We start from the raw sequence: 115,343 nt of genomic DNA on the forward strand, positions 1-115,343 counted from the left end.
AGCCGGCGGTGCGCAGCAGGCGCAGCGAGGCGGCAGGCATCGGCGGGGCGGTCGGGCCGTAGGGGGACGTGGCGGCGGTGGCTGGAGGGGGTGTGGGAGTGGGTGTGGGAGTGGGTGTGGGAGTGGCTGGGGGTGAGTCGGTGGTGTCCATGGGGCTCCTTGTGTCCATGCCTGCCGATGCTGTCGGCCCGGCAGGCACCAGCCCATCACCGCAGGCCGGCCGCGTGGTACCGCAGCCGATTACCCTTGCTCACACCCTGCGGGCACGGTGTACGACCCCAGGAGCAGGTCGACAGCGCTAGAGGGAGTGGGCGCGTGCACGGAAGCAGGTCCGACGGCCCGCGCCGCGAACTGGGCGCGTTTCTGCGCTCTCGCCGTGAGCGGCTGGCGCCCGCCGACGTGGGGCTGCCCGGCTCGCCGCGGCGCCGCACCCCGGGGCTGCGGCGCGATGAGGTCGCGGAGCTGGCCGGGGTCAGCAGCTCCTGGTACGCCTGGCTGGAGCAGGGCCGGGTGCGGACGTCGGAGCAGGTGCTGCGGTCGGTGGCGCGGGCGCTGCAGCTGAACGCGGACGAGACTGCGCATGTGCTGTCGTTCGTGGAACACACCGCGCGGGCCGGGCGCCCGCCTGGATGGGTGTCGCGCAACCTGCTGTCGCTGGTGGAGTCGCTGGCACCGAACCCGGCGGTGGTGCTCGACCCGCACTGGGACCTGCTGGCCTGGAACGCGGGGTACACCGCGCTCCTCACCGACCTGGCACGGCTCGCGCCCAAACAGCGCAATCTGCTGTGGCTGGTCTTCCGCTGGCAGCCCGCCCGTACGCTGCTGGCCAGTTGGGAGTCGGAGGCGCGGAGTCTGCTCGGCCAGTTCCGGGCGCAGGCGGCCCGGTACCCAGAGGACGGCAGGTACGCCGAGGTCGCCGGGGAACTGCTGGCCGATCCGGACGCCGCCCGCTGGTACGACCGCCGGGAGACCTCGGCGTTCCACCCCGCCGTACGACATTTCCGGCACCCGGTCGCCGGTGATCTGCGGCTGCGGTACGTCAAACTCGCCGCCGTGGACGAGCCGGGCCACCACCTGCTGGCCTACCTCCCCGACGACCCGGCTACGGAGAAGGCGCTGCAGGCGCTCATCGAGTGAGCCGGTGTCCCGGCCGGGCCCCGTAAGGCGGGCAGACAGGCGCGACGGCCCGGCCGCGGCGGTGAGCCACGGCCGGGCCGTCCTCTTCACCGTCACCGGTGTACCGCGGGGCCGGTACGCCAGGAGGTGGGCATCGGGTGGTGAGGTGTCCGGGCGCGTGAGGTGTCAGGGCCTGCGCGGTGCCAGGACGTGTGGCGTCAGGACGTCAGCACCGCCTTCATCACCGATCCGTCGGCGACCGCGGCGAGCGCGTTGGCGTGCTCCTCCAGCGGGAAAGCCGTCACCAGGCCCGCCAGGGCGAACCGGGCGGTCAGGGCCGGCAGCAGGCGGACGTACTCGACGAGATGGGCGCCGGTGAATGCCCAGGAGCCGACGACGTCGAGCTGCCGGTGGACGATCTGGTGCGGGTTGATCAGGGTGTCCCCGGCGTCCGTGTACTGGCCGATGATCAGGTAACTGCCGCCCCGGCGGGCCAGGGTGAGGCCCTGCCCGACGGCGGCTGGCACCCCGGCGCACTCGATGACCAGGTCGGCGCCGTCCCCGCCGGTGGCCTCCCGCACCTTCCGCAGGACCATCTCGGGGTCGTCGACGCCGGCGATGTTCAGGTGGACGTCACCGATGCCGGCCGCGCGGGCTCGGTCCAGCCGGGCGGCCGGACCGCCCACGACGATGACCTTGGCGGCGCCGGCCAGCTGCGCGAACGCGGCCGCCGCCAGCCCGACCGGGCCGCTGCCCTGCACCACGACGGTCTCGCCGAGCCGCACCGGCCGCCGCTCGTAGAGCGCGTGGGCCACGGTGGGTCCGGCGCAGGCCAGCGACATGGCGGCGAGCGGGTCGGTGCCGTCGGGCACCTTGATCACGGTGGTGCCGGGCTGCAGCACGATGTGGTCGGCCCAGGCACCAGAGAGCTCCGGACCGTCGCCGAGGGCGCGGTTGACGCCGTAGGTGCGGCGCCGCTCGCACAGGGTCGGCTCGCGGTGCAGCCGGCAGGGCGGGCAGACGCCGCAGGCGATGGAGGAGGCCCACATCACCGTGTCGCCGGCCGCAAGCGGCGCCCCGGCGGCGTCGTGGTGGGTACCGGCGCCCAACGCCTGTACCACACCGAGCCCTTCGTGTCCGAGCGTGAGCGGTATGGGGATGTCCAAGTGGCCCTGCTGCAGGTGCAGGTCGGTGCCGCAGACGCCGCCGTATCCGCAGGCGACGATCAGGCCGCCGTCGGGGGCCTGCGGCAGCGGGAACTCCCGCAGCCGCAGCGGCTTGCCGAACTCCTCCAGGACGACGGCGCGTCCGGTGCGCCGTGTCATGCCGCCACCGTGCCCAGCGTCTGGGAGAACGGCGCCGCCAGCGGGCGCAGCGGCTCGGTGTCGCGGCACACGACGTACTCCGGCCGGGGCTCGCCCTTGGGCCGCGGCAGGTTGCTGCAGTCGTTGTAGGTGGCGATCAGCAGCCGGCGGGCGAACGGCGACATGTTGGGCGCCGAGCCGTGCATGATCTCGGGGGAGAACAGCACGACGGAGCCGGCCGGGCCCTTGGGGCTCGTCATGCCGTAGCGGTCGACGTGCTCCGTGAGCTGCTGTGGCGTCAGCGAGATGTCGTCGGGGTCGAGGTGCTGCTCGGACCTGGCGGCGGCCGAGCGGCCCTCGCGGACGAGCCCCTGCCGGTGCGAGCCGGGCAGGAAGATGACCGGGCCGTTGAACTCGGTGACGTCGTCGAGGAAGACTCCGATGTTGACCTGGCGCGGGGCGGGCAGGCCGTCGGCGAGGCGCCAGGCGAGGTAGTCCTGGTGCCAGGCCCACTTGTCGCCGCCGAAGGCCGGCTTGGCGTTGATCTTGAACTGGTAGACGTAGACGTCGTCGGTGAGCAGCTGCTGGACGGGCTCCAGGATGCGCGGGTCGCGGATCAGGCCCGCGTACTCGGGCTGCCGCTGGTGCGAGGAGTAGACGGCGCGCACCTCCGTCCCGCCGTCCTCGGCCACCACCTGCGGGCCGGGTACCTTCGCATCGCGCTCGAAGGCCGCGCGCAGGATCTCCACCTCCTCTGCGTCGAGGAGGGATTCGAGCATGAGGAACCCGTGCGCGTCGTAGTGGTCTGCCTGTTGCTGGGTCAGTCGCATGAGTTTCTTCTCCTGAGAGGTGAGGGAATCTGTCGGGACGGACCGGTAGGGATGTGCGTACCGGTGGCGGGGGGTCATCCCATGAAGTGGCCGCCGTCGACGATGAGTTGCTGTCCGGAGACATAGCCGCTGCGCGCGGTCACCAGAAATTCCAGGGCGTCGGCCATGTCCTCGGCCGTGCCGAGCCGGCGGCCCGGGATGGTGTCCAGGACGGCGGCCAGCCTCTCCGGGTCGTCGAGGCGGTAGCGCTCGGTGACCTCTTCGGTGTCGGTGAATCCGGGCAGCAGGGCGTTCACCCTGATGTGCGGGGCGAGTTCCAGGGCCAGGCACTTGGTGAGCTGGAGCAGGCCCGCCTTGCTCGCGCAGTAGTTGGCGCCGTTCACCCGGGGGCGGATCGCCGTGGTGGAGGCGACGTTGACGATGCTGCCGCCGCCGGCCTCCGTCATCGCGGGCGCCAGGGCCTGGCTGAGGTGGAAGGGGCCGGAGAGGTTGGTGGCCAGCACCGTGTCCCAGTCCTCGGTGGTCATCGACAGGAACGGCCGGTCGCGGTTGACGCCGGCGTTGTTGACGAGCACGGAGGGTGCGCCGTACTCGCCGGTGATCCGGTAGCAGACCGCCCGGATCTCCTCGGGTCGGGCGAGATCGCAGCGCAGCGTCTCGATCCGGCCTTGGCCGGCCTTCGCGGTCTGCTGTGCGGCGAAGTCGTCACCCCGGTAGAGGGCGATCACCCGGTGGCCGAGGGCGGCGAGCCTGAGGCTCAGTGCCCGTCCGATGCCGCGGGTGCCACCGCTGACCACTGAGATCGTCATGGCATCTCCCTGAAGTAGCCTCCGCAGGCGCTTAGTTGGCTACGAGGTCGCCGCGCTTGAGGCCCGACCCCTCGGGCACCTCGGCCGGGTCGCCGCCCAGGCCCGAAATGGCGTTGTGCTCGTCGACGAAGACGACGTCGGGGACGAACGAGGCGGCCTCGGCGTCCGTCATGGAGGCATAGGCGATGAGGATGACGAGGTCGCCTGGGCTGATGAGCCGGGCCGCGGCGCCGTTGATGCCGATGACGCCGGAGCCGGCCGGGCCCTCGATGACATACGTGGACAGCCGGGCGCCGTTGTCGATGTCGACGATGTCGACCTTCTCGCCGGCCATCAGGTTCGCGGCCTTCATCAGATCGGAGTCGACGGTCACCGATCCGACGTAGTGCAGGTCGGCCTGGGTGACGGTGGCGCGGTGGATCTTCGACTTCATCAGGGTGCGATACATGGGGATTCCTCACGTGTAGTGGGACGTGCGGTGGTTCGGCGCGGCCGCGGGTGGGCCGGCGGGCGCGGCCGGGTCAGGCCTGCCAAGTGGCGTAGCGGCGCATGCCGTACAGCAGCGGCGCCGCTTCGGTGGCCGGGGTGTGCGTCTGGATGCGCACCACCTCGCCGATCACAACGGTGTGATCGCCGGCCGGGGTGAGGCGGGTGACGCGGCACTCCGCGGTGGCGTGCGCGTCCTGCGGCAGCGCCGGCAGACCGGTGACGGGCGCGGGCTGCCAGGGGACGGTGCTGAACCGCTCGGCGGCCGGCCCGGCGAACGCTGCGGCGGCGCGCCGCCCCCCGCTGTGCAGGAGGTTGACGATGAAGCTCCCGCGGGCGGCGAGGATCGGGAGGGTGCTCCCGCTGTTGCCCGCGCACACCAGCAGCTGCGGCGGGTCGAGGGAGACCGAGCACAGGGCGGTGCAGGTGAAGCCGTACGGCCTGCCCTCTGCGTCGGCGGTGGTGATGACGGCGACGCCGCTGGGGTGGGAGCCCATCAGGGCCCGGAAGGCGTCGCGGGTCACCGCGAGTTCGTCCTGCACGGGGGTCACCATGCGAAGGCCCGGGCGTCGTAGAGGTTGACACCGACGGCGGACTTGCCCAGGTACTCCAGACACTCCTGCGGCTTGGCGGGCATCACATGGGCGAACTGGGCTTCGCGGATCAGCCGCTCCAGCGGGTGGCTGCGGCTGACGGCGGCCGAGCCGCACAGCCGCAGCGCGTCCTGGGCGAGCTGCGGGCCGACCTCGCCGACGACGTACTTGGCGGCGTGCACCATGGCGTTGGCCTCCAGGCTGCCGCGCTGGCCGGTGACGAGGTCACCGGCCTCGTGCACCAGAGCGCGGGCGGCCCACAGCCGGGCGGCCATCCTGCCCAGCTCCTGCTGTACGACAGGGGAGTCGGCGCGGGCGGGAGAGGCGGTGACATGGTCGACGGTGTGCTGGAAGAGGGCCTCGGCGATACCGAGGTAGGCGCCGGTGTAGCCGGCGATCATCCAGTGCGGTTCGCGGACGACCTTGAACAGGGACATGCCCTCGACACCAAGGTAGAGGCGGGAACGGGGCACCGGGACCTCGTCCAGCGTCATAGGGGCGGTGCTCGTGCCGTACATCGCCGACATGTGCTGCACAGTGCCGAAGCTGACGCCGGGGTCGTCGGCGGCGACGACGAAGTGCGACACCTCGCCGGTGTCCTCGCTGCCGTCGTCGGCGGCGGCCGCGACGACGTAGTAGTCGGCGGCGCCGGCCAGCGACACAAAGGACTTCTTGCCGCTCAGTATGTAGTGCGTGCCGTCGTCGGAAAGGCGGTACCGGGTCCGCATTCCGCGGAGTTTGGCGCCGCGGCCGGCCTCGGAGGTGGCGGAGGCGAACAGTTTGCGCCCATTCACGACCTCGTCCAGCATCCAGGCGCGGAACATCTCGGCGGCCGGGGGCAGCCGCGTGCCGTCGGCGTCGGCCAGCGCCCCCATGACGACGTGGTGCATGTTGAAGCCGAGGGCGGCAGCACCATTGTGCCGGGCGAGTTCGGCCAGCACCCGCCAGTAGTCGCCGAAGCCGATGCCGGCGCCGCCCGCTTCCTGGGGGACGAGCAGGGCGAGCAGACCGGACTCGCGCAGCACGCGATAGGTCTCGTGGCCGTAATCGCGGCCGGCGTCGGTGTCGGAGGCGAGCGGGGCAAGTTGGGCGCCGGCCTCCGCGGCGAGTTTGAGGAGGTCATCGAGTTGGGTCGGCAGCGTCATCGAAATCCTTCGGGTCGGTGGTCGGCCGGTCGGTTTCCCGTCCGGTCAGTTCTCGACGGGGAGGCCGAGTTGGCGTGCGACACCCACGCGCAGCAGGTCGTTCGGGCCGGCGTAGGTGAGGGCCGCCATGGGGCCGGCCAGGTCGGCGGCGAGGTCGAAGTCGGGGAGGAAGGCACGGACGCCGGAGAGCGCGGTGGCGTGCTCGGTCAGCCGTACGTAGTCCTCGGAAACGGAGATCTTGGTAAGCGCGGCCTCGGCGGCCAACTGCCGGGCGGGCGTGCCGGCATCGAGCCGGGCGGCCATCGAGTAGAGCTGGACGCGGGAGCGGTGCAGCGCCAGGGCCATATCGCTGATCCGGCCGGCGACCTGGTGGCTCGCGCCCATGCTGCGGTTGAAGTGGTCGCGGTCCGCGGCCCAGTCGACGGTGCGGGCCAGGAGGCGCTGCATCGGGCCGAGGGCGTAGCCGAGGATGACGGAACGCTCCCAGGCGGTGGTGGAGGCCATCACCGCCAGCCCGGAGCCCTCCTCGCCGAGCAGCGCACCGGCCGGCAGCCGGGCACCTTCGAAGATGAGCTCTCCCATCGGCACAGTGGGCAGGGCGGTCTTGGCGAAGGTCTCGCCGCGGCGGATCCCCGGCAGGTCGAGCGGGAAGAGGAACGCGGAGAGCGCGAACGGTGAGCGTCCCTCGGCGGTACGGGCGAAGACGATCGCCCGGTCGGCCACGGGCGCGGCGGTGATGAACGTCTTGGCGCCGTCGAGTACGAAGCCGTCACCATCGCGCCGGGCGCGGGTCTCCATGGAGAATGGGTCACTGCCGCCGCCACGTTCGGTCAGCGCGTGGCACAGCAGCACCCGCCCCTGCTGGACGTCATCGACCGCCCGCCAGGCGCCGTCGCCGAGGGCGTCCCGCAGTGGGAACTGCATGCCGAAGAGCTGCGAGGCCAGCGCGTAGCACAGACCCGGATCGGCGCCGGCCAGACCGATGCCCTCGATCACGGCGAGCGAGCGGGTGACCGGGCCGGGTGCCGTGGCGTCCGGCCCGGCGAGCTGGAGCACCCCGAGGTCGGCCATGGCCCGCCACTGGGCGGTGAAGCCCTCGTCCGCGATCTGCGCCACCACCGGTGCCGCCAAGTCCCGGTACGTGTCGACGATTTCCTCGGTCTCCGGGGCGCCGGTGCGCAGGGCCGCGGTGGCCGCCGCGCTCACTTGCGGCCCTCGCCGGACAGGTTCTCGATGGCGCTCCAAAGGGCCTTGGGGCTACGGAAGTTGGCAGCGACGATCTCGGTGTCGGGCAGGCTGATGCCGGCTTCCTTGTCGAGCGCCGCGACGATCTCCATGATCGCCAGCGAGTCGACCAGGCCCAGCTCGAGCAGCGGGGTGTCGGCGTTCAGCGAGCCGGCGTCCTCGCCGCGTCCCCACGTGATACGGCTGCCGATGAGGGTGCAGAGTTCTTCGACGCTGTTCATACGGTGATCTCCTCCTGCAGTGCGGGGCCGTCGGTGTCGCTCAGCACGCGGCGATCGACCTTCCCGCTGATAGTGGTGGGCAGAGTGGTGAGCGGCACCACCCGGTCGGGCAGCATCCGCTTGGGCAGCACATCGCGCAGCGCGGCCAGGACCTCTCGCTCGGTGGCGTCGGTCTGTGCGTAGACCCAGATCTGGCCGGAGTGCGGGCCGTGCTTGGCGACGACCGCGGCGGTGGCGACCTGCGGCAGCTCAAGGGCGGCGTTCTCCACGTCCATCAGGTCGATGCGGTGGCCGCGCCGCTTGACCTGGTTGTCGCGCCGGCCGCGCAGGAACACCAGGCCGTCGGGGGCGATCCGGCCCATGTCGCCGCTGGCGTAGGCGCGGCGGACCGCACCGTCGCGGAAGGTGACGTTGACGGTGGGGTCGCTCGGTTCGCCACCACGCAGATAGCCCTGGAAGACGGTGGGTCCGGCGATGTGGATCTCGCCCGGGCCGTCGGTGGGACGGCCGTCCTCGTCAAGCACTTCGATGTGGACGCCGCCGATGCCGCGGCCGATGGGCATTGCCCGGTCGGCGGTCCAGTCGGCCGGCACCCGGTAGTAGGTGCAGGCATTGGTCTCGGTGGGCCCGTACAGGTTGTAGAAGGGCACCCCGTCGAGCAACTGCAGGTACTGCTCCAGCAGTTCGGGGGCGAACGCCTCCCCGCCGAAGGCCGCAATACGCAGGGCCGGCGGCGGGGCGTCGGCGATACCGCCCTGCTGGAGCATGCCGTGGTAGAGGGACGGCACAGCCATGAAGACGGTGATGCGCTGCTCGGCCAGCCATCCGACAACATCCCGCGGGAAGGCCCGAAGCAGGTCCGGCATCAGGACCGTGCAGGCCCCCACGGCGGCGGCGCTGAACAGGTCGAAGGTGGTCAGGTCGAAGGTGAGGGCGGCCTGCGAGCCGATCCGGTCCTCCGGTGTGAGGCCGAACTCGCCGGCGGCCCACAGCGCGTAGTGGGCAACGTTCTCGTGTGAGAGCAGGACGCCCTTGGGCCAGCCGGTGCTGCCGGAGGTGAACAGGATGTAGCCGCCGGAGTCGGTGGGCGCGGGCAGTGGTGCGGGGCGTTCCTCGGGGGCGAGGATCCGCAGCCGGTGCAGTCCGTGGTCGAGGGCGCTCTCGGTGACCGGGGCTCCGTCGCGGGCGCGGGTGGCGGCGCGGCGGGCCCCGGCCAGGGCACGGCCGCAGGTCAGCATCAGGGACAGGCCCGTGTTGCGGATCATGCGGGCGGTACGTTCCGGCGGGTCGGCGATGTCGAGGGGCGTGGTCACCGCACCGGCCCGCAGCGCCGCGTACAGGGCGATGACGGTGGCCGGGGTCTTGGGGGCGTAGACGCCGACTCGGTCGCCCGGTGCGACGCCGGTGGCGGACAGTTCGGCCGCCAATGCATCGACGGCGCGGTCGAGTTCGGCATACGTCCAGCTCTCGCCGCCTCCCTCCAGAGCGGTGCGGTCGGGGTATGCCCGCGCGGAGCGGGCCAGCAGGGCATCGAGGCGTACGGAGGTCTGCTCGGTCATCGGGCGACCTCCACGGTCTGCGCGTGCTCGGCGAGGAAGTCGCCGACGGTGTCGATGACGAGGTCGGGGCGGACCAGGTGGGGGTAGTGGTCACAGCCCTCGGGGACCAGGCGCCGGAAGGGGCCGCGCACCGCGCGCTCGACGGCGTCGACCTGGGCGAGGGAGCCGTACTCGTCCGCGTCGCCCTGGATCACCAGCACCGGAGCGGTGACGTCGAGGTCGTCCTCGATGGACCAGTTGCGGAAGGGGGGCGAGAGCCAGACTCCGCTCCAGCGCTCGAAGACCCCCCGGGGGTCGTCGTGCACCATGGCCATCTTCTTGGCGAGCGGGCCCGCCTCGTAGGAGGCGCGGGCGTTCTCGATGCCCATGCGGTTCTCGTCTTCGAAGTACATGTGCGGGCCCATCCCCACGACGGCTTCCACGGGGTGCGCCGAGGCGTACAGCAGTCCGATGGAGGCGCCGTCGCTGTGGCCGACGAGAACGGGCCGGTGCATGCCCAGCGCGTCGAGCAGCTCGGGCAGCACGTCCTGGGCGTGCTCGTGCATGTAGCGGGGGGTGCGGGGCAGCGGGTCGGGGCCGCTGCCGCCGTTTCCGTGGCGGGAGTAGACCAGGGCGCGGCGTCCGGTGGCAGCGGCCAGCCGGGCGGGGAAGCGTCCCCAGGCCGCGAGGCAGCCGAGTCCGCCGTGCAGGAAGACCAGGGGTGCCAGATCCGGGTCACCGTCGACGACAACATGCTCAAGGGGACCGTTGCGCATATCGATTACCGGCACAGCAAAAATCCTTCTTAGTGATTTACGGCAGCAGAACGGACATTTAGAAAAGCCCAGTCGGCATAGCCCTCGATGGGCAGCAAAGACGTACCGGGAAGGGTCGGTCGACAGGCCCGTAAAGAAGACGTGAAGAGATGAGGGAATAAGTTTCGAGAGGGCAGCGGTCATCGACGGCACGACGACCCGGAGTCGGCGTACCGCATCGATCCGAATTACCAGTCCGCGCCCAGTGCCGCTACCCGGCGGCGCGCGGAATCGGCGCTACGAAGCGCGCCCGACAGGCATGGCAGACAGGTGGAATGGGGCCTGGAGCGCCGCCATCCACCGGACGTCTCGACCGGACGCGAATGCCTTTACATGTTCTTTGGCTGATTTTTGCGCTATGCCGATCGATGACGCGCACAAATTAATGATCATGATGAAACCCCCGTTGGACGCATGGCTACACGCAGCGTCAGGTAATGACCCGTCACGCTGGCCGGACATCCCGTCCGCGCGGCCACACCCAGAACACTAGACACCCGACCGGTGTGGGAGAAATGACATTGTTGAACCACCTATACGCTCAACGAATGAATGTCGACCTGCGTCACCTGCGATGCTTTCTGGCGGTCGCCGAGGAAGGGGGCTTCACAGCGGCCGGCCGACGACTCCATCTCGCCCAGCCGACCCTCACCCGCACCATTAAGTCCCTTGAGGAGTCCCTGGGGGTCCAGCTCTTCGAACGCAACACCCGTAGAACGGAGTTGACCGACAAAGGGGAGAAGCTGTGGCAGAACCTCGGCCCGCTGCTCGGCCAACTCGACCGGACACTAAGGGATTTGCGGGAAGGCGAGAAACTTCGCGTCGGGTTCAGCTGGGGACTGCCCGAGGGTTTATCGCGGCTCGCCGCCCGGTTCGCGGAGGAAACCGGGGTCGGAGTCGAATTCCTTCGCTGTGACATCCCCCAGGCCGGGCTCGATACCGGCCAGGTGCACCTGGGCCTGCTGCGCGGCTCACAGCTGCCCAAGAACCTGCGCAGCTTCTTCCTCTACGAGGAGCCCCGCATCGCGGCCGTCCCCGCGAGCTGGGAGCTGGCCGGACGCACCGAACTCGACTGGGCGGAACTCGCCGGCCTGCCACTGATCATCAACACCGTCAGCGGCACCACCTTCCCCGACATGTGGCCCGCCGGCCGCCGCCCAGTGGTGGGCGCCGAGTGCCGCAACTACGACGAGTGGCTGGAGCAGGTGGCCGCCGGCCTCGGCGTGGGCACCGCACCGATCTCCACCGCCCGCCGCTACACGCACCCCTCCGTGCATCTCGTCCCGCTGACCGGCGCACCCGCCGTGCGCACCCATCTCGCCTATCCCTCGCACGGCGCCCACCCGCAGGCCGCCCACTTCGTCGACCACGCCTGGCGGGCGGCCGACGAGTTGCAGACGTAGCCGCAGCGCCGACGCCGGGTGGCGCGACCATGGCGGTGCTCTTCCGGGCGCTGGGGCAGGCCCTACGGGTCGGGGAGCTGTGGAGCCTGCCCCTGCCCGAGCTGGGGGCCGATCCCCCTACTCAGAGGTAAGCACCCACCTTTTGTGGGTGCTTGATCGATGGGGTGGTCGAGGTGAGGCTGGACGCACACACCGAGCACCCGGCGTCTCACCACGAAGGAGGCCACCTCATCGAGCTTGGCCATGCACCGCTTGCCCCCCGTCCCCGGCGACTTCAGCGCCTCCCACCTCGGTGAGGGAGTGCTCGACGCCGTCTGCCTCGGCAGCGGCCCGGACGAGCTCTACGAGGCCCAGCACCGCACGCCCGACGCCCTGGGCGGCACTGGCACCTACCTCGGCGGCACCTACCTCGGCGCCCCGGTGCGTACCGATGTACGACGCCTCCCTGCTCGACGTGTGGTGGACCTCGGCCAGCGGCTTGGTCCACGGCATGGCGCTGGCCACCACCCAGAGCGTCAAACACGCCAGGCCACCGCGCCGGAGGGCCGGTCGATGCCGGAAACGACGGCCAACTCGGCGACGCTCGCAAGTCCACGCTCTTTCGACGCGGTTGGAGGGCGTACCAGTTGATCGCCGCGTGCAGGTGGCGGGGGAGCCCCGTCCCAAGGCCGATGCTGCCGTCCCGGTCGGGTGATGACACCGCCCTGTCCGATTGTGACGAACTCGGCAGGCCATGGATAGGTCACGGGCTTCACCGGCAACTCCCGCACCCGACTCAGAAAAGATGGCGTACGGCACTGCACGGCAACGATCCGGACCGGCCCCTGCAGACTCCACCGTCGCCGGCCCCTCACCGATGCTGTACGTCTCCTCGGGCACACGCCCACTCTGTCGAACAAGCAGGAAACCCCGAGGCGCTCCCAGTCCTCTCGCACGGAGTGCCCGTCACGAGGGCGGGAAAGATCACCAGGGGGATCGGCAAGAGGTCGGGGAGCGCCTACGTCCCTTGACATTCAAGGAGCTCCCAGCTCGCCCCCTCCCCACATGCGCATGTGCACACCGTGCGCGCACCAAAAATACCCCCTGAACCCACGTTTCTACAGGTCAGAGGGCATCCCACAAGCGGAGCCGAGGGAAGTCGAACCCCTGGGTTCCTGCGCTCCCCCCTGCGCTCCCCTCGCCTCAACGCTGAACCCCAACCTGACGCCCCATCGGACGATCAACGCAAAAGACCAGGTCAGAAGGGATCTGACCTGGTCTCTCTCAGATCCGCGTTCGGGATTCGAACCCGAGACCTACGCATCACGAGGGCAGTAGTGATCGTGATGGACTGTGCTGCGCGGTCATGTCAGATCCTGCTTTCCCAGATCGTTCCGGCGAGGTCTGGTACGTGCTGCGCGATGACGTTGAGGCGGGGACGGAGATCAGGCCAAGAGATCACAGCTGTGTGGGGGCCGTAAACGGGCTCGTTGGACACTTCTACTGGGGGTCCTTCCCGTGGTTGATGGTGAGGTTGCCGTCTACCTTGCGATGCCTGTTGCCCGGCCCTATCCGTTCTGCGTGATCGACGCGGGTAGTCCAACTCGCCTGTGGGGGTGGACGGTTGTGGCTGAGCAGGCAGGCCCTGCAACTGTTCACGATCGGTGGGGGAGAAGGCATCCAGCTCGTCTTCGACGCGTTCGTGTGCTGCCCCGGCTTCCCACCGCCGCGTACTCAGCCGTCGGCCGTGGCGATCCGGGCCAGGGCCGCACTGTGTTCCGCGAGGTAGAAATGCCCACCGGGGAAGGCGTGGCAGGCGAAGGGGCCGGTGGTGATCCGGGCCCACTCCTTCATCTGTGCCTCCGTCACCCGGGGATCGGCATCGCCGGTCAAGGCGATGACCTCCGCGGTGACCGGGGCGGCGGGGTCCGGCCGGTAGGAGTCGATGAGGAAGTAGTCGTTGCGCAGGATCGGGAGAACCATCGCGCGGATGTCCGGGTCCTCCAGGATGGCGCTCTGGGTACCGCCGAGTGCGCCCATCGAGTCGATCAGCTCGTCGTCGGTGAGCGGGGGGATCACGCCGTCCTCGGGAGGCCCGGCGAGCCGTCGGCCGGAGACGCACAACCGGGTCACCGCCGAGGCCCGGTCCGCCTCGAGGATGCGCAGGACCTCGTACGCGACCGCCGCACCCATGCTGTGGCCGAAGAGGATGGTCTCCCGGCCGTCGGCGCGCAGTGCCCGGGCGGCGGCGGAGGCCAGCTCGGCCATGGTGCCCAGCAACGGCTCGGCTATCCGGCTCTCCCGGCCCGGGTACTGCACCACCTGCAGTTCGACCGTGGGGTCCAGGTGCTGCGCCCAGGAGCGGAAGAAACTCGCGCTGCCACCGGCGTGCGGGAAGCAGACCAGACGGCGGGCGGCGGACGGGTTGGGGCGGGGGACGACGAGCCAGCGGGACTTGGAGGGCATCGGGATCCGGGTCCTTTCTGATGGGGGTTGGTCCGGCTTCTGACCCCGTGGGCCGCCGTGGCCTGGCCTACGCCTGGCGCAGGCCAGGCCCCTAGCCGAGCACCGCTTCGCCCAGTGGGGTCAGGGTGTGGACGGAGGCGTTGTGGCGTCGCTCGGTGGCGACGAGTCCGGCGCGCCGCAGTACACCGATGTGCTGACTCACCGAGGGGTTGGAGATCTTCAGCCGGCGGGCGATCTCCCCGGTGGAGCCGGTCTCCCGCAGGCACTCCATGACGTCGGCGCGGGTGCGCCCCAGCAGGGAGGGCAGTGCCGAGTCGGTGGGCTCGTCCTGCCAGAGGGCCGCGGCACCGGCCGGGTCGGGGGGTGATGTTGTAGACGAGCAGGAGGGAGTCCTGGGAGCCCAGGGCGGAGTCGAGGAACAGCGGTTGCTGGGCGAAGAGGGAGGGCACGAGGGTGAGCCGGCGGCCGCGCAGCGAGACCTCGCGGTCGGGGTGGCCATCGGCGATACGCAGCACGGGCGCCTCCCAGTTGATCGCGGGATGAAGAGCGTTCAGCACGCCCTCCATCCCGTCCTCCAGGACGTCCCGCCCCCGCGCGGTGCGTTCCGTTTCCAGGCTGAGGGCGATCCGTTTCCAATACGGACGGACCGCGGCGCCGTGGAAAGCGTTGCCGTCGCTGACTTCGCCTTTCTCGCGTGGCGAGAAATCCCGGGCGGGCTGGAAATCTTGGGCCATGGTCTCCATGAGCGGTCGCGGGGTTTTCACCACGGTGCCCGCCGCCATCAGCCGGCGTAGTCGAATCCTGGTTTTCTTACGCCACTCCACGAACCCATCGGGCTGCGGCTCGGTGTAACGCTGCCAGGCGAAATACGTCTCAGCTGCCGGGCCGAGCGTGCTCATGACGCGGATGCGCGCCAGCTCCTCTACGGCCAGTCCCAGGGCTACCAATTCCGCACCCCCAATTCCCCTGCCCCCCGTACGATCGCCGATGATCTTACCCGAGCGATTCCACGGTGGCGGGTGAGGGTGGACTCAGTCCTGAACGGGCGTGCGCTCAGCGCCATTCCATGGTGACCGGCAGGCTCTGGTAGCCCTGGACCAAGTTGGAGCGCATCCACCTCGGGTCGCTATTCAGCTGGACCGCTTCGGCCTCCTGGGAGAGCTCCCGCAGAAGTTCGCGCAGCTCGATACGGGCCAGCGCCGCGCCCAGGCAATGGTGCGGGCCATTTCCGAATCCCAGGTGGCGGTTGGGCTTGCGGTCCGCACGAAACGCATGCGGTTCCGGGAAGAGCCGTGCGTCACGGTTCGCGGCCGACAGCCAGCCCACGACCGGCTCGCCCTTGCGGATGTCCTGCCCGCCGATGGTGACGTCCTCGGTGGCGACCCGCAGCACGTGCATGGCCGGTGAGGTCCAGCGCACGACCTCCTCCACGGCGGTGTCCAGCAGCTCGGGGTCGTCCTGGAGCGCATGGAGGACCTCGGGGAACGCCTGGAAGATGTGGAAGGCGCCGGTAATGGAATGCCGGGTGGTCTCGTTTCCTCCGATCAGTACGTTGTTGCAGTTGATGAGGACGTCGTCAGCGGACAGTCGGCCGTCCGTGAGCAGGGTGCTGACGAGGTCGTCACCCGGATTCTTCGTGCGCTCCTCGATCAATTCATAGAAATAGAAGAGAATTTCCGAGTGGGCCACGCCGGACGTCATCTTGTTGAAGGAACTGTCCTCACCGCCGAAGGCGTGGTTGGTCAGTTCGATCAGCCTCGGCCGGTCGCTGAGCGGAACGCCGATGACCTCGCAGACAATCGCGGCCGGGAGCCGAGGCCCCACTTCGAGTGCGACGTCGGTGGCGTCCTCGGCCTTCATCCGCTCGACAATCTCCTTGATCTCGCGCTGCAGCACGGATTCCAGTTCCGGGGCGCGCAGCCGGGAGAGGAACGGACCGATGAGCCGCTTGAGGGCGGAGTGCCATTTCCCTTCGGATACCACGAGCATACGGCCACCGGCATTGTCCGGATTCTGTGCGTCGAAGCCAATCATCATGCCGTGTTCGGAAGTGAAGGGCGCCTTGGGAGAGAGCATCGCGCTGACGTCCTGGTGCGAGAAGAGCGACCAGAATCCATTGGGTGAGCTGCCCGGCTCGCTCCAGATCTTGGCGTCGTTCGCGACGTACTCCTGCCACATGGTGAAGCGGTCTTCGGTGGTGTAGAGATCAGGGTTTCCGAGGTCCATGGTGAACACCAATTTCTTTTCAGGTCCGTTGGCGGGCAGGGGGAGCAGAGGGCGATTCATCGGGCACATCCTCAGCCGCGTCGTCCTCCGGCGCGGGCGGGGTGAAGCCGCGCATGGTGGGGCTGAGCACCGCCGAGAGGGCGAGGAGGGAGACCACGCCCGCGCACGAGAGCAGCCCAACCAGGCGACTGGTGAGGTCGAAGAGCACTCCGCCGACCAGCGGCGCGATCGCCCCACCCACACCGCTGACGACATTGGCCACGCTCATCACCCGCCCGCGCTGCGCGTCCGGGGTCAGCAGCAACTGGTACGTGGTGATGGCCGCGTTGGCGGTCGGCGCGGCAAAGGCGATGGCACCGAGCAGGATGCCGATCAGGTAGCCGCCGGGCAGCAGCGCGATGCCCACGGTGAGCACCGCGAACACGCACAGCACGGCGAAGACCGCTCGCGATCCGGTCAGGACGCGCTGCAGCGCGGGCGCCGCCAGCGCGCCCAGCAGCCCGCCCACGCCGAGCAGAGCCGCCATCACCCCGATCAACCCGGAGTTCATCCCGCTGGTCTTCGCCGAGGCGATGACGATGAAGTAGATGACGCCGAAGAACAGGTTGGTCGCCACCGCGTACAGCAGGGTGAGCCGCAGGAAGGGGTGTCGGGCGATCCAGCGGATTCCCTGACTCAACTCCCGTACTCTGTTGCCCTTGTAAGGTTTCCGTGGCGGTGTGGCGGGCGGACGCAGGAACAGCAGCAGGCCGAAGCTGAGCAGATGGGCCAGCGCGCCGGCCGCGAACGGGAAGGCGTTCTTCAGCGCGAGCAGGAAGCCGCCCGCCGAGGTTCCGGCGAGCTGACCGGCGTACGTACGCGCCGAGTTGAGTGCCACCGCGCCGGAGAGCTTCTCCTCGCCGACCACCGTCGGCAGCAGCGCCTCGCCGGACGCCAGCATCATGGCCGTGGCCGCGCCGTTGACCAGCGCCAGCAGTACCAGAGCGGTCAGGGACGGGGCGCCCGTCCACAACGACAGCGCCAGATATCCGAAGACCAGGATCTGGGCGGCCTCGCAGCCGAGCATGATCGCGCGGCGGTCGTAGCGATCGGCGACCGCCCCGGCCGGCAGCCCGGCCAGGAACATCGCCACCGCGTCGACGAAGCCGATGATGCCCGCCTGCGAGGGCGAGTTGGTGATCGTCAGCGCGAGCAGCGGCAGCACGATCACCGAGGTGCTGTAGGCGAACTCGCTGAAGGTCTGGCTCGTCCACAGCAAGGTGAAACTGGCTTTACCCGATTGTGGACGAGCCACGGCTTCTCCTTCGTTCGTACGGTGACGCGTTCGCCGGCGTCGGGGGCAGGTGCTGACGTGGGGCGGCCTGTGCTGGCGTCGGGCGGCGTGCTCCGGCGTCGGCCGGCCGGGCAGCGTGTCAGCCCACGGCGCGGGAGCGCCGGCGGGTGTGCACGTACGTGCGGCGCAGGTCACGGATCAGGCTGGTGCGCTTGAGCCAGCGGTCGGTGCCGTCGTAGCGCGGGGTGAAGGTGTCCCGGCCGTGGATGACGCGGTAGTTGTCGATAAACGCCACCTCGCCCGGGTTCAGGACGACCCGCTCGGTGGCGCCGGCCAGCCGCTCCGCCGCGAAGTTCATGGCCCGCTCGGCCTCCGCGTCACCGGGCAGGGGGCTGGTGAAGTCCGCGTCGATGCGCAGGTACGGATCGTCCTCGGGGCCGAAGAGCACCGAGGCCACCTCGTGCACGCGCTCGTCCAGCGCCACCGGGCCGTCACCGTCCTGCCTGGCCTTTTCGACGTGCGAGTCGTCCGGGTAGAAGCGGAAGCGGTTCTGGTGGAGTACCTGCCGGACGTCCTCGGGGAACTCCACCGCGTCCACCCGCGCCATGGTGGTGCCCACCCGGTCGAGGTTGCGCAGGCACATCAGCACGACGTAGTCGCCGCGGCAGGTGTGGAAGACGTCCTCGGTGTGCAGGGTGAGCTGCATCTCGCTGCTGGCACTGGTCAGCGACGCCTCCTGCCCCTTGGAGGGGCATACGTCGTGGACCAGGCGACCGTTCTGCTGGTTGGCCCAGGCGAACGGGTCGCCGAGCACGGAGGAGACCAGCAGCAGCACCAGCTCCTCGCGCAGCGCCGCGCCCTCCTTCTCGGCTATCTGCCAGCTCGGTGGGGTCGCCACGAGGTCCTCGCTGACTGGGAGGTTGGCCACCCGGATGACGGCATCCTCCTCGGCACGCGCACCGACCAGGAACCTCCGCAGCCCGACGGGGAGATTCTCGGCCTCGATGCGTACCTCGTCCGCGTAGGCGTGCAGATCCCAGACGGGATGGCCGGCGATGAAGTCATCGGCGATCCTCTCTATCTGGGACTTTTCCTCGTCGCTCAGGACGTAGCGAGCCATGTCAGGAACCTTTCGAAGACGTGCGACAGCAGAAGAAGGCGTGGGGAGAAGCGGGAAGATCCGGGAAGAAACGGGGAGAAGTGAGGTGAGCGAGGGGCGCCGGGCCCCGCGCCCGCGGTGGCCGCGGGGCCCGGCATACGGTCAGCGTCCGCGCCGCGTGCGGTCGACGATCTGCCGCAGGGCGTCGAGGAGTCCCTCCGCAAGGTGCGCGACGGTGGCCGTGCGGTGGCTGCCGGGCGAGTGGATCCAGTCGATCCGCAACTCGCCCTCGCTCACTGCCGCCACCACATCGATCAGATGCGGCCGGGCCTGCTCCGGCGCCTGGCCCCGGCCCAGACCCTCCAGCCGGCCCCGGATGAGCCCGTCCTCGCTGGTGGTGCCGTCCCACTGCCCCAGGTAGTTGAAGCTCACCCGCGGCTGATCCTGGACGGCCAGCGCCCGGCCGGTACCGTCAGGCCCGGACAGATGGCGCAGCGCGCCGTAGCCCAGACCGCGGCCCGGCAGCTTGCGCAGCTTGCCCTTGACGGATTTCAGCGCACGAGCCCAGTCGCCCTCGGGAACGTCCAGGGTCACGGGGTAGATGGTGGTGAACCAACCCACGGTACGGGACAGATCGACATCGTCGAACAGCTCCTCGCGGCCGTGGCCCTCCAGCGCGATGGTCACCGGACCGCCCGCCCAGTCACCCAGCACCCGGCCCAGCGCCGCCAGCAGCACGTCGTTGATCTGGGTGCGGAAGACGGCCGGCACCTGGTGCAGCAGCGCCTCGGTCTCCTCCCGGCCCAGTTGCACGGAGACGATCTCGGTGGCGCCGTACGTATTGGGCTCCGCCCCGTCGAGCGGGATCTCCCGGGACCCGTCCACGCCCTGCCAGTAAGCGAGTTCACCCTCCAGGGCACCCGAGCGGACGTGGTCGGCCAGGCGCTTCGCCCACAGCTGGTAGCTGGAGGTCTTGGCGCCCAGATCCACCGTACGGCCCTCGGCCAGCTGCCCGTACGCCGTGGCCAGGTCCTCCAGCACCACGCGCCAGGAGACACCGTCCATGACGATGTGGTGCACGGCCAGGAAGAGCCGGGGCGTGCCGCCGTCGCTCTCCGGGCGCAGGTAGACGCCCTTGACCAGTGCGCCGGAGGTCAGGTCCAGCGCGTTCTGGGCGGCGGCCGCGGCCTCCTCGGCCTCGACCGACTCCCGCACGGCCAGCAGGGCATCGGCGCTCGCCGGGCCCTCGCCGTACTCCTGCACCCACTGCTCGCCCTCGCGGCGGTAGCGCATCCGCAGCGCGTCGTGGTGCGCGACCACCGCGGACAGGGCGCGGCCGAGCAGTTCGGCGTCGGTGCCCGGCGCCAGCTCGACGTGGACCGACATCGCGTAGTGGTCCGGGTTGTCGGCGTGCCCGTCGAAGAACCAACGCTGGATCGGGGTGAGTTCCACCTCACCGGTCACCGCACCGCCGCCGTCCCCGGCACCGCGCTCCGCGTCCCACTCCACCGCACCGGCCAGGGCCGCCACCGTCTGATGGGTGAACATCAGCTTGGAGGTGAGCCGGAGCCCGGCCTGACGGGCCCGGGAGACGGCCTGGATGGACAGGATCGAGTCGCCGCCCAGCTCGAAGAAGTTGTCGTGCACGCCGACCCGCTCCACACCGAGCACCTCGGCCCACACCGCCGCAAGGGCTTCCTCGGCCGGGCTGCCCGGCGCGACGTACGCACCGTCGAGCTGGTCCGTCTGCACCTCGGGCTCGGGCAGTGAGCGGCGGTCCACCTTGCCGCTGGGGGTCAGCGGCAGCTTCTCGAGCGGGACGAAGACCGCCGGGATCATGTAGTCCGGCAGCGTCTCGCCGAGGCAGGAACGCAGCTCGGTGGTCGCGAGGTCCTGGGTGGACACCAGGTAGGCGACCAGACGGCGGTGCCCGTCGGCGCCCTGATGAGCCACCACAACCGCCTCGGCGACCTGCTCATGAGCGGTCAGCGCCGTCTCGATCTCACCCAGCTCGATCCGGAAACCACGAATCTTGACCTGATCGTCGGCGCGCCCCAGGTACTCCAGCGTGCCATCCGCCCGCCAACGCGCCACATCGCCCGAGCGGTACATCCGCTCGCCGGGCGCACCGAACGGGTTCGCCGGGAAACGCTCCTCGGTCAGCTCCGGACGGTGCAGATACCCGCGCGCCAGACCACCACCCGCGACATACATCTCCCCGGGGACGCCGACCGGTACCGGCTTGCCGCGCTCGTCCAGCAGATAGACGCGGTAGCTGGGCAGCGGGCGGCCCGCCGGCACCCGGCCCGAGGCCACATGCCCAGCCGTAACCTCCTGGAACGTCACATGCACCGTGGTCTCGGTGATCCCGTACATATTGATCAGACGGGTGTCCCCCGAGCCGAACCGGTCGTACCAGGTCCGCAGGTGCTTGGGTTCCAACGCCTCGCCACCGAAGATCACCCACCGCATGTCCGGCAGCGCCGGGACCTCGCCACCCGCGGCGGTCTCCACCAGCTCGCGGAACATCGAGGGCGTCTGGTTGAGCACCGTGACCCGCTCGGCGCGCAGCAGCTCCCACATCGCCTCGGGGTTACGGGCCACATCGTGCGGGACGACCACGACCCGGCCCCCGGTGGTCAGACCACCCCACATCTCCCAGACGGAGAAGTCGAAGGCGTAGGAGTGGAAGACCGTCCACACATCCTGCGGGCCGAAGCCATACGCAGGCTGACAGTTGGCAAGCAGGTTGAGCACGGTGTGGTGCTCGACGGCGACGCCCTTGGGGGAGCCGGTCGAACCGGACGTGTAGATGACATACGCCAGGTTGTCCCCGGTGACGGCCACCTCGGGCGCGGTATCCGGCAGCTGCGCGATGCGCTCCCGCTCCCGGTCCAGGTCAATGACGGTCACACCCTCCGCCGGCAGCCCATCCTGCAGGCCCCGGTGCGTAACCAGCATTCGAGCCCCGGAGTCCTGAAGCATGTACGCCAGCCGGTCCGCCGGATACGCCGGGTCCAGCGGCACATACGCCGCCCCCGCCTTCATGATCCCCAGCAGCCCGACCACCATCTCGGTGCTCCGCTCCACCGACAGACCGACCAGCGCATCCGGAGCGGCACCCCACACCCGCAGATGGTTGGCGAGTTGGTTGGCCCGCTCATCCAGCTCCCGGTAGGTCAGGGACTCCTCGCCGTACGTGACAGCGATCGCGTCCGGCGTCACCGCCGCCCGCTCAGCAACCCGCTCATGGACACAGCCCGCCTCAGGCGCCACACCACCCGACGCATTGAACTCACGAACAACCCGCTCCACCTCCGCACCGCTCAGCATCGGCAGCTCGGCCAGCGCGCGGTCCGCGTCCGCCACGGAGGCGGCCAGCAACTCGTTCAGGTGGTCGCCCAGGCGGGCGATGGTGCCCTCGTCGAACAGCTCGGCGCTGTACTCGATCAGGGCGCGCAGCCCGCCGTCCCGCTCCTCGAACTCGATGGTGAGGTCGAACAGCGCGTTCTCACGCTCCAGTTGGTAGTCACTGGCCGTCACGTCACCGAGCGACAGGTCGATCGCGGGGGCGTTCTGCAGCACGACCATCGCCTGGATCAGCGGCGTACGGCTGGTGTCGCGCTCCAGGTCCATGGCCTCGACGAGGCGCTCGAACGGCATGTCCTCGTGGCCGAAGGCCTCCAGGACGGTCTGCCTGACCTGGCCCAGCAGCGTACGGAAGGACGCCTGCGGATCGACCTGCGAGCGCAGTACGACCGTATTGACCAGGAAGCCGACCAGCCCTTCCAGGTCGCCCTGGCCACGCCCCGAGGAGGCCGTGCCGACGGCGATGTCCTCCTGGCCCGTGTAGCGGGCGAAGACCGCCTTGACGGCCGCCGTCAGCGCCATGAAGAGCGTGGCGCCCTGTCCGCGGGCAAGGCCCTTGAGGCCGGTGACGGTCGCCTCGGGGACCTCGAAGCCGTACACCGCGCCTACGCTGGAGCGCATCGTCGGGCGGGACCGGTCGATGGGCAGCTCCAGCGGCGCCACGCCCGCCAGGTGCTCCCGCCACCATTCGAGCTGCTGCTCCAGCAGGACGCCGTCCTCCAGGCGGGCCCGCTGCCAGGCCGCGAAGTCCGGGTACTGGACGGCGACTTCGGGCAGCCGCGCGGTACGGCCCTGGACGTGGGCCGCATACAGCTCGCCCAGCTCGTGGGAGACCACGCCCATCGACCAGCCGTCGGTGACGATGTGGTGCATCCCCAGGACGCACACATGGTCGTCGGCGGCCAGCCTGACCAGCAGTACCCGCACCAGCGGGCCGGTCTTCAGGCCGTATGGGCGCGCCATGTCCGCGCGGACCAGCTCGCGCAGCCGCTGCTCACGCGCGTCGGCGTCGCCGAGGTCGGTGAGATCGGCGGCCGTCCACTCGGGCTCCATGGCGTCGTGCACCACCTGTACGCCCCGGCCGTCGACCATGTCGAAGGTGGTGCGCAGCGCCTCGTGGCGGTCCATGAGGTCGGTGACCGCGGCCCGCAGCGCGGCGGCGTCCAGCGCGCCGGTCAGCCGCAGTCCAGCGGCGGAGTGGTAGTCCGTGCCGCCCGGGTTGAAGTCCTCCAGGAACCACAGCCGCTGCTGACCGAAGGACATCGGCAGCGCGCCGTCGCGCGGCACGGCCGGGATCGCGAGCGCGTTCTGCCGCGACTGCGACGGCAACTGCTCGTGCTCCGGAGCGAGGAGCGCGGCCAGTTCGGCGACCGTGGACGCCTCGAAGAGCGCTCGCGGCGAGACCTGGACGCCCAGCGCCTTGCCCATACGGGACGCCATCCGGATGGAGATGATCGAATCGCCGCCCAGCTCGAAGAAGTTGTCGTGCACGCCGACCCGCTCCACGCCCAGTTCCTGCGACCAGACCTCCGCGAGCGCCTGCTCGGTCGCGGTGCGCGGGGCCACGTACTCGTTGCCCAGCAACTCGGCCTGGACCTCGGGCTGGGGCAGTGAGCGGCGGTCCACCTTGCCGCTGGGGGTCAGCGGCAGCTCGTCGAGGGGGACGAAGACCGCCGGGATCATGTAGTCCGGCAGCGTCTCGCCGAGGCAGGAACGCAGCTCGGTGGTCGCGAGGTCCTGGGTGGACACCAGGTAGGCGACCAGACGGCGGTGCCCGTCGGCGCCCTGGTGGGCCACCACGACCGCCTCGGCGACCTGCTCATGAGCGGTCAGCGCCGTCTCGATCTCACCCAGCTCGATCCGGAAACCACGAATCTTGACCTGATCGTCGGCGCGCCCCAGGTACTCCAGCGTGCCATCCGCCCGCCAACGCGCCACATCGCCCGAGCGGTACATCCGCTCGCCGGGCGCACCGAACGGGTTCGCCGGGAAACGCTCCTCGGTCAGCTCCGGACGGTGCAGATACCCGCGCGCCAGACCACCACCCGCGACATACATCTCCCCGGGGACGCCGACCGGTACCGGCTTGCCGCGCTCGTCCAGCAGATAGACGCGGTAGCTGGGCAGCGGGCGGCCCGCCGGCACCCGGCCCGAGGCCACATACTCGGCGGTGACCTCCTGGAAGGTGACATGCACCGTGGTCTCGGTGATGCCGTACATGTTGATCAGGCGGGTGTCACCGGCGTCGTACTGGTGGTACCAGGTACGCAGGTGCTTAGGCTCCAGTGCCTCACCGCCGAAGATCACCCAGCGCAGTTCGGGCAGCACCAGCGCGCCCGAGGCCGCCGCCTGCTCGACCAGCTCGCGGAACATCGACGGCGTCTGGTTGAGCACGGTGACCTGCTCGGTGCGCAGCAGTTCCCACATCGCTTCGGGGTTGCGGGCCACGTCGTGGGGTACGACGACGATCCGGCCGCCCGAGGTCAGACCGCCCCACATCTCCCAGACGGAGAAGTCGAAGGCGTAGGAGTGGAACACCGTCCAGACGTCGTCGGGTCCGAAGCCGTAGGCGGGCCGGCAGTTGGCGAGGAGGTTGAGGACGGTGTGGTGCTCGACGGCGACGCCCTTGGGGCGGCCGGTGGAGCCGGAGGTGTAGATGACGTAGGCGAGGTTGTCGCCAGTGGCGGGGGTGCCGGGGCAGCTGACGGGCAGCTGGCTGATCGCCTGGCGGTCCCGGTCGAGGTCGACCAGGGTGATGCCGTCGGCGGGGAGGGTGTCCTGGAGGCCGCGGTGGGTGACCAGAAGCTTGGCGCCGGAGTCCTGGAGCATGTACGCGAGGCGGTCGGCCGGGTAGGCCGGGTCCAGCGGTACGTAGGCGGCGCCGGCCTTCATGATGCCGAGCAGCCCGACGACCATTTCGGTGCTGCGCTGGACGGACAGGCCGATCAGGTCGTCCGGGCCGGCTCCCTGGGCGACCAGGTGGTGGGCGAGCTGGTTGGCGCGCTCGTCCAGCTCCCGGTAGGTCAAGGACTCTTCGCCGTACGTCACGGCGATCTCCTCGGGGGTTAGTGCCGCCCGTTCAGCAATCCGCTCGTGGATGCAGCCCGCCTCAGGCGCCACACCACCCGTTGCATTGAACTCATGGACAACCTGCTCCGTCTCCGCGTCGGTCAGCATCGGCAGCTCGGTCAGCGGGGCCTCCGGGCAGGCGAGCATGCTCTCCAGAGCGACCCGGACGTGGCCCGCCATGCGCGCGACGGTGGCCGCGTCGAACAGCTCGGCGTCGTAGGAGAGGGCATAGGCCAGCTCCTCGCCCGCGTACGCGATGAAGTTCAGCGGGTAGTTGGTGACATCGGCACCTTCCAGACCGTGCAGCCGGGCGCCACCCTCGCCGCCTTCCGGCACCTGCTCGTCCATCGGGAAGTTCTCGAAGACGACCAGGCTGTCGAAGAGGTTCGTACCGCGCTCGATCTGGCTCCAGGTCTGGATCTGCGACAACGGTACGTACTCGTACTGGCGCGCCTCGACCTGGGCCGCCTGCACCTGTCCCAGCCACTCGGCCACCGGGGCCTCAGGGGCTACCCGGACGCGCACCGGCAGGGTGTTGATGAGCATGCCGACCATCGAGTCCACACCCGGCAGATCGGCCGGACGGCCGGACACCGTCGCACCGAAGACCACGTCCGACTGGCCCGAGTACCGCGCCAGCAGCAGCGACCAGACGCCCTGCATCACGGCGTTCACGGTCAGCCGGTGCTGCCGGGCGAAGGCGTAGATCCGCTCCGACAGCTCGGCGGGCAGGTACGAGATCAGCCGCTCGGTCGACTGGGCCTTGTGACTGGCGGCCGGACGGTGGTAGTACGGCAGGGAGTTGGGGGTGTCGAAGCCCGCCAGCAGTTCCCGCCAGTACGCCTCCGCCGCGCCCAGGTCCTGGCCCTCCAGCCACTCCACGTACGCACCGAACGGGCGCCGCATCGGGAGCACGGGTTCCCGCCCGGCTGCCAACGCGTCGTATGCGGTGGTGAGTTCGTCGAGCACCTGGGAGGTGCTCCAGCCGTCCAGCAGCACATGGTGCGAGGTCCGTACGACCCGCACCGTGCTGTCGGCGACCCGGATGAGGGCGAGGCGCATCAGGGGCGCGGTCGACAGGTCCAGGCCCAGTGCCCGGTCCCCGGCGAGGAAGTCCCGCAGCGCCGCCTGCTGCTCGTCGGCCGGCATGGCCCGCCAGTCCAGATGCGTCACCGGCACCTCGACGTTCCGGTGGACCACCAGCAGCGGGCGGTCCACGCCCTCCCATACGACCGAGCCGCGCAGGATGTCGAGGTGGTCCACGACGCGCTGCCAGGCCCGGGCCAGCAGCTCGGGGTCGCCGACGCCGTCCACGAGGAAGGTCATCTGCTCGAAGTAGGCGGGCGAGTCGGGCTCGGCGAGGGAGTGGAAGAGCATGCCGGACTGCATCGGCGTCAGTGGGTACACGTCCGCCACGCCCCGGCCGTCACCCACGATCCGGTCCACCCCGGCCTGGTCCAGACCCGCCAGCGGGAAGTCCGACGGCGTCGCACCGCCGCCGTCCCCGGAAAGGCAGTGCGCCACGATCTCCCTCAGCGCGTCCAGGAGTTGGGCCGCCAGGCGCTCGACGGTCGCGTCGTCGAACACCTCGCCGGAGTAGATCCAGGTGAAGCCCAGGGCGCCGCCCTCGACCATGCCGACGACATCGAGGAGGTAGGGGCGCGGCTCGTCCACCGCGTGATCCAGGCCGAGCGCCGGGAGCCGGTCGCGGATCAGGCCGTCCTGGCTGGTGGTGTTGTCCCACTGGCCCAGGTAGTTGAAGCTGATCTGCGGCAGCCGGTCGGCGCGCAGCTCATGCCCCGGGGTGCCGGGCCGAGACAGGAAGCGCAGCGCGTCATAGCCCAGGCCCCGGCCGGGGATCGCCCGCAGCTGCTCCTTGACGGACTTCAGCACGCCGCCCCAGTCGCCCCGGGGCACGTCGAGCGCGATCGGGAAGTGGGTGGTGAACCAGCCGACCGTACGGGACAGGTCGACGTCCTCGAACAGCTCCTCGCGGCCGTGGCCCTCGAGCCCCAGCACGATACGGTCCTGGCCGGCCCACTGGGACAGGGTGCGGCCCAGGGCGCTCAGCAGCACGTCGTTGACCTGGGTGCGGTAGACGGCCGGGACCTTCTGCAGCAGCGCCTCGGTCTCCGCGCGGCCCAGCCGTACGGTGACGGTGCGCTCGTGCGCAGTGATGTTCGCCCCGTCCTTGTCGGTGGGGAGCTGGGGGGCGTGGCCGGGGTCGACGGCCTTCCAGTGCGCGATCTCGCCGTCCAGTCCGCCGGAGCGGACGTGCTCGGCCAGGCGTCCCGCCCACAGCTGGTAGCTGGAGGTCTTGGCGCCCAGGTCGGCCGGGCGGCCCTCGGCGAGCTGCCCGTAGGCGGTCTCCAGGTCTTCGAGGACCACGCGCCAGGAGACCCCGTCCATGACGATGTGGTGCACGGCCAGGAACAGGCGCGGTGCGCCGTCCTCGCGCTCCGGGCGCAGGAAGACGCCCTTGACCAGTTCGCCCGAGGTGAGGTTCAGGCCGCGCTGCGCGGCGAGCGCGGCCTCCTCGGCCTCGCCCGGCTCCCGTACGGAGAGCAGGCCGGCGGTCTGGTCGCCGTACTCCTGGATCCACTCCTCGCCCGCGCGGCGGTAGCGCATGCGCAGCGCGTCGTGGTGCGCGACCACCGCGGACAGGGCGCGGCCCAGCAGCTCGGCGTCGGTGCCCGGTGCCAGCTCGACCTGCACGGACATCGCGTAGTGGTGCGGGTTGACGGTGTGCTCGGCGAGGAACCACGCCTGGATCGGGGTGAGTTCGACCTCGCCCGAGACGGTCTGCGGCACTGCGGCGGCCGCGGCGGAGATCTCCCCGACCGCGCCCGCGAGGCTCGCGATGGTCTGGTGAGTGAACAGCAGCTTCGAGGTGAGCCGCAGCCCGGCCTGGCGGGCCCGGGAGACGACCTGGATGGACAGGATCGAGTCGCCGCCCAGGTCGAAGAAGTTGTCGTAGACACCCACCCGCGGTACGCCCAGGACGTCCGCCCAGACGGTGGCCAGGGCCTCCTCGGTGGCGGTGCGCGGGGCCTCGTACTCGGTGCCCAGCTGGTCGGCCTGGATCTCGGGCTCGGGGAGGTTGCGGCGGTCCACCTTGCCGCTGGGGGTCAGGGGCAGCTTGTCGACGGGGACGAAGACCGCCGGGACCATGTAGTCCGGGAGCAGCCCGGACAGATGGCCGCGCAGTTCGCCGGTGGACAGTTCGCGGGCGGCGACGAGGTAGGCGACCAGGCGGTGGCGCCCGTCATCGCCCTGATGGGCGATGACCGCGGCGTTCTCGACGTCCGGGTGCGTCAGGACCGCGCTCTCCACCTCGCCCAGCTCGATCCGGAAGCCGCGGATCTTGACCTGGTCGTCGGCGCGGCCCAGGAACTCCAGGTCGCCGCCGGGCAGCCGGCGGGCCCGGTCGCCGGTGCGATACAGGCGGTCCGCGGGGTCGAAGGGGCTGGTGAGGAAGCGCTCGGCGGTCAGGTCGTCGCGGCCGTGGTAGCCGCGACCGATTCCGTCGCCGCCGAGGTAGATCTCGCCGGGCACGCCCAGCGGCACGACCTGCATCTCGGCGTCGAGCACATGGACCCGGGTGCCGGGCAGCGGGCTGCCGATGGGCACGTAGACGCTGCCGTCCAGGGCGGTTTCGGTGGGGACGAAGACGGTGGAGTCGACGGTGGCCTCGGTGCCGCCGTAGGCGTTGACGACGACCGTGTCGTCCCGCACCTGGCGCAGCAGGGCGCGGCAGTCCTCGACGCGCCAGCCCTCGGAGCCGACGGAGATCAGCTTGAGCGGCGGGAATCCCCGGCCGCGCCGCTCGACCTCCTGGAGCACGGCGTTCATGAGGGACGGCACGATCTCGATGCCGGTGGCGCCGGTCTCCTCGATCAGGTCGAGCAGGGCGGCCGGGTCGGTGGTGACGTCCTTGGAGGCGACGATCAGGGCGCCGCCGAAGGGCAGGGAGCGGATGAGGTCCGCGAAGAACAGGTCCACCGAGAGGCTGGAGACGGACAAGAAGCGCAGCTTCAGCCCGGCCAGGCCGTAGCGCTCGTCCCAAGCGGCGCAGATATGCCGCAGGTTGCGGTGCTCGATGGCGACGCCCTTGGGGTTGCCGGTCGAGCCGGAGGTGTAGATGACGTACGCCAGGTGCCCGGGGGCGATGCCGGCGTCGGGGGCGGTGACCGGGCGGGCGGCGAGGGCCGCCTGGTCGGCGTCCAGGTCCACGACGGTGGCGCCGGTCTGCGGCAGGCGGTCACGGACCCGGCTCTGGGTGACGAGCAGGCGGGCTCCGGAGTCCTGGAGCATGTACGCCAGGCGGTCGGCGGGGAAGGCCGGATCCAGCGGGACGTAGGCGGCGCCGGCCTTGATGATGCCGAGCAGGCCGACGACCATGTCGGCACCGCGCTCGACACTCAGGCCGATCAACGTGTCGGCTCCGGCGCCCAGTTCGCGCAGGTGGTGGGCGAGCTGGTTGGCGCGCTCGTCGAGCTCGCGGTAGGTGAGGGTGGTGTCCTCGGCGACCACGGCGACCGCGTCGGGGGTGCGGGCGGCCTGCTCGGCCAGCCGCTCGTGGATCAGTCCGGTCCCGGCGCCGGCCGTGCCGGTGGCGTTGAAGCCGTGGACGAGCTGCTCCGTCTCGCCGTCGGTGAGCATCGGCAGCGTGCCGACCGGGGTCTCGGGGGCCTGCGCGGCGGCGGTCAGCAGGACGTTGAGGTGGCCGGTCAGGCGCGCGATGGTCGCCTCGTCGAACAGCTCTGTGCTGTACTCGGCCAGGCCCAGCAGCGCGCCGTCGCGCTCCTCGAATTCGAGGGTGAGGTCGAAGAGGGCGGCGTCCCGCTCCAGTTCGTACGTCTCGCTCTCCAGGCCGGGGAACTTGGCGGGCCCGGCCTGGGTGTTGTGCAGGACGACCATGGCCTGCAGCAGCGGGGGGCGGCTGGTGTCGCGCTCCGGAGAGAGCGCCTCCACCAGCTTGTCGAAGGGCACGTCCTCGTGTGCGAAGGCGTCGAGGACGGTCTCCTTGACCTGGCCCAGCAGCTCCAGGAAGGACGCCGTGGGGTCGATGTGCGAGCGCAGCACGACGGTGTTGACGAGGAAGCCGACGAGCTGTTCCAGGTCGTTGTGGCCGCCGCGGCCGGAGGCGGAGGTGCCGACGGCGATGTCCTCCTGGCCGGAGTAGCGGGCCAGGACCGTCTTGGCGGCGGCGGTCAGCGCCATGAAGAGGGTGGCGCCCTGGCGGCGGGCCAGGTCCTTGACGGCCGCGACGGTGGCGGCCGGGACCTGGAAGGCGTACGTGGCACCGGCGCTGGAGCGCACGGCGGGGCGCGGCCGGTCGGTGGGCAGGTCGAGCGGGGCGAGGCCGGCGAGGTGCTCGCGCCACCAGTCGAGCTGCCTGTCCAGCAGTCCGCCGTTCTCCAGCCGGTCGCGCTGCCAGGCCGCGAAGTCCGGGTACTGCACGGTGACGTGGGGCAGCGCGGCGTCCAGGCCCTCGGTCCTGGCCGTGTACAGCGCGCCCAGCTCGCGGGCGACGATGCCCATCGACCAGCCGTCGGTGACGATGTGGTGCATCCCCAGGACGAAGAGGTGCTCGCCGTCCGCGACCTTGACGAGCAGGACGCGCACCAGCGGCCCGCCCTTCAGGTCATAGGGGCGCGCCATCTCCTCGCGTACCAGCTCCCGGGCCCACTGCTCGCGCTCGCCCGCCGGCGCGGCGGACACGTCGGCCTGCCGCCACTCGGGGTGCAGCTCGGGGTGGACAACCTGGACGCCCTTGCCGTCCACCGCGTCGAAGGTGGTGCGCAGCGCCTCGTGCCGGGAAACCAGGTCCCGCAGGGCGCCGTGCAGCGCCTCGGTGTCCAGCTCGCCGGTGAGCCGCAGCGGGAGCGCCGAGTGGTAGTCGGCGCTCTCCGGCTCGAAGTCCTCCAGGAACCACAGCCGCTGCTGGCCGAAGGACATCGGCAGCGCGCCATCCCGCGGCACGGACGGGATCGAGGGCGTGACGGCGGCCTGACCGGCCAGACGCCTGGCGAGCGCCTGCCGCAGATGCTCGGGCAGTGCGGTGATCCGGTCCGCGCGGGACGGCGTGTTCATGGAGGCTCCCCCTACGGGATACGGGATACGGGATACGGGTGGCTGGTGCGGGCGGTCGGTACGGGTCAGCAGGTGGTCAGGCTCTTGGGCCGCAGGTCGGTCCAGTGCGCCTCCACATAGGCCAGGCACTCGTCGCGCGGCGCGGCGTCCAGGGCGACGGTCCAGCCGGCGGGCACGTCGTTGGTGGCGGGCCACAGGGAGTGCTGGCCCTCGGCGTTGACCAGGACGAGGTAGGAACGGTCGGACTGCTCAAAGGGGTTGGACATGGCCATACCTTTCGGGGTGGTGGGTGGTGGGTGGTGGCGTGCCCGGGGCGGGGGGCCAGGGCGAGGTCCGGGGCGTGGGGTGCGGGGCGCGGCCGTGACCGGCGCCCCGCACCCCGGCCCCGTCACTCGGCGCCGGCGGTCTGCTCCAGCTCGGCGAGGATCTGCTCCTCGATCTCGTACGCGGTCTCGGCGACCGTCGGCCGGTCGAACAGCAGCCGGGGCGAGAGGGCGGTGCCGAACGAGGAGTTGATCCGCGACACCATCCGCAGCGCCAGCAGCGAGTCGCCGCCTCGCTCGAAGAAGTTGTCGTGGATGCCCACGCGCTCGGCGCCCAGCAGCTCCTCCCAGGCACTCACCAGGAACTCCTCGGTGACGGTGCGCGGCGCCTCGTCAGCCGTGCCGGTCTCCATCCGCTGCCGCGGTGCGGGCAGGGCCCGCCGGTCCACCTTGCCGTTGGCGGTCAACGGCAGCCTGTCGAGGGCGACGAAGGCCGACGGCAGCATGTACGCGGGCAACGTGGCCGCCAGGTGGTCGCGCAGCGCGGCGGTGTTCGGCTCGCTCCAGGCGGGTGCCACCAGGTAGCCGACCAGGAACTTCCGGCCGTCCTCCTCGTGTGCCGTCACCACGGCGTCGGTGATGTCGGGATGCGCGGTCAGCGCGGCCTCGATCTCGCCGGTCTCGATCCGGAAGCCGCGGATCTTGACCTGGCCGTCGCCGCGGCCGAGGAACTCCAGCGTCCCGTCGGCCCGCCACCTGGCGAGGTCGCCCGAACGGTACATCCGCCGGCCGGCCTCCCCGTAGGGATTGGCGACGAACCGCTCGGCGGTCAGCGCGGACCGGCCCAGGTAGCCGCGAGCCAGTCCCTCACCGGCGAGGTACAGCTCGCCGGGCACGCCGACCGGTGCGGGCCGCAGCATCTCGGTGAGCACATACACCTGGGTGTTGCCGATCGGGCGGCCCAGCGGCACCGGCGCCGTGCCGTCCACCCCCGCGTCCAGCTCGTGGGTGGCGGCGAACGTGGTGGCCTCGGTCGGGCCGTATCCGTTGGTCAGCCGCAGGCCCGGGTGGGCGGCCAGAACGCGGGCGCAGTGCTCGGGGGAGAGCTTGTCGCCGCCCGCGATCAGGTGCGTGAGCCCGCCGAGCGCCTCGATCGCGTCGGCCCCCTCGTCCACCATCTGGTGGAACAGGCCCGCGGTCAGCCACAGGTGGGTGACCTGCTCCTCCTTGAGGAACCTGCCCAGCTCGGCCGCGGTGGGCAGGGTCGGCGGGTGCACGGCCAGCCGGGCGCCGCCCAGCAGGGCCGCCCACACCTCGAAGGTGGCGGCGTCGAAGGACAACGAGGCGAACTGCGCCACCGCGTCGCCCGGCGCGATGTCCGCGTACCCGGACTCGTGCACCAGGCGGACCACCGCACGGTGCGGGGTGAGCACGCCCTTGGGAGTGCCGGTTGAGCCGGAGGTATACATGACATACGCGAGCTGGTGCGGCGAGTCCGCCACCTCGGGGGCGGTCGCCGGACGCGCCGCGATCGCCTCGGCGTCCCGGTCCAGGTCCACCACGGCCGCCGCGGTCCCGGGGAGGCGGTCGCGCAGGTGCTTCTGGGTGACCAGCAGCCCGGTGCCGGTGTCACGGAGCATGAACGCCAGCCGATCGGCCGGGTAGTCCGGGTCCAGCGGGACGTAGGCCGCGCCGGCCTTGACGATGCCCAGCAGGGCGATGACGGCCTGGGCGCCGCGCTCGGCGCACAGCCCCACCATGACCTCCGGGCCCGCACCGAGCCCGGCCAGGTGGTGGGCGAGCCGGTTGGCCCGCTCGTCCAGCTCCCGGTAGGTCAGGGCCTCGCCTTCGTACGAGAGCGCCACCGCGTCCGGGTGCTCGGCCGCACGCCGGGCGAACAGCTCCGCCAGGGAGGCGTCCGGCAGCGCGCGGGCGGTGTCGTTCCAGTCGCGTACGACGGTCTCCGCCTCGCCCTCGCCCAGCATCGGCAGGTCCGCGAGGGTGCGCTGCGGGCCGTCGGCGATCCCGTCGAGCAGGGCGCCGAAGTGGATAGCGATCCGCTCGATGGTGGCCGGGTCGAAGACCTCGGCGTCGTAGGCGAGGGCGTAGGCCAGCTCGTCGCCCGCGTACGCGATGAGGTTCAGCGGGTAGTTGGTGACGTCCGCGCCCTCGACCTCGCTGAGGGTCAGTCCGCCCTCGGCCGCGGCCCGGCCGTCGACCGGGTAGTTCTCGAAGACGACCAGGCTGTCGAAGAGGCCCGCGCCATGGTCGATGCCGCTCCAGGTCTGGATCTGCGGCAGCGGCACGTACTCGTACTGCCGCGCCTCCACCTGCGCCGCCTGCAGCCGGCCCAGCCAGTCCGCGACGTCCGCCCCCGGATCCACCTGGACCCGCACCGGCAGGGTGTTGATGAGCATGCCGACCATCGAGTCCACACCCGGCAGATCGGCCGGACGGCCGGACACCGTCGCACCGAAGACCACGTCCGACTGGCCCGAGTACCGCGCCAGCAGCAGCGACCAGGCACCCTGGACCACGGCGTTGAGGGTGAGCCGGTGGCCGCGGGCGAACTCCGCCAGGCGGCGGCTCGCCTCCGGCGTCAGCCGCGTGACCAGCCGGCTGGTGGAACGGGCCTGGTAGGAGGGTGCCGGACGGCGGTCGTAGGGCAGGGAGTTGGGGGTGTCGAAGCCCGCCAGCAGTTCCCGCCAGTACGCCTCCGCCGCGCCCAGGTCCTGGCCCTCCAGCCACTCCACGTACGCACCGAACGGGCGCCGCACCGGCAGCGCGGGCTCCCGGCCGTCGGCCAGCGCCGCATGGGCGGTGAAGGTCTGGGACAGCACGTCGAAGGTGCTCCAGCCGTCCAGCAGCAGGTGGTGGAAGGAGCAGACCAGGCGTACAGCGGTGTCGGAAACCCGGATGAGGGCGAGGCGCATCAGGGGCGCGGCCGACAGGTCCAGGCCCCGCGCCCGGTCCCCGGCGAGGAACTCCTCCAGCGCGGCCTTCTGCTCGTCCGCCGTGTGCGAGCGCCAGTCAAGGTGCGTCACCGGCACCTCGACATCGCGGTGGACCACCAGCAGCGGGCGGTCCACGCCCTCCCATACGACCGAGCCGCGCAGGATGTCGAGGTGGTCCACGACGCGCTGCCAGGCCCGGGCCAGCAGCTCGGGGTCGCCGACGCCGCCCACGAGGAAGGTCATCTGCTCGAAGTAGGCGGGCGAGTCGGGCTCGGCGAGGGAGTGGAAGAGCATGCCGGACTGCATCGGCGTCAGTGGGTACACGTCCGCCACGCCCCGGCCGTCACCCACGATCCGGTCCACCCCGGCCTGGTCCAGACCCGCCAGCGGGAAGTCCGACGGCGTCGCACCGCCGCCGTCCCCGGAAAGGCAGTGCGCCACGATCTCCCTCAGCGCGTCCAGGAGTTGGGCCGCCAGACGCTCGACGGTGACCGTGCGATGGCTGCCGGGCGAGTGGATCCAGTCGATCCGCAGCGCGCCGTCGCTCACCATCGCCACGACGTCGATCAGGTGCGGACGCGGCTGCTCCGGGGCCTGGTCGCGGCCGAGCACGTCCAGCCGGCCCCGGACGAGGCCCTCCTGGCTGGTGGTGTTGTCCCACTGGCCCAGGTAGTTGAAGCTGATCCGCGGCTGCTCCTGGGCGGCCAGCGCCCGGCCGGCACCGTCCGGCGCGGACAGGTGACGCAGCGCGCCGTAGCCCAGACCGCGGCCGGGGATGGCCCGCAGGTCCTCCTTGACGGACTTCAGCGCCCCGCCCCAGTCGCCCCGGGGCACGTCGAGCGTGACGGGGTAGATGGTGGTGAACCAGCCGACGGTCCGCGACAGGTCGATGTCGTCGAACAGCTCCTCGCGGCCATGGCCTTCCAGGGCGATGGTCGTCGGGTGGCCGGCCCAGTCGCCCAGTACCCTGCCCAGGGCCGCCAGCAGGACGTCGTTGATCTGGGTGCGGTAGACGGCCGGGACCTTCTGCAACAGGGCCTCGGTCTCCTCGCGGCCCAGGCACGCGGTCGCCACGGCGGTGCTGCCGAAGGTGTTCGGCTCGGCGCCGTCCACCGGGATCTCCCGGGAACCGTCCACGCCCTGCCAGTAGGCGAGTTCACCGTCCAGGGCGCCGGAGCGAACATGGTCGGCCAGGCGCTTCGCCCACTGCTGGTAGCTGGACGTCTTGGCGCCCAGGTCGACGGTACGGCCCTCGGCCAGCTGCGCGTACGCGGTGGCCAGGTCCTCCAGTACGACCCGCCAGGACACCCCGTCCATCACCAGGTGGTGGACGGTGAGGAACAGCCGCGGTGCGCGGCCCGCGCCCAGCCGGAAGAAGACGCCCTTGACCAGGGTGCCCGAGGTCAGGTCGAGCGAGCGCTGCGCGGCCGAGGCGGCCTCGTGCAGGGCGGTTTCGCGGGCCTGGGCGTCCTGGGCGTCCAGGGTCGAGAGGTCGCGTACGGTCAGCAGGCTTTCGGGCGCCGTGCCGTACTCCTGCACCCACCGCTCGCCGTCGCGGCGGTAGCGCATGCGCAGCGCGTCGTGGTGCGCGACCACGGCGGCGAGGGCGCGCTCCAGGACGGTGGTGTCGGTGTCGGGTACCAGCTCGACCTGCACCGACATGCCGTAGTGGTCGGGGTTGACGGTGTGCTCGGCAAAGAACCACCGCTGGATCGGGGTGGGTTCGGCCTCGCCGGACACCTCGGCGGCGGACCGGGCACCCGATCCGTCGGCGACGGAGGCGACCGCGGGGGCCAGTGCCGCGACGCTCTGGTGCACGAACAGCAGCTTCGAGGTGAGCCGGAGCCCGGCCTGGCGGGCCCGGGAGACGACCTGGATGGACAGGATCGAGTCGCCGCCCAGATCGAAGAAGTTGTCGTGCACGCCGACCCGTTCGACACCCAGCACCTCGGCCCAGACGGCGGCGAGGGTCTCCTCGGTGGCGGTGCGCGGGGCGACGTACTCGCCGCCCAGCTGCTCGGACTGGAGCTCCGGGTCGGGCAGGTTGCGGCGGTCCACCTTGCCGCTGGGCGTCAGCGGCAGCTCGTCCAGCGTGACGAAGACGGCCGGGACCATGTAGTCCGGCAGTGTTCCGCCGAGGTGGGCCCGGAGTTCGCCGGTGGCCGGCGCATGGCCGGCGACGAGGTACGCGACCAGGCGGCGGCGTCCGTCGGCGCCCTGGTGGGCGACCACTGCGACGTCGGTGACGTCCGGGTGGGTGGACAGCGCGGTCTCGATCTCGCCCAGCTCGATCCGGAAGCCGCGGATCTTGACCTGGTCGTCGGCGCGGCCCAGGTACTCCAGCGTGCCGTCGGCCCGCCACCGTGCCACGTCTCCCGACCGGTACATCCGGCTGCCCGGCTCCCCGAACGGGTTGGCGACGAACCGCTCGGCGGTCAGCGCGGACCGGCCCAGGTAGCCGCGCGCCAGGTGGGGACCGGCGATGTACAGCCCGCCAGGGACGCCGACCGGCACCGGCCGGAGCGCGGCGTCCAGGAGATAGACCTGGGTGTGGGCGATCGGGGTGCCGATGGGCGGTACGGCGGCGCCGCTGAGCGGGGCGCTCATGGTGGTGCAGATGGTGGCCTCGGTCGGACCGTACGCGTTGATCATGCGGCGGCCCGCCGACCAGCGCGCCACCAGGTCACCGGTGCTCGCCTCGCCGCCCACGACCAGCGTGCGCAGCCCCTCCAGGCCCGCGGGGTCGAGGGTGGCCACCGCGGAGGGCGCCAGCAGGGCATGGGTGATGCGCCGGTCGCGCAGGAAGCTCTGCAGCGCCTCACCGACGATCGGGCCGTGCGGCGGCAGGACGAGAGTGGCGCCGGCGGGCAGCGCCATCAGCACCTCCATGACGGCGCCGTCGAAGCTGGCGGAGGCGAACTGCAGCACCCGGCTGTCCTCGGTGACCGCCAGGCGGTCGATCTCGGCGGCGGCCAGGTTGCCGATGCCGGAGTGCGGGACCAGGACGCCCTTGGGGGTGCCGGTGGAGCCGGAGGTGTAGATGACGTAGGCGAGGTGCTCGGTGGTCAGGCCGGTCACGGGGGCGGTGACCGGGCGGGCGGCGATCGCCTCCCGGTCGCGCACCAGGTCCACCAGCGGAACATCCACGGACGGGAGTTCGCCGCGCAGGTGCTCCTGGATGACGATCAGGCGCGCCCCGGAGTCCTGCAGCATGAAGGTCAGCCGGTCGGCCGGGTAGGCCGGGTCCAGCGGCAGGTAGGCGGCGCCCGCCTTCATGATGCCCAGCAGCCCCACGGCCATCTCGGTGCCGCGCTCCACGCACAGGCCGATCAACGTGTCGGCTCCGGCGCCCAGTTCGCGCAGGTGATGGGCGAGCCGGTTGGCCCGTTCGTCCACCTCGCGGTAGGTCAGCGAGCCCTGTTCGTCCTCGACGGCGACCGCGTCCGGCCGCTGTGCGGCCTGCGCGGCGAACAGTTCGGGGAAGGTGCCGCACAGCGGGTCCTGCGCGGCCGCGTTCCACTCCCGTACGACCTGCTCGTACTCGCCGTCGGTGAGCATCGGCAGCGCGGAGACCGGCCGCTCGGGGTCGGCCGCGGCGCCCGCGAGGAGGGTGTTCACATGCCCGGCCAGCCGGGCGACGGTGGCCTCGTCGAACAGGGCGGTGCTGTAGCCGATCCGGGCCTCCAGCGCGTCACCGGCCTCGAAGAACTCCACCGTCAGGTCGAAGGGCGCCGCGTCCCGCAGCACCGGGTGGTCGGCGGCCTCGACGCCGGGGAAGGTCACGCCCTCGTTGGGGGCGTTCTGCAGCACGACCATGGCCTGGATCAGCGGGGTGCGGCTGGTGTCGCGCTCCAGCTGCATCGCCTCCACTACGCGCTCGAAGGGCACCTCCTCGTGCGCGAAGGCTTCGAGGACGGTCTCCTTGACCTGTCCGAGCAGCCGCCCGAAGGACGCCTGCGGGTCGATGTGCGAGCGCAGGACGACGGTGTTGACCAGGAAGCCGACCAGTTGCTCCAGGTCCTTGTGGCCGCGGCCGGAGGCCGCGGTGCCCACCGCGATGTCCTCCTGGCCGGAGTAGCGGGAAAAGACCGCCTTGACGGCCGCGGTCAGCGCCATAAACAGGGTGGCGCCACGGCCTTTGGCCAGCTCCTTGACGCCCGCGACGGTGGCTGCCGGCACCTCGAAGCCGTACACGGCGCCGGCCGTGGAGCGCACGGCGGGACGCGGCCGGTCGGTGGGCAGCTCCAGCGGGGTGACACCCGCGAGGCGCTCACGCCACCAGTCGAGCTGCTTGTCCAGCAGCCCGCCGCCCTCCAGCCGGCCGCGCTGCCAGGCCGCGAAGTCGGCGTACTGTACGGGCAGTTCGGGCAGGTCGGCGGCGCGCCCTTCGACCCGTGCCGCATACAGCTCGCCCAGCTCGGCCGAGACCACGCCCATCGACCAGCCGTCGGTGACGATGTGGTGCATCCCCAGAACGCACACGTGCTCGGCGGCGCCGACCTTCACCAGCAGTACCCGCACCAGCGGTCCCGCCTGGAGGTCGTAGGCGCGGGCGGTCTCGGCGCGCACCAGCTCGCGCAGCCGCTCCTCGCGCAGATCGACGGCCACTCCGGAGGCGTCCGCGGTGTGCCACTCGGGCGCCAGCTCCTCGTGGACGACCTGGATGCCCTTGCCCTCCACGGCGCCGAAGGTGGTACGCAGCGATTCATGCCGGGACGTCAGGTCGCCGGCGGCGGCGCGCAGCGCGTCCGCGTCCAGCTCACCGGTCAGCCGCAGCCCGAACGCGGTGTGGTACTCGGCGCTGCCCGGGTCGAAGTCCTCCAGGAACCAGAGCCGCTGCTGGCCGAAGGACATCGGCAGCGGTCCGGTGCGCGGCACGGCCGGGATCGGGGTGTCCTCCACGGACTCCTCCGGCGCGACCTGCGCGGCCAGTTCGGCGACGGTGGGCGCGTCGAAGAGCGCCCGCGGCGAGAGCTGGACGCCCAGCGCCTGGCGCATCCGGGAGACGGCGCGGACGGACAGGATGGAGTTGCCGCCGAGGGTGTCGAAGAAGTTGTCGTGGATGCCGACCCGCTCCACGCCCAGCACCTCGGCCCACACCCCGGCGAGGGTCTGCTCGACGGTGTTGCGGGGAGCCGCGAAGCCCTCGTCGGCCGGTTCGGCGGCGGCGCCCGGCTCGGGCAGCGCCCGGCGGTCCACCTTGCCGTTGGGGGTCAGCGGCAGGGCGTCGAGCACGACGACGGCGGCCGGAACCATGTACTCGGGCAGCCGCTCGGCCAGGTGCGCCTTGAGCCCCTCGGCGCTCGGGCGGCGCCCGGCGTCGGCCGCCGCGACGTACGCCAGCAGGTTGGTGTTGTGGGTGATCACCACCGCCTGGGCGACGTCCGGGTGGCGGGCCAGCTCCTCCTCGATCTCGCCCAGTTCGATCCGGAAGCCGCGGACCTTGACCTGGTCGTCGGCGCGGCCCAGGTACTCCAGCATGCCGTCCGCGCGCCAGCGGGCGATATCGCCCGAGCGGTACATCCGGCTGCCCGGCCCGCCGAAGGGGTTGGCGACGAACCGCTCAGCGGTCAGCCCGGCCCGGCCGTGGTAGCCGCGCGCCAGACCAGCACCGGCGATGTAGAGCTCGCCGCGCACACCGGCGGGGACCGGCTGCAGCGCGTCGTCGAGGATGTAGATCCGGGTGTTGGCGATCGGGGTGCCGATGGGCGGTACGACGGCGCCGCTGAGCGGGGCGCTCATGGTGGCGCACACCGTGCTCTCGGTCGGACCGTACGCGTTGACCATGCGGCGGCCCGCCGACCAGCGCGCCACCAGGTCACCGGTACTGGCCTCGCCGGCCACGACGAGCGTGGCCCGCTCGGGCAGGCCACGGCCGTCGGGCAGGACGGCGACAGTGGCGGGGGTCAGGGTGGCGTGGGTGACGCCGCGCTCGGCGGCGTAGGCGGCCAGCGGCTCGCCGGGCAGCATGGTGTCCTTGGCGCCCATCACCAGCGCGGCGCCGGTGAGGATGCCCATGCAGATCTCCCAGAACGCCGCGTCGAAGCTGGCGGAGGCGAACTGCAGCACCCGGCTGCCCGGCGTGACGTCGAAGTGCTCGATCTGGACGGCGGCGAGGTTGCCGATACCCGCGTGGGAGACCAGGACGCCCTTGGGACGGCCAGTGGAGCCGGACGTATAGATGACGTAGGCCAGGTCCTCCGGCGCGAACGCGACGTCCGGTGCCGTGGTGGGGTGTCGGCCGATCCGCTCGCGGTCCCGGTCCGGCATCACGAACTCGGCGTCGGTGCCAGGCAGGTGGGCGGCCAGCCGCTCCTGGGTGACAATCAGCCGCACGCCGGAGTCCTCCAGCATGTACGCCAGGCGCTCTGCGGGGTACGAGGGGTCCAGCGGCAGGTAGGCGGCGCCCGCCTTCATGATGCCCAGCAGTCCCACGACCATCTCGGCGCCGCGCTCCATGCACAGGCCGACCAGGTCGTCCGTCCCGACTCCCCACTCCCGCAGGTGGTGGGCCAGCTGGTTGGCCCGCTCGTCCAGCTCGCGGTACGTGACCTGGCCCTGCTCGTCCACGACGGCGAACGCGTCGGGCAGTGCGGCGACGCGGGCCGCGAACAGCTCGGGAAAGGCCCCGGCCGGCACCTCGCGGTCGGTAGCGTTCCACTCCCGTACGACCTGCTCGAACTCGCCGTCGGTGAGCATCGGCAGCGCGGAGACCGGCCGCTCGGGGTCGGCCGCGGCGCCCGCGAGGAGGGTGTTCACATGCCCGGCCAGCCGGGCGACGGTGGCCTCGTCGAACAGGGCGGTGCTGTACCCGATGCGGGCCGCGAGCTCCCCGCCGCTCTCGGTGAACTCCAGCGACAGGTCGAGCGGGTCGATCTCGGCACCGGCGTCGCGGTGCAGGACCACCATGGCCTGGACGAAGGGGGTGGTGCTGGTGTCGCGCTCCGGCCGCAGCGCCTCGACCAGCTCGGCGGGCGTGACGCCGTCGTGCGCGAACGCGCCGCGCACGGTCTCCTTGACGCCGCCCAGCAGCGCCGTGAAGGACGCCCGCGCCTCGATCTGGGTCCGCAGGACGACGGTGGTGCCGGCGTCCCCGGAGACGGTGCCCAGCGCGATGTCCTCCTGGCCGGAGTAGCGGGCGAACAGCGCCTGCGCGGCGGCCACCAGGACCTCCAGCAGCGTGGCGTCGTAGCGCCCGGCCAGCTCCCGCAGGCCCGCGACCGTGGCGGTCGGCACGGTGTACGCGTACGACGAGCAGTCGGTGGAGCGCACCACGGGGCGCGGACGGTCGATGGGCAGCTCCAGCGGGGTGATCCCCGCCAGCCGGTCTCGCCAGTACTCCACCGGCGGGTGGGCCGCTCGGTCGGTCGACGCGTTGGCGCGAGCCACGTTGTACCTCCAGGATCGGGTGACTTCCGCGCAGCCCGAACACCGCCTGCGGCCAGGCGTCAGCTCTCCGGGGCCGGGAAGTGGCCGTAAAAACGTGAAAAGTCGGGTGTGTGGGAAAGGGCGAGATGCGTAGGGGATGTGGCGTGGGGACCGGGCGCTGGGACGGCGGCGGCTAGCGGGCCGCGGACCGCTCGCGCCGGGCCGAACGCCCGGCGAGCTGCATCAGCGCGGCCTCACCGGTGCCGCCGTCCAGGACGAACCGCCCGGTGTAGGGGGCCTCGTCGGCGTCGGTGCGGCGAGCGGTGAACAGCAGCCCGTCGGGGCCGTGCAGAGTCATAGCGGCGACGAGTCCGGTACGGTCGGTCAGCCGCAGCCCGCCCTCGTGGCGGGCGACGGTGAAGCGCGTGTCACCGTTGAGGTAGTCGCCCAACAGCCGTTCCAGGTCCGCCTGTTGGCCCGACCGTGCGTCCGGGACGGGGTGCTGGTGGTCGGCGACGTCGATACCGGCTTTCCGCAGCTCCTCGACGATCCGCGGCCACAGGAGTGTGCCCGTGGTGGCATTGGCCGTCAGCGCGACGGCCACCCGCCGACCGGGGTGGAAGCGCAGGTGGGCGGTGCCGCCGTCCACCGTGCCGTCATGACCCAGCCACCCGCCGTCCGCACCGCCGTAGCGGGCCAGGCCCAGCGCCCAGCCGTCCGCCATGCCGAAGGCGTCGGCGGCCGGCACCGGTGTGTGCATCTCGGCACGGACGTCCTCGTCCAGCAGATCGGCTGCCGACGGCGCGTCGCCGAAGTGCAGCCGGGCGAGGGCGACCAGGTCCTCGGCGCTGCCGCCGAGACCGCTGGCCGGGGCCCAGGTGGGCGGCAGGAAGACATCGACCGGGCGCGCGCCGCCCCGCTCCAGCCGGACGGCGTGCCCGGTGGCCACGGCGCGCGACGCGGCGGGACCGTGCAGGAAGTACGGGTCGATGCCCAGCGGCCGCAGCAGGAAGCTCTCCACCGCCGACTGCCAGCTCATGTCCGTGACCGCCTCGATGACGCGGCCGAGGAGGTTGTAGCCGGTGTTGGAGTACGAGAAGACCTCGCCGGGCCGATGCAGCAGCCCGGCGGCCGCCACGGCGGCCGCGTAGCGCCGCAGCGAGCGCTCGTCGACGTCGTCGAGTTCGTGGTCGGCCAGGAGCCCGCCGGTGTGGCTCAGCAGCTGCCGTACGGTGACCGCGGCCATGTCCGCGTCCGCGGGGCTGGTGAATTCCGGCAGGAATGCGGCCACCGTGTCGTCGAGTTCCACATCGCCGTCGGACACCAGCTGCATCACCACGGTCGCGGTGAATGCCTTGCTCACCGAGCCATAGGGAAAGGCGGTGCCGGTGTCCACCGCATCGCCGGCTCCGATCCGCTGAACTCCCGTGGCCAGCGAAAGGGTTTCCCCTTCGGTGTACACAGCGAGTTGGGCTCCTGGAACACCGGTTTCCGCGGCGAGTTCCCGCAGCCGGTCCCCCACATACTGCACTTCCATGCCTTCCCAGGAGAGTGGTGAATCGGGCCCCGTCATGCGGCGGGGCCGCCACGGCGCCTGCCCGCCCTCTGGCCAGGGCGGGACGGCCATCCGCTGAGCTGATGGTTCGGCCACAAGGCCGGGTGGGCCGGCCTTGGGAGCGGGAAGTTTCGGCCAGTGGGCTCGACGACTTCTGGGTCCGGCTGAAACCTCCACGCGGTACGGATATCCACACCGTGGGGGGTGCGGCTATCCGTACCTCGCCATTGTTGATCATTCGCACAAGGACGGGCAAGCGGTTTCGTCTGAGCGAAAAACCGCAGTTCAGATGGGTATCTGCGAGGGTGGCCGGGACTGGCGCGGCGCTGTGTCAGGCCCAGGGAAGGACGGCCCGCACGGTGGTGGGACCCCCCGGCGGGCTGGTCACGGTGAGCTCTCCGTTGAGCGCGGTGGCCCGGTCCGCCAGCCCGCGCAGGCCGGTTCCCGCCTCCTGGCTGGCGCCGCCCGAGCCGTTGTCGGTGACCGCGACCCGCAGACAGCCGTCCGCCCGGTCCAGGTCCACCCGCAGCTCGGTCGCCGAGGCGTGCTTGACGGCATTCGTCAGCGATTCGGCGATGATGTAATACGCCGCCGATTCCAAACTGGCGGCCGGCCGGACGGACAAGGTGCTGCGCACGACGACCGGCACATGGAATTTCTCGGTCAGTACGGCGACGGCAGCGTCCAGACCGCGGTCACTGAGAATGGGCGGCTGAACTCCCCGTACCAGATCGCGGAGTTCGTCCAGCGCCTTGCTGACTTCCTGATACGTCTCGTCCAGCAGCCGGGAAAAGGCCTCCGGGTCCTTTCCCACCCGCCGCTTGGCGTGCGAAAGGCGCATGAGCAGCACGGCCAGCCGAGCCTGCGCCCCGTCGTGCAGATCGCGTTCCAGCCGCCGGTAGTCGGCGTCGTTGACCCGCAGCGCGGCGGTGCGCCGCAGCTCCGCCAGCTCCTTCTTGCGGCGCTCGTCGGCCGCGTCCACCCGGCTGAGCACCCGGCGCACCAGCCGGGCGCGTACCTTGCCCAGCCAGAACAGCAGCGTCACCAGCAGCCCGAAGCCCGCCATCGACCCCACACCCACCGCCAGGCGCGTCCAGAAGCCCTCGACCAGGACGGTCAGCCCCGGGCCGAAGGCCAGCTGCTCGGGCGGGCCGATGGGCAGACTGACGGCGAACGCGGCGATCGGCACCACCAGCGCGAGGATCGGCACCAGCCAGACCGTGCCGAGCAGCAGCAGGCCCAGGTAGCCGAAAAAATCGGCCCAGCCGGCGTCCTCCCCGGCCGGTCCGTTCCCCTTGCCGTCGGCCTCGTTGTCGGTGCCCTTGGCACGCGGCCGGCGCGGTGGCGAGCCCGGATCCACCACCGAGGCGGCCAGCAGGCGTTCGAGATCGGCGACCGCGCGCAGCAGCGGCAGGCTCGGTACGAACCACGCGCGGAGATCGCCGGCCTTCTTCCACACCGCGCGCGCCGTGAACCGCTCGGCGCGCCGCGGCGGCCGCTCGGCGTCCAGCGCCCGCCGCACCGCCGCGGTGGCGGAGCGCACCCCCAGCGTCGCCAGCTGCGGCACGGCGGAGAGCAGGAGCGTGACCGCGCGCAGGGCCACGGAGCCGACGACGAGCGGGACGAGCAGCAGACCGACCAGACTGCCGACGGACAGATAGATGAGCCCGGCGGCGACCCGGAAGGCGGTCGGCGGACGACCGGCATCGCGCCGCACCGGACCGGCTGCTCGTTCTGCACAGAATTCCACGACGCTCTCGCTCACAACTGCATTTCGGTCGCACTCACCCGGGCAAATCCGCTCAACGCCCCCGTAGGTAATCCAGAACCGCCAGCACGCGCCGGTGGTCCGCCCCGGAACTGGGGATCTTCAACTTCCCCAGAATCGAGGTCACATGCTTTTCCACGGCCCGTTGCGAAATGTCGAGCCGGGTGGCGATACCGGAGTTGGTCAGGCCCGTGGCGATGAGTTCGAGAACCTGTCGCTCGCGCGCGGTGAGCAGATCCGAGGCCCGCTGTTCGCGGGGGTGTCCGACGAACTGCGTGAAGATGTCGGAGTCCAGTACCGTCCCGCCCCGGGACACTCGCTGCAGAGCGGAGAGGAACTCGTCGAAGTCCGCCACCCGCTGCTTGAGCAGGTAGCCGACCCCGCCGCGGGCGTTCCGCACCAGCTCCTCCGCGTACGTCTGCTCCACGTACTGCGACAGCACCAGAACCGCGGTGTCGGGACTGATCTCCTGAATTGCGCAGGCCGCACGTATTCCTTCGTCGGTATGGCTCGGCGGCATCCGCACATCCGTGATCACGACGTGCGGAGAGAACTCTTCGACAACCTCGCAAATGGTCTCCGCGTCACTGAGCGACGCCACCACATCGATGCCTTCATCGGCCAGCAGCCGCACCATCCCCATCCGCAAGAGCGCAGAATCCTCAGCAATGGCGACGCGCACGGTGACCCCTGCCTGTTCGTGAAGTGCCTGCCTCAAAGCACAGTGGTGTTCTCAGAGTTGCTCAGCATAGGCGGCAGTACGGCATACGTCCGACCGCTCGCGCAGCTACTCCCGAGCGGTGACAGCCGCGACGGTGCTGCGCCGCAGCAGGCGCTGCACAGCCGTCAGGCTTACGCATACGGCCACGAGCAGGCACGCGCAGACGAGACCGAGCAGGGCCCCCCACGGCACGCTGAGCGGAATCGCTCCATAGGATACGCGCAGCCCGGCGCGGTAGGCCGCCAGACCCAGGGCGATCACCCCGGCCGCGAGCCCCGCCCCGACGGTGGTGGTGCCCAGCGCCTCCCACAGCGCCATGCGCCGCACCTGCCAGGCGCCGGCCCCGAGCATGCGCATCCCCGCGATCTCCCGCCCCCGCCGGCTGTACGACATCACCAGGGTGTTGGCGACGGCGATTAGGGCGTACGCCGCGGCGGGGCCGGTCAGCACCACCAGCACCAGGTCGTTGAGCCGGTCCTGTTCGGTGGCCCGGCCCTCGTACCACTCGGCGGTGGGCGTCACGGCGACCGACTGCCCGCCCTGTTCACGAAGGGCGGCGGCCAGCCGCCCGGCCGCCGCCCCGGCACCGCCGGACGGGTCCGCCAGCAGCACCGTGGCCCGCTCCGGGGCCGCCGCGCGGGCGCGCTCCGCCTCCGGCAGCAGCAGATGCGGCACCGCCGCGCCGCCGTCCAGCACCGCCAGCACCCGCGCGCTCACCGGCTGCCCGCCGAAGAACCCGTACGTGATCCGGCTGCCCACGCGGTACCCGTACCAGTCGGCGAACTCCCGGGAAACCGCGACCGTTCGGGGCGCCAGCTCCTGGACGGCGCCCTGCACGGCGGTGAGGCGGTGGGTACGGGCCAGCGCCGGCAGGTCGGCCGCCGCGGCCTGCTCCCGCCACGCCGTGTCCCGTCCGGCCACGGCGAGTTCGACCGGCGCGGGCGCCGAGACGGCCCGCACCCGGGGGTCACCGCGCAGCGCGGCCAGCGCCCGCTCGCTCAGCTTCCCGCTCCCGTCGGCGGGTTCGACCACGACCTGCCCCAGGGTGCGGGCCCGCTCGTCGGCGGCCGCGGCGGCGCCCGTGGTCGCCATCACCGATGTGAAGGTGCCCACGATGGCCACGATCGCCAGAACGGGCCCCACCAGCGCGGCGGTTCGCCGCTTGGCCGTCCCCGCCGCCTCCCCGGCCAGCCGCCCGGACACCGACCCCGACCACGTGAGCGGCGCTGTCAACAACCGCACCAGCCCCGGCAGATACAGCGGCCCCCACGCGGTGGCGGCCAGCGTCAGCGCCAGCGGCCCGAACAGCGCCAGCGGCGTGGCCGCCTCCGCCCCCGCGTTCGGTGCCAGCGCCACCATGGTGCCGCCCGCGGTCAGCAGGACCAGCCCGGAAATCCACCGCCCGGCGGTCATCGCCTTCGCGTCCAGATCGGCCTCGCGCAGCGATGCGGTGGGCCTCACCCGGGCGGCCCGCCGGGCAGCGGCCAGCGCCCCCAGTACGGCGATCACCAGCCCGCTGCCCGCGGCGAACAGCAGCGGCCCGCCCAACGGCCCGGCCCGCAGCTCCACGGGCGTCAGCCCGGTACCGTTCAGGGCCCGTACCGCCCACGGCGCGACCACGGCCCCCATCGCGCAGCCCACGGCCGCGGCCGGCACCGCCACCGCCAGCGCCTCGCCCAGCACCATCCGCCGCACCTGCGGCCCGCCCGCGCCGACCAGCCGGAGCAGCCCCATGTCCCGCCCGCGCAGCGCCACACTGAACGCGAACGTCCCGGCGATCACGAACACCGTCACGAACGCCGAGACCACCCCGGCCATCGCCAGCACACTCTGCACCCCGCCGAGGTCCACCGCGCCGCCGGAGAGGGTATGGCGCGCACCCGCACCGTCCTGGAGCGTGACGGCGGGCCCGGCGGAGGGCCGGTGCGCGCCCCAGGTGGCGGCCAGCGCGACGGCCGTCGTCCCGATCAGCGCCACCCCCAGGGCGAGGGCGACGAAGGCACCCGCGAACAGCGCCCAGTAGTGGCGTGCGGAACGCACGGACAGCTGCCACATCCCGCTCACCGGTCCTAGCCGCTAACGTACGCGGCGACCTGCTCCGCGGTGGGGTGGTCGAGCTTGCCGACGATCTGCCCGTCCACGAGGAAGACCACCCGGTCCGCCCAGGCCGCGGCGTGCGGGTCGTGCGTGACCATCACCACCGTGCGGCCCGCCCGGTCCACGGCCTCCCGCAGCAACCCCATGACCTGGCGGCCGGTCGCCGTGTCCAGCGCGCCCGTCGGCTCGTCCGCGTAGACGATCTCCGGCTCGGCCACCAGCGTGCGGGCGATCGCCACCCGCTGCTGCTGCCCGCCGGAAAGCTCGGCGGGCCGCCGTTTCTCCCTGCCCTCCAGCCCCACCTGGCGCAGCGCCTCCATGACGACGGCCCGTTTGGGGGCGCGGCGGCCCAGTCGCAGCGGCAGTGCGACGTTCTCGTACGCGGTGAGCATCGGCAGCAGGTTGAACTGCTGGAACACAAACCCGATCCGGTCCCGCCGGATGTGTGTCAGCTCCCGCTCGTCGCACTGGCTCAGGTCGGTCCCCCCCAGCAGCACCTGCCCGCTGGTGGGCCGGTCGAGCCCGGCGGCGCAGTGCAGCAGCGTGGTCTTGCCCGACCCCGAGGGGCCCATGACGGCGGTCATGGCCCCCTGTGGAAAGCCGAGCGAGACATCACGCAGCACCGGCGCCGGACCTGACGAGCTCTCATAGCTCTTGGACACGCCCGCCAGCTGGGTCGCGGGCAGGCGAATGTCGGTCGGGATGGTCACGGGAATCAGATCCTTGTCGAAGCGGGGGACGCCAGGGCGCGGAGGGCGTACGGCCCCGGGCGCAGCGGGGGAACCTGCGCCCGGGGCCTGCTCAGTGGCGCGCGGACACCGCATCGGTCCGCTGCGCGGGGTGTTCGCCCTCGTCTCCGGGGGTGAGCAGCCGCATCAGGTGGCGCGCCGAGCCGTCCCAGGACCACTCCCGCGCCACCCAGCGGCGGCCCTCCGCCCCCATCTCCGCGGCCCGCGCCGGGTCGCCCAGGATGCCGGTCAGCGCCCGGGCCACCGCCGACGACTCGTTCCCGTCCACGACCTGCCCCGTACGCCCGTCCAGCACCGTGTCCGGCGCACCGCCCGAGTCGCCGGCCACGACCGGCAGCCCGCTCGCCGCGGCCTCCAGGAACACGATCCCCAGCCCCTCGGCCTCCAGCCCCTTCTTCCGGGTACGGCAGGGCATCGCGAAGACGTCCGCCACCGCGTAGAAGGCGGGGGTGTCGGCGTGCGGCACCCCGCCCGCGAAGCGCACCGCCCCCTCGACCCCGTGCTCCCGGGCCAGCTCCCGCAGCCGCTTCTCGTAAGGCCCCTGACCGACGATCAGCAACACCGCCTCGGGTATGCGGCTCCGGATCAGCGGCAGCGCCCTGATGAGCGCGTCCTGCCCCTTGCGCGCCACCAGCCGCGAGACACACACGATCACACGCTTGCCATGCAGCCCGAACGACGTGCGCAGCGCCTCGGCGGCGTCACCGTCCGCCGCGTCCGCGGCGAACGCGGTGGCGTCCACCCCCGGCACCAGCCGGCTCATCCGCCCCCGCGGCGCCAGCGCGGGCTCGATGCGCGTCCGCGTGTACTCCCCGAGGTACGTGACCACGTCCACCCCCGCGCCGATCCGCCGCATCAACTGCCGTGCCCCGGGCGTCTTGGCCCACCAGATCTCGTGGCCGTGGGTGGTGGCAACCATCCTCCGGACCCCGGCGCGCCGCAGCGCGGGCGCCATCAGCCCCAGCGGCGCCGCGGCCCCGAACCACACCCGGTCACAGCCGTGCGCCCGGGCGATCTCCACGGCCCGCCGGGTCGCCCGGCGGGTGGGCAGCAGCATGCGGGTGGTGTCCCGGATGACCGGGAACGGCAGCGTCGCGTCGTACGCGGCGGCACCGGGCTCGTGCGAGGTGTAGACGACGACCTCGTCCTTCGGTATCCGCGTGGCCATCGCGTGCACAAAGGTCTCGATCCCTCCCTGACGGGGCGGGAAGTCGTTGGTGATGACGAGGGTGGAGCCCATGACTGGTCTCAGTTGCCTTTCGGTCGGGGCGGCTGAGCCGCGCGAACGGGGGCCTGCGGTACGGAACCGACGACGGCAGCAGGACGCACCCGGCGAGAAGAACGACGACCGTGGGAGGGAGCCGAGAACGGCGGGCCGGCGAACGAGTGGGCAGGGGCGGACACTGCCTCGGGGGTGCGCCGCGCGCCGGCCAGAGCCGCGGCACAAGCCCCTGCGCCACCGACATGGGTAGCGCTGGCCACTTTGCCCCCTATGCTCCTATAGCCCTCCACACCCTGTGCATCGGGGGGTACCACGCCCCGCCCCGGCCGTATCCGGCCCCACGACTCGGAGGCCAGCCGCGACCAGACCACCAGCACGACGGGCAACGCCAGATACCCGAACCGGCCCGCCGGCGCCAGCAGGAACGCCGCCGTGAGGCCCAGTGCCAGCCGGTCCGCGCCGGCCACCACACCGGCCGGCCGCCGCACCACCAGCGAGACGGCCACCGCCAGTGCGGCCGCGCCCAGCAGCACCACCGCCGCCAGCCAGCCGCCGGTGCCCAGTCCGGCCAGCAGGTGCCCGGGCAGCGGGCTGCTCGCCGGGGTGGGCACCGCACCCCGCCCGGTCGGGAAGGCCAGGACGTGTTCCACCATCGCGGCCGGGGTGAGCAACGCACTGGGCACGATCAGTACAGCCGCGCCCGCACCCGCCAACGCCAGGCACCTGGCCGCCGCCCGCCACCCGTACAGGCAGACCAGCACCGCCAGCGCGACCGGCAGCGCGGGCCAGGCCGTCCACTTGAAGGAACAGGCCAGCGCGAGCGACACCCCAGCGCCCAGCACCCGCCCGCGCGCCGCGAAGGCCAGCGCCAGACAGCAGACCCCGGTGAGCGGCAGGTCCACCCCGCTGACGCACAGCGGCAGCGCCACCACCGGCGAGGCGATCAGCGCAGCCACCCCCAGGCCGTACGAGGGGACGCGCGAGGAGGAGCCGTACGACAAGCCAGCCGGTGTGCCGTACGCGCCGAACGGCCTGCCGTACGCCCCCCGGCCCGGGAAGCCGTACGGGCCGCGGCCGGCGGTCCGCAGCACCGCACGCCCGGCGGCCAGGCACCCCAGGAACACCGCCCCGCACCACATGCGGGCATCCCCGAGCCACGCGGTGGCCCAGGTGCCCTCGCCCAGCACCGCTCGTGGCAGGCCGAGCAGCGCCATCCCCGGCAGGTACGGGTTGTAGTCCGCCAGGCCCTGCGGGTCGGGCAGGTAGGGGCTGCCTGTCGCCAGCAGCTGCGTCATCGAGCGCTCGATGACCCCCACTTCGGACTGCTGGGCCCCGCTCAGGACCAGGAGCAGCAGCGGCACCACCACCGCACCCGCCAGTGCGAGCACCACCGACGCCGCGCGCGCCCGGCGGCCCGGAAGCCACATCACAGCGGCAGCGGCGAGGACATAGCCGACGGCGGCACACAGCCCCCACGTCCGGTGAGTGGCGAGTGCCGAGACGACCGGGAAGGCGCCCGCCCACCCGGCGGCGGCCAGCCAGCCCAGGGCCCAGGCACCGCGCCGGTCCCACCGGCACCGGTCAGCCACCGACGGCGCGGCGGGTCGGTCCAAGACTCGGTATGCGCTCACCCCGTCAGTGCATCCCAGGGCAACACCTCAGGTCACGACACCTATGTCGAGAGTTCATGGTCGGGTTTTCGCTACCTTCGCCACCCCGGGCCACCCTCCCCGCCACACGTTAGGGTCCTCGCCGTGGAACCACGCATAGCCGTATGGGACGCGGTCAAGAGCCGCCCCCTGCGCTTCCTCATCTCGTGCTGGCCCTGGCGCTGCTGGGCGTATCTGCTCAGCGGTACAGTGCTGGGCGCGCTCACCCTGCTCGTCCTCTACGCCCTGATCGCCTTCGGGGTGGTGCTGTCCGTCGTCGGCGTCGGCCTGCTGATCCTGGCGGTGGCCGCGGTCTTCGGCATCCCCGTCGCCGCCATGGAACGCCGTCGGCTGCGGTTGGTCGAACCGACACCGGTACCCGACCCGCACCGCACCCTCCCCCGTACCGGCCCCTGGTACTGGCTGCGCAGCCGGCTGCGCGAGCGCGCCACCTGGCGCGAACTGGGCTACACCGCTGTCTTCTGCCTGGTCTTCACCGCCACCGGCATCGGCTTCGCGGCGCTGCTGGCCTTCTCGTGCCTGCTGCTGGCGGCACCGGTGATCGTGGCGGCGGTGGCTCCCGACACCGTCATGCTGATCCCCGGTGAGCCGGTATCCGGCCCCGTCGCCGCCCTGCCGGCTGCGGCCGTCGGCCTGTTGGGCCTGGTCGTGTGCGCGTACGCGGGCGGGCTGCTGGCCGGGCTGCAGGCGCGTACCGCGTGGTTCCTGCTGGCCGCCCGCGACGAGGACCTCAGCAGCCGCGTGATGGAACTGACCCGCTCCCGGGCACGCCTGGCGGACGCCTTCGAGGCCGAGCGGCGCCGTATCGAACGCGACCTGCACGACGGCGCCCAACAGCAGCTCGTCGCGCTGACCATGACACTGGGTTTGGCCGAGATGGAGCTCCAGGGCAGCGACTCCGGCGCGGCCGAACTGGTCCGCCGCGCCCGCGCCGAGGCCCGCCAGGCCCTCGGCCAGCTGCGCGACCTCGTCCGCGGCATCCATCCCCAGGTCCTCACCGACCACGGCCTCGCCGCCGCCGTCGAGGAGATCGCCTCCCGCAGCCCCGTCCCCGTCACCGTCGACATCGACCTGCCGCACCGCCTGCCCGCCCCCGTGGAGACGATGGCCTACTTCGCCGTCACCGAGGCGCTCACCAACGCCGCCAAACACGGCGGTGCCACCCACATCGGCATCGTCGGCTCCCTCAAGGACGGCCGCCTCACCCTGCTCATCACCGACGACGGGCAAGGGGGCGCCGATCCCACGGCGGGCACCGGTTTGCAAGGATTGGCCGACCGAGTAGCAATTCTGAAAGGCAGGCTCGTGCTGTCCAGCCCTGTCGGCGGCCCCACCCAGCTGCGTGTGGAGGTTCCGTGCTCCGTGTAGTCCTGGCCGAGGACTCGGTCCTGCTGCGGGCCGGCCTCGTCGAACTGCTCACGCGCGGCGGCCACGAGGTCATCGCCGCGGTCGGCGACGCCGAGGCCCTGGCCTGCGCCGTGGACGACGACTGCCCGGACCTCGTCGTCACCGACGTCCGGATGCCCCCCGACTACGACGACCAGGGCCTCAAGGCCGCCCTCGACCTGCGCACCCGCCACCCCGGACTCGCCGTCCTGGTGCTGTCCCAGTACGTGGCCACCGCCTACGCCACCCAGCTCCTCAGCGGCGGGACGGGCACCGGGGGCCTCGGCTACCTCCTCAAGGACCGCGTCGGCGAGGTCTCCCAATTCCTCACCGACCTGCGCCGCATCGCGGCCGGCGAAACCGTCGTCGACCCCGAGGTCGTCCGCGTACTCCTCGCCCGCCAGACCGCCGACCACCCCCTGCGGCGCCTCACCCCGCGCGAACGCGAGGTCCTCGCCCTCATGGCCGAAGGCCTCAACAACCAGACCATCGCCCACCGGCTCTCCGTCACCGAGGCCGCCGTCGTCAAACACGCCAGCAACATCTTCGCCAAACTCGACCTCGACCCCACCGACGGCAACCGCCGCGTCCTGGCCGTCCTCGCCCACCTCCGCAACGACTCCACGCCCTACTGATCCGGCCCAGGGCCTGGCGATCCGGCACACGGCCCAGCGATCCGGCACAGGCCTAGCGGCTACCGGATCCGGATCCGGCTCCACCGGGGCCCCGCAACCACGCCGCCTCGACGCGGTGAAGGTGGATGAGGACGTCGTGGCTGCGGCCGAGTGCGACGGCGTACGGGCCGTCCGGATAGTCGGTGCCGATGCTGCGCGTCGGCCGGGCCGCGGCCAGCCACCCGCGGGCCGGTGCGCCGACGGTCCGCAGGTCGACCGCGTAGTCCCGGTACCGGACCCGGTCCAGGGTCCGCTCGTTGCTGCCGGGGCCCGCCGGGCCGAGCGTCCACCGGTGGATGGCACCGTCCGGGCCGGTGGCGTTGAACGAGCCCCGCTCGAAAGCGAGGCCCACGCTCACATACCCGGAGCCGAGGCTGTCCCGCAGGAACGCGCCCTGCACCTTCGGGTAGTGAGCGGGGTCCCGCGTCTCGTAGGCGACATGGGCGCTGTGCGCCGACAACAGCACCTTCGTGCCCGTGTGCCGCTGCCACCAGACCACATTGGCCGCCATCGCCGCGTCGCGGTAGCGCATACTCGAGGCAACCTGCGCGGGATCCTCGAAGTCAAAGGCGTACTGCCGAGCGGTCTGATCGATGACCCGCGCATTCTGTACGGCCCGCTCGTACGCCCTCCGGTCCGCGTCGCCCGCAGTCTGCCGCTTCATCAACTCCATCGACTTCAACGACTCCAGCAACTGAAGGGCCCGCCCCGTCCGCTCCGCCATCTCCTTGCGCTCGCCGTACGGCTTCTTCAGGTACTGATCCAGGTACGTTCCCGTCGCCACAGTGGGCCGCAGCCCGCGGTAGAGCTCACCGAAGCGGGCGCTCAACTCCGGGTGCACGCGGGCCACATAGCCCGTGACCGCGTCGTACAGCTCGGGCCCGCTCCAGGCCATGTCGTCGCCCATGAAGCGGACCGGGTCGTGCGGATGGCGGACGTTGTACGCGCGCATCCACTCGATGAGCCGCAGATAGTCGGTGTTGTCCCACCACAGGTAGCCGCCCTGGAACTCGTCCCTCATGATGCGGCGTACATCGCCCGTGCCGTGCAGCACATAGGTGTTGAGGCGCAGTCCGGTGCTCCAGCTGGCCTCCAGGGCGAAGGTGCGGAAACCCTTCTCCTCGACGAGGTGCCGGAAGAGGCGGTGCTTCAGGGCGAAGAAGTCGTGCGAGCTGTGCGTGGCCTCACCGACGCCCACGACCCGGGCGCCGCCGACCATGCGGCCGAGGGGACGCAGATCGCGGCTGCCGCCCTGCGGCTCAACGGTCCGCAGGGGCCGAGCCCCCCGCTCGAGTGCCGCAACGACCGAGCCATCGGAGTCCCCCAGGGGGGCGGTGGACACCGACCCGGCGGCCGCGGCCGCCGGCGCCCCTGCCATCGCCGCGCCGAGCCCCATCAGCAGCCCCAGGACAAGCGCGGTGCAGCGCCGCTTACCGCGCCCCTTGCCATACCGGCCGCCTTGCCTGTCGCCGTGCCGTTTCCCATGGCATTTCCAGTGGCTTTTGCCGTGCCGTTTCATGATCCCAGGCTTTCTCCCCGCACGCGCGGGATCCATCCGGCGGGCCTCCGTCACACAGTGCGGAAAACCGTGGCCCGACACAGGGGTTTTCCCTACCCGCGCCCGCGAACACCGTGACGGACGTCCCCTCACCCGCCCCTCCCTGAGCCCGGCTCAAAGAGCGCCCCCATGACAGGAACCTTCCTCACGAGGATCCCAAGCCACCGCACTGCCCACAAGACACCCGTACTCCGATCAGCCAGCCCTGCGTGCCGGCAACGCCGGGGGCGTGGGCGTCGGGGCCGCTGCCGTTTCCGCGGCGTCGCCGTAGCGCTGCCTCCGGTATTCACTGACTTCGGCTCGTCAGGGTGACGCTGGATCGTCGAGGGACAGGACGGTTCCGGCTATGAAGCCGTCGAGGGTCTCGGGTCGGTACTGGAGGCGTTTGAGGCGGTTGCGGACGAGTGTTTCCAGGCGGTCGAGGGCGACGACAGCGAGGTTGGCCAGGCTGCGTTTGACGTGTGCCCACACCGCCTCGACGGGGTTGAGGTCGGGCGCGTAGGCGGGCAGCAGGAACACCGTCAGCCACTCGCGCTGGGCGATCAACTCCCGTATGGCGTGAGAGACATGGGTGTTCAGCCGGTCCCACACCAGCACGATCGGCGCCTTGACCAGCTGGTGCACGCCGTCGATCAGCGCGACGAAGTCGCGTTCGCTCATGCTGCGGCGCTTGCCGGCTCCCGCCCGGTGGGTGCGCAGGCGGTGGCACAGCCGGGTGCGGGACCCGGGCCGCATCGCGATCAGCCCGGCCACCGACAGCCGTCCCGAGCGCCCCCCGCTGACCGTCACGACCGGGGTGACGCCACGCCGACCCCACGTGCGTCCTCGGGGCGGCCGACGGGTGAAGCCTGCCTCGTCCTCGAAGCAGATGCAGCCGCCGCAGGCCGCCCGGGCTCTTCTACCTCCGCCCAGGTCGCCTCCGTAAGTTGTTGGGCGGCCCGGGAGGGCCGGGTGTGGCTCAGGTTGCCTTGCCTGTAGTGGCTCGGAAGGAGTGGCCGCCCGGCTTTCCGGGGCGCCCTGGCTGCTGATTGAGATGTGCGCGCCTTGTGCGGTCGCTGATTACGGAGATGACAGCGGGGTGTTCCTCGGGCCGACAGCATGATGTTGGAGACGAGGAGGGGCGCGTGCGCAAGGAACGGGACCGGGTCTGGGCCGGCATCGACGCCGGCAAGGCTCATCACTGGGCCGCAGTGGTCGACGAGACCGGAGCCACCTTGTGGTCGAAGAAGATCGACAACGACGAGTCTGCCATCCTGGCTGCGCTCGGCGAGATCCTGGCCCTGGCCGACGATGTCCACTGGGCGGTGGACATCTCCGGCACGGCCTCCGCGTTGCTGCTGGCCCTGCTCGCAGCTCACGGCCAGCGGGCCGTCTACGTGCCCGGCCGCACGGTCAACCGGATGTCCGGCGCCTACCGGGGCGAGGCCAAGACGGACGCCCGCGACGCCTACGTCATCGCTGAGACCGCCCGCCACCGCAACGACTTCACCGCGATCGACGTGCCGGCCCAGCTGGCCGCCGACCTCGCTTTGCTCACCGCCCACCGCTCCGACCTGGTGGCCGATCGGGTAAGGATGATCAATCGGCTGCGCGACGTGCTGACCGGCGTCTTCCCCGCGCTGGAGCGGGCTTTCGACTACTCGGCGCACAAGGGTGCGCTGGTGCTCCTGACCGGCTACCAGACTCCTGCCGCCATCCGGCGCCGCGGCCGGGCCCGGCTGACGGCCTGGCTAGCCAACCGCAGCGTCCGGAGTGCCGATACGGTCGCCGCCACCGCCCTGGAAGCCGCTCAGGCCCAGCAGACCGCGCTGCCCGGCGAGGACATCGCCGCCCAGATCGTCGCCGACTTGGCGGCGCAGATCCTGGCCTTGGACGACCGGCTCAACCGGATCGACAAACAGATTCGCGAGACCTTCCGCAGTCACCCGCAGGCCGAGATCATCGAGTCCCTGCCCGGGATGGGGCCAATACTCGGAGCGGAGTTCGTCGTGGCGGCGGGCGATATGTCTGCCTACGCGGACGCCGGGCACCTGGCCTCGGCAGCCGGGCTCGTGCCCGTTCCCCGCGACTCCGGCCGACGGACCGGCAACCTTCACCGGCCCAAGCGCTACAGCCGTCGCCTACGCCGGGTGTTCTATCTGTCGGCGCAGACCAGCATCATCCGCGACGGCCCGAACCGGGACTTCTACCTCAAGAAGCGCGGCGAGGGCTGCAAACACGTTCAAGCTGTCATCGCCCTCGCCCGACGCCGGGCCGGGGTGCTCTGGGCACTCCTGCGTGACGGACGGCTCTTCACCCCCGCCCCGCCGGTCGCGCAAGCGGCTTGACTTCGTCATTGAGACTCCTTCCACAAGGTCACGGCCTGCTCGTCGCGCTCGGCCACCCGCCGTGCGGGCACCTGCGGGCTGAATCCGAGCCGGTGCATCAGCCTGGTGGCACCCGAGACGCTGTAGGAGACGTGGAACTTCCGCCCGATCAGAGTGGCCACCCGCGCGGCCGTCCACACCTGGTCCTCCACCCAGCCATGCGCGGCCGGCCCTGCTCCAGGTACCCGGCCAGCTTCTCCAGACAGCGCGACGACAGACGGCACCGCGACCCGCTCGGACCGCGCGAGGCCAGGGCCTGCACACCGCCTTCCCGCCATATCCGGTACCACTGGTAGGCCGACTTCCGGCTCACCCGCAGCCGTTGCGCCACCTCCGGCGGCTTGACCCCCTCATCGAACAGCTCGGCCGCCTGCATGCGTACCGTCTCCCGGCGCTGACGTCCCGCAGCGGTGAGCCCGCCGCCATCCGCATACCTCCCCCACCACGAAGTACAACCAACACCCCAGCCCCATCAGGGGAACCAGGAAAGATCACCCTGACGAGCCGAAGTCAGTAAACGGCAAGCTCACCGCATATGCGGAAGCCGGGCCCGGCAGGGGCTGGTCCCTGCCGGGCCCGGCCCGGCGCGGCTTCCGCGCGGGTGCGCTCGTACGCGTCACGTACCGGGGCGGCGCCCCCACGAATAGACGCGGTCGTCCTTGGCCAGCACGTCCCACAGCTCCTTCGCGTCGTCGTATCGCAGGTTGACGCAGCCGTACGAGCCCCCGGTGGGGTCGTAAATGTTGCCATAGACGCCGTGGAAGGCCTGGCCGCCGTTGAAGAACTGGGCGAAGGGCATCGGCGAGTCGTAGATCGTCGAGTGATGGTTCTTGTGCCTCCAGTAGATCCGGTTCCAGCCGATGCGGGTCGGGTAGCCCGGCTTGCCGCTGCGGATGGGTACCGGGCCGAAGATGACGTCCTTGCCCGCCTGCACCCACATCAGCTGGCGCGGCAGGTCCACGCAGGCGACCAGGGCGTCCCTCACCGGGCAGCGGCCGGCCTCGTTGGGGGCGCGCCTGGCCTCGATCAACCGGATCCTGCCCCAGCTGCTGGGGCCGGCGAAGCCGATGGCGGGCTGGATGTCCTCCTCGGACTGCCACCTGCGGATGACCCGGCAGTCCGCCTTGGACTGCTTGCCATCCACGGGAAGCCTGAGGAAGCGCTCGAGCTCGCGCTGGTACGGGCCGGTGAAGGAGGCGCAGGGCGCCGACTCGTCCGGCTGGCGGGCGTTCTGCGCCTCCTGCGGCGGCACGTACTCGACGGTGGTGTCGTGGGTGTCCGACTGGTCCGCCGCGCCCTTCGGAATGAGGGGCGGGAGCGCCTGGTCGGGGGTGTCGGTGTGACGCTCGTGCGGGCCGGGCGGGATGCCGGGCACGAGGGCTTCGAGGGGTACGGCCTGGCCGGCCGGCGGCGCGGGGTCGGCTGGGACGGCCTCGACTCCCTGCGCGGCTTGGGTGGCTTGGGCAGCGGTGCTGCCGCCGAGCACAAGCGGCAGCACTGCCGCCACGGCGACGACGGCCGCGATGGGCCGCCTTCTCTTCCTCGTATTGACGGCTGGAGACATTCCGTCCTCTCTCCACGGTGGGCTGCGGTGCGCGGGACCGAGCGGGGCGCGGGGGGGGACACGGCAGCACGATCCGAACCGAACGGAATCACCCATCCCGCCCCCCCTGCCCCCACCGCCACGACACGCCCCCACACTCCACCCCGATGCCATGCCTTTCCGCCCACCAGGCGTAATGGCACAGGGCCGGACCGGGGACGTCAGGTCGCGGCGATGTCGCGCCAGGCCGTGGCCAGGGTGGTCGCCACGTCCGAAGCGCCGATGGGGGCGCCCTCGCGGCCTGCGGCGTGCCGGCCCGCCAGGCCGTGTACGTACGCAGCGACCGACGCCGCCTCCCGCGCATCCAGCCCGCTCGCGAGAAGCGAGCCACCCAGCCCCGACAGCACGTCGCCGCTGCCGGCCGTGGCCAGCCAGCTCGTGCCGGTCGGGTTGCCCCGCACCGGACCGCCCACCGCGTCGGCGACCAGCGTCGTCGACCCCTTGAGCAGCACCGTCGCGCCGTACTCCGCCGCCAGCCGCCGTACGGACGACAGCCGCGCCGCCTCCCCCTCCTCGCGCGCCAGGCCCAGGCTGCCTGCATGCGTACCGTCTCCCGGCGCTGACGTCCCGCAGCGGTGAGCCCGCCTCCATCCGCATACCTCACCCACCACGAAGTACAACCAACACCCCAGCCCCATCAGGGGAACCAGGAAAGATCACCCTGACGAGCCGAAGTCAGTAGGTGGAGGTATACGGTTCCGGTCCGCCCCCGCGCCGGGACGCCGCAGCGACCCGTCCGCCACCTCAAGGGGTGACATGTCCGTAGAACTGGGCAGCTCGAAGGGGCTTTCCGCGATTCCCGCGCCCGCACTGCACGCGCATGACCACGTGCACGACGACGCCATCAACACCCGCACGCTCTCCCACTCCCTGTTCCTGCGGTCGGCCTCGCTCGACAAGGACTGCGCGGAGCGGACATACGTCCGTGACACACTCATCGAACTCCCCGAGGCTGCATATATCGCGTCAAGCCGCTTGAGCGAGATTCTCGGAGTTCTCCCCAGCGTCTCGGTTGGAGCGTTCGAGGATCTTGAAAAGGTGGCGACAGATCGCTCGCTTGAGGCAGCGTTGCGCGTCGCGGGAGGTCTTGCCCTCGGAGATTCTGCGGGCGACGTACGCCTTCGTAACTGGGTCGAGCCGCATCCGGATCAGCGAGATGGTGTGCAGGGCCCGGTTGAGCTGTCTATCGCCGCTGCGGTTGAGGCGGTGACGGTTGGTCAGCCCGGAGGAGGCGGGAATCGGCGAGACGCCGGCGAAGGACGCGAAGGCAGCCTCGGACCGGAACCGACCGGGATGGGACCAGCTGACCAGGATCTGCGTGGCGGTGATCGGCCCGACGCCGAGCAGGTCCAGGAGCTCGGGCGCCACCTCGCGGACCAGGGCGAGCATCTCGTCCTCGAGCTCCTTGGCCTCGGCCTGCAGGGCCTGGATCCGCTGGGCAGTGGAGCGCAGGGCCCGTACGGTCATGCGGTGCTCGATGTCCTGGGCCGGCCGGTCCCGGAGCTGGGCGCAACGGGCTATCTGGACCGGACGCTTGAGCTTCCGCAGCTCGGCGCGGAGGTCGTCCGGCGCGGACACGATCAGCGACTTGAGCTGGTTGATCGCGGCGGTGGAGGCGAGGACGGCTCCATGGCGGGTGGAGAGCAGGACACGCAGGGCTTCCCGCTCGCCGCGGAGCCGGGGCTGGATCAGGTGCTCACTGGACAGGGCTTCCTTGGCTGCGCGGATCGCGTCGATCATGTCGGTCTTGCGGCCGCCACGGACGGAGGGGCGCTTGGGCCGACAGACTTCCACGACGTGCTCACCGGCCTGGTCGAGGAAGGCGGCCAGGCCGGCACCGTAGCTGCCGATGCCTTCCAGGGCCCAGCTGCGACGGCCGGGGATGTGGGTGCGGGCGAAGTCCAGCAAGCGCCGGTATCCGCAGGCGTTGGCAGGGGCATCGCTGCTGGCCAGTACGGCACCGATGGGGCTGACGGCGGCTGCGGCGAGGGTGTCGCGGTGGGTGTCGACGCCGATGACGCCGTCTACCTGTTCTGCGAGCATGGTCACGCGGTTGCTCTCCTTCTTGGACGGGACGACCGTGGTCGGCGTCGGCCTGGGTGGAGTCACCGCGTGGCAGAACTGTGATGAGTCACGTCGAGATGGCGGACAAGCTGCTGATCAAGCCAACGTGGTGGGCCAGGTCGACGTCGACGTCCGGCAGACATCTCGGGGGCACGACAAGCCCTGACGAGCCGTCAGTTACCTTGCGAGTCATGCCGGAACGTCGACGCCGATCCTGGCAGCAGCCCAACCCGGGCCGCAGCCCCACTCTCACAATTACCTTTTTGGTGGCCCCGCAACGGGGCGCCCGGCCTCCGGAGCTGGCATGACTTTCTCCCCCTGTCGAACGCATGGCCTGGGGGGTGGTGTCACCGACTCCGGAGGCATCGACAGACCGCTGATTAGCGCCTCTGTGTGTCAAGCGGCTGCTGTGAGTTGCTTTCGCTGGTCGCGTTTCATGGTCCGGTAGACCACGTTCGAGAGCCTACGTTTGAGGGCCCGGCGGGCTTCGGTGGGTGTCTTCCCCTCGGCGATCTTGCGGCGGTAGTAGTCCTGGCCGCGGCCGCCGTCCCGGATCTGGCAGATGGCGATGATGTGCAGGGCTGAGTTCAGGGCCCGGTTGCCGCCGGTGTTGAGTCGGTGCCGGATGTTCTTCCCGCTGGAGGCGTCCAGTGGTGCGCTGCCGGTGTAGCTGGCGAAGTGGTGCTCGGTGGGGAAGCGGCTGACGTCGCCGATGTGGCTGAGGACCTTGGCCGCGAGCACGGTACCCAGTCCCGGCAGAGAGGTCAGTGTCGTGCGTGAGGCGGCGAGGGCGTCGCGCATCTGGGCTTCGTTGTCCTTGACCTGGCGGTCCAGCCGACGGAGGTCGGCCAGCAGGTCGCGGGCGATGTCACGGCGGCAGTTGTCGGTCGCGGTGATCGGTCGGATGCCCTTCATCAGGGTGGCGGCTTTGTCCGCTGACAGGCGGGTGGGGGCGCCTCCGGGCAGCAGGTCGCGCAGGACTGCGTGCAGGCGGTTGGTGATGCGGGTGCGTTCGTTGACCAGGTCGTTGTGCCGTTCGGTCAGCAAGCGGAGGATCGTGGACTGGTCCTCACGCACGACCTTGCGCAAGTCGGTGCGGAAGAGGGCGACCTGAGCGACGTGGAGGGCGTCGGCGGGGTCGGTCTTGCGGTCGCCGCCGGTGGCCAGGAGCCGGGCCCGGGCCGACAGCGTCGAGGGAACATCGACGACGTCCTCGTCCGCCGCGGCCAGCTGCTGGGCGAGAGTCCGGCCGAGGCCGCCGGCGCCTTCGACCGCGAAGCGTCGTTCCGGCCACTGCTCACTCCAGCGCATCAGCTGCTGGAAGGTCCCGTCGTTCACAACGAAGCGTCGCTGGCTGATCTTGTGGCCTGCGGCATCGACGGCGACGGCCGTGTGAGAGGACTTGTGGGGGTCGATCCCGATCGTGATCACGCGCATCCTGACCTGGTGCTCGAAGCGGCAGAAGTGTGCGGTGGGCACCCTGACTTGAAGTAGCGGTCCACACATTCATGCCTCTGTCGAGCCACACCGCGTGGGTGCCGGTCAGCGGCGGCACGCTAATCATGAGCCAGCCCCACGGGGGCGGCAAGGAGCTATGCGAGCCCGTGCCGACCGGCACCCTGGACGCTACGGCTGCAGACCGAGCGTCTGGGGTCGATTCAACAAGTCAGGGGCATGACCACCGGCTTGTCCGCAGGTCGGGAGGCTCTTCGTAATGTGGATGTGGCGATCGGTGCCGTGGGACGGCCGGGTGAGAACGACCGGAGGAAGCACGTGATCGACGTCAGCGACATCGGCGCCTTCCTCGGCCTGGACGTCGGCAAGGGCGAACACCACGCCACCGCCGTCACCCCAGCCGGGAAGAAGGCATTCGACAAGCGGCTGCCCAACAGCGAGCCCAAGCTCCGCGAGGTCTTCGCCAAGCTGAGGGCCAAGCATGGCGCCGTCCTGGTGGTGGTCGACCAGCCCGCCTCCATCGGAGCCTTGTCGCTGGCAGTCGCCCGCGACGCGGGCTGCCAGGTCGCCTATCTGCCCGGCCTGACGATGCGGCGGATCGCCGACCTCTACCCCGGCGAGGCCAAGACCGACGCCCGCGACGCATTCATCATCGCGGGCGCAGCCCGCGCGATGCCCCACACGCTGAGATCCATCGAGCTCGAAGACGAGACCATCGCCGAGCTGGAGATGACCGTGGGCTTCGATGACGACCTGGCCGGCGAAGCCACCCGCATCTCCAACCGGCTCCGCGGCCTGCTGACGCAGATCCACCCGTCGCTGGAACGCGTGTTGGGCCCGCGAGTGCAGCACCCAGCCGTGCTCAAACTGCTCGACCAGTTCGGTTCCCCAGCCCAGATCCGCAAGGCCGGACGCCGCAGGCTGATCGCCTTGATACGTCCGAAGGCCCCGAGGATGGCCGAGCGGCTCGTCGACGACATCTTCACGGCTCTGGACGAACAGACCGTGGTCGTGCCCGGCACCGACGCGGCCGCACTCATCGTCCCCAGCCTCGCCAACTCGCTCCAGGCGGTGCTTGACCAGCGCAAACTCCTCGCCGCAAGGATCGAGAAACTGCTGGAGAACCACCCTCTTTCCGAGGTCCTGACGTCCATGCCGGGGATCGGCGTCAGGACCGGAGCCAGGATCCTCATCGATGTGGGCGACGGCAGCAGCTTCCCGTCCGCCGCCCACCTCGCCGCCTATGCAGGTCTCGCCCTGGCGACCCGCAGTTCCGGCTCGTCGATCCGGGGTGAGCAACCATCCCGGAGAGGAAACAAGCAGCTTAAACGGGCCTTCTTCCTGTCCGCGTTCGCGGCCCTGGCCGACCCCAGGTCCAGGACCTACTACGACAAGAAGATCGCTCAGGGAAAGCACCACACCCAAGCCCTCCTCTGCCTCGCACGACGCCGAGCCGACGTCCTCTTCGCGATGCTCCGCGACGGCACCTTCTACGACCCCCAACCCACCCCCACGGGTTGACGAAACCCATAGGGGCACCCCCCCGCTCGTGCGCTACGCGGCAGCCCGCTTCCGCAGCCGCAACGAACCGATGGAGGACATCGTCCAGGTCGGAACGATCGGTCTGATCAAGGCGAGCCCGGACACTGCCGCTCGCAACAGGTTCTTGACCTCGATCGGCCATGCATCCGCCACTGCTCCAGGGAGAGACGCGGCGGCCCTCCGGAGAAGCGGAAGGTGGAGATCACGAATGCGGACCACACCCTCCAGACGGACCATCTTCACCTCCCGGAGAACAGACGCAACATCAAACTGCTCGGCGCGAAACGACATGGGCACATGATCGGCGCAGCCGAACGGCCCCACAAGGTCGCGCGGATGCACCTGAGAACGCTACCCCGTGACGTGGCCATGCTCAGGTCCACATCGGGGGTTACCTGTCATCCTCGGGTCGCACTCTGCCGACCGGAGTTGGACGCGGCTTCGGGGTGAACGCCAATCGAGCATGCCGCAGTTCAGGCTGACCGGGATCGATAACGATGCCGACGAGGTGGAGCCCCTGATGGACGTCACGCGTCGTCACGGCGCCCTCAGTGAACCTATACCGCACTGAAGTTTGCGGAACAGGCTGGCCAACTGTGTTGCATCTGCCGAGCGCGGGTCAGCGCGCCGTCAGACGCGACCGCAGAAGATCGTCGAGTACACGCACGGGCGACGTCGGGTACATCGCCAGCCGTGCGTCGAGCGCTGTCTCCCACTGCTCGGCCAGCCCGACCATGAGGCGCCGGCGCATGCCATGGGTGACATGGGCGTAGCGCGCCGAGACCGAGCCGTCGATGTGACCCCGGCGATCGTCCATGAGGGTCTTCTCGGTGCCGGGTCCTCCATCACGGTCCGGTGGGTGTGACGAAGACCGTGGGGGTGAGCCCCTTGGCGATCGGGAGCCAGCAGGCGTCGGCCCGCTTACTGGCGCCACGCCCTCGGGCCGGCACACCGGGCCATGGCTCACCGAGAAGCGGCACGGGTCGTGCCTCCTGCGGCGCCTTCTTCGAGTACGAGCCGGAGACCGCCGGGGTGAACAGCCAGGTGGCGAAGCCGTTGCGGCGCCAGTGGGCTGTGTGCTCCGACACTGCACCGCCTCGCACGAACCCGATTTCCTTGATGGCGAGTTCAACGCGTTCGCGAGTCTCCTCCCACACACGGTCGAGGTGGTTGAGGACGTTGGACACCGTGCCCGTGGAGACTCCGGCACGGCGTGCGACGTCCACCAGCTTCGCGCCCTGGTGACCGCCGGTGCGCGCCGCGCCCTGCCCTCGAACCAGGCTTTATCGAGCCCAGAGGCGCCGACTCATCCCCATTTTTCCCCCCTGCTGGGACGCTGACGTACTAATCCCTTGTCGGACTTCAACAAGGCCAAAGCAGTCGCAGAGGGCCCTCGTTCGCGTTGCAGGCGCCCCTCTGACCGCGACGTCTGCACCACCGCTGCACCGATGCGCTCCCCTCGCGCTCCCCTGCCCCTGCGCGATGCCTGAGACCTCACCTGGAAAGTTCATAGAAATCGCAGATCAAAGCCTGTTTTCTCACTCAGCATGGCAGCCCCTCCGCAGTGTGTTAAACCTCGGACCCACGTACCCGAATACGTAGGTCATCAGGCATGCCGCGGTTAGCGTTCCATGGTCCACAAAAACGATAAATCCCCAGGTCAGATGCCTGACCTGGGGATTCACCTCAGAGCCGCCTTCGGGATTCGAACCCGAGACCTACGCATTACGAGTGCGTTGCTCTGGCCAACTGAGCTAAGGCGGCGTGGTGCGCGGCCCAGTCTACACATCGTCGAGGGGTGGTCCGTACCCGGTTTAGTGGCTGGTCAGGGGGTGGGTGTGGGGTGGGTCACGTGCAGCGTTTGTTCTTGGGCGGGGTGGTGCCTTCGAGGAGGTAGGTGTTGATCGCGGTGTCGATGCAGTCGCTGCCGCGGCCGTAGGCGGTGTGGCCGTCGCCGTCGTACGTGAGGAGCGTGGCGCCGGAGAACTGGGCGGCGAGGGCCTTGGCCCATTCGTACGGGGTGGCCGGGTCGCGGGTGGTGCCTACGACGACGATCGGGGCGGCGCCCTCGGCCTCGATGCGGTGGGCCTTGCCGGTGGCCTTGACCGGCCAGTACGCGCAGTTCAGGGCGGCCCAGGCGAAGTTGTCGCCGAAGACCGGGGAAGCCTTGCGGAAGCTGGGGAGGGCGGCGCGGACCTCATCCGGGCTGGTGAAGGCGGGCGGGAGGTCGAGGCAGTTCACGGCGGGGTTGGCGAACATCTGGTTGGCGTAGGAGCCGTCCGGATCGCGCTCGTAGTAGGTGTCGGAGAGGGTGAGCAGCCCGCGGCCGTTGCCGTCCTTGGCCTGGGCCAGATACTCGCGCAGGATGGGCCATGCCTGCTCGTCGTACATGGCGGCGATGACGCCTGTGGTGGCGAGGGATTCGGTGAGCCGACGGGCCTCGCCGGTGGGCAAGGGGCGTGCGTCCAGCTGCTGGAAGAAGGCGGACAGCCGTTTTCCGGCGTCGTCGGTGCTCTTGGTGCCCAGGGGGCAGTCTTTTCTCTTGATGCAGTCCGCGGCGAACGCCGTGAAGGCCGTGTTGAAGCCGGCGGTCTGGTTGAGGTTGATGGTGCGGGAGTCCAGCTCCGGATTCATGGCGCCGTCGAGGACCAGACGGCCGGAGCGGGAGGGGAAGAGTCCGGCGTACGTGGCGCCGAGGAAGGTGCCGTAGGAGGCGCCCATATAGCTGAGCTTCTTGTCGCCCAGGACCTCGCGCAGCACGTCCATGTCACGGGCGGACTCGATCGTGGAAACGTGCGGGAGCACCTTGCCGGAGCGTGACTCGCAGCCCTTCGCGAAGTCGCGGTAGGCGGTGGTGAGCTTGTCGACCTCGGCGGAATCGTCCGGAGTCTGGTCGGTCTGGGTGTATTTGTCCATCCGCTTGTTGGAGAGGCATCTGACCGGCTCGCTGCGGGCCACCCCGCGCGGGTCCACCGCCACCATGTCGTAGCGCGCGCGGACCTGCGCCGGCTGCGGCGCGTACTGCTGGAGGTAGTCGATCGCCGAACCACCCGGACCGCCCGGATTGACCATGAGGGAGCCGATGCGGGTGCCGGGACCGGTGGCCTTCTTACGGGCCACGGCGAGTTCCAGGTCCGTGTCCGCGCTGGGCTCGGCGTAGTCGAGGGGCACCTTCAGCGTCGCGCACTGGAAGCCGGCCACACCGCAGTCGCGCCAGGTCAGCTTCTGGTCGTAGTACGGGCGGAGGTTCGCCGGAGTGGCGGTGGGGAGCGGCCCGAGGGCGGGGGACGCGCTGGGGGCGGCGCGCCCTGGGCCGGGCCCGGTGCGCTCCGGGGACGCCTCGGTGCCCGAGGGCGAACTCCCGGAGGAGCAGCCGGAGATCAGCAGAGCGGCGGCCGCGACGGCGGCGGAGGTGGTGCGGAACAGGCGGCTGGTGGCCATGGGCGGTCCCTCGGTCTCGGTCCCTGAATCGGCTGAGTCGGCTGAATCGGCTGGGTCTGCTGATCGGCTGGAGCGGGCTGGTGTGTCGTCCGGGAGCGGCTGGAGCGGGCTTGGAGTGGTGTCCGGGAGCGGCTTCGCCTCGGGAAGGGCAAGGGGAAGTGGGGGACGGTTCTCTTGGGGGAGGGATGCAGGGGGAGCAGGAGCAGGAGCAGTGGGTGGGATCAGCGGGGAGTGTTGGAGTGGGGACTGTGAGTAGTGGATCCTTTCATTGCGTGGGGAGGGCTTGGGCTCGGGGGCGCCCGGGTCGTCAGCCGGCGCGTAGGGCGGCGGTCATCGCTTCGACCGCGAGCAGGGGCGCCACATTGCGGTCCAGGGCGCCACGGCAGGCGATCACCGCTTCTATCCGGCGCAGTGTGCGCTCCGGGGTCGAATGGGCGGCGATGCGCTGGATGCTGTCACGGACCTCTTCGTTGGCGAGCGGTACCGAGGCGCCCATCTGGAGGGCGAGGACGTCCCGGTAGAAGCCGGTGAGGTCGACCAGGGCGAGATCGAGGCTGTCGCGCTGGCTACGGGTGGCGCGGCGCTTCTGCTTGTCCTGGAGTTCCTTCATGGCGCCCGCCGTGCCGCGCGGCAGCCGGCCGCCCGTCCCGGCGGCGGCGCCGAGCGCGGCGCGCAGATCCTCGGTCTCCTTGGCGTCCACCTCCTCGGCGACCTGCTTCGCGTCCTCCCCCGCGGCGTCGATCAGCTCCTGGGCGGCCTTGAGGCAGCCGCCGATGTCATCGATGCGGAGGGGGAGCTTGAGCACCGCGGCGCGACGGGCGCGGGCGCGCTCGTCGGTGGCGAGGCGACGGGCCCGGCCGATATGCCCCTGGGTGGCGCGGGCGGCGCGGGCTGCGGCCTCCGGTTCGATGCCGTCGCGGCGTACCAGGACGTCCGCCACGGCGCTGACCGGGGGCGTCCGGAGGGAGAGGTGGCGGCATCGGGAGCGGATGGTGGGCAGGACGTCCTCGATGGAGGGGGCGCAGAGCAGCCAGACCGTACGGGGGGCCGGTTCCTCGATGGCCTTGAGGAGGACGTTGCCCGCGCCTTCGGTGAGGCGGTCGGCGTCTTCCAGGACGATCACCTGCCAGCGGCCGCCGGCCGGGGAGAGGGAGGCCCGGCGGACCAGGTCGCGGGTCTCCTTGACGCCGATGGACAGCAGGTCCGTACGGACGACCTCGACATCGGCGTGCGTGCCGGCCAGGGCGGTGTGGCAGCCGTCGCAGAAACCGCAGCCGGGGGCGCCGCCCAGCGCGCGGTCGGGATGGACGCGCCATCCGGAGGACGCCGATGAAGAATTGCGGTCGGGCGACGGGTGGGCGCATTGGAGGGCGGCGGCGAACGCGCGGGCGGCGGTGGACCGGCCGGACCCGGGCGGGCCGGTGAACAGCCAGGCGTGGGTCATCTGGGACGCGCCCGGCTGCGCGGCCGGCGCGGGCTCGGCGAGCGGCACCCCGGCCGCCGCGCCCGTCTCGCTGTCGGAGGACACGATGGCGTCCGCATCGCGCGCGGCCGCGGCGAGCTGCTCGGTCACCCGGTCCTGGCCGACCACGTCGTCCCATACCGTCATCGCTGCCCGCTGTTCCCTTCGGTTTCCGTCCTGCGTGCGTGTTGTTCTATCTGCTGGGCTGTCGTGCTGCTGTGCGGTCCTGCAGTTGGACTGTCCTGCTGCTGTGCGTGCCTTGCGCCGTCTGCTGTAGGTCGTGCTGTGTCTGTCGCCCGTGCCGTTCGCTGTAGGTCGTGCCGTCTGGTGTCAGGTCGTGCTGTACGCCTCGGGGTGTGTCCGTACGCCGCGCCGCAGGCCGTGACGTACGCCGCGCCGTAGCCCCGGCCGCGCGTCATGCCCTAGGCCATACCCCGCGTTCGACCCATTGTGGTCCAACCCACTGACAAACGAATCCGGGGAGCCGCTCCGCACCCCCGGCCGAGCACCCCACCCGTCCCCGGAAACGGCCGTGGCCGCAGCTTCTCCGCTGCGGCCACGGGCCGGGCTTACGAGTGAACGAGAGGGTGCCACGAGACCGCTGGAAGGCCGGAGCGGGACGTTGTGAGGCTGCCACGAGACCGCTGTACGACGTCCCGACGGCCTTGGTCATGTCCTGATCACGTCCTGATCACGTCCTGGCCATGCCCCCTGGTCGTGTCCTGGTCGCGCCGGTTCCGACGGCCTAGCCGCGCCGTCCCCGGCCTCCCCGGCGGCCGTCCTCGCCGCCCGCCCCGTTGTCCCTGTCCTCGTCCGGACGCGAGCCCAGGAGCTCATCGGCGAGCGTCGGCAGATCATCCAGCGGGGTCTCCTCCGCCCATTCGGGTCGGCGGCGGCCACGCTGGGGCGGCTCCACCGGGCGGCCCGTCGCCGGATCGATCTGCGGGAGTTCGCGGGTCCGCTCGGTGCCCGGCTCGGCGGGGCCGGACTGCTGCCGCGCCCCTGCATCGTTCGGGTTGTCCGGGCGGTTCGGGCCATTCGGGCCATCGTCGCGGAACACCCATCGCGGCACCCGGTCGGCGGGGTCGTCGTCCCGCGCACCGTGCCCCTGGGGGGCGGGACCGTGACCGGCGTCCCCTACGGGCGGCAGGACGGCCGTCTCGTCCGCGTCCGGGCCGGCGAAGCGGGCGTCCCGTACGGGCAGCACCGCCGTCTCGTCCGCGGCGCCCGGCGCCCCCGGCCGCGGCAGCGAGGCCGTCCGCTCACTGTCCGAGCCGGACGAGCCCGCAGCACCGGACCCACCAGACCCGCCAGGGGGACCGGCAGCCCCTGCCCCACCGGTACCGGACGAGCCGGCATCCCCGGACGCCCCGGAAGACGGCTCCCCGCCCTCCTGCGCCCGCTTCCGCAGCTCTGCGATCGGCGTCTCCGTCGTGTCCGCCTCGGCCGCATCAGCCGCGCCGGATGCACCGGCCGCCTCAGCAGCCGCAGCCGCTTCCGCAGCCGCCTTCGCCTCCGCCGCGGCCGCCGCGACCCGGGCCTGTTCGGCACGGAGCAGCGCCGCCTCCGCCTTGCGCTGCTTCTCCAGGCGGCGTTCCTCCGCCTCGGCGCGCAGCCGCGCCTCCTCCTCGGCCTGCTTGCGCAGCCGCTCCTGCTCGGCCTGGCGGGCGCGCTCCTCGGCCTCCCGGCGCTGCCGCTCCGCCTCCGCCGCCTGCCGGGCCCCCTCGGCGCGCTGCCGGGCCTCGGCCGCCTGCCGGGCCTCCTCCAGGGCCTTGGCCTGCTCGGCCTCCTGCCGCTTGCGCTCCTCTTCCTCGGCGCGCAGCCTGGCGAGCTGCGCCTGCCGCTCGCGCTCCTGCCGCTCTTCCTCCGCCTTGCGCGCGGCCTCTTCCTCGGCCCTGCGGCGGGCCTCCTCCTCGGCCGCCTTGCGGGCCTTGGCCTGCGCCTCGATCTCGGCCTCGGACAGCGGCAGGACCTGGTCGAGGCGGTGCCGTACGACCGTGGTGACGGTCTCCGGCTCCTGTCCGGCGTCCACGACGAGATAGCGCGCCGGGTCGGCGGCGGCCAGGGCCAGGAAACCGGCCCGTACCCGCTCGTGGAATTCGGCGGGCTCGGACTCCATCCGGTCCGGCGCCTCGGTGAAGCGTTCCCGCGCGGTCTCCGGGGAGACGTCCAGCAGCACCGTCAGATGCGGGACGAGTCCGTCGGTGGCCCAGCGCGAGATCCGGGCGATCTCCGTGGGCGCGAGGTGGCGTCCAGCGCCCTGGTAGGCGACGGAGGAGTCGATGTAGCGGTCGGTGATCACGATCGCGCCGCGCTCCAGGGCGGGCCGGATCACGCTGTTGACGTGCTCGGCGCGGTCGGCGGCGAACATCAGCGCCTCGGCCCGGTCCGAGAGCCCGTACGTCGAGACGTCCAGGATGATCGAGCGCAGCCGCTTGCCGACGCTGGTGGCGCCCGGCTCACGGGTCACCACGACCTCGTGGCCCTTGCCGCGGATCCACTCCGCGAGCGCCTCGACCTGGGTGGACTTCCCGGCGCCGTCGCCGCCTTCCAGGGCGATGAAGAAGCCGGTGGCGGCGGGCGCCTGCGCCGGGTCGCCGCCGCGCAGCGCCTCCCGCAGATCGTGCCGCAGGGTGACGCCCTGCCGGTCGTCGACCTTGCCCAGCACCCATGCGGCGACCGGCAGCAGCAGCGCGCCGACCAGCATCAGGGTGAAGGCGGCACCGCCGTGCGCGAACACGAAGGATTCGTTGCCGAGGCTGTGCGGGCCGATGACCGCGGCCAGTATCGGCGCGACGAGGGCGGCCAGCGCGACCGCGATCCGTACGACGGCGTGCAGATGCTCGGTCGTACGGGCCGTGCGGGATTCCTCGGTCTCCTGTTCCAGCAGCACATGGCCGGTGTCGGCCGCGACGCCGGCGCTGACGCCCGCGAGCAGCGCCAGCAGCAGCACCGTCGTGGTGTCCGGCACCAGGCCCACGGCCAGCAGCGCGAGGCCGGTGACGGCGACCGCCAGGGCCAGCAGCCGGCGCCGGGAGAGCGCGGGCAGCACCTTGCAGGCGCCACGGATGCCGCCGACCGTGCCGCCGGTCAGCGCGAGCACCATGAGCGCGAAGGTGGCCGGTCCGCCGTCGAGGTCGAAGGCGTGCAGGACGGCGAGCGAGACGGCCGCGGAGATCGCGGCGGCGGTCGTCGCGCAGGCGAGCACCAGCAGCGGGACCGCGCCGGTGCGCCCCTTGTCGGCACCGTTCGCCGTCTTCGGGCGGCGCAGGCCCTCCAGCGGAGAGCGCGGCCGCGGTGTCTGCGTATCGGGGAGCTCGATGAAGTAGAGGATCGATACGGAGGCGGCGAACAGACCGGCGGCCACATAGGAGCCGAGCGCGGCCTGGTGGGTGTCGAACCAGTCGACGCCGGTGGCCAGCAGCTTGCCGATGAGGGTGACGGCCACCAACGCGGCGGCCGCGATCGGCAGCGCGACGAAACCGGTGCGCAGGGAGAGGCGCCGCAGCGCGTCCATGTTGTCCGGCAGCGGCCGTACGGCGGCGCCCTCGGGGGGAGGCGCGGGCAGCAGCGCGGGCGCCGCGCTCTCCCGGGCCACGGTCCAGAAGCGCTCGGCGACGCCGACGACGAAGACCGTCACCAGCAGCCAGGCCAGCGCGTCGGCCGGTGTCCAGTCGATCCAGAGCGGGGCGATGACCAGCAGCGCCAGCCGCACCCCGTCCGCGCCGATCATCGTCCAGCGGCGGTCCAGCGGCCCGGACGATGGGGGTCCCTCCGCGCGTTTGGCAGCGGGGGAGGTGAGCGCGGAGAGCGGGCCCAGCAGGACGGCGCCGAAGAGCAGCGTCGCCAGCAGACGCGCCGCGAAGACCACGGCGATCGCCAGGGCCGCGCCCTGGTAGCCGCCGCCGAAGGCGGCCTCGCCGCCCGCCGGTACGTACAGCGCCGCCTGGAGGACGAGCAGGACCAGGACAAGCATGGACAGGGCATCGCCGATGCCCCCGACGAATTGGGCGCTCCACAGTCGCTTCAGCGGGGCGAAGCGCAGCAGTGCGCCTACGGCGCGCTCGCGGGAGTCCGCGGCAAGGGCGCCGGAAGTGGGGGGCACGACCGTTGGCTGCTCGGCTCGCGTCATCTCGCCAGCCTATCGGGAGGCGGCCCGCCCGCGGACGCCCGGCCGAACAAAAGGACGGGCCCGGCAGACCGCAGTCCGCCTTGCCCGCCCATTTCCCGCCTGCCGGCGGCGTGCTCGGCCGCCGGCGGGCGTGTGCTCAGTCCTCCGCCGAAGCCGCCGTCTTCCGCGCCGCCGTAGCGGTTTTCTTCGCGGTCGTCTTCTTGGCCGTGGTGGTCTTCTTCGCCGCGGTCTTCTTGGCGGCCGTCTTCTTCGCCACGGTCTTCTTGGCGGCCGTCTTCTTCGCCGCCGTCTTCTTGGCCGGCGCCTTCTTGGCCGTCTTCTTCTTCGCCGGCCCCTTGGCGCGCTTCTCCGCCAGCAGCTCGTAGCCGCGCTCGGCGGTGATCGCCTCGACGTCGTCGTCGCGCCGCAGCGTCGCATTGGTCTCGCCGTCGGTGACGTACGCGCCGAACCGGCCGTCCTTGACCACCACCGGCTTGCCGCTCACCGGGTCGGTGCCCAGCTCCTTGAGCGGCGGCTTGGCGGCCGCCCGGCCGCGGACCTTGGGCTGCGCGTAGATCGCCAGCGCCTCGTCCAGGGTGATGGTGAAGATCTGCTCCTCGCTCTCCAGGGAGCGCGAGTCGGTGCCCTTCTTGAGGTACGGGCCGTAGCGGCCGTTCTGCGCGGTGATCTCCACGCCCTCGGCGTCCTTGCCGACGACGCGCGGCAGCGACATCAGCTTCAGCGCGTCCTCAAGGGTCACCGTGTCCAGGGACATCGACTTGAAGAGCGAGGCGGTCCGCGGCTTGACCGCGTTCTTGCCGGTCTTCGGGGTGCCTTCGGGCAGGATCTCGGTGACGTACGGGCCGTAGCGGCCGTCCTTCGCCACGATCTGGTGGCCGCTCACCGGGTCCCTGCCCAGCTCGAAGTCGCCGCTCGGCTTGGCCAGCAGCTCCTCGGCGTACTCCACGGTCAGCTCGTCGGGCGCGAGATCGTCGGGGACATCAGCGCGCTGATGCCCCTCGGCGTCCTTCTCCCCGCGCTCGACGTACGGGCCGTAGCGGCCGACCCGCAGCTTGATGTCGTCGCCGACGGGGAAGGACGAGATCTCCCGGGCGTCGATCGCGCCCAGGTCCTCGACCAGCTCCTTCAGCCCGCCGAAGTGGTCGCCGTCGCCGTTGCCGGCCTCCGACGCGGCCCCCGCGGCCTCCCCCTCGCCGAAGTAGAAGCGCCGCAGCCACGGCACGGCCTGCGCCTCACCCCGCGCGATGCGGTCGAGGTCGTCCTCCATCTTGGCGGTGAAGCCGTAGTCGATCAGCCGGCCGAAGTGCTTCTCCAGGAGGTTGACCACGGCGAAGGAGAGGAACGACGGGACGAGCGCGGTGCCCTTCTTGAAGACATAGCCGCGGTCGAGAATGGTGCCGAGGATCGACACATACGTCGACGGACGGCCGATCTCCCGCTCCTCCAGCTCCTTGGTCAGCGTGGGCTCGGTGTAACGGGCGGGCGGCTTGGTGGCGTGCCCGTCGACGGTGATCTCCCGCGCGGACAGCGCGTCGCCCTCGGCGACCTGCGGCAGCCGCCGCTCGCGGTCGTCCAGCTCGGCGTTCGGGTCGTCCGCGCCCTCCACGTACGCCTTCAGGAAACCGTGGAAGGTGATCGTCTTGCCGGACGCGCTGAACTCGGCGTCCCGGCCGTCGCTCGCCGTACCGCCGATCTTGACGGTGACGGAGTTGCCCGTCGCGTCCTTCATCTGGGAAGCGACGGTCCGCTTCCAGATCAGTTCGTAGAGCCGGAACTGGTCGCCGGTCAGTCCGGTCTCCGCCGGGGTGCGGAAGCGGTCGCCGGAGGGACGGATCGCCTCGTGCGCCTCCTGCGCGTTCTTGACCTTGCCGGCGTACGTGCGCGGCTTGTCCGGCAGATAGCCGGCGCCGTACAGCTGCGTCACCTGCCTCCGGGCCGCGGCGATCGCGGCGCCCGAGAGCGTGGTGGAGTCCGTACGCATATAGGTGATGTAGCCGTTCTCGTACAGCTTCTGCGCGACCTGCATCGTGACCTTGGCGCCGAAGCCGAGCTTGCGGCTGGCCTCCTGCTGGAGGGTGGTCGTACGGAACGGGGCGTACGGGGAGCGGCGGTACGGCTTGGACTCGACGGACCGGACGGTGAAGTCGGTGCTCTCCAGGGCGGCGGCCAGCGCGCGGGCGTTGGCCTCGTCCAGGTGCAGGACGTCGGTGTTCTTCAGCTGCCCGTTGGCGCCGAAGTCACGGCCCTGCGCGACACGGCGGCCGTCGACCGTGGTCAGACGGGCGGCGAGGGCGGACGGATCGCTGGCGTCACCCGCTCGTCCCGTGGCAAAGGTGCCGGTCAGGTCCCAGTACTCGGCGGAACGGAAGGCGATGCGCTCGCGCTCCCGCTCGACGACGAGACGGGTCGCGACGGACTGCACCCGGCCCGCCGACAGCCGCGGCATGACCTTCTTCCACAGCACCGGCGAGACCTCGTAGCCATAGAGGCGGTCGAGGATACGGCGGGTCTCCTGGGCGTCGACCAGCTTCTGGTTCAGGTCGCGCGGGTTGGCGACGGCCTCACGGATCGCGTCCTTGGTGATCTCGTGGAAGACCATCCGGTGGACCGGGACCTTGGGCTTGAGGATCTCCTGCAGGTGCCAGGCGATGGCCTCGCCCTCGCGGTCCTCATCGGTGGCGAGGAAGAGTTCGTCGGACTCGGCCAGCAGCTCCTTGAGCTTTTTGACCTGGTCCCTCTTGTCGCTGTTGACCACATAGATCGGCTCGAAGTCGGACTCGACGTTCACACCGAGACGGGCCCACGACTCGCCCTTGTACTTCGCCGGGACCTCTGCCGCACCGTTGGGAAGGTCGCGGATGTGCCCGACGCTGGCCTCGACGACATAGCCGGGGCCGAGGTAGCCCTTGATCGTCTTCGCCTTGGCAGGCGACTCGACGATGACGAGTCGGCGGCCGCCCTTTGCGGTCTCGCTGGTCGGGGACAACTTCGCTCTTCTCTCCGGTCGACGCTTGTGATACTCCCGGGCCGGACGCTCGGGGCGTTCTGCGGTGACGCTTGACGCTGCGGAGTGTGACGGTACATCCCGCCCTCGTGTCAAACGGAAAAACCCCGCAACGCCACTCGAACGGTAACCCGATGTACTTTCTAAACAGTCACACGGTACCCACATCCACCGAAGGTCGTCCTAATGAAGGCTACGTCCCGATCGGAGCTTGTACCCGGGTTCCGTGAGGCGCTTGCATCGGGGACGCCGGCCGAAGAGCGGATCGGCGACCGGATTCCGGTCTGTGCGCATGTGCCGCATCAGCGAGGATAAGCAGGAAGAGAAGGCAATCGGCGTCCGGCGCCGGCCGGCCCGTTGCCGTGACACGGCCGACACGATCGGTTACGTGGTAGGTGCCCCTACACGGACAGCCACATCACCGCCGCTGACCCGACACACAGCGCCCGGCGTTCCTGACCACGGTGCGCGATCTCCGGACCCGCCGTACGGAGGAACGCGTACCGCCGCATGGCCTGACGGCCGTGGAGGAGAAGCGCGTCGTACGACTTCCCGAAGATCTTCTACGGCTGAGCCGCACCCTCTCCGTGCATGCGAACGGCCCCTCGGTGGCGTACCCAGCAGCGTATCCGGCAACGGCCCCACCGGTCGGGCTGCCGTCAGCGCCGAGGGCGGCGGTGACGGGCCGGGCGTCGATCTGCTCGCATCGAAAGCGTCGCCGTCGGCGGCGAGGGGCGAGCAGGTCCCGCACGGCCGGAGAATGCGGGGCGGCGGTCGAGGCACCCAGCGTGCGGTGACGGCATCCGTGCCGTTCATGTCGTCTCTGACCTGTGCTTTCTTCACTGGTCAGTGACAACATCGGCAAACCGACTACCTGCCTTCATGCCGCCCGGGACCGCACTCGGCGCCCGCCACGGGTCCCGGACGATCTTCCGCGGCCCCGCCGCCACCTCCTGTCTTCCCGTCCGGGACCCGTGCGCCGGGCTTCCTGAGGCGCTCTTGAGTTCGCTTCTTGAGTCGCTTTCCTGCTGTGGGCACGGATTCTTGCTGTGGGCACGGAAGACGGCTGGCAGGATGGACGCGGCACGGCTCACCGCGTCGGGCCGAGGACTACCGTCACCACGCACTCGGGGGGTCAGATCAGCATGGCGAACCAGTACCCCGGACCGCCGCAGGAGCAGCCCGGCCAGAATCCGTACACCGCACCGCCAGGCGGCAAGCCCGGTGACCCCGGGTACGGCTGTCCGCAGGCCCCTGCGACGCCGCCGCCCGGCCCGGCGCCCCAGGGCCCGCCGCCTGCGCCGGCCGGCGGCGGGATGCAGCTGCTGTCGCTCGGCGACATCTCGGTGACCGGCGACACGATCATGACGCCGGGTGGTCCGATGCCGCTCAAGGGCGCGGCGTGGACGGCGACGGACATGTCGCGGTCGGAGGAGCGGATCCCGGCGTACGCGATCGTGCTCGCCATCGTCTTCTTCATGGCCTGCCTGCTCGGGCTGCTCTTCCTCCTGATGAAGGAGCGCACCACGACCGGGTTCGTACAGGTGACGGTGGCCAGTGGCGGCCGGCACCACGCCACGATGATCCCGGTGCAGTCTCCCGACCAGGTCATGTTCGTACTCAACCAGGTCAATTACGCCAGGTCGCTGAGCGTGTGAGCCCATGGACCGGATGGAACCTGTGAGCCCGAGGCGGCCCGTGCCCCTGAGGGAATCCGTTAACCGGGGGAAGTCGTGAAACTGCAGGAATCCGTGAAACTGCGGGAGTCCGTGAGCCCCGTGAAGCCCGTCGGCCCCGTAGAGCCCATGGGCCCTGTCGTACAGCCCGTGTTCTCCGCACAGCCCATCGGTCCCACCGCCGCGTCGATCCGGAAGCGCACCCTCCTCCGAGCGGCGGCCGCGCTCGGTGTCGGTGCGGCGGGCGCCGTCTACCTCTGGAACACCAATCCGCACCAGCCCGGACAGCTCCTCCTTCCCTGCCCCTTGAGGTGGGCGACCGGGGTGCTGTGCCCGCTGTGCGGCGGCACACGGATGGCGTACGACCTGCTGCACGCGGATGTCGTGACGGCCTTCCACGACAACATGGTGCTGCTCGTCCTGGGCGTGCCCGCCATGGTCTACGTCGTCGCACGCTGGCTGACCGCGGGGCTGAAGGGCCGCTATTTCCGGCCGCGGCTGACCGCCCGTGGCAATGCCGTGGTGCTGGGCATCGCGGCGGTGTGGATGGTCGCCCGCAATCTCGTCGGCTGACCGGGCCCGGCCGACGAGGTTCGGGCCGGGCCGGCCCGTCCGGCCCACGTCCGCCGCGGACCGAACCGCCCCGGACCGGACCGAACCGCCCCGGACGGTCCGCCGTCAGCGGACAGTGACCGTGACCACCGGCGAGACCGTGCTGCCCGCGGCGACGCGGAGCTCGTTGACGCCCTTGATGCCGAGCTTCACCCGCACTCCGTACGTACCGCCGGCGTTCACCGGCGCCGACGCGGGCAGCGAGACCCACTTGGTGCCCTGCTTCTGCTGGACGGTGACCTTGCTGCCGGCCTTGCTGCCGGCCTTGCTGCCGGCCTTGCTTCCCTTGGCGACGCCGGTTATGCGGAACTCCTGCCAGGCATTGACCGTGGTCGCACTGGCCTTGGCGGTGAGCGACGCGGCCGCCGGCGCGGTGGCCACGACGGGGGCGGGCGCGTGCAGCTGCTCCGGCGTCGTGGCGAAGGCGGCCGCCGAACCTCCGGCGAGCAGGGCTACGGCGACCACGCCGACGGTGGCGTAACGGAGTGCACGGTTCATATCGGTCCTCACTGATGAGCCTGTTGTGAGCCTGCTGTGGGCCTGCTGTGGGCCGGCGGTGAGACTCTGGACGGCCCTCGTCACGGCCCTCGTCGAGGAACACGGGCGACCGGAAGGGAAAGTTCCTTCGAACCGTGACGCACCGGCCACCTGCGACAGAACCGGCCATAAGCGAATGCGGCTTTTCCGTACGGCAGTTGGGAAGCGGACCGGACACCGGCCGCAGACCTGACCGAAACCGTACGGTCGGTGGTCGGCTACTCGATCCCGTCGCAGCTGTCCACTCCCGCTCGGCGGTCCGGCCACCGGCGCTGCCGGGTGCGCGCGCGCCCTACCCGGTGCTGCCACGTACGCGCCCCGCCCTACAGCGACACCAGCAGCCAGCACCCCGCGGCCAGGAACAGCACCCCGAACAGCATCGCCGCCATCGCTCCGACCGGCCGGCTGGCCCCCTCGGCGACCGGCGCGCCGGTCCGTACGGCAATGCCCGTCCACAGCAGCAGTCCGGCACCGAACAGGGCGAAGGCCGCCCCGGCGAAAGCTGCGGGTCCACTCTCCATACGGGCAGCGTGGCACCCCCGGACAGCTCCCGGGCGAACTCTGGGTGAACGGCGTCCGCTTTCCGCCTCCGCCGTTACTCCGCGCCTGCTCCCCCTTCCCCCGTCGTCCTCTTCCCCGTCTCCCCCTCGCCCGCCCTCCTCCGCCTCCCCCCTCCGGATCAGCTCCCCGGCGCCACCGGCTCCAGGAACCCCTGCTCGATCAGCAACCGGATGGCCTCCGGCGTACGGTCCCGCAGCCGGACCGGATCCTCGCCGACGAGCTGGGCGATGGCGTCCAGAATCCGCCCGGCCGGCAGCGAGCCGTCACACACCCCGGCGAAGCCCGCACCGACCGTGTCCACCTTCGTGGCCCGCCGCATTCCGCGGTTCTGACGTAGCACCACATGCTCCGGGTCCTCCGCGCCGGGCAGCCCGACCTGCTCCTGCACCACCTCGTCGGCCAGCCGGAAGTGGCCGGACAGCAGCGCCGCGTCGTCCGTCGCGCGCAGATAGTCCTGACTCTCGAAGTGCCGTGCCACGCAGTCCCCCAGCGGCTGTTCGACCGGGTGGGGCCATTCCTCGACCGTGACGGACGGGTGCTCCGCGCCGGACTTGCGCAGCGCGATCCAGCCGAAGCCGACGGCCTTGGTCTTGCGCGCCTCGAATTCGTCGAGCCAGGCGTCGTACCGCGCGGCGTACGCCGCCTCGTCGGCGCGGTGGTCGCCGGCGTCCCGCAGCCACAGCTCGGTGTACTGGGTGACGTCCTGCACCTCCCGCTGCACGATCCAGGCGTCACAGCCGCGCGGCACCCACGAGCGCAGCCGCTCGGTCCACTCCTCGCCCTCCGCATGCTCCCAATTGGCCAGCAGCTGGCAGTAGCCGTCGTCGTTGAGATGCGCGGCGGCCTGCTGGACGAGCGTCCGGCACAGGTCGTCGCCGCCCATCCCGCCGTCCCGGTACGTCAGCCGGGCCCCTTCAGCATGGCGGGGCGAGATCACGAACGGCGGGTTGGACACGATCAGGTCGAAGGTCTCCTCCCCGACCGGCTCGAACAGCGACCCCTCCCGCAGCTCAGCCGGCCGCGCCCCGGACAGCGCCAGCGTCAGCGCGGCGATCCGAAGCGCCCGGGGGTTGAGGTCGGTGGCCGTCACCTGGGTGGCGTGCTGGGCGGCGTGCAGCGCCTGGATGCCGGAGCCGGTACCGAGATCGAGCGCCCTGCCGACGGGCCGGCGGGTGGTGATCCCGGCGAGGGTCGTGGAGGCGCCGCCCACGCCGAGCACCAGCTGCGCACGCTCCGCTTCCCCGACGCCCCGGATGCCGCCCGCGCCGCCGACCGCGCAGCCCAGGTCGGAGACGATCCACCAGTCCTGGCCCTCGGGGCCTCCGTACGGGCGGACGTCCACACGGGCGCGTACGTCGTCGCCCTCCTGCACCAGCCAGCCGTCGGTGAGGCAGTCCGCCACCGGCAGCGCGGCCCGGGCCCGCCGCAGCGCCACCGGGCGCTGCAACAGAAACAGCCGCACCAGGGTCTCCAGGGAACTGTCGCCGCGGGTCGCCCGCAGCGCGGGGACCGTCTCGCTGCGGGCCAGCGCGGCATACGCCGGCGCGCCCAGCAGGTCCAGCAGGCCGTCGGCGGTGAAGGAGGCGGCCAGCAGCGCTTCGCGCAGCCGGGCGGTACGGGCGCTGCTCTCGGGATCCTGGGCATCTGCGGTGGGGAGGTGCGTACTCACGGTCCCCATTGTCGGGGCAACCACTGACAATCGGCGACGGCCCGGCGCCACGCCCCCGCTCGGGCGCGTCGCCGGGCCGTCCGCCGGGCGCCGGAAACCGGCCGGCGGCGGTTGTGGAGCGTTCTCGCTACGGCTGCCTACGACTTCTTGGGCGACGGCGCCGGGGAGACCTTCCCGCCCTGCGCCTGACAGCCCTTCTGCGCGGCCATGGCCTTGCCGACGTCGCCGGACTCCAGTTTCTTGAAGGCCGCCTCGCTCTGCTCGTTGAGCTTGTTGATGCCTTTGGAGAGTTTCCGCAGGCCGTCCGCGAACTTCAGCTTGTCCTTGGTGTCCAGCGCCTCGACCTGCTTCTTGAGGTCGGCGTATCCCCTGGACAGCGAGTTGAGTTCCCTGACCGCGTTCTTCTGGGCCTCCTCGCCGCCTTCGCTCGGCGGGGGGCCCGCCTTGTCCAGGGACTTGGCCAGCGAGGCGTAGGCGTCGGAAATCTTCTGGAAGGCGGCCGCATCGGTCTGCTGGACCTTCTTGGAGTCCGCGCTGCCGTCATCCGCCGTCTGCATGGCGGCGTTGGCGTCCTGGATCTTCTTGAACTGGGCCTGCGCGGGGTCGCAGAACCTCTTCGCCCAGTCGTTGAGCTCTTTGTTGTCGTCGCCGCAGCCCGTCAGCGCGAGGAGAAGTGCCGCACCGCCGGACAGTGCAGCCACTAGCTTCTTGTTCACCGGATTGGTCCCTTCCATGGCTCTCGGCCCCGGAACATACACGGCCAAAGGGCCTGGCCGACGAGTCGGGCATCGCGGCCGCCCCTCATTGCAGCCATTTGCACCAAGGAGCGCAGGACCACCCGAGCACACCGAGGGCGGGCGTCCGGCGCACGCAAAACGCGCCGGACGCCCGCCCGTTGACCTGCTCGGGGGCCTTTTCGCCGAAGCCGTCCCGGCTAGGACACCACCGCCGTCTCCGCCGTCTCCGCCGACTTCGCGGTCTTCTCGGTGAGCTCCCGGTTTCCGGAGTTGCCTTCGTCGCCCATGGCGATACCGCGCCTCTTGGAGATGTACACCGCACTGACGATGACACCGATCGCGAGCACCGCGACCGCGATCCGCACCCCGATGCTCTTGTCCTCGCCGTAGGAGAACTTGACCACGGCGGGCGCGATCAGCAGGGCCACCAGGTTCATGACCTTCAGCAGCGGGTTGATCGCCGGGCCCGCGGTGTCCTTGAACGGGTCGCCGACGGTGTCGCCGATGACCGTCGCGGAGTGCGCCTCGCTGCCCTTGCCGCCGTGGTGCCCGTCCTCGACGAGCTTCTTGGCGTTGTCCCACGCGCCACCGGAGTTGGCGAGGAAGACCGCCATCAGCGTGCCGGCGCCGATCGCGCCCGCCAGGAACGAGCCGAGCGCGCCCACGCCGAGCGTGAAGCCGACCGCGATCGGGGTGAGCACCGCCAGCAGTCCCGGGGTGGCCAGTTCGCGCAGCGCGTCCTTGGTGCAGATGTCGACGACGCGTCCGTACTCCGGCTTCTCGGAGTAGTCCATGATCCCGGGGTGCTCACGGAACTGCCGGCGCACCTCGAAGACCACCGCACCGGCCGACCGGGACACCGCGTTGATCGCCAGCCCGGAGAACAGGAAGACGACCGAGGCGCCGAGGACCAGACCGACCAGGTTGTTGGGCTGCGAGATGTCCAGGCTCAGCCCCATCCCGCTGGCGGCGTCGCCGACCTCCCGTACGGCCGTGGCGATCGCGTCCCGGTACGAGCCGAAGAGCGCGGCCGCCGCCAGCACCGCCGTCGCGATGGCGATGCCCTTGGTGATGGCCTTGGTGGTGTTGCCGACCGCGTCCAGGTCGGTGAGGACCTGCGCGCCGTCGCCGGTGACATCGCCGGACATCTCGGCGATGCCCTGCGCGTTGTCGGAGACCGGGCCGAAGGTGTCCATGGCCACGATCACGCCGACGGTGGTCAGCAGGCCGGTGCCGGCCAGGGCCACCGCGAACAGCGCCAGCATGATGGACGTGCCGCCCAGCAGGAACGCACCGTAGACGGCCAGGCCGATCAGCACCGCCGAGTAGACCGCCGATTCCAGGCCGATCGCGATTCCGGACAGGATGACGGTGGCCGGTCCGGTCAGCGAGGTCTTCCCGATGTCCCGTACGGGCCGCCGGTTGGTCTCGGTGAAGTAGCCGGTCAGCTGCTGGATCAGCGCGGCGAGCACGATGCCGATGGCGACCGCCACCAGTGCCAGCACCCGGGGGTCGCCGCTGTGGCCGAGGATGTCCGGGTCGGTGACGCCGGCCAGGTCCTGGTACCGGGACGGCAGGTAGCTGAACACCGCGACGGCCACCAGGATCAGCGAGATCGCCGCGGAGATGAAGAAGCCGCGGTTGATGGCGGTCATGCCGCTGCGGTCGGTGCGCCGGGGCGCGACGACGAAGATGCCGATCATCGCCGTGAGCACACCGATCGCCGGGACCATCAGCGGGAAGGCGAGTCCGGCGTTGCCGAAGGCCGCCATGCCCAGGATGAGCGCGGCGACCAGTGTCACGGCGTACGACTCGAAGAGGTCGGCAGCCATGCCGGCGCAGTCGCCGACGTTGTCGCCCACGTTGTCCGCGATGGTGGCGGCGTTGCGCGGGTCGTCCTCGGGGATGCCCTGCTCGACCTTGCCGACAAGGTCGGCGCCGACGTCCGCGGCCTTGGTGAAGATACCGCCGCCGACCCTCATGAACATCGCGATCAGCGCGGCGCCCAGACCGAAGCCCTCCAGCACCTTGGGCGCGTCGACCGCGTAGACGAGCACGACACAGGAGGCGCCGAGCAGGCCGAGCCCCACCGTGAACATCCCGACGACGCCGCCCGTACGGAAAGCGATCTTCATCGCCTTGTGCGAGACCGCCGTAAGATCCTTTTCCTTGGTATCGCCCTCGGCCGGAGTGGCTTCCCGGGCTGCGGCCGCCACACGCACATTGGCGCGTACCGCGAGCCACATGCCGATATAGCCGGTGGCCGCGGAGAAAGCGGCGCCGATCAAGAAGAAGGCGCTGCGTCCCGCACGCTGTGTCCAATCGTCCGCGGGCAGCAGCATGAGCAGGAAGAACACCACGACGGCGAATACGCCGAGGGTCCGCAACTGCCGTCCCAGATAGGCATTTGCGCCTTCCTGGATGGCGGCCGCGATCTTCTTCATACTGTCGGTTCCCTCGCCGGCCGCCAGCACTTGGCGCACCAGCACCGCCGCGACCGCCACCGCCGCCAGGGCGACGACGGCGATCATCAGCACGAGGCTGCGATTGTCGGTCGTCAGCGACGGTCCGGCCAGAAAAGAGGGGGTGTCAAGCAACTGAGGGGTGTAAGGCCCCGCCATTCGTCCTCCTTGACGTTTGGCACATGGGCGCGCGGAAGCACGCTCAGGCGTCCTGAGCAAGATGTGGACGGATTCTAGGGAGCCGCTCTAGATCAAAACAGTGCGCGACAAAGGGAATTCGCCGGTAGCCGCGAAGATCAAAAGGAAGACGCCCGTGAAATTCGCCCGGACGAAGGAATGCACCGAATTCGCTGACAGTCGCCCGACGATCTTTCTTTCGTACCGATCGCACGGTGATCGCCGCTGCTCACCGAGGCGCGCGGCGGCGTGCTTCGCCAGTGATGGGGGTGACGGCAGGGGCGGTTGGTCCCGTCCGTGGCCGCCGGACGGGACCGTACGACGCGGCGCCCGTCACCGCGGGAATCGGCTGACAGGACATCACGTCGAGTCCGGATCGCCTCGCATGACGGCTGACGCACGAGGGTGGCAGGGTGTCCTAGGGCTGCGCGGTGCCCCTCGCGCACGGAGGCCGTCCGCGCATACCGGGCAGGACGATTCCCTTGCCGCCTGAGGAGCCCTGGACGGTACGGACCCGAGTGAGGCTCATACAGAAGGCGGCGTCGGTGCCTTTCGCGGTGATGTCGTAGTGGGCGACACCGCTGTCGTCGCGGAACTCGCCGATGCGGTCTTCCGGTCCGCCTCGGCGCGGGCCGCGGCGTCGGCGGCCGTCAGGCCGACACGAACGAGCCCCTTCCGGCCGGTTTCCCGTCCGCGTTCTCGACGGCGTCCCTTATCAGCCACTCGTCCTCGTCAGCGCCCGGAAGGGCGGAGCTCTTCAGGGCGGTGGCGGCCTTGCGGACCGCCCCGCCCAGCGCATCATCGCTCCAGCGACTGCTGGACGACATCCCGTACAGGACGACGCCCGCGAAGACCAGCGTGAGCACGATCAGCGCAAGGCCGACCGGATTGCGGTGGTGGTAGACGTAACGCGTCGTCCCCCACCGGCTGCGGACCAAGACCGGCTCGTCATCGGCCCCTGACGCCGCACCGAGGGCGCTACGGAACGGCCGGAGCGGGCGCCGTGGGCCAGCTCATCCGGATCACTCCGCCGCATTCCCCGGAGGTCACCTCTACGTCGTCGACCAGCCCGCTGATGACGGCGAGACCCATCTCGTCCTCGCCCTCGGACTCTCCACCCTCCGCGCCTTCGGCGCCGGCGCCCGTCGCGGCGCCGGCGGGCACTTCGTCACCCACCTCGATCGAGAACGTCTTCTCGTCCTCGATCAACCGCACCTGGACCGGGGCCGCGATGTCATTGCTGGCGTGCAGCCCGACCGCGCGGCTGCACGCCTCGCCCACGGCGAGCCGCACCTCGTCCAGCACGGCCTCGTCCACCCCGGCGCGCCGGGCCACGGCAGCAGCGACCAGACGCGCGGTCCGAACGTGCTCGGGAAGGGCGCTGAAACGAAGTTCGACGGTGGCCATGCCATCCCCCTCGATTTGCGGACGTGCGACGCGGGGGGCCGGACGGCTACGTCCGGGACCCCCCACTACTTCCTCCCCGCGCCGGGGCGCGGGCACCTGGAAACCGTCAGTCGGTCGCGGCGACGGCTTCGTCGACCGAGGTGTGGATCGGGAACACCTTGGTCAGACCGGTGATACGGAAGATCTTGAGAATGCGCTCCTGGTTGCAGACCAGGCGCAGCGAGCCCTCATGGGCACGCACCCGCTTGAGTCCGCCGACCAGCACGCCGAGCCCAGTGGAGTCGAGGAAGTCAACACGTTCCATGTCCACCACGAGGTGGTAGCTTCCGTCGTTCACAAGCTCGACCAGCTGCTCCCGCAGCTTGGGCGCGGTGTATACATCAATCTCGCCACCGACCTCGACGACCGTACGGTCGCCAACGGTCCGGGTCGACAAGGACAGGTCCACGGATCCTCCAGCACCTTGCTATCGAGCGGTCGCCCCCCTGGGGCCTCCCCACCGTAGGTAGGGGCGGATCGGCAGCCGCGATGGCATTCAATCACTTACGAGCAGGCGTGCACGACGCCTTGCCAGCATTGTCCGTCACTCCGGTGACACACTCGGTGCCGATGGCCTCCAATCGACTCCCGCCGGATGCGGGCGCCGGCCCGCCCCCAGGCATGATCCTCGACCGCCTGACCCGGGGCGCGGCCCGCGCTGCGCGCATCACTCATACGGAGCACTTGCCCCCGCGGTTCGGCAGCCATGCCGACTGGCCCGAAGAGATCCGGCCGGAAGTGATCGACGCCATTCGTTCGGCCGGAATCGATCGGCCCTGGGCTCACCAGGCACGGACGTCCGAACACGCGCTGCGCGGCGCGTCGGTCGTCGTCGCCACCGGCACCGCCTCGGGCAAGTCGCTGGCGTATCTCGCACCGGTCCTCTCCACGCTCCTCGACGGCTCCGAGGCGCCGAACGGGCGGGGAACCACGGCCCTTTATCTGGCCCCGAGCAAAGCGCTGGCGGCCGATCAGCGGCGCGCCGTACGCGAGCTGGCCGGGCCACTCGGCACGGCCGTCCGGCCCGCGGTCTACGACGGTGACACCCCCGTCGAGGAACGCGAATGGGTCCGCCAGTACGCCAACTACGTGCTGACCAACCCCGACATGCTGCACCGCGGCATCCTCCCGGGGCACCCTCGCTGGTCCTCCTTCCTGCGCGCGCTGCGCTATGTCGTGATCGACGAGTGCCACTCCTATCGCGGGGTGTTCGGCTCCCATGTCGCGCAGGTCATCCGCCGGCTGCGCCGCGTCTGCGCCCGCTACGGCTCCGAGCCGGCCTTTCTGCTCGCCTCCGCCACCGCCGCGGAACCGGCGCAGGCGGCCACCCGGCTCACCGGCCTGCCCGTGGTGGAGATCACAGAGGACACCTCGCCCCGGGGCGAGGTGGTCTTCGCGCTCTGGGAGCCGCCGCTGACCGAACTGCACGGTGAGCAGGGCGCCCCCGTCCGCCGCACCGCCACCGCCGAGACCGCCGATCTCCTCACCGACCTCGCCGTCCAGGGCGTCCGCAGCGTCGCCTTCGTACGCTCCCGGCGCGGTGCCGAACTGATCGCCCTGATCGCCCAGGAGCGGCTCGCGGAGGTGGACCGCTCGCTGCCCTCGCGGATCGCCGCGTACCGCGGTGGCTATCTGCCCGAGGAACGCCGTGCCCTGGAACGCGCCCTGCACAGCGGGGATCTGCTCGGCCTGGCCGCCACCACCGCGCTCGAACTGGGCGTGGACGTCTCCGGCCTCGACGCGGTGCTCATCGCCGGCTATCCGGGCACCCGCGCGTCGCTGTGGCAGCAGGCGGGGCGGGCGGGACGCGCCGGGCAGGGCGCCCTCGCCGTTCTCGTGGCCCGCGACGATCCGCTGGACACCTATCTCGTGCACCACCCCGAGGCGCTCTTCGACCAGCCCGTCGAGTCCACGGTCCTGGACCCCGACAATCCCTATGTCCTCGCCCCGCACCTGTGCGCGGCGGCCGCCGAACTCCCGCTCGCTGAAGCCGACTTCCGGCTCTTCGGCCCCGCGACGGCCGGGCTGCTGCCGCAGCTGGAGTCCGCGAGTCTGCTGCGCCGGCGCGCCACCGCCTGGCACTGGACGCGGCGCGAGCGGGCCGCCGATCTCACCGACATCCGCGGCCAGGGCGGCTCGCCGGTGCAGATCGTCGAGGAGGGCACCGGTCGGCTGCTGGGCACCGTGGACGCCGGCGCCGCGCACACCACCGTCCACGAAGGCGCCGTCCACCTCCACCAGGGCCGTACCTATCTCGTCCGTCGCCTCGACCTGGAGGACGATGTCGCCCTCGTCGAGGAGGCCAACCCGCCCTACTCCACGACCGCGCGCGACACCACCGCCGTCTCCATCCTCGAAACCGACACCGAGGTCCCCTGGGGCGACGCCCGGCTGTGCTTCGGCTCCGTCGAGGTCACCAATCAGGTCGTCTCCTTTCTGCGCCGCAAGCTGATCACCGGCGAGGTCCTGGGCGAGACCAAGCTGGACCTGCCGCCGCGGACGCTGCGCACCCGCGCGGTGTGGTGGACCGTCACCGAGGACCAACTCGACGCCGCCCGGGTGCATCCCCGGCAGCTGGGCGGGGCGCTGCACGCCGCCGAGCACGCCTCCATCGGCATGCTGCCGCTCTTCGCCACCTGCGACCGCTGGGACATCGGCGGCGTCTCCGTCCCCCTCCATCCGGACACCCTGCTGCCGACGGTCTTCGTCTACGACGGCCATCCCGGCGGCGCGGGTTTCGCCGAACGTGCCTTCCACACGGCTGTCGAGTGGCTGACCGCCACCCGTGAGGCGATCGCCTCCTGTGAGTGCGACGCCGGATGCCCGTCCTGCATCCAGTCCCCCAAGTGCGGCAACGGCAATGACCCGCTCCACAAGCGGGGCGCGATCCGCCTTCTGGGAGAGCTGCTGCGCGGGGTTCCGAAGGGGTAGCGGGGCGGGCTTCCGGTGGTGGGGCGGGGTGCCGCTCCGCGAGCGGCGGGACGGCCTGGCGGACGCCGTGGCGCCGCGCGGCCGCGTGACCGCCGTCCGCCTGTTGGCCGCCGCCCGCGAGATGGCCGCCGTCCGCGAGATGGTGGCGGTCTGCCTCTCGGCCGCCTCCGCGTCGGCCGGGCGAGTCGCCGGCCTCCTGGTGCGGACCGGCCGTGCGATCGCCGTCCCGGCACTGTCCGGGCTCGTTAGCGCCGCCCCGGCTCCGTCCGGCCGCGCCACCGCTGTCCCGGCGCCGCGCGGTCGCCCCCGTACGGGCGTCGCCGGCCCGGCCCGAGCCCGTACCCGGGACGTGAACGGGCTGCGGCCGGCCTCTGCGGAGACGTCGGCGACCGGCCCCGTCAGGGCACAGCGCACCAGGCGGGTGTGCTGGGCGGCCGCCACCCGCCGCGCCGCCGCGCACGCCGCCGCCGGGCCTTGGAGGGCGCGATCCGCGGCGGCCAGCGCCGCCAGGTCCGCGGCGCCGCCCGCCCGGTGCCGCACCGTGACGGCCTGGCCGACGCCGATCAGCGCCATGAAGACCGCGCACAGCGCCGCCGCCGCGAACACCGTCCACACCGTCGCCGAACCCTCATCGCCCCACCGTCTCCTCCGCAAGAGCCACCGCCTCCCCACTGACACGGGCCGTCAGCCGGCCCACACCGGGCAGTTCGGCCGCGACCCGTACGCGCACCACCTCGCCCTCCCTCGTCAGTGCCACCCGCGCGCCCGGTGGAGCCGCGGCGCGCGCCACCTGGAGCACCGCCGACCGTGGTTCCGACCGGGCCGCCGCCCGTGCGGCGGCCCGTGCCGCGTCCACACACTCGATCCGGGCGCAGACCGCCATCAGGCCCCAGACGAGCGCCGCGACGACCACCACCAGCACCGGCATCACCACAGCCGTCTCGGCTGTCACGGAGCCCGCGTCACGCACGAACCGCCCGGCGGCGGGGCCACCGGGGCGGCCCCTGCCCGCACTCTCAGACCTGGACATCGAGCGCCCGTTGGAGCACCGATCGCAGCATCCCCTGGACCGCTCCACTCGTCACGATCTTGTAGAGCACGGCCGCCAAAGCACATGCGGCAAGCGTCGTCATGGCGTATTCCGCCGTCGCCATGCCCCGGTCCGGCCGCGCCGTACGCAGCTCCGTCCACCACCGTCGAAACATCGCCATCCCCCTTGAACTCGCCCCATCGACAGGTCAGTTACGTCCCAGCAGCCCGCTCGCCAGGCCGATCAGCACCGGCGCCACCCCGAGCGTCAGAAACGCCGGCAGAAAGCACGCGGACAGCGGCAGGGTGACCAGCACCCCCGCCCGCCGGGCCCGCGCGGCCGCCGCCCGGCCCCACTCGGCCCGGAGCTCCGCGGCGATACGCGACACCGGCTCGACGGCCGGCACCCCGGATATCCCGGCGCGCGCCATGCACCGGGCCAGCCCTTCGGCTCCGGGAAGGGCCGCCAACCGCGCCCACACGACGTCCGGTTCGCCACCCAGGCGCAGTTCCGCCGCCACATGGCGCAGCCGCTCGGCAACGGTCCCGTCGAGCGACCGGCCCACCGCCTCGGCCGCCTCCCGCGGCCCGGCCCCCGCCGCAAGACAGGCCGCCAGCAGATCGCCGGCCGGCGCGAGCTCCGTACGCACCACGGCGCGCTCCAGCTTCCGTTTCTCCGCGGCCCGTTGCCGTACCAGCCACTTGTGCGCCCCGGAGCCCACGGCGAGCCCCGCCGCTACGCCGGCCACGCCTCCCACGAGGACGGCCACAAAGGCCGCCGCCCCGAGCGGCCCCGCCCACCGCCTCAGCGCATCGGCCCGACGACCGCCGTCCGTTGCGGTGCGTGCCCTGTCGCGCCACCCGGGCAGCGTGTTTCGACGCGCCGGCCGGGGCGCGCCCAGAATGGCGGGCACCCGTTTCCGTACAGCCCGGCCGCGGCGGGCCCGCCTCGCCCATGCGCCCGTCCACAGCGCACCCAGTACGGCCGAAACGGCCGTCCCCACCCTGTGGACAACTTCCGGGTCAGCACCTGGATTCACCGCACTCCCCTCCCCCTCTCACAGCTGCTGATGCCTTTCTGCGCGCATCCGGATCGCGCCCCACCGCCGGCATCGCATCGGCGATGATCCGGGCGGTCCAGGCCACCCCGCCCCACTCCAGTAGCCCGCCGATCACCAGGCAGCCCCAGCCGGCCGGAGTGTGCAGCAGGACCCGCAGCGGGTCCGCGCCGAGCGCGCTGCCCATCAGCAGCCCGCACACCGGCAGCAGCGCGAGCATCAGCGCGGTGGCCCGGGGGCCCGCCAACTGGGCGCGCAGCTCCTCCCGTTGATCACGCCGCGCGCGGAGCCCGGACGCGATCCGCTCCAGCCCGGCGGCCAGTCCGCCGCCGCCTTCCACCGCGACCTGCCAGCACGCCGCCATGCCCGTCAGCCCTTCGGAGCCCGGCAGCCGCGCCGCCGCACGCAGCGCCCGGGGTACGTCCCCTCCGTAGCGCGCGGCCGCCCAGACCGCCGAGCCTGCCGCCCCGAGGCCCGGCGTCTCCATGGCGAGCAGAGCCTGAGCCGGCTGCCGCCCCGCGCGCAGTTCGCCCGCCACTCCCGCGCAGAGACCGATCACTTCGCCGGTCCGCCGGTCCCGTTCACGCTCCGCCCCGCGCGCCGCCAGCCGGCGACGGACGACGAACAGTGCCGCCACCGAGGCGAGTAAGGGCACCACCGACCCGCCCAACACGCCGACCCCGACCCCCACCGGCAGGCACCAGACCTCCTGCCCGATACGCCCCCGGCACGCGCGGCGCGCGAGCCGCCGCCCCGTCATCACCCAGCCCGCCCGTGGGCCCGCCCCCTCGGCGAGGAGCGCCCGAGCCCGGCGCGCCGTGCCGTCCCGCCCACCGCCGGCCAACCAGCCGGCGGCCCCCGCGCAGAACACCGCACCCCCATCCCAGATCAACGCGACCGTCATGGCAGCTCGCCCCCGCCCCGTGCGCACAGCCGCATCAACCGCCCCCAGCCGCGCGCCTCCTGGAAGCCGTCCGGGCGCCAGATCGCCGCCGGAACGGTGATCACGAACCCGTCGCGGTCCCGCTCCAGGACATGGACCTCGGCGATCCGGCGCCGGCCGTGCCGGTCCCGTACGAGATGCAGGACCACCGAGACGGCCGCGGCCAGCTGGCTGTGCAGCGCGGCGCGGTCCAGGCCGGCGGTCGAGCCGAGCGCCTCCAGCCGGGCGGGGACATCGCAGGCGGCATTGGCATGGACCGTGCCGCAGCCCCCCGGGTGCCTTCCCTAACCCTCCATGGGCTCAGGGAACCGCTGCGCTCTAGGGACCTCCATGCAACAGCCCACCTGCGTGATCTACGACCGCCTGTCCCGTCTCTTCGCCGAGGAAGCCCCCGACCACCGCATTGCCGCGTGCCATGCGTACGCCGAACAGCGCGGCTGGAAGGTGGTGCACGTCGCCACCGACACGAACGTCAGCGGAGCAAGCAAGCTCGAAGACCGGCCCGGTATGCGGGAAGTACTTTCTTGGCTTCCGCGTGTTGACTACGTCATTGCCGCGAAGCTGGACCGGTACGCGCGAAGCGTCATGGAGTTTCAGCGGCTTCTCGACGCTGCAAAATCCACCCGCACGACGGTCATCACAGCAGACGGCGTTGTAAGCCCGGAAAACGCAAGCATAATCATCAACGTTCTTGCCGCATTCGCTGAATACGAGCGGGACATGATTACGGCGCGCATCACGGACAGCAAGAAGCATTTCCGTTCGCGCGGCAACCACCTGGGCGGACTTGCGCCCTACGGATACGCGGTTACCGGTCCAGTGAACGACAAGCGTTGGACTCTCGACGAAACCGCCGCAGCTGTCATCCGAGAATGCGCGGACAAGCTCATAAATCACGGCGCGACATTGACCGGGCTTGCTCGTGAGCTGAACGAGCGCGAAATTCTCCCTCCGGCGGAGCACGCAAGGCAGCGGGACGGACGCAAGTTGCGTGGCGGAAAATGGCATACCACGACGCTGCGGGACGTGCTTTATACGCCTGCCGTTCGCGGATGGCTGGTGCAGTCCGTTCCTGGCAAGAAGCGCGGAGCAGTCCATAACCAACCCGTCCTTGACGCAGAAGGACGGCCGGTATCCGCCGGACCCGAAATCCTCAACGGCGAAACCTGGGCAGCAGTACGCGCAATACTTGATGGCAGGTCAAAGGGGCGCGGAGCAGAGCGCAGCGGTAAGGCCCTACTCCTTCACGTGGCACTGTGCTCCGAGTGCAACGGACCCATGTACCGGCAGCGTCGTGAGGTCAAAGGCAAGGACTACAGCACGTACGTATGCCGCGCCGGGGTCGGCAAGCGGGGAATTCACCGCCCGAACGTCGTCACTGCGCACTACCTAGACGAACTCGTTTCCGCTGACTACTTGAAGCGGTTCGGCGCATTCGCGCTCATGCGCTGGATGGAGCCTGACGGCAGCGCGGTGCTGCAACTCTCCGAAGTGACAACGCAGATTGAGCGCCTTGCCGGAAACCTGGCACAGCTAGACCCGAACGGAACGGCGGCGCGCGTGGCCATCGCGCAACTCACGGCACTAGAAAACCGGCAGGCTGAATTGCGTGCGGAAGCTGACCACTCCGAAGGCCGCTGGGTGGACGCTGGCGGCACCGTGGCGGACGAGTGGCAGCGACGCACCGAAGAGGGACGACGGGCCTTGTTGGCGGATCTAGGGGCGCGGGTTGTGGTCCGCCCGGCAACCCCCGGCGCGCCACGACGATTCGACTCGTCACGGGTGTCGGTTGATTTCGAAGGCCCGGCATGGTTCCGCAGTGATCCTGCGGCAGCAGAACTTGCCGCCACCGCTACTGGAGAGCGTGAACACCAGCAGGCGGCGTAAACCCGCCTGAGCGCCCCTTACGGCCCGTCGCCGGGAAATTCCCCCAGCGGCGGGCCGTTCGCGTGCCTGCAGGCCACACAGAGGCGGGGGCAGCCCTCACGCTCCCCCCTTCAGGGAGGACTCAGCGTCGGAGATGAGAGCCAACGTCATTTGTTACGTATCCCAAGTGTCATGTACCTACTTTTCTAAAAGTACGTGAGAAATACACAAGATTTCAGAAGACGTGGTACTCACCACACCCGTTTTCATAACACCCGCCATGGAGGGAAACCGTGGGCTACTACACATGGGAGAGCGGCAGTCGCCGCACGCACTGCGTGCGCTGCGATCGCCTCCTAAGCGGACGGCAAGAGATGGTCTGCTCGCCTGCCTGTCGTCAAGCCCTCAAGAGGGCAGCCAGGCTCACCAATGGACAACGACGGGGAAGAGACTGCCCCCGCTGCAATGATCTATTCGATCCGGTGAACCAGCATCAAACGATCTGCGAGGGGTGCGCCGCCGAGGAACGTCAAGCGGCCGACGCTGCAAGGTGGGATGCAGTCTGCGGACTCGATGGGTGCGATGACAACGCCGGTTGGCTCGGCGACGGCAGACCGCGCAAATACTGCTCTCCTGCACACAGACAGAAGGCTTACCGTCTTCGCAAGCGCGCTTACGGCTGAATTTCAGGCAACCCTTGCGCTCCAGTAAAGGTTGACGGGGTGCGCGGGGTGTGACCGGTGGTCGTTGAGATTCCATCTCCGACCCCGGTTACCCGCTCTCCCTCATGCGCCTGACGGGGCGCACGAACGACCAAGCCCGGATCTCTCGCCGGACAACTGCCGTCACAGTTGCGCGAGAGGTCCGGGCTTTTCGCATGTCTAGACCACCGACTCACGTGAGTCGGTGATCATGAATCCCATTCCCATTGGGGGTCCCTTGCATAGCGCCACCGAAACTCGCGCGCTCGCACGCGCACTGTCAGCCCGAAGTGTGGGCGAGACGCTTACGATTCGCGGATATGGAATCGTCTTTAATTCCCCGTCTACTCCGCTGGGCAATCCGCCTTTCGTTGAACAGATCAGCCCCGCTGCCTGGTCCCCGGAAAATGACGAGACAGACGTTATTTGCACGTTCGACCACGACACGAAGAATTACCTAGGTCGCCGTTCAGCCGGAACACTCCGGTTGGGTGCAGACCAGACCGGTATTTGGTTTGAATGCGACCTCCCGGATACGGCGGCAGGGCGCGATGTGTTCGCGCTGGTTCAGCGTGGCGATATTTCCGGCTGCTCGTTCACGTTCAGGGCTGACGATGACGAATGGTCGAAAACGGCGGATGGAACGCCCCTACGTACCGTCACGCGAATGCGCGTGCTCGAACTGGGGCCGGTCCTCAATCCTGCCTATCCCGATACCACTGTTGCCGTGCGTTCCATGCAGAGCGCCGGAATCACCCCTGCAACTGCGAGCACCGAAGAGAGCGATTCCATGAACGGCATTTACCCGTCCGGCGTTACTGGCGTTGTCACTGACGACGAAGCCAATCGTTCCCGTGATGAGATCAAGGTACTTGGCCGGTCGCTCTCCGAGGTGCGTGAAAAGGATTGGATCGACGCGGAGGGCTCGGCGTATGCGCCGGAAATCCTCTCTGCTGCCGGGAAGGGCTCCAAGCTGATCACTAAGGTTGCCGTCTTCCCGTTCAATCGGCAGCGCGGCTATGTGTCGATCGCGCCGAAGGTGACGGCCGTTCTCCAGCCGAGAAATGAGGCGGCTATATTCATTGAGAACGAAGTCACGGCCCCCGATTTTCGCGCGGTAAAGGTATCCGCCATGGTGAGCGTCGATAAGGACACGCTGGCCGACGTACCGCCCACTGAGGCGGCTATTAACACCAGCCTCGCCGCTGCGATCGGCCAGCGGATCGATAACACGCTAATCAATGGTGGCACTGACGGAGACGTTACGGTTTCCGGAATGCTCGCTGACGGCACGGCCACCACCGTTACAGCTATCGGTTTCGATGAGATTACGGACGCTATTGCCCGCGTTCGGGATTCGGGCGGTGAGGCCACGGCTGTTATGGGTTGCCCAAGCGCTATTGCCGCGATCCTCAAGAGGGTGGATAGCAGCAAGCTGGACAAGATTCCTGAGCTAATTGCTATCCCGGACCTTGCCGACGGCACGGTTGGTCTTCCCGCTGGCACGGTCCTTGTCGCTGACCTTGATTCTGTTGCCGTGGCAATGCGCAAGAACCTTGAAATCTATAAGACGGAATATGCGCCGGAAGCGTTCGAGCGGGACCGCGCTTTCATTGCGGGGCGCTCGCGAATCGGGTCCGTCGTGCTTGCCGATCCCGCACGCGTCCAGGTGCTCAAGGTCGGCGCGTAATGCCCTGCCGGTGCACGACTTGTCGTCGAATAATCAAGGAGCAAGCCGAAGCACGCAGAGAACGGGAATCACAATTCTTGGAAAGCGTGCGCAGTAAGGCGACGGCTGCCGGTTTCCCCGGACTCCTACCCTGTCTCATCGGCGAGTGCCGCAACGGTGACAGTCTCCGATATCACCCCCCGGAACAGGTAGACATTATTGACCCCGCGTTGGTTCGCGAGCGGTGCGGCGTGATCATTCCGGCCGCCAAGAAGTCGGGCCTGTCCCTTGCCTGCAAGGGATGCCAGAGTGCACTTCACTGGGCGGGGGTGTTTCTCGTTGATTAGCGACCGAACTCGTCAGCGGCTAATCCGATGGGCGGCCGTCGTCAAGCCCGTACCTGCTGAGCGTGAGCCCCTGCTAGTCGAGACCGCAGCGCGAATGGCTGAGATCGGACGGCGCGGCATTCATCTGCGGTGCGATTGCTGCGACGGCAACGGGCCTGCGTCGGCGTTGGTGTTGGCGTGGTCGCTGCCTATCCGTTCGGGAGGGAAACGCGAGCGCCACAACATCCGTATGTCGTGCGTCGGTTGCTGGCGAGAGACCGGAAGGAACGACGGCCTGAGCGTTCCTCACGGTGCTGCCATCGCTCGCAAGACCGTTCCGCGTGAGGCAGACACAATCATCTGTCTTTGATGCGTCGGGGAGGGCGGGGCGCGTGAGAAGTCGAAGCGGCTTGGTCAATCCCGATCCCGGCCCAAGCAAAAACGCTGCGTCCGTAACGAACACGCCCGTCGGCGTTGTTCGTCTTACCCGAATGGAGGTTCAGCCGTGAAGGTACTCGCCTGTCAGCACAAGCCGTGTGGCAAGCGGTTTCCGAAGAACGCCGATGCGCGGCAGCGGTATTGCGATAGCCGTTGCCGTGTCGCTGCGTCACGGGCTCGCCGGGCTTCGGCGCGGAATGGCGGGCTTGCCCCCGTAAAGCCCCTGAGCGCCCCTGAGGGCAGCGCGGAACGACTCGATGACGTACGGGCGCTCTGGGATGCGCTGATCCGTCAGGTAGCCGCTGACGGCCTCATGGTCATCGGTGCCAGCGGGCTCCCCGTCGCTCATCCGGCGCTCAGGTACTTCTCTGCGCTGCACTCCGCAATGCGTGACCTTGAGAACGGCACTGCATCCGGCAGCGAGGAAAGTGTGCTGGAACAGATGCAACGGCTTGCCCAACAGGCGCTTGACGAGTACGACCCGGAGGACTTTTGATGCCCGATCGGCACTCTGTAAGCGATCAACTAGGCGCGCTTGCTTGTCGGTTGGGTGACGCCGATGACCCGCCGACGCATCCCCTATGGGGGCCGTTCGCCGCCCTCTTCACGGCGGAGATCGGGCGTGTTCCGCACCCTACCGACTTGTACGCCTGCATGGTCTGCCCGTGCCACTTCTGACGCTGCCCCCGTTCCTGCCGACCCCTAGCGAGAACGGGGGCTTTCTGCGTGCTCCGGGTGCCTTCGATTCGAAGGGTTGCACGGTGCCGGCTCAGGGGCTGAACAGGTCAGGCCCCCCTGTCATTGCTGGGCAGTCACACCCCTTCGATTCCTAGGTCCCCCGCCTAGCCTTCGCTGGGCGGGTGCGGGGCCTTTGGCGTGTTCCGAACGGGTTGTCGGGCGTACGCTCGACCCATGAGTACTGCGGGGCAGAGGGTCAAGGAAGTCCGCAAGCGTCGCGGACTGTCTCAGCGTGAGTTGGCGGATGCGTCGGGGGTCTCGCTCTCGACCATTCGGAAGCTCGAACAGGGCGAACGGGCGACGGCACGCCTGGAGACGCTGCGCAAGCTCGCGCACGCGCTGAGGGTGCCAACCATGAGGCTCGCCGGGGAGCCGAACCCGGAGGATGCCAGTGCGGAGACGGTAGACCGCTGGACGGCCGTCCGTGAGGCTCTGGAACGTCCGCCGCTCGCTCCGGGCCTGGACGACGAACCGCCGACCGTCAGCGGCGTACGGGCAGCCCTGCGCGAGACGGAGCCCCTGTTTTCCGGGGATCAGTTCGCCGCCCTGTCCGTGATGCTGCCGCCCCTGCTGCGAGACGCCGAAGCGCTCGGCCCCGAAGGGCGACGCGTCCGCGTTCGGCTCTTGCAACTCGCTGGATGGCTCATGGTTCAGACGCGTCAGTTCAAGGCCGCTGAGACGGCCCTAGAGCGCGCCCTAGACGATGCCGCAGACCGGCTAGAGGGTGCGGCCACGGTCAACACCCTGTGCTGGCTGCTGCTGCGCCAGGGAGAGCTAGGTAAGGCATACGACCTGGCCGTCAAGTGGGCGGACGAGACCGAGCCACGCATGTCCCGCGCAACGCCTACTGAGCTGAGTACGTGGGGCTGGATGCTCTTGCGCGTGTCTGCTGCTGCTGTGCGGAACTCTCAGCCGGGTGAAGCCGAGGACGCGTTGAAGTTCGCGACAGCAGCAGCCGTTGCCCTGGGCCGTGAGCACGCGCCGGAGAACGACTTCCTGCGCACCTTCGGACCGACCACGGTCAAGCTGAAGGCCGCCGAGAATGCTGGAGTGATCGACCGGCCGGACATGGTTCTGAGGCTCGCCGAGCGCATCCCGTTCTCAGGGCTCAAGCCCACGTCGAACAACCGCAACCGTCACTTGCTGGACGTGGCCGACGCGTACGTGAAGACAGGCGACTACGCCGAGTCGTTCGGCAAGTTGCAGCAGATCAACGCCGATAGTCCCGAGTGGCTGCCGAACCAGCGTTATGCCCGAGACATCCTTGGCCGGGTGATCAGCGGGCGAAGGACGTTGACGGTGGAGATGCGGACCATGGCCAACGTGGTGGGGCTGCCGCTGTAGCGATGTGGCACTTCCCGCTGATGGCTACCCAAAGTGCCACAGACAAGCGGTCGTTGGACTTCCAAGGTGGTTGCACCGGACCACCGAGGGGACGCCGACGATGGCTAAGAGATCAGACGCAGACCGACAGCGCAGACGGGACCTTGCCGACGCAGCGTCGGGGATGGAGCGCGCTTGGGTCCCCAACCCTGGCGTGCTGGTCAAGGACACCCATCGGGGGCAGGTGGGTACAGCCGTGGGCTGGGACGGTCCCACGGGCACGGTGACGCTCGCCCCGCTGGACGGCGACGGCGAGCCGTGGGAAACGACCGAGTACAAGCCCCCGAACGAAGTTGACCGGCTATGGGCTCGCATGAGCAGGGTCAAGGCTGGCAAGCAATGACCGCCCCCGCGAGGATCCAGAGACGCCCTGCGCCCCCGTTACCGCCCCCACGGCTCGTGCGCCTCATAGACGACCCGGAAGGGCCGTACGCGAACTCTGAGCCCGGTTGGTGGACGGAGTACGGCGGAGCGTGCGACCCCGTGTCGGGCGTCGTCTATATCCCCCAGGGAAACCCAACGCCACCGTGCCGCATCCCCGGATGCCACCGGCACAGCAAGTGATCCGCTTCCGGCGCTGGGTGCTGCGCGCGTTCATGATCAGTGCAACTCTCCTGACGTACGCGCTAGTTGCCTACGTGATCACCGCTCTTAACCCATAGACGCCCGCCCGGTCGCACGCCCCCTCATTCCCATGAAGCGGAGTCGGCCGGGCGGGGCCATCACCCGCCCCTCTCGCGGTCACCAGGAAGGCGCGCACCACGTGTTCCCCCACGCAGTGCGGACCGCTTGAGGGGCGGGCCACTCACACACTCACAGTCTGAAGGAGTCAGACGATGAGCGCTGCCCAAAACCCGTTGAAATTCGCATGGTTAGAGGTCACGGGGCTCTGCAACGAGTCCTGTGATCACTGCTACGCCGACTCGTCCCCCAAGGGAACGCACGGCACGATGACCGCGCAGGACTGGAAGGGCACCATCGACCAGTTGGCGGCCATGGGCGCTGACGACGTCCAGTTCATCGGCGGGGAACCGACGCTATACCCGCACCTGCGGGAGTTGATCACGCACGCCCACGGGGCGGGGCTGGGTATCGAGGTGTTCTCGAACCTGACCCATGTCCGCGAATCCCTGTGGGAGACGTTCAAGGCGTGCGGGGTCAAGCTCGCTACGTCGTACTACTCGGACACGGCCGCCGACCACGACAAGGTGACCCGGCTCCGGGGCTCCCACAAGCGGACCCGCGCGAACGTCGCCAAGGCGCTTGACCTGGGTATCCCGCTGCGGGGCGGAGTCGTCGCCGTGAACCAGGAACAGCGCGTGAAGGAGGCTGCGCAGGACCTTCTGACCCTTGGCGTGGAAACGGTCGGCGGAGACCGTACGCGAGCGTTCGGACGAGCCAGCAAGGGCGCCGCCCCGACGATCGCTGATCTGTGCGGGCACTGCGCCCACGAGAAGTGCGCCATCGGCCCGGCCGGCGACGTGTGGCCGTGCGTGCTGGGACGCTTCCTGACCATCGGCAACGTGCTGGACGCTCCCCTTTCCGAAATCTGGGGCGGGGCGCGCATGGCGGAAGTGCTGGCCGACATCACGGCCGTGCACGGAGGAGGCGTGCAGTCCTGTACTCCCCCGCAATTCCTCCCCATGTGCGGGCCGTGTGGCCCGTGCGTCCCCTCTGTGGGGCACTGTGACCCGAAGGAAGCCAACAGCGCGCCCACGACGGCTACGATCAGCGCACCCGCATTGAGTCGCTGAGCAAGGAGGATCAGTGGATCACGGCGACGACTTCCACGGTTGGTTGAATGGCGACTATGCCAGTCAACCGGTGCAGCGATCAGAAGAAGAGTGGGCCTTGATCGCTGGATACGTGCGGTATGCGGCAAACAAGGTCGGGCCGACACTGCCGTTGTGTCTCCCCGGAGAACCGCAGGAGTGCGGGCGGACGGCACAGCAACACGTGCTCGTCTGGGGGGCGGCCCTCAAAGCGGCAGCCCAAAGCCTGATCGAGGAAGCTGCACCGGCCCCGGCTAACGCAGCGTTCGCGTCAGGGCCGCTGTACCAACGCCACCTAGCGGAACTGCGCGCTTCGAAGTCCACGCCACCCGGCAACGGGTGATCGATCCCCCTGAGCGGCCCCGTCCATGCGTCTTCCCCCCGTGACGCGTGGGCGGGGCTTTCTGTGCTGTGCGCCAACCGGCCCCCTGACCAGGGGTGTTGTGCTAGCTGCGACCCTTCGCTGAGCCGTGCCCTTCCATGTATGGTTAAGCGAGGCACTCACCCTCATGCCCCGTATTGAGGGCCGCCAGCAGCGCCGTGACCTCGGCGCCGCGCACTTCGCCCACGACCAGCCTGTCCGGTCGCATGCGCAGCGCCTGCCGGACGAGGTCTTTGAGCGTCACCCGTCCGACGCCCTCCTGGTTGGCGGGCCGCGCCTCCAGCCGCACCACATGGGGATGGTCCGGGCGCAGCTCGGCCGAGTCCTCGGCCAGCACGATCCGCTCGGCCGGTCCCACCAGCCCCAGCAACGCGCTGAGCAGCGTGGTCTTGCCCGCGCCGGTACCACCGCTGATCAGGAAGGACAGGCGGGCGGCCAGCAGCGCGCCGAGCAGCCGGTCGCCGCCCGGCGGGACCGTCCCGGCCGCGACCAGCTCCGCGAGCCCGAAGGCCCGGGGCCTGAGCACCCGCAGGGACAGACAGGTTCCGGCGACCGCCACCGGAGGCAGCACGGCATGCAGCCGCGTGCCGTCCGGCAGCCGGGCGTCCACATACGGCCGGGCGTCGTCCAGCCGTCGCCCGGCCACCGCCGCCAGCCGCTGGGCCAGCCCGCGCACCTGCGCCGCGTCCCGGAAGCGCACGTCCGTACGCTCCAGCCCGGCGCCCCGGTCGACCCACACCTCGTCCGGCGCGGTGACCAGGACATCCGTCACGTCGGGCGCGGCCAGCAGTGGCTCCAGGGGCCCGCTGCCGACCATCTCGGACCGCAGCGCGGCCACCACGCCCAGCACCTCGGCGTCCCCGAGGAGCCGCCCCTCCTCCCGCAGCGCCACCGCCACCCGCGCCGGAGTCGGTTCCGCCCCGGTCTCGGCCAGCCGCCCGCGCACCACGTCCAGCAGTTCCGGGGTCATGCCCGACCACCGCCCCGCGTCTCCCCGGAAGCCGGCCCGCCGTCCGCCGGCACCCGTTCCCAGAATTCCGCGCAGAACCGGGCCAGCGGTCCGCGCACGTTCGCTCCCGGCGGCGCACCGCGCGAGTGTTCCTCCAACAGGCCGCCCTCCCACGGCAGTTCACCTGCCAAGGGGAGCTCCAGGAGGTTGGCGATGTCGTCCGGCTTCAGGTCGGCCCGCGTCCCCGGGACACCGCGCGCCACCATCCGCAGATCCCGCAGCGCCGCCCGGACCCCGGCCGCCACCCGCCGGGACGCGGCGAACGCCCGCACTTCCATGGGGACGAGGAGCAGCCCCACATCCACCTGCGCCAGCGCTTCCGCCGCCGCTTCGTCGATCTGACGCGGCAGGTCCACGACCACGACTCCGCCGCCGCGGCGCGCCGCCGCCATGACCGCGCGCACGGCCTCCGGCGGGATGGCGGCCTCGGGGCCGCGATCCCAGCTCAGCACCCGTAACGCATGCAGCCGCGGCAGCGACTCCGCCAGGGCTCCGCAGGCCACCCGGCCGCGCGAGGCGGCGAAGTCGGGCCAGCGCAGCCCCTTCTCCCTCTCCCCGCCCAGCAGGACATCGAGCCCGCCGCCCAACGGATCTCCGTCCACGAGCATGGCGGGGCGTCCGCTGCGGGCGGCTGTGACGGCCAGCGCGCAGGCAAGGGTACTCGCCCCGGCGCCGCCGCGGCCGCCGATGACGCCGACCGTGAGCGCCGGCGGCCCGACGCCCTCGGCAGCGTCGGCGATCCGGTCCACCAGCCAGCGCTCGTCACCGGGGAGCGTCACCACCCGCTCCGCCCCGATGGCGACGGCCCGCTTCCAGAGCCCGGGGTCATGCGCGTCCGAGCCGATGAGGATGACGCCCGCTCTGCGTCCGGCGCCGTCCAGCCGGGCCGCGCGGTCCTCGCCGACGAGCACCAGCGGCGCCGCTTCCCAGCCCCCCGCAGGGGCCGGCGGGCCGTATGCGACTTCGGGCAGCGTGCCCGCCGCCGCGCACAGCCGCAGAAGATCGTCGAGGAGCCGTTCGTCCTCGGTGATGATCAGCGGTCCGCCCCGATCCCCGCCGGTCCCGCCCGGCCGTTCGGATGCCATGGATCCGGCCACGCTCCGTCCCCCTATCGCTACACAACACACCCATCCGCGAACTCCGCGGACTTTTACGGTGCGGCGATCGGGAAAATCGCGGGGATCTTGACCCAAATCTGTGGACAACTCCGCGCCTGTGAATATCCCTGTCACCTATTCAAGCGACGAACAGCCACTTCTGAGGCGCGAGAGGGGGCTTCCACAGAGCAGCCCGACAGCTACGCTGCGTAACGAGATGCGAGTCGATGCCGGAGAGGTGATGCGAGGGGAAGGGGAGCGACCGGATCCGGGGCCGACACCGCAAAACCCGTCCGGACATGCGACGACCCCCGCCGGGGGGGAGAGCGGGGGTCGTCCCCACGGCCGACTCGGGGGGGGAGGAGCCGGACCGGGTTAGCACGGTCGCGAACGATCCGTGACTTCCATGGTGTACCCGAGAGCCTTCTCAGGCAAACCCACGCGCCGCACCTTACGCCGAATGGTTGGCGCCCTATGCTCACCCCCGTGGAAAACCACTCCGTGCCTCACTCGGCTCCCCGTACTGCCGCGTTCTTCGACTTGGACAAGACCGTCATTGCAAAGTCGAGCACGCTGACCTTCAGCAAGTCCTTCTACCAAGGTGGCCTGATCAATCGCCGGGCCGTACTGCGCACCGCATACGCCCAGTTCGTGTTCCTCGCGGGCGGCGCGGATCACGATCAGATGGAGCGGATGCGCGAATATCTCTCGTCGCTCTGCCGCGGCTGGGATGTGGCCCAGGTCCGCGAGATCGTCGCCGAGACACTGCACGATCTGATCGACCCGATCATTTATGACGAGGCGGCCTCGCTCATCGAGGAACACCACGCCGCCGGCCGCGATGTCGTGATCGTCTCCACCTCGGGCGCCGAGGTCGTCGAGCCGATCGGCGAACTCCTGGGCGCCGACCGGGTCGTGGCCACCCGGATGGTCGTCGGCGAGGACGGCCGTTTCACCGGCGAGGTCGAGTACTACGCCTACGGACCGACCAAGGCCGAGGCCGTGCGGGAGCTCGCCGCGTCCGAGGGCTATGACCTTGAGCGCTGCTACGCGTACAGCGACTCGGCGACCGATGTGCCGATGCTCGAAGCGGTCGGCAACCCCTGTGCGGTCAACCCGGACCGGGCGCTGCGCCGCGAGGCGCAGAGCCGCGGCTGGCCGGTACGGTCCTTCACCCGCCCGGTGCCGCTCAAGCAGCGGCTGCCGGTGCTGTCGCTGCCGCCGCGCCCGGTGCTCGCCGTCATCGCCGCGGTGAGCGCGGCCGTCGCCACGGCGGGCCTGGTCTGGTACGCGAGCCGACGCAGAACAGGAAGAGAACAGCTCGCCCGTATTACCCGCGTTTGAAGGCAAACGTAAAGATCTGCAGGCTGGGGTTCCGCTTATCCCGCATCGGTAGTACAAAGGATTTACGGCCCGCGAGACCGAGGTCATCCGAGAGGAGCACCTTTAACGCAGTAAGGCCCACGGACCGATGCATGAAAGCCGGGTACCCACGCGACGCCGACCCGTCGATTACGGGCCAGCCGCACCAGGTAACCGGACAAAGATTCCGACCTGATCGGCAAATTCCGTGCACGCATGGTAACCCGGCGGACATGCCAGCGGCGGTACCGCAGGTATGGGTACCGCCGCAGCCCTGTTCAGGGGCGGACGATCCGGAATCACGGCTCCTGGCTGGTGTTCGCGCCCCGCTCCGCGGCCCGTGTTCAGGCCGCGCCGCGCTGCAGCGCCTCACAGACCGCGGTGCTCTCCCGGGAGCCCAGCTGCACCGCGCGTCCACAGTGCGCGATCCATGCCCCGACGCCCTCCGGGGCGCCCGAGACATAGCCCTCCAGGGCCGCGAGATAGGCGGCGCGCCCCTCTTCGGCGTGCCCGACCTCCGCAGGGCAGATCGACTTCGGGTCCAGGCCGCTGCCCACCAGCACGATCCGTTCCGCCGCCCGCGCCACCAGCCCGTTGTACGACGCGAAGGGCCGCAGCGCCAGCAGCTCGCCATGCACCACCGCGGCGCTCACCAGGGCCGGCGCCTGGGTACCGGCCAGCAGCAGCCGCGCCAGCCCGTCCAGCCGTCCGGCGACCTCGTCGGCGTCCGGCAGCGGCAGCTCGACCAGCGGTTCGTGCACCGGCTCGCCGGCCAGCCGCGGCCGGCCGACCGTGTCGTCCGGGGTGACGCCGCCGGCCGCCACCAGGTGGAGCCGGGCCAGCACCCGCAGCGGCGACTGCCGCCAGACGCTCAGCAGCTGGCCGGCCTCCGCGGTCAGCCGCAGCGCCGCACCGACCGTCCGCGGCTCGCCCTCGACTCCGAAGTCGGTGCGCCGCCGGACCTCTTCGAGCACCCAGTCCGCACCGGAGAGCGCAGCGGAAGCGCGCGCTCCGCGCAGCGCGGCCTCCGAGGTGACCTCGTTGCTGCGGCGTCGCATGATCCGGTGCCCGTAGACCCGGTCCACGGCCTTGCGCACGGAGTCCACGGAGTCGGCGACCCCCGGGAGCGACGCCAGGGCCGCGAGCGGGTCGGCGCTCGCCTTCGGGGGAACGGGGGACGTTCCCCCGGGAATTGCAGCCATGGGTATGACCCTACGCACCACCGGACCAGACCCCTCGAAGGAGTGGTCTTCTTCACGCAAACCTCTCACTGAAAGCGATATGACGATTACCCTTGGTGAACATGAAGATCGCTTTCGTGGGTAAGGGTGGCAGCGGCAAGACCACCCTCTCCTCCCTGTTCATCCGGCATCTCGCCGCGGCCCGTGTCCCTGTGATCGCGGTGGACGCCGATATCAATCAGCATCTGGGCGCCGCCCTCGGCCTGGACGAGACGGAGGCCGCCGCACTGCCCGCGATGGGCGCCCATCTCCCGCTGATCAAGAACTACTTGCGCGGCAGCAACCCGCGGATCCCGTCCGCCGAGACGATGATCAAGACGACGCCGCCGGGCGAGGGCTCGCGGCTGCTGCGGGCCTCGGGGGACAACCCCGTCTTCGACGTCTGCGCACGGACCGTGCCGCTGGACGACACCTCCGTACGGCTGATGGCGACCGGCCCGTTCACCGAATCCGATCTGGGCGTGGCCTGTTACCACTCCAAGGTCGGCGCGGTCGAACTGTGCCTGAACCACCTCGTGGACGGCCGCGACGAGTACGTCGTCGTCGATATGACGGCAGGCTCGGACTCCTTCGCCTCCGGGATGTTCACCCGCTTCGACATGACGTTCCTGGTGGCCGAGCCGACCCGTAAAGGCGTCGCCGTCTACCGCCAGTACAAGGAATACGCACGGGACTTCGGCGTTCCCCTGAGGGTGGTGGGCAACAAGGTGCAAGGCCCCGACGACCTGGCGTTCCTGCACGCGGAGGTGGGCGGCGACCTGCTGGTGACCGTCGGGCACTCGGACTGGGTGCGCGCCATGGAAAAGGGCCGTCCGGCCCCCTTCTCCCGCCTGGAGGACGCCAACCGCCGCGCCCTCGCGACGCTGCACACCGCGGCCGACGAGGCGTACGAGCGCCGTGACTGGGAGCGCTACACCCGCCAGATGGTGCACTTCCACCTGAAGAACGCGGAGAGCTGGGGCAACGCCAAGACGGGCACGGACCTGGCGGCGCAGGTCGACCCCGCCTTCGTCCTCTTCGAGGGAACACCACAGCCCGCCTGACCCGATGGCCCGCCCCTTTCGGCGCCCTGCCCCCAACAGGGCGCCGTGGCGTTTCCGGACCCATGGGAGAACACCTCCGGCCGCCCGCCCGGAGGTGGCCCGGCCGCACCTCGTTCCCCGTGGCGCAAGGCCCGTCCGAGTGATGAACAGGGCCAATTTTCGGCAACCGCTATTTCCCCCGAGCAGGGAAGGGCAAGTTCGGCCGATTACCACCGGATTCACCCAACAGAGGGAATGACTGGCTCGTATGCCCGAAAAGACTTCTCTTTCTCTTTACGCGTCATTACGATTCATTTACCGATGCTTGAGAGTAGCCGGAGCGTCACTCTTAGTGACAATCGCCGGGCGTCTCGCGTCCCGCCGCAGCACACCGCCGCCCACGATCGCGCCCCGCGCGACCGCGCCGCCCCGGAGGAGACGGGAATGTCGCAGACAGAGAAACCGCAGCAGCCTTCGGGGGTCCCCCCCGAGCCGTCCCGTCCGGAACCGGCGCCCGAGCACCGCACCGAGCGGCCCCGCGGCGCGGTCCGGCGGGACCTCTCCGCCTCGATCGTGATCTTCCTGCTCGCCGTCCCGCTGTCGCTCGGGCTCGCCCTCGCCACCGGTGCCCCGCTCCAGGCCGGGTTGGTCGCCGCGGCGGTCGGCGGCATCGTCGCCGGTCTGCTCGGCGGTGCCCCGCTCCAGGTGAGCGGGGCGGCGACCGGCCTCCTGGTGGTCACCGCCGATCTCGTCCAGCGCTACGGCTGGCGCGCCACCTGCGCCATCACGGTACTGGCCGGTATGGCCCAACTCGCCCTGGGAGCACTGCGTGTGGCCCGCGCCGCGCTGGCCATCAGCCCGGCGATCGTGCACGGCATGCTCGCCGGCATCGGGGTCACCATCGCCATCGGGCAGCTCCATGTGGTGCTCGGCGGCAGCCCGGACAGCTCGGCGCTGGACAACGCCGCGGCGCTGCCCGGCCAGTTGGAGGATCCGCACGCCATCGCGATGCTGATCGGCGCCATCACCATCGCCGTGCTGGTGGGCTGGGGACGGCTGCCGGGCCGCGTCGGGCGGTGGGCGCGGGTCTTCCCCGCTCCGCTGGTCGCCGTCCTCGCCGCGACGGCCGTCAGCGCGGGAATGACCGTGCCACGGGTGGAGCTGCCGTCCTGGCACGTGCCCGCGCCTCCCACGCTGCCGGACGCCTCCTGGGCGGCCATCGCCGCCGCGGTACTGACCGTCACCCTGGTCGCCAGCATGGAGTCGCTGCTGGCGGCGGTGGCCGTGGACCGGCTGGCGTCCGAGCAGCCGGACGCCCCCAAGGGCCGCGCCCACCTCAACCGTGAACTGGCCGGCCAGGGCATGGCCAATGCCGTCTCGGGAATGCTCGGCGGCCTGCCGATCTCCGGGGGCGCGATCCGCGGCTCGGCCAACGTGAAGGCCGGCGCGGTCAGCCGCTGGGCCACCGTGCTGCACGGGGTGTGGGTGCTGCTCTGCGCGGGCCTGCTGGCCGCCGCGCTGGAGCTGATCCCGCTGGCCGCGCTGGCCGCCCTGGTCATGTTCATCGGCGTACGGATGGTGAGCTTCGCCCACATCCGGCATGTGCAGCGGCATCGCGAATTCCCGGTGTACGCCGCCACGTTGGGCGGGGTCGTCGTCTTCGGCGTCCTGCACGGCGTGGCGACCGGCGGCGCGGTCGCGGTGTTCCTGGCGCTGCGCCGCCTGACGCACACCCGGGTCACGGTGACGGAGGAGCCCGACGGCCACCGGGTGCGGGTCAGCGGCCAGTTGACGTTTCTGGCGGTGCCGCGGCTGACCCGGGCGCTCGCACGGGTGCCCGCGGGCGCGAACGTCGTCGTCGAGCTGTGCGGTTCGTTCATGGACCACGCCGCCTACGAGGCGCTGCAGACCTGGTCCGCCGCTCATCAGGCGCGGGGCGGCTGGGTGACGCTCGGCGGCCGCTCGGGCCGGCCGATCGCCGAGCCGGCCAGCGCGCATGCCTGCCGCCCGTGGACGCCCTGGCGCAACCATCACTGCACCCGGTCCGCCCTGGCCCGCGAGTCGGCCTCGGAGACCAGCGGCAGTCAACTGCTGGGCGGCGTCAGCGCGTTCCAGCGTCATACGGCCCCCTTGGTGCGCGAGGAGCTGGCCCGGCTGGCGCGCGAGGGTCAGCGGCCCACCCAGCTGTTTCTGACCTGCGCCGACTCCCGGCTGGTCACGAGCATGATCACATCCAGCGGGCCGGGTGATCTGTTCACCGTCCGCAATGTCGGCAATCTGTTGCCGCCACCGGGCTCGGACGCCTCCTGCGACTCCGTGGGAGCGGCGATCGAGTACGCGGTCGAGGTACTGAAGGTCGGCTCGATCACGGTATGCGGGCATTCGGGCTGCGGTGCCATGGCGGCGCTGCTCAGCTCCGCGACGGCCGCGTCACAGCACGCCCGGGAAACCGACGAGTCCACCCCCCTCACCCGCTGGCTACGGCACGGTCGGCCGAGCCTGGCCCGTATGCAGCGGATCGGACGGCTGGGACGGGGCGAAGTCGCCCTCGCCGAAAGGCCGGTGGCGGACGATCACGAGCGGCTGGCGCTGGTCAACGTCATACAGCAGCTCGACCACCTCCGGGCGCACACCTGCGTGGCCCGCCGGGTCGCCGAGGGCTCGCTGACGCTGCACGGCATGTACTTCCATGTCGCCGAGGCCCAGACGTACGTCCTGGACGAGGCCACCCGCCGGTTCTCCGCGGTCCGTCCGGAACCGGCTCCGCTCACCACCTGACCTGCGAACCGCCGGGCCGCGGAGCCCACGCGGCGCACAATCCGACAGGTCTACACCAATATTTATCCACAGCCCTTGTCAGGGCCTGGTACGGGCTGATGAGCTATGTCCCGGGACACATCGGACGCCCTGGGAATGGGAGATGTCGTGAGCAACGAAAGTCTGGCCAATCTTCTCAAGGAAGAGCGGCGGTTCCCCCCGCCCGCCGAGCTGGCCACGCACGCCAACGTCACGGCAGCCGCGTACGAACAGGCCGCGGCGGACCGGCTGGGCTTCTGGGCCGAGCAGGCGAAACGCCTGTCCTGGGAGACCGCGCCCACCCAGACACTCGACTGGTCCGACGCGCCCTTCGCGAAGTGGTTCGCCGACGGCAGGCTCAATGTCGCCTACAACTGCGTGGACCGCCATGTGGAGGCCGGCCTGGGCGACCGCATCGCCCTCTACTTCGAGGGCGAGCCGGGCGACACCCGCGCCCTCACCTACGCCGACCTGCAGCGCGAGGTCTGCAAGGCCGCCAACGCACTGACCGAGCTGGGTGTGCGGGCCGGCGACCGGGTCGCCATCTATATGCCGATGATCCCGGAGACGGTCATCGCCATGCTGGCCTGCGCGCGCCTGGGCGCCCCGCACTCCGTCGTCTTCGGCGGCTTCTCCGCGGACGCGCTGGCGACCCGTATCGAGGACGCCGACGCCCAGGTCGTCATCACCGCGGACGGCGGCTACCGGCGCGGCAAGCCCGGCGCCCTCAAGCCGGCCGTCGACGAAGCCGTCGCGCGGGTGGACCGGGTGCGTCATGTCCTCGTCGTCCGCCGCACCGGCCAGCCCCTCGAAGAGGCTGGGGGGACATGGCACGACAGCCGTGACGTGTGGTGGCACGACCTGGTCGACCGCCAGTCGGACCAGCACACCCCCGAGGCGTTCGACGCCGAGCACCCGCTCTTCATCCTCTACACCTCCGGCACGACCGGTAAGCCGAAGGGCATCCTGCACACCACCGGCGGCTACCTCACCCAGGCGGCATACACCCATCACGCCGTCTTCGACCTCAAGCCGGAGACCGACGTGTACTGGTGCACCGCGGACGTCGGCTGGGTGACGGGCCACTCGTACATCACCTACGGCCCGCTCGCCAACGGCGCGACCGAGGTGCTCTACGAGGGCACGCCCGACACCCCGCACCAGGGCCGGTGGTGGGAGATCGTGCAGAAGTACGGCGTCACGCTCCTCTACACCGCGCCGACCGCGATCCGCGCCTGCATGAAGTGGGGCGATGACATCCCGGCGAAGTTCGATCTGTCGTCCCTCCGGGTCCTCGGGTCGGTCGGCGAGCCGATCAACCCGGAGGCGTGGATGTGGTACCGCAATCACATCGGCGCCGGCACCGCGCCCATCGTCGACACCTGGTGGCAGACGGAGACCGGCGCGATGATGCTCAGCCCGCTGCCGGGCGTCACGGAGACCAAGCCGGGCTCCGCCCAGCTGCCGCTGCCCGGTATCGCCGCGACGGTGGTGGACGACGATGCCCGCGAGGTGCCCGACGGCGCCGGCGGCTATCTCGTCCTGACCGAGCCCTGGCCGTCGATGCTGCGCACCATCTGGGGCGACGACCAGCGCTACATCGACACCTACTGGTCCCGCTTCGAGGGCAAGTACTTCGCCGGCGACGGCGCCAAGAAGGACGACGACGGCGACATCTGGCTGCTCGGCCGGGTGGACGACGTGATGCTGGTGTCCGGCCACAACATCTCCACCACCGAGGTGGAGTCGTCGCTGGTCTCGCACCCGAAGGTCGCCGAAGCCGCGGTCGTCGGGGCCACCGACCCACAGACCACGCAGGCCATCTGCGCCTTTGTCATCCTGCGCGGCGGCGCGGACGCTGAGACATCAGACGTTGACGCGTCGGACGCGGGGCTCGTCGAGGAGCTGCGTGCGCATGTCGCCAAGCAGCTCGGTCCGATCGCCAAGCCCAAGCGGATCATGCCGGTCGCGGAGCTGCCCAAGACCCGCTCGGGCAAGATCATGCGGCGGCTGCTGCGCGATGTGGCCGAGAACCGCGACCTCGGTGATGTCACCACGCTCACCGATGCGTCCGTCATGGAGCTGATCCAGGCGAAGCTGCCGACCGCCGCCGGCGAGGACTGAGCGGCCCCGGTCGACGCGAGGGGGTACCGGCCGCTGCGGCCGGTACCCCCTCCGGCGTTCCCCGATGCCCCGACGGAGGCCCCCCAGCGGCCGCGTAACCGAGATACCCGTAAAGTCATGACCACCGACCAACCGTTCGCACTGGCCGGGTACAGTAAATGACCGCGTCAACGACGCGCTGAGAATTCATGGTGCGCCGGGAAGTCTGGTCGGCAACTGCAACAGCAGTACACAGCTGCCCAAAGACCGGAGGCCCTTGGCGTGAGCGTGCCCACAAACCGTCGTTCCATATTCCTCGGGCGGATGCCCCTGCCCGAGCGGAACTTCGTCGCAGACGCGCTGCGGGCCGAGACCGTGGGCGGCGTCCTCCTGCTCGTCGCCGCCATCGTGGCCCTGATCTGGGCAAACACCCTCAGCGGCAGCTACGAGGCAATCCGCGACTTCCATATCGGTCCGGCCTTCCTGGGCCTCGACCTCTCCCTCCAGCACTGGGCCGCCAACGGCCTGCTCGCCGTCTTCTTCTTCGTGGCCGGCATCGAGCTCAAGCGCGAGCTGGTCGTCGGTGAGCTGCGCGACCCCAAGGCCGCCACCCTCCCCGTGATCGCCGCGATCTGCGGAATGGTCATGCCCGCGCTTGTCTACGTCGTCGTCAACGTCTTCGGCGGCGGCTCGTTGGACGGCTGGGCGGTCCCCACCGCCACCGACATCGCCTTCGCACTCGCCGTCCTCGCCGTGATCGGCACCTCCCTGCCGTCCGCGCTGCGCGCCTTCCTGCTCACCCTGGCGGTCGTCGACGACCTCTTCGCGATCCTGATCATCGCGGTCTTCTTCACCTCGAAGATCAATTTCCTGCCGCTCGGCCTCGCCGTCGTCGGCCTCGCGGTCTTCTATCTGCTGCTCCGCATGGGCGTCCGCGGCTGGTACGTCTATGTGCCGCTCGCCGTGATCACCTGGGCCCTGATGGAGAACAGCGGGGTGCACGCCACCATCGCGGGCGTCGCCATGGGCCTGATGCTGCGCTGCACCCGCCGCGACGGCGAGCGGCACTCCCTCGGCGAGCACATCGAGCACCTGGTCCGCCCGCTCTCGGCCGGTCTCGCGGTGCCGCTGTTCGCCCTCTTCTCGGCGGGCGTCACCATCTCCGGCAGCGCGGTCCACGAGGTCTTCACCCGGCCCGAGACGCTCGGCGTCGTCCTCGGCCTGGTGGCCGGCAAGGCACTGGGCATCTTCGGCGGTACGTGGGTCACCGCCCGCTTCACCAAGGCCCAGCTCAACCCGGATCTCAAGTGGCCGGATCTGTTCGCCGTCGGAGCCCTCTCCGGCATCGGCTTCACCGTATCGCTGCTCATCGGCGAACTGGCCTTCGCCGGGGACCTGACACTCACGGATGAGATCAAGGCATCGGTGCTGATCGGCTCGCTGCTCGCCGCCGTCTTCTCCGGTGCCCTTCTCAAGGCCCGCAACAACAAGTACAAGCAGCTGTGCGAGGAGGAGGAGCGCGACGACGATCAGGACGGCATCCCCGATATTTACGAACGCGACAAGCCCGAGTACCACTTGCGGATGGCACTGATCCTCGAAGCGAGGGCCGCGGAACACCGGCGGCTGGCCGAAGTCGCAGCCGGGCCACACACCGGCGACGATGGTCCGGCATGATCTGAACAGATATCGCATCCGGGTGGAAACGAAGAGGGAGACGGCGATGAGCGCAGGCGAAGGCGGCACGGACCGCAGCCTCGGGCAGCTGGTGGCTTCGGCCACCGCCGAGATGTCCGCACTTGTGCACGACGAGATCGCGCTGGCCAAGGCGGAACTGCGGCAGGACGCCAAGCGGGCGGGAATCAGCGGCGCCGCCTTCATCGTGGCCGGGGCGCTGGCGCTGTTCGCCCTGCCGGTGCTGAGCTTCGCGGCGGCGTACGGCATCCACAACCTCGGCCTCGGGCTCGCCTGGTCCTTTCTGATCGTGGGCGGCGCCTTCCTGGTGCTCGCCGCCGCGCTGGTCGCCGTCGCGGTGGCCAAGGTCAAGAAGATCAAGAAGCCGGAGAAGTCCATCAGCTCGGCCAAGGAGACCGCGGCCGTCCTCCAAAAGGCCAAGCCACACCCGCGGGTGGCGCCGGCGGACCACCCGGTCCTGGAGTCTGTGACACGCTCGTAGGCATGACAGCCCCTGACAGCGCCACCTCGGTCGTACGGCTCGACGTCCCGGGCGGGAAAGAGCTGACGCACCGGGACGTCGCGGCGAACGGCGCCCGCTTCCACATCGCCGAGATGGGCGACGGCCCCCTGGTGCTGCTGCTGCACGGCTTCCCGCAGTTCTGGTGGACCTGGCGGTACCAGCTGCCCGCGCTCGCCGACGCGGGCTTCCGCGCGGTCGCGATGGACCTGCGCGGCGTCGGCGGCAGCGACCGCACACCGCGCGGCTACGACCCGGCGAACCTCGCCCTCGACATCACCGGCGTCATCCGCTCCCTGGGCGAGCCGGACGCCGCACTCGTCGGGCACGACCTGGGCGGCTATCTCGCCTGGACGGCGGCGGCGATGCGGCCCAAGCTGGTGCGCCGGCTGGCGGTGGCCTCGATGCCGCACCCCCGGCGCTGGCGCTCGGCGATGCTCGCCGACGTCAAACAGAGCAGGCGGAGTGCGCACATCTGGAGCTTCCAACGGCCCTGGCTTCCGGAGCGCCGGCTGGTGGCGGACGACGCGGCGCTGGTCGGCCGGATGATCCGTGACTGGTCCGGGCCCCGGCCGCCCGAGGACGACGCGGTGACGGCCTATCAGCGGGCGATGAGCATCCCCTCGACGGCGCACTGCTCGGTCGAGCCGTACCGGTGGATGGTGCGCTCGATGGCCCGACCGGACGGCATCCAGTTCAACCGCCGGATGAAGCTGCCGGTACGTGTCCCGACGCTGCATCTGCACGGTTCGCTCGACCCGGTGATGCGTACCCGCAGCGCCGCCGGCTCCGGCGAGTACGTCGAGGCCCCGTACCGCTGGCGGCTGTTCGACGGGCTGGGGCACTTCCCGCACGAGGAGGACCCGGTGGCGTTCTCGACCGAGTTGATCGGCTGGCTGAAGGATCCCGAACCGGACCGCTGACGGCGGGCGCACCCGGGACCGGGCGGTCCGGGGCATAGTCACCGCCCCCTCGCACACGGGCCGACCACCCGTTCGGACTTTCGTCTGATGAACGGCCACTTGCCCGGCGCATAGGCCAATTGGCGGCTCCCCAGGCGGTTACGGACCTTGGGGCAGGGGCAGAGTCGTGGGTATGGGCTGGACGCACGACTACCGTGACGTGGCACGCAACCGCCGCAGCAGTGCCGCTGCAGTGGGCACTCGGGAGACGGGCACCCCGGACGTCGGGTCCGGAGACTCCCCCGATCCCGCGCACCCGATGGGCATTCCGCGCATCCTGCGCCGCAGAGCGCGCTGGGTGAGCGCGC

72 protein-coding genes, 1 tRNA gene and 10 pseudogenes (2 of these 83 running past the window's edge) are annotated in these 115,343 nt (G+C 70.7%); 26 read left to right on the forward strand and 57 right to left on the reverse strand.

The window, feature by feature from the left end:
* Positions 1-151: the 5' end (the start) of an MFS transporter gene (locus K9S39_RS20685; RefSeq protein ID WP_248864857.1), read on the reverse strand. Its footprint begins 1,100 nt before the window's first position; the window shows 151 of its 1,251 coding nt (coding positions 1-151); the start codon lies at positions 149-151; its stop codon lies off the left edge, out of view.
* Positions 152-315: 164 nt separating this feature from the next.
* On the opposite strand from K9S39_RS20685, the gene K9S39_RS20690 reads away from it, so the two are divergent.
* On the forward strand, positions 316-1,137 hold the full coding sequence (locus K9S39_RS20690; RefSeq protein WP_248864858.1) for a helix-turn-helix domain-containing protein: 822 nt from the start codon (positions 316-318) through the stop codon (positions 1,135-1,137).
* 197 nt (positions 1,138-1,334) lie between these two features.
* Here the strand turns inward: K9S39_RS20690 and K9S39_RS20695 are convergent, their stop codons facing one another.
* From K9S39_RS20695 to K9S39_RS20740, 10 genes are all read right to left on the reverse strand, one after another.
* The gene (locus tag K9S39_RS20695; protein ID WP_248864859.1) at positions 1,335-2,441 is read right to left on the reverse strand and encodes a zinc-binding dehydrogenase; all 1,107 of its coding nucleotides are present in this window, start codon (positions 2,439-2,441) and stop codon (positions 1,335-1,337) included.
* Positions 2,438-3,250, reverse strand: a complete 813-nt coding sequence (locus K9S39_RS20700; protein WP_248864860.1) for a phytanoyl-CoA dioxygenase family protein — start codon at positions 3,248-3,250, stop codon at positions 2,438-2,440. Before K9S39_RS20700 ends, K9S39_RS20695 begins: the two co-directional genes overlap by 4 nt.
* 74 nt (positions 3,251-3,324) lie before the next feature.
* Positions 3,325-4,059: an SDR family NAD(P)-dependent oxidoreductase gene (locus K9S39_RS20705; protein WP_248864861.1), complete on the reverse strand. Its 735-nt coding sequence runs from the start codon at positions 4,057-4,059 to the stop codon at positions 3,325-3,327.
* A 31-nt stretch (positions 4,060-4,090) separates the two neighbouring features.
* Positions 4,091-4,507, reverse strand: a complete 417-nt coding sequence (gene panD / locus K9S39_RS20710; protein WP_248864862.1) for an aspartate 1-decarboxylase — start codon at positions 4,505-4,507, stop codon at positions 4,091-4,093.
* Between the two features lie 73 nt (positions 4,508-4,580).
* Complete coding sequence (locus K9S39_RS20715) at positions 4,581-5,087, reverse strand: flavin reductase family protein (protein WP_248864863.1); 507 nt, start codon at positions 5,085-5,087, stop codon at positions 4,581-4,583.
* Between the two features lie 5 nt (positions 5,088-5,092).
* The gene (locus K9S39_RS20720; protein ID WP_248864864.1) at positions 5,093-6,283 is read right to left on the reverse strand and encodes an acyl-CoA dehydrogenase family protein; all 1,191 of its coding nucleotides are present in this window, start codon (positions 6,281-6,283) and stop codon (positions 5,093-5,095) included.
* 45 nt (positions 6,284-6,328) lie between these two features.
* Positions 6,329-7,489, reverse strand: a complete 1,161-nt coding sequence (locus K9S39_RS20725; protein WP_248864865.1) for an acyl-CoA dehydrogenase family protein — start codon at positions 7,487-7,489, stop codon at positions 6,329-6,331.
* On the reverse strand, positions 7,486-7,749 hold the full coding sequence (locus K9S39_RS20730; RefSeq protein WP_248864866.1) for an acyl carrier protein: 264 nt from the start codon (positions 7,747-7,749) through the stop codon (positions 7,486-7,488). Before K9S39_RS20730 ends, K9S39_RS20725 begins: the two co-directional genes overlap by 4 nt.
* Positions 7,746-9,308 carry an amino acid adenylation domain-containing protein gene (locus K9S39_RS20735; RefSeq protein ID WP_248864867.1) on the reverse strand — a complete coding sequence of 521 codons (1,563 nt, stop codon included), beginning with the start codon at positions 9,306-9,308 and terminating at the stop codon, positions 7,746-7,748. Before K9S39_RS20735 ends, K9S39_RS20730 begins: the two co-directional genes overlap by 4 nt.
* Positions 9,305-10,078 carry an alpha/beta fold hydrolase gene (locus K9S39_RS20740; RefSeq protein ID WP_248864868.1) on the reverse strand — a complete coding sequence of 258 codons (774 nt, stop codon included), beginning with the start codon at positions 10,076-10,078 and terminating at the stop codon, positions 9,305-9,307. Before K9S39_RS20740 ends, K9S39_RS20735 begins: the two co-directional genes overlap by 4 nt.
* Before the next feature lie 572 nt (positions 10,079-10,650).
* Between K9S39_RS20740 and K9S39_RS20745 the strand changes: the two genes are divergently transcribed.
* The gene (locus tag K9S39_RS20745; RefSeq protein ID WP_248864869.1) at positions 10,651-11,505 is read left to right on the forward strand and encodes a LysR family transcriptional regulator; all 855 of its coding nucleotides are present in this window, start codon (positions 10,651-10,653) and stop codon (positions 11,503-11,505) included.
* Between the two features lie 243 nt (positions 11,506-11,748).
* Positions 11,749-12,135: a hypothetical protein gene (locus tag K9S39_RS20750; protein WP_248864870.1), complete on the forward strand. Its 387-nt coding sequence runs from the start codon at positions 11,749-11,751 to the stop codon at positions 12,133-12,135.
* A gap of 1,083 nt (positions 12,136-13,218) precedes the next feature.
* On the opposite strand, the gene K9S39_RS20755 is transcribed toward K9S39_RS20750, so the two are convergent.
* The 15 genes from K9S39_RS20755 to K9S39_RS20825 all read right to left on the reverse strand — a co-directional run bounded on the left by K9S39_RS20755 (position 13,219) and on the right by K9S39_RS20825 (position 51,410).
* The gene (locus K9S39_RS20755; protein WP_248864871.1) at positions 13,219-13,950 is read right to left on the reverse strand and encodes a thioesterase II family protein; all 732 of its coding nucleotides are present in this window, start codon (positions 13,948-13,950) and stop codon (positions 13,219-13,221) included.
* A 91-nt stretch (positions 13,951-14,041) separates the two neighbouring features.
* Positions 14,042-14,221, reverse strand: a complete 180-nt coding sequence (locus tag K9S39_RS20760; protein ID WP_248864872.1) for a helix-turn-helix domain-containing protein — start codon at positions 14,219-14,221, stop codon at positions 14,042-14,044.
* A 782-nt stretch (positions 14,222-15,003) separates the two neighbouring features.
* Entirely contained in the window at positions 15,004-16,236 is a 1,233-nt protein-coding gene (locus K9S39_RS20765) for a cytochrome P450 (protein ID WP_248864873.1), read from the reverse strand.
* Positions 16,196-17,470 (reverse strand): MFS transporter, encoded by a 1,275-nt coding sequence (locus tag K9S39_RS20770; RefSeq protein ID WP_248864874.1) that lies wholly within the window; start codon positions 17,468-17,470, stop codon positions 16,196-16,198. Before K9S39_RS20770 ends, K9S39_RS20765 begins: the two co-directional genes overlap by 41 nt.
* A 118-nt stretch (positions 17,471-17,588) precedes the next feature.
* Complete coding sequence (locus K9S39_RS20775; protein ID WP_248864875.1) at positions 17,589-18,569, reverse strand: TauD/TfdA family dioxygenase; 981 nt, start codon at positions 18,567-18,569, stop codon at positions 17,589-17,591.
* Positions 18,570-18,710: 141 nt separating this feature from the next.
* Positions 18,711-31,082, reverse strand: a complete 12,372-nt coding sequence (locus K9S39_RS20780) for a non-ribosomal peptide synthetase (protein ID WP_248864876.1) — start codon at positions 31,080-31,082, stop codon at positions 18,711-18,713.
* A 65-nt stretch (positions 31,083-31,147) separates the two neighbouring features.
* Entirely contained in the window at positions 31,148-31,348 is a 201-nt protein-coding gene (locus tag K9S39_RS20785; protein ID WP_248864877.1) for an MbtH family protein, read from the reverse strand.
* 122 nt (positions 31,349-31,470) lie between these two features.
* Positions 31,471-41,688, reverse strand: a complete 10,218-nt coding sequence (locus K9S39_RS20790) for a non-ribosomal peptide synthetase (protein ID WP_248864878.1) — start codon at positions 41,686-41,688, stop codon at positions 31,471-31,473.
* 172 nt (positions 41,689-41,860) lie between these two features.
* Positions 41,861-43,204, reverse strand: coding sequence for a serine hydrolase domain-containing protein (locus K9S39_RS20795; protein WP_248864879.1), 1,344 nt, complete (start codon positions 43,202-43,204; stop codon positions 41,861-41,863).
* 349 nt (positions 43,205-43,553) lie between these two features.
* Positions 43,554-44,987, reverse strand: a complete 1,434-nt coding sequence (locus tag K9S39_RS20800; protein ID WP_248864880.1) for a sensor histidine kinase — start codon at positions 44,985-44,987, stop codon at positions 43,554-43,556.
* Positions 44,988-45,024: 37 nt separating this feature from the next.
* Positions 45,025-45,672, reverse strand: a complete 648-nt coding sequence (locus K9S39_RS20805) for a response regulator (RefSeq protein WP_283112564.1) — start codon at positions 45,670-45,672, stop codon at positions 45,025-45,027.
* 105 nt (positions 45,673-45,777) lie between these two features.
* On the reverse strand, positions 45,778-47,751 hold the full coding sequence (locus tag K9S39_RS20810; protein WP_283112566.1) for an ABC transporter permease: 1,974 nt from the start codon (positions 47,749-47,751) through the stop codon (positions 45,778-45,780).
* Between the two features lie 29 nt (positions 47,752-47,780).
* Complete coding sequence (locus K9S39_RS20815; RefSeq protein ID WP_248864881.1) at positions 47,781-48,518, reverse strand: ABC transporter ATP-binding protein; 738 nt, start codon at positions 48,516-48,518, stop codon at positions 47,781-47,783.
* A gap of 91 nt (positions 48,519-48,609) precedes the next feature.
* Positions 48,610-49,797, reverse strand: coding sequence for a glycosyltransferase family 4 protein (locus K9S39_RS20820; protein WP_248864883.1), 1,188 nt, complete (start codon positions 49,795-49,797; stop codon positions 48,610-48,612).
* An 8-nt stretch (positions 49,798-49,805) separates the two neighbouring features.
* Positions 49,806-51,410, reverse strand: coding sequence for a glycosyltransferase 87 family protein (locus K9S39_RS20825; RefSeq protein ID WP_248864884.1), 1,605 nt, complete (start codon positions 51,408-51,410; stop codon positions 49,806-49,808).
* Positions 51,411-51,533: 123 nt separating this feature from the next.
* On the opposite strand from K9S39_RS20825, the gene K9S39_RS20830 reads away from it, so the two are divergent.
* Together K9S39_RS20830 and K9S39_RS20835 are read left to right on the forward strand one after the other, a co-directional pair.
* Positions 51,534-52,817, forward strand: a complete 1,284-nt coding sequence (locus tag K9S39_RS20830; RefSeq protein ID WP_248864885.1) for a sensor histidine kinase — start codon at positions 51,534-51,536, stop codon at positions 52,815-52,817.
* The gene (locus K9S39_RS20835) at positions 52,805-53,470 is read left to right on the forward strand and encodes a response regulator transcription factor (protein WP_248864886.1); all 666 of its coding nucleotides are present in this window, start codon (positions 52,805-52,807) and stop codon (positions 53,468-53,470) included. Before K9S39_RS20830 ends, K9S39_RS20835 begins: the two co-directional genes overlap by 13 nt.
* 52 nt (positions 53,471-53,522) lie before the next feature.
* Here the strand turns inward: K9S39_RS20835 and K9S39_RS20840 are convergent, their stop codons facing one another.
* Together K9S39_RS20840 and K9S39_RS20845 are read right to left on the reverse strand one after the other, a co-directional pair.
* Complete coding sequence (locus K9S39_RS20840; protein ID WP_406708150.1) at positions 53,523-54,905, reverse strand: erythromycin esterase family protein; 1,383 nt, start codon at positions 54,903-54,905, stop codon at positions 53,523-53,525.
* A 465-nt stretch (positions 54,906-55,370) separates the two neighbouring features.
* Positions 55,371-55,987: pseudogene (locus K9S39_RS20845) on the reverse strand (transposase); the annotation flags it as partial.
* A 147-nt stretch (positions 55,988-56,134) separates the two neighbouring features.
* Here K9S39_RS20845 and K9S39_RS20850 point away from each other — a divergent pair.
* Positions 56,135-57,394 (forward strand): IS110 family transposase, encoded by a 1,260-nt coding sequence (locus K9S39_RS20850; protein ID WP_454895398.1) that lies wholly within the window; start codon positions 56,135-56,137, stop codon positions 57,392-57,394.
* Between the two features lie 11 nt (positions 57,395-57,405).
* Here the strand turns inward: K9S39_RS20850 and K9S39_RS43035 are convergent.
* The 4 genes and pseudogenes from K9S39_RS43035 to K9S39_RS43355 all read right to left on the reverse strand — a co-directional run.
* Positions 57,406-57,869 (reverse strand): annotated as a pseudogene (locus K9S39_RS43035) (winged helix-turn-helix domain-containing protein); the annotation flags it as partial.
* A gap of 180 nt (positions 57,870-58,049) precedes the next feature.
* Complete coding sequence (locus K9S39_RS20865) at positions 58,050-58,997, reverse strand: L,D-transpeptidase (RefSeq protein ID WP_248864888.1); 948 nt, start codon at positions 58,995-58,997, stop codon at positions 58,050-58,052.
* A gap of 200 nt (positions 58,998-59,197) precedes the next feature.
* Positions 59,198-59,593 (reverse strand): annotated as a pseudogene (locus K9S39_RS20870) (ADP-dependent NAD(P)H-hydrate dehydratase); the annotation flags it as partial.
* A pseudogene (locus K9S39_RS43355) lies at positions 59,563-59,640 on the reverse strand (helix-turn-helix domain-containing protein); the annotation flags it as partial. The pseudogenes K9S39_RS43355 and K9S39_RS20870, both read right to left, overlap by 31 nt.
* Before the next feature lie 152 nt (positions 59,641-59,792).
* On the opposite strand from K9S39_RS43355, the pseudogene K9S39_RS43360 reads away from it, so the two are divergent.
* Positions 59,793-59,985, forward strand: a pseudogene (locus tag K9S39_RS43360) (RNA polymerase sigma factor SigF); the annotation flags it as partial.
* Between the two features lie 17 nt (positions 59,986-60,002).
* On the opposite strand, the gene K9S39_RS20880 reads toward K9S39_RS43360, so the two are convergent.
* Together K9S39_RS20880 and K9S39_RS20885 are read right to left on the reverse strand one after the other, a co-directional pair.
* Complete coding sequence (locus K9S39_RS20880; RefSeq protein WP_454894867.1) at positions 60,003-61,085, reverse strand: IS110 family transposase; 1,083 nt, start codon at positions 61,083-61,085, stop codon at positions 60,003-60,005.
* A gap of 411 nt (positions 61,086-61,496) precedes the next feature.
* Complete coding sequence (locus tag K9S39_RS20885; RefSeq protein ID WP_248868882.1) at positions 61,497-62,537, reverse strand: IS110 family RNA-guided transposase; 1,041 nt, start codon at positions 62,535-62,537, stop codon at positions 61,497-61,499.
* A gap of 336 nt (positions 62,538-62,873) precedes the next feature.
* Between K9S39_RS20885 and K9S39_RS20890 the strand changes: the two genes are divergently transcribed.
* Both K9S39_RS20890 and K9S39_RS20895 read left to right on the forward strand, forming a co-directional pair.
* Positions 62,874-64,076 carry an IS110 family RNA-guided transposase gene (locus K9S39_RS20890; protein ID WP_248864889.1) on the forward strand — a complete coding sequence of 401 codons (1,203 nt, stop codon included), beginning with the start codon at positions 62,874-62,876 and terminating at the stop codon, positions 64,074-64,076.
* A gap of 19 nt (positions 64,077-64,095) precedes the next feature.
* Positions 64,096-64,191: pseudogene (locus tag K9S39_RS20895) on the forward strand (sigma factor); the annotation flags it as partial.
* A 525-nt stretch (positions 64,192-64,716) separates the two neighbouring features.
* Here K9S39_RS20895 and K9S39_RS20900 read toward each other — a convergent pair.
* The 6 genes and pseudogenes from K9S39_RS20900 to topA all read right to left on the reverse strand — a co-directional run.
* Positions 64,717-65,371, reverse strand: a pseudogene (locus tag K9S39_RS20900) (LacI family DNA-binding transcriptional regulator); the annotation flags it as partial.
* Positions 65,372-65,787: 416 nt separating this feature from the next.
* Positions 65,788-65,861: transfer RNA gene (locus K9S39_RS20905), tRNA-Thr, on the reverse strand.
* An 84-nt stretch (positions 65,862-65,945) separates the two neighbouring features.
* Entirely contained in the window at positions 65,946-67,538 is a 1,593-nt protein-coding gene (locus tag K9S39_RS20910; RefSeq protein WP_248864890.1) for an alpha/beta hydrolase, read from the reverse strand.
* 307 nt (positions 67,539-67,845) lie between these two features.
* Positions 67,846-69,147: a DNA polymerase III subunit delta' gene (locus tag K9S39_RS20915; RefSeq protein WP_248864891.1), complete on the reverse strand. Its 1,302-nt coding sequence runs from the start codon at positions 69,145-69,147 to the stop codon at positions 67,846-67,848.
* A gap of 598 nt (positions 69,148-69,745) precedes the next feature.
* Positions 69,746-73,132 carry a dTMP kinase gene (tmk, locus tag K9S39_RS20920; protein WP_248864893.1) on the reverse strand — a complete coding sequence of 1,129 codons (3,387 nt, stop codon included), beginning with the start codon at positions 73,130-73,132 and terminating at the stop codon, positions 69,746-69,748.
* A 136-nt stretch (positions 73,133-73,268) separates the two neighbouring features.
* Positions 73,269-76,118, reverse strand: a complete 2,850-nt coding sequence (topA, locus tag K9S39_RS20925; protein WP_248864894.1) for a type I DNA topoisomerase — start codon at positions 76,116-76,118, stop codon at positions 73,269-73,271.
* Positions 76,119-77,281: 1,163 nt separating this feature from the next.
* On the opposite strand from topA, the gene K9S39_RS20930 reads away from it, so the two are divergent.
* Entirely contained in the window at positions 77,282-77,794 is a 513-nt protein-coding gene (locus tag K9S39_RS20930) for a hypothetical protein (protein ID WP_248864895.1), read from the forward strand.
* A gap of 147 nt (positions 77,795-77,941) precedes the next feature.
* Positions 77,942-78,385 (forward strand): DUF2752 domain-containing protein, encoded by a 444-nt coding sequence (locus K9S39_RS20935; RefSeq protein WP_248864896.1) that lies wholly within the window; start codon positions 77,942-77,944, stop codon positions 78,383-78,385.
* 105 nt (positions 78,386-78,490) lie between these two features.
* On the opposite strand, the gene K9S39_RS20940 is transcribed toward K9S39_RS20935, so the two are convergent.
* The 8 genes from K9S39_RS20940 to bldG form a co-directional block, all read right to left on the reverse strand.
* On the reverse strand, positions 78,491-78,922 hold the full coding sequence (locus K9S39_RS20940; RefSeq protein WP_248864897.1) for a hypothetical protein: 432 nt from the start codon (positions 78,920-78,922) through the stop codon (positions 78,491-78,493).
* A gap of 362 nt (positions 78,923-79,284) precedes the next feature.
* Complete coding sequence (locus K9S39_RS20945; protein WP_248864898.1) at positions 79,285-79,482, reverse strand: hypothetical protein; 198 nt, start codon at positions 79,480-79,482, stop codon at positions 79,285-79,287.
* A gap of 158 nt (positions 79,483-79,640) precedes the next feature.
* A complete protein-coding gene (locus tag K9S39_RS20950) occupies positions 79,641-81,200 on the reverse strand; it encodes a DUF7059 domain-containing protein (RefSeq protein WP_406707982.1) in 1,560 nt (519 codons plus the stop codon).
* 128 nt (positions 81,201-81,328) lie between these two features.
* Positions 81,329-81,907, reverse strand: coding sequence for a small secreted protein (locus tag K9S39_RS20955; protein ID WP_248864900.1), 579 nt, complete (start codon positions 81,905-81,907; stop codon positions 81,329-81,331).
* Between the two features lie 218 nt (positions 81,908-82,125).
* Positions 82,126-84,549 (reverse strand): sodium-translocating pyrophosphatase, encoded by a 2,424-nt coding sequence (locus K9S39_RS20960; RefSeq protein WP_248864901.1) that lies wholly within the window; start codon positions 84,547-84,549, stop codon positions 82,126-82,128.
* Positions 84,550-85,217: 668 nt separating this feature from the next.
* Positions 85,218-85,505 (reverse strand): hypothetical protein, encoded by a 288-nt coding sequence (locus K9S39_RS20965; protein ID WP_248864902.1) that lies wholly within the window; start codon positions 85,503-85,505, stop codon positions 85,218-85,220.
* 40 nt (positions 85,506-85,545) lie between these two features.
* On the reverse strand, positions 85,546-85,974 hold the full coding sequence (locus tag K9S39_RS20970; protein WP_248864903.1) for an ATP-binding protein: 429 nt from the start codon (positions 85,972-85,974) through the stop codon (positions 85,546-85,548).
* Positions 85,975-86,080: 106 nt separating this feature from the next.
* Complete coding sequence (bldG, locus tag K9S39_RS20975) at positions 86,081-86,422, reverse strand: anti-sigma factor antagonist BldG (RefSeq protein WP_004571875.1); 342 nt, start codon at positions 86,420-86,422, stop codon at positions 86,081-86,083.
* An 80-nt stretch (positions 86,423-86,502) separates the two neighbouring features.
* On the opposite strand from bldG, the gene K9S39_RS20980 reads away from it, so the two are divergent.
* Positions 86,503-88,944: a DEAD/DEAH box helicase gene (locus K9S39_RS20980; RefSeq protein WP_248864904.1), complete on the forward strand. Its 2,442-nt coding sequence runs from the start codon at positions 86,503-86,505 to the stop codon at positions 88,942-88,944.
* A gap of 381 nt (positions 88,945-89,325) precedes the next feature.
* Here the strand turns inward: K9S39_RS20980 and K9S39_RS43040 are convergent.
* The 6 genes and pseudogenes from K9S39_RS43040 to K9S39_RS21010 form a co-directional block, all read right to left on the reverse strand.
* Positions 89,326-89,622, reverse strand: a pseudogene (locus tag K9S39_RS43040) (Rv3654c family TadE-like protein); the annotation flags it as partial.
* Positions 89,573-89,896 (reverse strand): TadE family type IV pilus minor pilin, encoded by a 324-nt coding sequence (locus K9S39_RS20990; RefSeq protein ID WP_319949567.1) that lies wholly within the window; start codon positions 89,894-89,896, stop codon positions 89,573-89,575. The pseudogene K9S39_RS43040 and the gene K9S39_RS20990, both read right to left, overlap by 50 nt.
* Before the next feature lie 64 nt (positions 89,897-89,960).
* Positions 89,961-90,149: a DUF4244 domain-containing protein gene (locus K9S39_RS20995; RefSeq protein ID WP_248864905.1), complete on the reverse strand. Its 189-nt coding sequence runs from the start codon at positions 90,147-90,149 to the stop codon at positions 89,961-89,963.
* A gap of 33 nt (positions 90,150-90,182) precedes the next feature.
* A complete protein-coding gene (locus K9S39_RS21000) occupies positions 90,183-90,722 on the reverse strand; it encodes a type II secretion system F family protein (protein ID WP_319949568.1) in 540 nt (179 codons plus the stop codon).
* A 274-nt stretch (positions 90,723-90,996) separates the two neighbouring features.
* A complete protein-coding gene (locus tag K9S39_RS21005; RefSeq protein WP_248864906.1) occupies positions 90,997-91,935 on the reverse strand; it encodes a type II secretion system F family protein in 939 nt (312 codons plus the stop codon).
* A pseudogene (locus K9S39_RS21010) lies at positions 91,932-92,252 on the reverse strand (ATPase, T2SS/T4P/T4SS family); the annotation flags it as partial. The pseudogene K9S39_RS21010 and the gene K9S39_RS21005, both read right to left, overlap by 4 nt.
* A 52-nt stretch (positions 92,253-92,304) precedes the next feature.
* Between K9S39_RS21010 and K9S39_RS21015 the strand changes: the two are divergent.
* The 6 genes from K9S39_RS21015 (at position 92,305) to K9S39_RS21040 (ending at position 101,210) form a co-directional block, all read left to right on the forward strand.
* On the forward strand, positions 92,305-93,861 hold the full coding sequence (locus K9S39_RS21015; protein WP_248864908.1) for a recombinase family protein: 1,557 nt from the start codon (positions 92,305-92,307) through the stop codon (positions 93,859-93,861).
* Positions 93,862-94,833: 972 nt separating this feature from the next.
* Positions 94,834-96,231 (forward strand): HK97 family phage prohead protease, encoded by a 1,398-nt coding sequence (locus K9S39_RS21020; RefSeq protein ID WP_248864909.1) that lies wholly within the window; start codon positions 94,834-94,836, stop codon positions 96,229-96,231.
* Positions 96,232-97,041: 810 nt separating this feature from the next.
* Positions 97,042-97,470 (forward strand): hypothetical protein, encoded by a 429-nt coding sequence (locus K9S39_RS21025; RefSeq protein WP_248864910.1) that lies wholly within the window; start codon positions 97,042-97,044, stop codon positions 97,468-97,470.
* A gap of 416 nt (positions 97,471-97,886) precedes the next feature.
* Positions 97,887-99,056 (forward strand): helix-turn-helix domain-containing protein, encoded by a 1,170-nt coding sequence (locus K9S39_RS21030; RefSeq protein ID WP_248864911.1) that lies wholly within the window; start codon positions 97,887-97,889, stop codon positions 99,054-99,056.
* A gap of 875 nt (positions 99,057-99,931) precedes the next feature.
* Positions 99,932-100,849, forward strand: coding sequence for a radical SAM protein (locus K9S39_RS21035; protein ID WP_248864912.1), 918 nt, complete (start codon positions 99,932-99,934; stop codon positions 100,847-100,849).
* A gap of 13 nt (positions 100,850-100,862) precedes the next feature.
* On the forward strand, positions 100,863-101,210 hold the full coding sequence (locus K9S39_RS21040) for a hypothetical protein (RefSeq protein WP_248864913.1): 348 nt from the start codon (positions 100,863-100,865) through the stop codon (positions 101,208-101,210).
* A 154-nt stretch (positions 101,211-101,364) separates the two neighbouring features.
* Here K9S39_RS21040 and K9S39_RS21045 read toward each other — a convergent pair.
* A pseudogene (locus tag K9S39_RS21045) lies at positions 101,365-102,219 on the reverse strand (TadA family conjugal transfer-associated ATPase); the annotation flags it as partial.
* Entirely contained in the window at positions 102,216-103,355 is a 1,140-nt protein-coding gene (gene ssd / locus K9S39_RS21050; protein ID WP_406707983.1) for a septum site-determining protein Ssd, read from the reverse strand. The gene ssd and the pseudogene K9S39_RS21045, both read right to left, overlap by 4 nt.
* Positions 103,356-103,829: 474 nt before the next feature.
* Between ssd and K9S39_RS21055 the strand changes: the two genes are divergently transcribed.
* On the forward strand, positions 103,830-104,699 hold the full coding sequence (locus K9S39_RS21055; RefSeq protein WP_248864915.1) for an HAD family hydrolase: 870 nt from the start codon (positions 103,830-103,832) through the stop codon (positions 104,697-104,699).
* Between the two features lie 362 nt (positions 104,700-105,061).
* Here the strand turns inward: K9S39_RS21055 and K9S39_RS21060 are convergent, their stop codons facing one another.
* Complete coding sequence (locus K9S39_RS21060; protein ID WP_248864916.1) at positions 105,062-105,919, reverse strand: Fic family protein; 858 nt, start codon at positions 105,917-105,919, stop codon at positions 105,062-105,064.
* Between the two features lie 101 nt (positions 105,920-106,020).
* Between K9S39_RS21060 and K9S39_RS21065 the strand changes: the two genes are divergently transcribed.
* The 7 genes from K9S39_RS21065 to K9S39_RS21095 all read left to right on the forward strand — a co-directional run.
* On the forward strand, positions 106,021-107,001 hold the full coding sequence (locus K9S39_RS21065; RefSeq protein WP_248864917.1) for an ATP-binding protein: 981 nt from the start codon (positions 106,021-106,023) through the stop codon (positions 106,999-107,001).
* A 423-nt stretch (positions 107,002-107,424) separates the two neighbouring features.
* Positions 107,425-109,758, forward strand: a complete 2,334-nt coding sequence (locus tag K9S39_RS21070; protein ID WP_248864918.1) for a SulP family inorganic anion transporter — start codon at positions 107,425-107,427, stop codon at positions 109,756-109,758.
* Between the two features lie 147 nt (positions 109,759-109,905).
* Entirely contained in the window at positions 109,906-111,900 is a 1,995-nt protein-coding gene (acs, locus tag K9S39_RS21075; RefSeq protein ID WP_248864919.1) for an acetate--CoA ligase, read from the forward strand.
* A 261-nt stretch (positions 111,901-112,161) separates the two neighbouring features.
* A complete protein-coding gene (gene nhaA, locus K9S39_RS21080) occupies positions 112,162-113,556 on the forward strand; it encodes a Na+/H+ antiporter NhaA (RefSeq protein WP_248864920.1) in 1,395 nt (464 codons plus the stop codon).
* 46 nt (positions 113,557-113,602) lie between these two features.
* Positions 113,603-114,055: a phage holin family protein gene (locus tag K9S39_RS21085; protein WP_248864921.1), complete on the forward strand. Its 453-nt coding sequence runs from the start codon at positions 113,603-113,605 to the stop codon at positions 114,053-114,055.
* Positions 114,056-114,057: 2 nt separating this feature from the next.
* On the forward strand, positions 114,058-114,996 hold the full coding sequence (locus K9S39_RS21090; protein ID WP_248864922.1) for an alpha/beta fold hydrolase: 939 nt from the start codon (positions 114,058-114,060) through the stop codon (positions 114,994-114,996).
* A gap of 172 nt (positions 114,997-115,168) precedes the next feature.
* A protein-coding gene (locus tag K9S39_RS21095) for a hypothetical protein (protein WP_248864923.1) crosses the window boundary here: on the forward strand, positions 115,169-115,343 show its 5' portion. The gene runs 23 nt beyond the window's last position; 175 of the gene's 198 nt are visible here — the first part of the coding sequence; it begins with the start codon at positions 115,169-115,171; its stop codon lies beyond the right edge, outside the window.

This window comes from Streptomyces halobius (assembly GCF_023277745.1).
GTDB classification, from domain to species: domain Bacteria; phylum Actinomycetota; class Actinomycetes; order Streptomycetales; family Streptomycetaceae; genus Streptomyces; species Streptomyces halobius.

Bases quoted from the DNA above. Each gene is read 5' to 3' on its own strand.
- K9S39_RS20755 (WP_248864871.1), bottom strand. From the start codon at position 13,950: ATGCCCTCCAAGTCCCGCTGGCTCGTCGTCCCCCGCCCCAACCCGTCC.
- K9S39_RS20705 (WP_248864861.1), bottom strand. From the start codon at position 4,059: ATGACGATCTCAGTGGTCAGCGGTGGCACCCGCGGCATCGGACGGGCA.
- K9S39_RS20700 (WP_248864860.1), bottom strand. From the start codon at position 3,250: ATGCGACTGACCCAGCAACAGGCAGACCACTACGACGCGCACGGGTTC.
- K9S39_RS20750 (WP_248864870.1), top strand. From the start codon at position 11,749: ATGCACCGCTTGCCCCCCGTCCCCGGCGACTTCAGCGCCTCCCACCTC.
- K9S39_RS20960 (WP_248864901.1), bottom strand. From the start codon at position 84,549: ATGGCGGGGCCTTACACCCCTCAGTTGCTTGACACCCCCTCTTTTCTG.
- K9S39_RS20745 (WP_248864869.1), top strand. From the start codon at position 10,651: ATGAATGTCGACCTGCGTCACCTGCGATGCTTTCTGGCGGTCGCCGAG.
- K9S39_RS21090 (WP_248864922.1), top strand. From the start codon at position 114,058: ATGACAGCCCCTGACAGCGCCACCTCGGTCGTACGGCTCGACGTCCCG.
- K9S39_RS20760 (WP_248864872.1), bottom strand. From the start codon at position 14,221: ATGGAGTGCCTGCGGGAGACCGGCTCCACCGGGGAGATCGCCCGCCGG.
- tmk (WP_248864893.1), bottom strand. From the start codon at position 73,132: ATGACGCGAGCCGAGCAGCCAACGGTCGTGCCCCCCACTTCCGGCGCC.
- K9S39_RS20915 (WP_248864891.1), bottom strand. From the start codon at position 69,147: ATGACGGTATGGGACGACGTGGTCGGCCAGGACCGGGTGACCGAGCAG.
- K9S39_RS21065 (WP_248864917.1), top strand. From the start codon at position 106,021: ATGAAGATCGCTTTCGTGGGTAAGGGTGGCAGCGGCAAGACCACCCTC.
- K9S39_RS20765 (WP_248864873.1), bottom strand. From the start codon at position 16,236: ATGAATCGCCCTCTGCTCCCCCTGCCCGCCAACGGACCTGAAAAGAAA.
- K9S39_RS20735 (WP_248864867.1), bottom strand. From the start codon at position 9,308: ATGACCGAGCAGACCTCCGTACGCCTCGATGCCCTGCTGGCCCGCTCC.
- K9S39_RS21070 (WP_248864918.1), top strand. From the start codon at position 107,425: ATGTCGCAGACAGAGAAACCGCAGCAGCCTTCGGGGGTCCCCCCCGAG.
- panD (WP_248864862.1), bottom strand. From the start codon at position 4,507: ATGTATCGCACCCTGATGAAGTCGAAGATCCACCGCGCCACCGTCACC.
- K9S39_RS20885 (WP_248868882.1), bottom strand. From the start codon at position 62,537: ATGCGCGTGATCACGATCGGGATCGACCCCCACAAGTCCTCTCACACG.
- K9S39_RS21015 (WP_248864908.1), top strand. From the start codon at position 92,305: ATGCAACAGCCCACCTGCGTGATCTACGACCGCCTGTCCCGTCTCTTC.
- K9S39_RS20995 (WP_248864905.1), bottom strand. From the start codon at position 90,149: ATGTTTCGACGGTGGTGGACGGAGCTGCGTACGGCGCGGCCGGACCGG.
- K9S39_RS21030 (WP_248864911.1), top strand. From the start codon at position 97,887: ATGAGTACTGCGGGGCAGAGGGTCAAGGAAGTCCGCAAGCGTCGCGGA.
- K9S39_RS20950 (WP_406707982.1), bottom strand. From the start codon at position 81,200: ATGGGGACCGTGAGTACGCACCTCCCCACCGCAGATGCCCAGGATCCC.
- K9S39_RS20785 (WP_248864877.1), bottom strand. From the start codon at position 31,348: ATGTCCAACCCCTTTGAGCAGTCCGACCGTTCCTACCTCGTCCTGGTC.
- K9S39_RS20935 (WP_248864896.1), top strand. From the start codon at position 77,942: ATGGGCCCTGTCGTACAGCCCGTGTTCTCCGCACAGCCCATCGGTCCC.
- K9S39_RS21035 (WP_248864912.1), top strand. From the start codon at position 99,932: ATGAGCGCTGCCCAAAACCCGTTGAAATTCGCATGGTTAGAGGTCACG.
- K9S39_RS20945 (WP_248864898.1), bottom strand. From the start codon at position 79,482: ATGGAGAGTGGACCCGCAGCTTTCGCCGGGGCGGCCTTCGCCCTGTTC.
- K9S39_RS21060 (WP_248864916.1), bottom strand. From the start codon at position 105,919: ATGGCTGCAATTCCCGGGGGAACGTCCCCCGTTCCCCCGAAGGCGAGC.
- K9S39_RS20970 (WP_248864903.1), bottom strand. From the start codon at position 85,974: ATGGCCACCGTCGAACTTCGTTTCAGCGCCCTTCCCGAGCACGTTCGG.
- K9S39_RS20980 (WP_248864904.1), top strand. From the start codon at position 86,503: ATGGCATTCAATCACTTACGAGCAGGCGTGCACGACGCCTTGCCAGCA.
- K9S39_RS20820 (WP_248864883.1), bottom strand. From the start codon at position 49,797: ATGGGCTCCACCCTCGTCATCACCAACGACTTCCCGCCCCGTCAGGGA.
- K9S39_RS20840 (WP_406708150.1), bottom strand. From the start codon at position 54,905: ATGGGGCTCGGCGCGGCGATGGCAGGGGCGCCGGCGGCCGCGGCCGCC.
- K9S39_RS20795 (WP_248864879.1), bottom strand. From the start codon at position 43,204: ATGGAAGTGCAGTATGTGGGGGACCGGCTGCGGGAACTCGCCGCGGAA.
- K9S39_RS20720 (WP_248864864.1), bottom strand. From the start codon at position 6,283: ATGACGCTGCCGACCCAACTCGATGACCTCCTCAAACTCGCCGCGGAG.
- K9S39_RS20940 (WP_248864897.1), bottom strand. From the start codon at position 78,922: ATGAACCGTGCACTCCGTTACGCCACCGTCGGCGTGGTCGCCGTAGCC.
- K9S39_RS21055 (WP_248864915.1), top strand. From the start codon at position 103,830: ATGCTCACCCCCGTGGAAAACCACTCCGTGCCTCACTCGGCTCCCCGT.
- K9S39_RS20695 (WP_248864859.1), bottom strand. From the start codon at position 2,441: ATGACACGGCGCACCGGACGCGCCGTCGTCCTGGAGGAGTTCGGCAAG.
- K9S39_RS20780 (WP_248864876.1), bottom strand. From the start codon at position 31,082: ATGAACACGCCGTCCCGCGCGGACCGGATCACCGCACTGCCCGAGCAT.
- K9S39_RS20865 (WP_248864888.1), bottom strand. From the start codon at position 58,997: ATGTCTCCAGCCGTCAATACGAGGAAGAGAAGGCGGCCCATCGCGGCC.
- K9S39_RS20730 (WP_248864866.1), bottom strand. From the start codon at position 7,749: ATGAACAGCGTCGAAGAACTCTGCACCCTCATCGGCAGCCGTATCACG.
- K9S39_RS21085 (WP_248864921.1), top strand. From the start codon at position 113,603: ATGAGCGCAGGCGAAGGCGGCACGGACCGCAGCCTCGGGCAGCTGGTG.
- K9S39_RS20930 (WP_248864895.1), top strand. From the start codon at position 77,282: ATGGCGAACCAGTACCCCGGACCGCCGCAGGAGCAGCCCGGCCAGAAT.
- K9S39_RS20850 (WP_454895398.1), top strand. From the start codon at position 56,135: ATGACAGCGGGGTGTTCCTCGGGCCGACAGCATGATGTTGGAGACGAG.
- K9S39_RS20910 (WP_248864890.1), bottom strand. From the start codon at position 67,538: ATGGCCACCAGCCGCCTGTTCCGCACCACCTCCGCCGCCGTCGCGGCC.
- K9S39_RS20775 (WP_248864875.1), bottom strand. From the start codon at position 18,569: ATGGCTCGCTACGTCCTGAGCGACGAGGAAAAGTCCCAGATAGAGAGG.
- K9S39_RS21005 (WP_248864906.1), bottom strand. From the start codon at position 91,935: ATGACGGTCGCGTTGATCTGGGATGGGGGTGCGGTGTTCTGCGCGGGG.